Consider the following 115,343-nt stretch of genomic DNA (forward strand, 5'->3'; position numbering starts at 1 on the left):
GCCGCTCTGGCCGGTCAGGGTGCCGACCACCGTGCCGCTGCCGCCGGTGAAGACCAGGGCGTTGGCGCTGGTGTTCACGATGCTGCCGGCGATGACACCGCTGTTGGCGATGGTGCCGATGCTGCCCTGGTTGTACAGGGCGGTGACGCCGGTGATGGTGCCGCTGTTGCTGATCGCCCCGATGGTACCGCTGTTGAACAAGCCATAGGCCGCACCGCTGATGGTGCCGCTGTTGGCCACCGAGCCGATGCTGCCGGCGTTGTTCAGGCCGGCGGCGGCCGGCGCCGGGGCGTCCAGCAGGGCGCCGGTGTTGACGACCGTGCCGATGGTCCCCTGGTTGTACAGGCCGATGAGGCCGGTGGCGGTGCCGCTGTTGCTGACCAGGCCGATCGTGCCCAGGTTCTGGATGCCGTAGAGCGTGCCGCTCAGCAGGCCGTTGTTGACCAGGGTGCCCAGGCTGCCCGTGTCGGCGACGTAGGCCGCCGTCGCCACGCCGGCGATGGTGCCCGCGTTGTTAAGCGTGCCCAGGGTGCCGCCGATGTAATCGTTGGCGACCCCCAACAGCAGGTCGACGGTGGACCCGATGGTGGCCGTGCTGCTGGTGAGCGCCAGCCCGCTGATAGCGGCCACGACGCTGACCCCGTCATAGCCGGAGCCGGCGCCACCCTGCACCAGCGTCGCGCTGTCGGTGACCAGGTGGTTCGCCTGGCTGGACAGCATCTGCGTCGTGGAAACGGTACCGCCGGTGAGGCTGGCGACGCCGCTGACCACCAGCGTGTCGAGCCCCAGGGCCAGTGTGCCGCCTGTCTGGCTATAGTTGCCGGTGACGCTGACGATGCTGGTCAGCAGCACGTTGGCGCCGCTGTTGACCAGGGTGCCGGCGCCGACGGTCACCGCATCGTTCAGGACCAGGTTGCCGCTGGCCAGCACGACGTTGGCGCCGGTGCTGGTGATGGTGCCCTGCGCCCCGGCCAAGCCGGTCAGGGTGCCGATGGTGGCGCCCGTACCGCCGGCGATGCTCAGCACCTGGGACGACAGGTTGACGACGGCGCCCTCGATGAGGCCGCTGTTCACAAGGGTACCCAGGCTGCCGCTGGCGGCGATGTGGACCGCCGTGGCCGCCGACACAGTGCCGCTGTTGGTCAGGCTGGCCAAGCTGCCGCCGACATAGTCGTTGACCGCCGTCAGCACCAGGTTGTCGCCGCTGGCCCCCGCCGTGGCGATCAGGCCCGTGACCCCGCTGCTGACGGTGGCGCCGGTGTAGGTGGAGCCCGCCCCGGCGGCAACCAGGGTGGTCACCCCGCCCGCCACATAGTTGCCCTCGTTCGACAGGCCGGCCAGCACGCCGCCGCCGGTGATGCTGGCCGCACCATGGACCGTCAGCGCCTGCCCGCCCAGGGACAGGCTGCCGGTCGCCTGGCTGTAGGTGCCCGTGACCTGGATGGCCCCCGCCAGCGTCACCGACGCGCCACTGTTGACCAGGCTGCCGGTGCCCACATTCACCGCGTCCCCCAGCAACAGGGTGCCGGATGCCAGGGTCACCCCCGCCAGCGTGCTGGTGATGGTGCCGCCGGTGAAGCTGCCCACCGTGCCGTTGCCGCCGCCCACGATGATCAGGGCGTTGGCGCTGGTGTTCACCACGTTGCCCGCGATGGTGCCGCTGTTGGCCACCGTGCCCAGGCTACCGCTGTTGTACAGCGCGGTGATGCCGGCGATGCCGCCGCTGTTGGCGATGCCGCCCACCGCGCCGGCGTTGTTCACGCCATAGGTTCCGCCGCTGATCGTGCCCTGGTTGACCAGGGTGCCCACGGTGCCCTGGTTGAGCAGCGCGGTGTGGTTGCTGGCGATGACCGCCCCGTTCGTCACCGTGACGATACTGCCGGTGTTCCATAGGGCCATGGAGAAGCCGGCGATGGTGCCGCTGTTGGTCAGGGTGCCAAGGACACCGTCATTTTCCACGCCGGTGTTGACACCGGCGATGGTTCCGGCCCCGGCATTGGCCCAGACCGCGATGGTGCCCTCATTGATCAAGCCGATACGGCCGGCGATGGTGCCGCTATTGCTGACCGTGCCCAGGGTCCCCAGGTTGTACAGGCCGTAAGACTCGCCGGTGATGGTGCCCCGGTTGTCCAGACCGCCGACCAGGCCCCAATTGACCAGGCCCGCCGCCCTGGGGGCGAAATCGTCCACCAGGCTGCCGGCGTTCAGCACCGTGCCGATGGTGCCGACATTGTACAGGCCTACCGTGCCGCTGATCGTGCCGGCGTTGCTGACGGTGTCGATGCCGCCATTGTTGTATAGGCCGTAGCGGGTGCCGTGCAGCACGCCGCTGTTGCTGAGGGTGCCGATGGCGCCGCCGTCCGCGACGTAGGCCGCCGTCCGCACGCCGGTGATGGTGCCGGTGTTCTCCAGGTTGGTCAGCGTGCCGCCGACATAGTCGCTGGCCGCGGTCAGCAGCAGGTCGACCGTGCCGCCGATGGTGGCGGTGTTCGCGGCCAGGGTCAGGCCGGTGATGCCGGAAAGGATGCTGACCCCGGTGTAGCTGGACCCGATGGCGCCCTGGACCAGGGTGCCGTGGCTGTCGCCCACCAGGTAATTCCCGCTGGCGTCCAACTGGGTGGTGGTCACCGTGCCGCCGCTGATGTTGGCCACGCCGCTGACCACCAGGGTGTAGGTGCCCAGCGCCAGCGTGCCGCCGCTTTGGCTGTAGCCGCCGGTGATGCTGACGGTTCGCAGCAGCGACAGGGCAGCCCCGCTATTCACCACCGTATGGGTGTCGACAGTGATGTCGTCGTTCAGCGCCAGGCTGCCGCCCGCGAACACGACGTCGGCCTGCTGGCTGCTCAGCGTGCCGATGCCGCCGTTGAAGCCGGTCAGTGTGCCGATCTGCCCGTCGGCGCCACCGATGATGGTAAGGCTGGCCGGGCCGTCGTTACGGACATCGCCGGCGATGGTGCCGCTGTTGACCAGCGTGCCCAGGCTGCCGCCCTGGCTGATCCAGATCGCGTAGGTCTTGCCGCTGATGACGCCGCTGTTCGACAGCGTGCCGATGGCGCCCGTGGAATAGACGCCGACGGCGGCGGCGCTGGTGCTGCCCCGGGCCAGGATGACGCCGCTGTTGCGGATTTCGCCAATGGTGCCCTTGTTCCCGATGGCGGAGGACGTCGATGTTATGGTGCCGCGGTTGACCAGCAGGCCGATGCTGTTGCTGGACGTCACGCCGCTATAGCCGTTGATGCTGCCGCCATTGTCCAGGGTACCGATGGCGCCATCATTGCTGAGGCCGACGAACCGGCCCGACAGCAGCCCACTGTTGCTCAGGCTGCCCAGCACGCCAGAGGCGGCCACGTACACCGCGGAGTTGACGCCCCGGATCGTGCCGGTATTGGCGATGGCTTCCAGCGCGCCGCCGACGTAATCGTTGCGCGCCAGGGCCAGGAGGTTGCGTCCGTCGCCACTGACGGTCCCGCCGAGCGCCAATGGGCTCAAGCCGCTGGCCACGGTGGCACCCGAGTAATCAGAGACGGCACCCGCCGTGACCAGCGTGCCGGCGATGGCCCCGGCCAGATAGTTGCCGCTGCTGGACAGCGTGGCCACCACCGTGCCGCCGGTGATGGTGGCGGCACCGCTGACCGCCAGTTGCGCGCCCACGCCCAGTGCCACCGTGCCAGCGGATTGGCTGTAGTTGCCGGTCACGCTGACGGTGTCGGGCAGTGACAGCGAGGCGCCGGCGTTGAACACCGTGTGGTCGCCCATGTCGATGACATCGTTCAGCAGCAGCTTGCCGCCCGCGAATACCAGGTCGCTGGACCCGCTTGTGAGGGTGCCCTGATTGCCCAGGGTGTAGCCCGTCAGCGTGCCCACCGACAAATCGGTGCCGCCGGTGATGGTGAGGGGGGTGGCCCCGTCATTCCGGATATCGCCGGCGATGGTGCCGCTGTTGGCAACGAGGCCGATGGTGCCTCTGTTTTCCAGGGCGACGGGCCCGCTGATCAGCCCGCTGTTGGACAGCACGCCGACGGTGCCCTGGTTCAGCACGGCCGCCGCCGTGCCGGACCCGGCGTTGATCTGCGTGTTGATCAGGCGGCCACTGTTGGCCAGGGTGCCGATGCGGCCGATGTTGACGATGCCGTTGGTGCCATCGGCCAGAAGCGTGCCGCTGTTGGATAGCAGGCCGATGGTGCCGCCGTTGATGACGCCAGTGCCGGCCACGCTGATCAACATATTGTTGAGCAGCGTACCCACGCCGCCCTGGTTGTTGACGCCCCAGGTGCCGTTAAGCGTGCCGTCGTTGGACAGGGTTCCGACGCTGCCCGTGCCGGCCACAAAGATGCCGGTGGCGGCGCTGATCGTGCCGCTGTTGCTGAGGCTGGCCAGCGCGCCGCCGACATAGTCGTTGGCGATGGTCATCAGCAGGTTCTGGCCGTCGGAGGTGCTGCCGGTGGCCAGGCCGGCCAGGCCGCTGGTGACGGTCGCACCAGCATAGTTGGACCCGGCGCCGCCCTGCGCCAGGGTGTAGGGGGTGGCCCCCACCGTGTAATTGCCGCCGGCGTCCAGGCTGCCCACGACGGTGCCGCCGGTGATGGTGGCCGCTCCGCTGATGAGCAGCGCATTGGCGCCGGCGTTCAGCGCCAGGGTGCCGTCCGTCTGGCGATAGCTGCCGGTGATGGTCACGGTGCTGGGCAGCGTCAGGCTGGCGCCGGCGTTCAGCACCGTGTTGGATCCGGCGTTGATGCTGTCGTTCAGCAGCAGGTTGCCGGACGCGAACACCAGGTCGGCATCGGTGCTGCGGATGGTGCCCTGGCTGACCAGGTTGGCGCCGGTCAACGTGCCGGTGGTGTTCGTCCCGCCCGCGATGGTCAGGGCGGCGCCGCTGCCGTTGCGGATATCGCCCGCGATCACGCCGCTGTTGGACAACAGGCCGATGCTGCCCGATCCACCGAGGCGCACGGCGGTGGTCACGCCCCGGATCGTGCCGCTGTTCGCCAGCGTGCCGATGGTGCCGGAGGAGTAGACGCCGATGCCGCCGTTCGCGCCGGTGCCGGCGATGAGGCCGCTGTTGTCCACCGTCCCGATGGTCCCGGTGTTGTTCAGGCCGTATACGGCACCCGTCATGGTCCCGTGGGTATCGACCAGGCCGATCAAGCCGGTATTCGCCAGGCCCGCCGCCACGGGGGCGGCGGCATCGATCAGGCTGCCATAGTTGAGGACGGTGCCGATGGTGCCCCGGTTGTACAGCGCCACCGTGCCGGAGATGGTTCCCTGGTTGATGACAGTGTCGATGCGGCGCTGGTTGAGCAGACCGTAAAGGTCCCCGCTCAGCGTGCCGGTATTGGACAGCGTCGAAATGCTGCCAACGTTGCTGACGCCGATGTTGCCGCCGCTGATGGTGCCGCCGTTGGACAGCGTGCCGATGACACCGTCATTGAGGATGCCTTGCGCGCCACCCTCGATGATGGCGTTGTTGGCCAGCGTACCGATGGTGCCGAAGAGGTTGAGGACGCCGTTGATGCTGCCGTTCAGGGTGCCGCCATTGACCAGCGTGCCCAGCCAGCCGGTACCGGCGATGTAGACGGCGGAATCCACGCCACTGATGGTCGTATCGTTCCCCAGGGTGTCGAGGGTGCCGCCGACATAGTCGTTGGCCGCCATCGCCACCAGGTCGACCTGGTCACCCATGGCGACCGATCCGGCGGTTGCGGTCAGGCCGGTGACGCCTGCGGCGATGCTGACCCCATTGTAGCTGGACCCCAGGCCGCCCTGGACCAGGGTGCCGGCGCTGGCGCCGGCCAGATAGTTCCCCGTGCTGGACAGCGTGGTCTGAACGGTGCCGCCGGTGATGCTGGCCGCCCCACTGACCACCAGTCGCCCATCCGTGCCCACGTCAAGGACGCCGGCGGACTGGCTGTAGTTGCCGGTCACGCTGACGATGCTGGACAGCGTCAGTGTGGCGCCGGTGTTGAACACGGTCTGGCCATCGGCGGCGATGCTGTCGTTCAGCAGCAGGCTGCCGCCCGCGAACACCACATTGGCGCCGGGGCTGGTGATCGTGCCCTGGCTGATGAGGTCATAGCCCGTCAGGGTGCCAACCGTTCCGTTCGCGCCACCGACGATGGTCAGGGGGCTGCTGCTGAAATTGGCGATGACGCCGGCAATGACGCCGCTGTTGACCAGCGTGCCGAGGGTGCCGCCGTTGTGAACGCCGGTGGACGAACTGGAAAGGCCGCCGCCGTTCATGATGGCGGCGTTCGAGCCACTGATGGTGCCGCTGTTGATCAGCGTCGCGATGGTGCCGTAGTTGTTGATGCCGGTGGAACCACCTGAAATCCGGCCGCTGTTGGTCAGCGTGCCGATGGTGCCCTGGTTGCCGATGCCGACATACACGCCAGTGGCGGAGCCGCTGTTGGTCAGCGTGCCGATGGCGCCATTGTTGTCGATGGCCCCAAAGCCGAACAATTGGCCGGTATTGACTAGGCTGCCCAGAACCCCGGAGGCGGCGACAAAGACGGGCGAGGTGACGTCCGTGATCGCCGCGGCGTTGGTGATGCCGGCCAGCGTGCCGCCCACGTAGTAGTTTTGCGCCACGGCGATCAGGTCGCGGCCGTCATTGCCGGCGGTCCCGCCGACCGCCAGCCCGGTCAGGTCGGCTGACACGACGGCGCCGGAATAATCGGAGGGTGCGCCCGCCGTGATCAGCGTGCCGACGATGCTGCCGGGAAGGTAGTTGCCGGCCGGTGAGAACCCGCCCGTCACACCGCCGCCGGTGATTGTGACCGGTCCGCTGACCACCAGCTGGGCACCCGCCTCCAGGTATAGGCTACCGCCAGACTGGCTGTAGGTGCCGGTGATGCTGACGGTATTGGGCAGATCGAGATTGGCGCCGGTGTTCAGCACCGTGTTGGCGCCGGCATTGATGCTGTCGTTCAGCCACAGATTGCCGCCGGCGAACACCACGTTGGAATCAGTACTGAGGATGGTGCCCTGGCTGTCGAGGCCATAACCTGTGAGCGTGCCGAAGGGCCACCCATTCGCCCCGGAAATCGTCAGTGCCCCAGCGCCATCATTACGGATATTGCCGGCGATGGTTCCTTGGTTGTCCAGCAAGCTGAGGGTGCCCGCGTCGCGCAGCCTGATGGCCGTCGCTGAACCGCTGATGATACCGCTGTTGCTCAGCGTGCCGATGCCGCCGTCGACAAGGATCGCGGCGCCCCTATCGCTTACGGCGCTGATGACTCCATAGTTGCTGAGGCTTCCGAGGGTGCCGCCAACGACGATGGCCCGCGACACCTGGCCGGTAACCGTCGAACCCAAGGTGCCATGGTTTTCCAGAAGGTCCAGGCTGCCCGTGCTGGCGACGTACACCGCGTAATTCGTGGCCAGTGTCAGCGTATTGTCGAGATACGCCAGGGCACCGCCGATGTAATTGTTGTCGAAAGTGAGCAGCAGGGCGGCGGTGCTGTCGGTGGCGGCGGTCGAGCTGTGGGCGCTGACGCCAGCGACGTCGCCGACGACGGTGGTGGTGGCGCCGGCGTAGCTGGAACCGGTGGTGCCCTGCACCAGGGTGTAGTCCCCGGCAAGGTAATTGCCGGTGCTGGACAGGCTGGAAAGGACCGTGCCACCACTGATATTGGCCACGCCGCTGACGATCAGCAGGCCGCCGACATCGGGGTTGACCACCAGCGTGCCCGCCGACTGGCTATAGGCGCCGGTGACGCTGATGGCGTTGGTCAGGGTCAGGCTGGCGCCGGTGTTGGTGACCGTGTTGGCGCTGACATCGAAGCTGTCCCCGATGGCCAGCGCGCCCGAGGTGAACACCACACCGTTCTGGGAGCTGCGGATTTGACCGCTGGTGAACGTGCCTACGACCCCACCGGTGCCCCCGCCGATGGTCAGATCGCCGGCACCTTCGTTGATCACATTGCCGGATATGGTGCCGCTGTTGACCAGCGTGCCGATGGTGCCGCCGTCGTGCTGGTAGAGGCCATTATAGCCGCCAATGCTGCCGCTGTTGATCAGGGCGCCGATGGTGCCGCTGTTTTCCAGGGCGCTGGCACCGGTGATGGTGCCGTCAGTGTTGAGCACCAGGATGGTGCCCCGGTTATCCACGCCGGTGCTGACGCCGAGGACAATGCCGGTGTTCCTAAGGCTGCCGATCAAGCCCAAGTTGCCGACGGCGGCACCGCTCTGAAGCGCGACGATGGTGCCGCCGTTGTTGATCAGCGTGTCGATGGTGCCTCTGTTCAAAATGCCGAGGCTGAAATGGTTGGTGCCATCGGCCAGCATGACACCACTATTGGACAGCGTCGCGACGCTACCGATGTTGTACACGGCGGCGGCCGTGCCGCCCCCGCTGCTGGCACCGACGCCGATCAGGGTGCCGCTGTTGTCCAGCGTGCCGATGGTGCCGGTGGAAAGCACCCCATGAAGGCCACCGCCGATGGTGCCGCTGTTGATCAGCGTGCCGATGGTGCCATAGCTGTTATAGACGCCGGAGGCGGCACCCCCTATTGATCCGCTGTTGATCAGCGCGCCGATGGTGCTGCCGCTGTTATAGATGCCGGTGGTGCCCCCCCCTATCGATCCGCTGTTGATCAGCGTGGCGATCGTGCCACCGTTCAGAATACCCCATGCCGCACCCTTGATGGTGCCGCTATTGCTCAGCGTGCCGATGGTGCCATCGCGGTTATGGACGCCGTAGGTGGCTCCCACTATCGATCCACTGTTACTCAGCGTGGCGATGGTGCCATCGTTCAGAATACCCCGTGCCGTACCCTTGATGGTGCCGCTATTGCTCAGCGTGCCGATAGTGCCGGCGTTGAAGGCGCCCGTATATCCGCTGATGGTGCCGGTATTGACCAGCGTGCCGATGGAAAGGCTGCTGTAAAGGCCGAATCCTTCGCTGACACCGATGGTTCCGTTGTTGATGAACGTGCCGATGATGGCTGAGATCGAGGCCCCATAAATGCCCGTGGCGAGCACGCCGCTTTGTATGCTGACCATACCCTGGTCGGTGGTTATCCCAAGGTCATGCTGGTTGCTGCTGATAACGATATCGGCCGCCGCCGGTCGGGACGCGCCCGCCACGGCAGCCAAAATGACCAGCGAAGACCCCGTCAGCAGCGCCTGGCGCAACCCACCGTTCAGCCCCATCACATCCCCCAACAATGCCTGACGTTTAACCGCCGCCCCTTGCTTCGGAGCGTTTTGCCGCCGCCCACCTACGGCGCCAACGAGGGCGTCGTATTCGGGATTAATCCTACAGAGGTAGAGCTACTTGGGTATGCGGTCGCGCGGGGGAAGTACAATGATCAATTCTGTTTAATTCTATGCCTTCTGGCGGAATGTGTGAAAATCTATCAAATATGGTTGCCGCTCTATCACAATTCTGGCCAGTTCACCGGCTAATGGCGGCTGAGAACCAATAAAATTTGAAATCACCAGCGACATCCGCATAAATATTACCTGCTGGATAGACGGATGGACTTGGAACAGCGCCTGCGGATTTTTCGGATGATGGGGCATAGACCCAAACCGACAGATGCCGTCCGCTGGCGGGTGTAGATGGACGGCGGGGGGCGAGAGGGGCTGCATGCTGGACGTGCTGGTTGTCGAAGACGCGGATGGCCCACGCACCGACCTGGTCGATTACCTGATCCTGAAAGGGTTCCAGGCCGCTGGCGCCGGCACGGGGGCGGAGGCGCTGCGGATCGCGGAGAGCCGTCAGCCCACGGTCTTCATCCTGGACGTTGGTCTACCCGATTGCCTCGGCTTTGATCTGGCCCGCGAGTTCCGCCGGCGCCATGGCCTGGTTTGCGGCATCATCATGCTCACCGGGCACAGCAGCATCGATGACAAGGTCGAGGGCCTCGCCAGCGGCGCCGACATCTATCTGGTCAAACATACCAGCATGCGGGAAGTCGAAGCCAATCTGCGCGGCTTGATCCGCCGCCTGGGCGGGCTGCGCGGCCGCGCGGCGGAGCCTAAGGTTCCCGTGCCAGCAGCGGGCGACTGGTGGCTTGAGGCGGCGGACTGGCGACTGGTCGCGCCGACGGGGGACAGGACCATGCTGACCGCCACCGAATTCGCCTTCCTGGCGCGGCTAATGCAGACCCGGGGGGCGATCGTGTCCCGGGCCGAGCTTATCGCCTCGCTGGAGCGGCCGTCCATGGTTCATAACGACCGCAATCTTGACGCGGTCATCAGCCGCTTGCGCCGCAAGGTGCTGGACGCCAGTGGCGTTGAGCTGCCGGTGGCCATGGTGTACGGCCAGGGTTACGTATTCCGCGCGCCGTCGCCAGCGGAATAGCCCGAGGGCGCCCCAATCACCCCGGCCGCCGCCAGCGCCGCCAGACGTGTCTGGTCCAGGCCCAGGACGTCGCGCAATACCGTAGCCGTATCGGCGCCCAGGGCGGGCGGCGCCTGTCCATCCGTGATCGGCGTCCCCGACAGCTTCACCGGGCAGGCGACGCCGGGCACCGGGCCCAGTACGGGGTGGGGCAGGGTGAGGGCCAGCCCGCGGTGCTTGACCTGTGGGTCGGCGAAGACCTGGCCCAGGGTATTGATGGGCCCGGCTGGAACCGCCGCCGCCTCCAGCAGCGCCAGCCAGTGGGCTGACGGGGCGGTCGTCAACCGTTCCGTCAGCAGTTCGGTCAGGGCGGCCCGGTTGGTGACGCGCTGGCTGTTGGTGGCGAAGCGGGGATCGGCGCTCAGCTCCGGCACCGCCAGCACGGCGCACAGTCGCGTGAACTGCCCGTCATTGCCCACCGCCAGGTTGATGTGGCCATCGCCGGTGGGGAAGGTGTCGTAGGGGACGATGCTGGGATGGCCATTGCCCAGGGGCTGCGGGTCACGGCCGCTGGCCAGGTGGTTCAGCGCCTGGTTGGCCATGGCCGCCACCATGCAGTCCAGCAGCGCCACGTCGATGTGCTGGCCCTCCCCGGTCTTCTCCCGGTGGTGCAGGGCCGCCAGGATGGCGTTGCCGGCGTAGAGCCCGGTGATGATGTCGGCCAGGGCCACGCCCGCCTTCTGTGGCCCCCCCTCCGCCGTGCCGGTAACGCTCATCAGCCCGGACATGCCCTGGACCAGGAAGTCATAGCCAAGGCGATGGGCGTAGGGCCCGTCCTGGCCGAACCCCGAGATGGAGCAGTAGATCAGGCGCGGGTTGACGGCCCGCAGGCTGGGATAGTCCAGGCCGTACTTGGCCAGTCCGCCGACCTTGTAGTTTTCCACCACCACGTCCGAGCGTGCGGCCAGGTCGATCAGCAGCGCCTGGCCCTCCGCAGTGGTGAAGTCCACGGCGATGGAGCGCTTGTTGCGGTTGGCCGCCAGGAAATAGGCGGCGGTTCCATCCTCCGCCGCGTCCGCCCCGCCAACGAAGGGGGGCCCCCAACGCCGGGTATCGTCGCCTTCCCCCGGCTTTTCCACCTTGATGATGGTGGCCCCGAAATCGCCCAGCAGCTGGGTCGCCCAGGGGCCGGCCAGGATGCGGCTCAGGTCCAGGACCTGGATGCCCGTCAGCGCGCCCGTCATGATGCGTTCAAGACCGCCGATCAGAACGCGGCGATGCCGGTGATGGCGCGGCCCAGGATCAGGGCGTGGACATCGTGGGTACCCTCGTACGTGTTCACGGTTTCCAGGTTGATCATGTGGCGCATCACCGGGAACTCGCCGGAGATGCCGTTGCCGCCGTGCATGTCGCGGGCGGCGCGGGCGATGTCCAGCGCCTTGCCGCAGTTGTTGCGCTTGATCAGGCTGATCATCTCCGGCGTCGCGGTGCCCTCGTCGAACAGGCGGCCGACGCGCAACGCCGCCTGCAGGCCCAGCGTGATCTCCGTCTGCATGTCCGCCAGCTTCTTCTGCACCAGCTGGTTGGCGGCCAGGGGCCGGCCGAATTGCTGGCGGTCCAGGGTGTAGGTCCGGGCAGCGTGGAAGCAGGTTTCCGCCGCCCCCATGGCGCCCCAGGCGATGCCGTAGCGCGCCCGGTTCAGGCAGCCGAAGGGACCCTTCAAGCCCGAGACGCCGGGCAGCAGGTGCTCCTCCCCCACCACCACGCCATCCATCACGATCTCACCGGTGATGGAGGCGCGCAGGCTCAGCTTGTTGGCGATCTTGGGTGCGGACAGGCCGGCCATGCCCTTTTCCAGCACGAAGCCGCGGATGGCCCCGTCGTGCGCGTCGGATTTGGCCCAGACGACGAAGACATCGGCCAGGGGCGCGTTGGTGATCCACATCTTGCTGCCGGTGAGGCGATAGCCGTCGGCCACCTTTTCCGCCCGGGTCCGCATGGAGGCGGGGTCGGAGCCGGAGTCCGGTTCCGTCAGGCCGAAGCAGCCCACCCATTCCCCCGACGCCAGGCGGGGCAGGTAGCGGCGGCGCTGTTCCTCGCTGCCATAGGCGTATAGGGGATGCATGACCAGCGAGGACTGCACGCTCATCATCGAGCGATAGCCGCTGTCCACCCCCTCCACCTCCCGGGCCACCAGCCCGTAGGAGACATAGCTGGCGTTGGCGCCGCCGTATTCCTCCGGCAGGGTGAGGCCCAGCAGGCCCAGCGCCCCCATCTCCTGGAAGATGGCCCTGTCGGTATGCTCCGTGGCGAAGGCCTCCACCACCCGGGGCGCCAGCTTGTCCTGGGAATAGGCGCGGGCGGTGTCGCGGATCAGACGCTCCTCCTCACCCAGTTGCGCGTTCAGCAGGAAGGCGTCGTCCCACTGGAACGAGTTGGCGTCACCTTTGGCCATCTTGTGCGATCCCTCTCGACGGCGCCGGTTCGACGGGGGCGCCCACCCCCGGATTTAAGCGCCTTGGCCGGTGCGGGGGCAAGCCATGTCCGGTCATAAGATGATGCAATTTTCTCATGATCTATGGACATCAAAACCTTATTTCCGTTCCATTGCCGTATTGAACATCATGAGGATGTGGCCCCATGCTTTCCCGTCGCCTTATTCCCAGCACGGCGGCCTTGGTCGCGTTCGAGGCAGCGGCCCGCCACTCCAGCTTCACCCTGGCGGCGGATGAACTGAACCTGACGCAAGGGGCGGTCAGCCGGCAGGTGGCCCAGCTGGAGGCGCAGTTGGGCGTGCCGCTGTTCCAGCGGGTGCGCCAGCGGGTGGTGCCGACGCTGGCCGGCCAGTTCTATGCGGAGCAGGTGCGGGACATCCTGGCCCGGCTGGGTCAGGCCGGCGCCCAGGCCATCGCCTTTGAAAGCGGCAGCGGCAGCCTGGGCCTGGCCATCCTGCCGTCCTTCGGCGCCCGTTGGCTGATTCCGCGCATGCCGGATTTCTTCGCCCGTCACCGCGACATCAGCATCAATTTCTCCACTCGCGTGCGGCCCATCGACCCGCGCGCCGAAGGGCTGGACGCCGCCATCATGAGCGCCCTGCCGCCGGTGCCGGACCTCATCCGCCAGCGTTTCATGGGGGAGGAGCTGGTGCCGGTCGCTGCCCCGGCCCTGATCGGCCCGAACGGTCCGCCGTGCCCCGCCGACCTGGCGCGGTTGCCCCTATTGTTGCAGGAAACCCGCCTCGACAGCTGGACGCTGTGGTTCGAGGCCCAGGGCCTGAAACGCCCGCCGGGACAGCCGGCCCTGGTGTTCGAGCAATTCCTTCTGGTCATCCGGGCCGCCGTCGCCGGGCTGGGTTGCGCGCTGGTGCCCCGTTTCCTGGTGCGGGAGGAACTTGCGTCCGGCGAGTTGGTCATCCTGCCGGGACGGGCGTCACCGGCCGAGACGAGCTATTACCTGGTCTATCCCGCCAACCGCAAAACCTACCGCCCCCTCATGGTCTTCCGCGACTGGCTGATGGAGCAGGGGCGGGAGCCGGGCAGCCTATCGCCAAAGACGGTGTAGGGAACCGCAGCCGTATTCAAATAACGGTTTTATCGTCAATCGCTTGGGCCCGGCCGCTGCCATCCTGGCCCGGTGGTGCGGCGCGTCCGCCCCCATCAACGTCAACGCGCGACCCTCGAACCGGAGACGTAAATGATCCGCTGTATCCGACTATGGACCGGCCCGGACGGTAACTCCCTCTTTGAAGAAGGGGAGCTGGAAATCGGCGCGGGGCTGCATGGCCGGGCCTCCGGCCTGCCCATCGCCGTGCATGAGCTGTCTTTCCAGGAGACCGCCACCGGCGGCTCGTTCGAATGGCACCAGGACCCTCAGCCGCAGTTTGTCATCACCCTGTCGGGCACCATCGAGTTCGAGGTGAAGTCCGGCGCCACCTTCACCATCCGCCCCGGCGACGTGCTGATCGCCCAGGATGACAGCGGCAGCGGCCATCGCTGGCGCCTGATCGGCACGGAGCCTTGGCGGCGTGCCTACGTCGTCTATGACCCGGGGGCCGGCCTGCACTTCAAACCCACGGGGGACCAGGTATGACAGCCTCCGACACCCCGCATGTCGACGCGCTGCTGATCGGCGCCGGCATCATGAGCGCTACCGTGGGAACGCTGCTGCGTGCGCTGGACCCGTCGCTGCGCATCGCCGTGGTCGAGCGGCTGGGCGATTGCGGCCAGGAAAGCTCCATGGCGTGGAACAACGCCGGCACCGGCCATGCGGCCAATTGCGAACTCAACTACACGCCGCAGCGCCCCGATGGCGGCATCGACATTTCCAAGGCGCTGAAGGTGAATACCGAGTTCGACGTGTCGCGGGAGTTCTGGGCCCATCTGGTGTCGTCCGGCGCCATCCCCGACCCGCGCGCCTTCCTGCATCCCTGCCCGCACATGAGCTTCGTCTGGGGGGAGGAGAACGTCACCTTCCTCAAGGCCCGCCACGCCGCCATGAGCGCGCATCATTGCTATCGCGGCATGGAGTACAGCGAGGATCCCGCGCAAATCGCGGAATGGGCGCCCCTGGTCATGGAGGGGCGCGATCCGGCGCAGAAGGTCGCCGCCACCCGCATCATCACCGGCACCGACGTCGACTATGGCGCGCTGACCCATCTGCTGGTGCGTCATCTGGGCGATGAGGGCGTGGACCTGCGCTATCACCGCGAGGTTGTCGCCCTGGACCGGGCGGCGGACGGCCGCTGGATGGTGACGACCGAGGACATGACCGACGGCACCCGCCAAACCCTGTCCGCCGGTTTCGTCTTCATCGGCGCGGGCGGGGCGGCGATCGACCTGCTGCAGAAGTCGGGGATCCCGGAAGCCAAGGGCTATGGCGGCTTCCCGGTCAGCGGCATTTGGCTGCGCTGCGACGTGGACGCGGTGACGGCACGCCACCACGCCAAGATCTATGGCAAGGCCGCCACGGGGTCACCGCCCATGTCCGTGCCGCACCTGGACACGCGGGTGATCGATGGCAAGACCTCGCTGCTGTTCGGGCCCTATGCCGGCTTCTCGACCAAATTCCTGAAGCACGGCTCGGTCGCGGACCTGTTCGGGTCGATCACCGCCAGCAACATCCTGCCCTTGTTGGATGTCGCCAAGGACAACGCGGCGCTAGAGGAATATCTGATCGGCCAGGTGTTCCAAAGCCGGCATCATCAATTCGAGATGCTGCGCCAGTTCTTCCCCACCGCCCAGCGCGGTCAGTGGCGGGAGGCGGTGGCCGGACAGCGCGTCCAAATCATCAAGCCGGTTGCCGAGGGGCACGGCGGCGTTCTGGAGTTCGGAACGGAACTGGTCGCCGCCGCCGACAAGTCGCTGGTCGCCTTGCTGGGCGCGTCACCCGGCGCGTCGACCGCCGCCGCCATCGCGGTGGAGGTCCTGCAAACCTGCTTCGTGGATCGCCTGACCGAGTCCGGTTGGCTGCCGGCGCTGAAGGCGATCTTCCCCAGCTATGGCATCGACCTGGCCAGGGACGCGGCGGCCTGCCGCGCCACGCGGGCGGCGACGGCCGCGGTGCTGAAGATCGAGGACATCGGCGGCTGAAGGCCTGCCCGGATGGCCCTCCGGGGTGAAACCGGGGGCCATCCGGATCGGGTTCAGGGGACCGTCACCGCCGCCGTGGCCGGCTGGGTGTTCCAGCCGCGCAAGGCCACCTTGGGCTGGCCCTGCGCCAGGGCGGCGGGGTAGGCGATGGTCACCTCGCGCCGGTCACCCGGCAGGAGGGAGACGTAGTTGTCGCTGGCGTAGGCCGGCAGCAGGCGGCTGCCGTCGGCGTTCTGCAGGGTCAGCTTGTTCATCAGCGACGCGGCGCCGCCGGTGTTGGTCAGGGTCACATGCACCTTGACCTCATCGCCTGCCCGTTCCGTGCGGGTGGACAGGGCGACGGGCTGTGGCGCCAGGTCGTTCAGGTGGCGGGTGGCGGCCTCGTCGGCGACGCGCCAATAGACGTTCTGCGACAGCGTGCCGGCGGCGTCCGACAGATCCAACGCCACCAGCACCAGGCCATTGGCCTTGATGGCGGCCGCCAGGTCCAGCTTCCGCGCGTGGGCGACGGCATCGGCCGGGGCATCGACCTTCTGTGTCAGGTCGCTGATCACCTGGCCGGCCACGGTCAGGACGCGGGCGCGGATGGTCAGACCCTTCCTGGCCTCACGGGTGTTGTTGACCACGGTGATCCCGTCGTCCGGTGCGTCCAGCTGCACGTGCAGGGGCTCCGCCGCCTTCTGCACGCCGTAGAAGGCGCCGTGGGTGTCGTAGTCATGGCTCATGATCTGCCAGTTGGTGCTGGGCCAGGCCGGCTGGGTCATCCACAGCAGGCGGCCGCTGTTCACCGTCCACAGGCCGGCGTTCATGCCCTCGAAGATGGCCCGGTGGGTTTCATAGTTCATCAGCTGGGCCTTGCGCTCGAAGTCGGCCAGGCTGGTGGCCGCCCCCAGCTTGCGGTCCATGGCCGCCATGAAGCCGTGGGTGTCGCCGTTCCCGGACTGATGCCAGTCGTGATAGGCCCAAGTGTCGCTGACCGGCCAGCGGTCGGCCTGCGGCACCGCGGCCTCGAACGCCTCCAGCGTGGGGAAGCTGGGCGTGCCCACCTCCACCGCGAAGCCGCGGGACAGCTTGGTGAAGTACTGCGACGGGTCGCGGTAGTCGTAAGGTCCGCTGTCCTGCAGGTTCACGCGGTTGGAGCTGCCGCTGTAATAGCGGGTGCCGTCCAGGCTGGTGACCAGTTTTTCCAGTCCCTCGTTCAGCACCGGCTGCGGCACGCCCTCGTTGCGGCCGAACCACAGCACGATGGAGGGGTGGTTGCGATAGCGGCGGATGACATCGGCGGCGTTGTCCAGGAACAGCGGCACGTCCTGGGCCTCGATGTTGTAGTCCTGCGTGCTTTCCCAGAAGTCGTTCAGCACCATCAGGCCATATTCATCGGCCAGGTCGAAGAACACATCCTCAGTGTTCTGACCCACCCAGTTGCGGATGATGTTGACGTGGGCCTCGCGGTGCAGGCGGAAGAACGGCTCCAGCCGGTCGCGCGACACGCGCTTGCGCCAGTCGTCGGTGCCCCAGCTGCCGCCGCGCGCCGGCACGCGCACGCCGTTGACCTTCAGGATCAGATAAGGGGCCAGGCTGGAGTCCTGCAACGGCTTCACCGCTGGCGATTTTTCGGCCCCCGGCGTCAGGGACGACACCCAGCCGCCGGCGATCTTGTGGATGCCGGTGTGGCTGCCGTCCACCACCTGCTGGCCCTGCGCCAGCGTGGGGTCGACCTCCACCCGCCGGACATGCCCCGTGGCATCCATCAGCGACAGCTCATAGCTGACCTCGCGGATGCCGAAGCGGGTGTGCTTCTCATCCGATTGCGTGCCGCCGGCGGCAGCCGTCAAGGTCAGGGCGTGCAGGGCGGGATCGCCCAGGCCGTTGGGCCACCACAGCGCCGGGTTTTTCACGTTTAGCTGCGGGAACTCGGCGGGGGACAGGATGACGCTGCCCGCACCTGGCGCCAGGGTCACGGTCTTGACGACCGTCACGTCGTCGAAGTCGGCGCGGATCTCGGCCTGCACCGGCTGGCCGGTCAGGTTTTCCACCGGCACGGTGATGGTGATGTCGGCCTTGGACGTGTCGGGCAGGGGCAGCTTGGTCACCACCTGGCTGTCGCCGATGCGCACCGGGCCGGTGGCGGTCAGGGTCACGTCCTGCCACAGGCCGGTGTTGCGGTCACGGACGGCGGGGATCCAGTCCCAGCCTTCGCTGGCGATGAAGGTGGGGCCGTCCAGGGCCTGCATGCCGCCGTTCTCGCCCACGCCGGCGGCGATCGACTGCTCATGCGGCAGGCCGGGGTGGGGCGGCGGGCTGATCTTGACCGCCAGCACGTTCTTCTGCCCGGGGCGCAGATGGCCGGTGACGTCGAACTGCCCCCGGATGAAGGCGCCGCGCACGCCGCCCAGCCGCTCGCCATTCAGCCACACCTCGGCGGCGTAGTTGATCCCCTTGAAGGTCAGCAGCGGGTGGCGGTCCCGCAGGTCGGCCGGGGCGTCGAATTCCGTGCGGTACCAGTAATCCTGCTTGTTCAGGCTTTCCGGGATGGCCAGGTTGTCCAGGCCGTAATCCGGATCAGGATAGACGCCGCGGTCGACCAGGGTGGTCAGCACGGTGCCGGGCACCGTCGCCACGTACCAGGCCGCGGTATCGAAGCCGGGCTGGGAGATGCGCGCGCCATCGCCACGCACCTTGGGTGCCTCCGCCAGGCGCCAGCCGCCGACGGTCCAATTGCCGGCGCCGTCGGCCTTCAGCGCCGGGCCGTTGGGCGGCGGCTTGGCCACGGGTTGGGAGAACGGGGCGGCGCTCTTGGGCAGGGTCCAGGCATCCTGCGGCGTCACCTGGCCCATCATCTGCTTGACCTGCACCGGCCAGGTCGGGCTGGCGGCCTCGAAATTGATCAGGTCGGCGGTGGGCGTCCGCTGGGCCGCGGCCTTGGCCTCCGCCGCGCTCAGCGCTTGGGCGCTGACGGTGAAGCCGGCGATGCGGCCGGCGAAGGCGCCCCCCAGGCGCGGGGCCAGCCCAACCACCGGTGTGACGGCATTCCGCGCCGCCGCGCCTTGCGCCACCTCGGCGCCATCCAGGTAGAGGTGGACGGTCTTGCCGTCGGAACTGGCCAGGGCGTGGTGCCAGGTGCCGGCCTTCACGGCCGCCCCGCCGCTGATGCCCTCGCCGGTGCCGGTGCGCAGGGCCAGCCGGCCGTCCTTCAGCCCCAAATAGCGGCCCTGGGCCGGGTCGCCCACGCCGGCCAGCAGCGCGGTGCCGACCTCATCGGCTTGGAACCAGGTGGAGAGTGTCCAGGGGCCATCGGCGGGTAGCGTGATGCCGCCCAGGGACTTGGTCAGCCCATCGCCGCCCGCCAGGAAGGCGGCATTGTACGGGCCAGCGCTGACAGCGTTGTCAGACGCAAAGGCGTTCAATGGCGCGGCCCAGGCGGTGGACACCATCAGCGAGGCCCACAGTAGGCGCCGGACGGCATTCGGCTTATCGATCCCGTGCATCAAGGATACCCTCCCTCGTTGGCCCGGTGGGCCACCCATTATTCTTCAGGCCGGACATGGGTGCTGAAGGGCGCCCTTTCCCGACCAGGCTGGGCTGCCGATCCTAGTACAGGCTATCGACAAAGCAGCATTGGCAATTTAATAAAACAACTTAGTTAAATAAAAAAGGGGGAGGGGCCTGCCTATGGCATTTTTGTTCCTCAGCATCGCGACCGCCGCGTTGGCCGGCCTGCTGTTCGGTTTCGACACGGCGGTGATCGCCGGCGTGACCGGCGACCTGCGGACGGTCATGAACCTGTCGCCCGGGGCGGTGGGTGTCACCGTGTCCAGCGCCCTGGTCGGCACCTGCGTCGGCGCCCTGGGTGCCGGAGGGCCGGGCGACCGGTATGGCAGCCGTGACTGCCTGCGCGTCATGGCGCTGCTCTACCTCATCTCCGGGGTGGGGGCCGCCCTGGCGTGGGATTGGCCCTCCCTCGTTTTTTTCCGCTTCATCGGTGGCCTGGGCATCGGCGGGTCATCCGTGCTGGCCCCGGTCTATATCGCGGAGATCGCGCCGCCGCAGCGGCGCGGCGCCCTGGTGGGCCTGTTCCAGATGAACATCGTCCTGGGCATCCTGGTGGCCTACCTCAGCAACTACCTGGTCGGTGGCCTGGACCTGGGCGACGCCGAATGGCGGTGGAAGCTGGCGGTCACCGCCGTGCCGTCCGCCGTGTTCCTCATCCTGCTGGCCTTCATCCCCAACAGCCCGCGCTGGCTGGCGGTGAAGGGCAGGGTGGAGGAGGCCGCGACGGTGCTGCGCCGCATGGGGGCGCCCGCGGGCGACACCGCCGTCCGCGCGCTGGCAGCTGGTGCGGGGGCAGCGGGTGCGGGGCAGGAGGCGGGACGCCTGTCCTGGCGCCACCATCGCCGGCCCATCCTGCTGGCCGTGGGCCTGGCGCTGTTCAACCAGTTCAGCGGCATCAACGCCATCCTCTATTACCTGAACGACATTTTCGCCGCCGCCGGCTTCGCCAAGGTCTCGGCCGACCTGCAATCCGTGGCGGTGGGGGCGACCAACCTGGCGTTCACCGGCATCGCCATGACGGTCATCGACCGGGCGGGGCGCCGGACGCTGTTGCTGACGGGCGCCGTGGGGATGACCCTCAGCTTGGCGGCGGCCGCCCTCATCCTGTCGGGCATGGGCAGCGCCGCCTATCTCATCTGGGCGCTGTTGGGCTTCATCGCCTCCTTCGCGTTCAGCCAGGGGGCGGTCATCTGGGTTTATATCGCGGAGATTTTTCCCACGGCGGTGCGGGCGCGGGGGCAAAGCCTGGGCAGCGCCACCCACTGGCTGGCCAATGCCTTCCTGTCCGGCGTCTTCCCCCTGGTGGCCACATACTCCAAGGGCGCGCCCTTCTACCTGTTCGCCGCCATGATGGCCCTGCAGTTCGTGGTGGTGCTGCTGTTCTTCCCCGAAACCAAGCGCGTGTCGCTGGAGGAAATGGCCGGCCAGCTGGAAAGCTGAGGTGGAAGGGCTGGGGATGACTGGGAGTATGCCCCAGCCATCCCCAGCCCAAGTTCAGCCAACGGGCTGTACCGCTTGCAACTGCAGAGCGCCGTTGTTGTTGACGACGATGGTGTTGGCCGGGTTGGCTGTGCTCAGCCCCAGGGATGAATTTTGATAGCCCCCGGCTATCGTACGGCATTGGGCTGACAGGGTGACGCTGACATTCCGCGCCGACGACCAGTAGTCACCGACCGGGACGAAGGCGCCCAGGCCCTGGGCCGTCATCTTTTGCTGGATGGACTGGTATTGGCTCTGTTCCAGCATGGTTGCCTGCTGGACGAATGTACCATCACTGTTGGTGATGTTGGCATTTGACAAGGCCAGGATATCCAGGGTTGCGCTGACCCATGTGCCTTGCTTGGTCTTCAATTCAGCGCTCAAGGTCATCTGGATATCCTTGCTGCTTAGGTAAAAGGAGCCAGCTGGATAGAACAGGCCGGCGATGGCCTGCTGATTGACGGTAAAAGTCTCGCCCCAGGCTTGCACAACGGCCTGCTGGAACATGTGATCGCCCGCGCTGGGATAAGGATACTTGTATTGGCTTGGGTCGGTCGCAGTGCCGGTGAATTCCTCGATGTCCTGTGAGAATGAATAGATCATCACGCCCAGGTAGTTTTTATTCTTGGCCCAGGTTGCGACACTAGTGGTGTCTGCCAGCGATGTCATCCAATGGCCATTGCTGGGCCCAGCCTGAACTCCCGCGCAGAGCTGTGACGCGGCCAGGGGATAGGTCAGGCTGCTAGTGCTAGTATATGCCTTCGTGGCGGATTCTATGCCCGCCGCGCCCGTGCCGTAGGACATGGTGGAACCGAAGTTCAGCAATTGCGGCATCGTGGCGCCGGAGTAGGGGGTGGATGCGCTCGCAGTCAACCCGAACACATCTGTGTCCCGCCACAGGGCCTTGGTGATGAGCTTGCCCGGGATCTGCGCACGAAGATTGGCCACGGCGTCGATTAGATTCTGTGGGGTGCCGGGGGCGCTGGAGAATTCGTCATCAATATCCACACCATCCAGGCCATAGGCGTTGATGACGTTGCTAGCCAGCCACTGGGCGAATGCTGCGCTCTGGGTATCGCTCATGGTTGACCAACCCATGGTGTTGCCACCGGAATTGGAACCCTGGATGGTTAGCAATACCTTGACGCCGGCCTTCTGTAGCAGGGCGACATCCCCGTTTTGCAGGGTGTTCAGCAGCGATGGCTCCAACTGAACGTAGGGCGCGGCGAAGCTTTCGGGGGAACCGAGGAAACTCGCGCCCATCAGATAGACCACCCCAGTCTGGGGTGGGCCGTTGACACCGTTGGTATAGGCCAGGACGTCCCTGAGTGCGGGGGCTGGATAGGTATTCGTAAGTTCCGAATTCAGCCAGTAGACGGACAGAAGCGGAGCGGCGGGGTTGGCGGGCTTGGGCGGTGGGTTCGACATAAGGGCGGCCTACTATAATATTTTATCCCGCATTACGAGTATAACTTCATATCGATACGCCAAAAACTATTCAATTATGAGATTCCCTTTGCGCCCGGGAGAGGAAAGGTCAGATTGCCTCACCGCCATGCTGGCATGAGGTTATATAGGGGCGTGTCAGGCTGCTGGCCGCCGCAGTCCACACAAGGGGCCGCGCAGTCCGGTCTTCGCATCCGGCCCCGCGTCGGTGAAGGCCAGGTAGCCCCCGTCCTGCGCGGTGTAGGCGGGCCATCGGGCTTGGCCCTGGCCGTTCGGGTCGCCGTTGCGGGCGAAGTTGACCCAATAGCGTTGCAGGGTGGGGGCGTCGTCGCCTGGCGCCCCTGCGGGCAGTCCGCTGAACAGGAACGGCAGGTCGCTGCCGTGGGTGACTGGCCCTTGCGCCGGGCTGCGGTCGAAGTGATAGACCCAGGTGGGATGGCCCGCGACCGCATGTGCCGCCGCGACGTGCAAGGTGGGGCAACGGAAGGTCAAATCGTCGGCCAACTGTGTCGCCACGTCACCCAGGCGCGGATCGGGCGCGGGCAGGATGCCGTCCTTGATGCCGTAGAAGGCCAGCGCCGCCGCCGCATGTGCACCGAAGGCCTGATGGATTGTCGGGACCACGGCATCCGGCCCGCCATACAGGGTCAGCTCACGGGCGTTGCTGCCGATCATCAGGGGGACGGGGGCAGCGTCCGCCAGCAGCGCTTCCGGCGCTTTGGGCAGGACCCAGCCGTCAATGACCGCCTGCAGCCAGATGAAGCTGTCATCGGCGATGGTGGCTGGCTTCAGCGCATCGGTGGCCGCCAGAATGGCGGATCCGGACAGGGCGCGCAATTTCCCCAAGTCCTTCACTCCCGCCTTGTCCAGCAACTGCCGGCCCAGCGCCTCATTCTCCGCCAGGGTGCGGGGCGGGAGGCCGAAGCCGGCGGTGCCGCTTTGCTCGATGGCCTTGGCGAAAAGGCCGCGCGCTTGGGGCGCCAGCATCAGTTGCCCCACATCCTGGCCGCCGGCGGACTCGCCGAAAATGGTGATGTTGTTGGGATCGCCGCCGAACAGGCCGATGTTGGCCCGTATCCAGGACAGGGCGGCCATCTGGTCCATGAGCCCGTAATTGCCCGAGGCGTGGTGCGGGGATTCCGCCGTCAGCTCCGGCAACGAGAGGAAGCCGAAAGTGCCCAGCCGGTACTGGATGGCCACCAGCACCACGCCCCCATTTGGGCCGACAGGATCGGCGAGGCTGGACAGAACCGTGCCGTCCGCCCCGCCGGCCCGGTTGGCGCCGCCATGGATCCAGACCATGACGGGCAGGGCGGCGCGCGGCGACAGGGCCGGGGTGCGGATGTCCAGGTACAGGCAGTCCTCTCGGCTGCGGGCCGCCAGGGCGTCATTCCAGCCATAGCCGCGCTGCAGGCAGGGCGGCGAGGGCCGCGTGGCGTCGCGCGTTTGCTGCGCCCAACCGACCGGCTGCGGCGGTCGCCAGCGCAGCGGGCCAACCGGCGGCTGCGCGAAAGGGATGCCCTGGAACAGGGCGCCGCCTTTGCCATCGTCCGTGCCGCGCAGGGCGCCGATGCTGGTGACGACGTCCACCGTGGCGGCGTACGCCGGCGTCGCGCCGATGAGCAATAGGCCCAGCGCCAGAAGTGCAAGGATTTTCCGCTGGATCACCGGGGCCGCCCTCCCTGGCGCCGTTGTTAAGATCCAACTAAAGGAAATTGTTTTAATTGATCAAGCGCGTTTTTCTGTCCGGCAGGACAGAAGCCGGCTTCAGTTTTCCGCCGTCTTCATCAGGGCGGCCCGGCTGGGCAGTAGGCGGTCGGTGAAGGGCAGCATGCCGGCGCCCACGGCCGGCGCGTCGGCGGCCATGGCGGCCCGCAGCACGGGCGCCACCTGCGGGATGTGATGGTCACTCAGGCGGTGGTTCAGGGCGGCGGCCAGCCTGTCCACCAGCGGGGCCGGCAGGCGGCCGCCCAGGAAAATGGCCTCGGGGTTGACCAGGCAGTTGGTGGCCACCAGCGGGTCGGTCATCAGGTCGGCCGCCAGTTCGATCCACTCATCCATCACCGCTTCCCCGGGGGTGCCGGCCAGGTGGCACAGCTGCTCCGGCTGATCGATGGGGCGGCCGGCGGCTGCCAAGCGGTCATAGAGGGCGGACAGGGACACGGCCTCCTGCAGGGTGCGGGCGTGGGTGCGGTCGGACCGGACGGGCAGGAAGCCGATCTCACCGCTGCGTCCCCGGGCGCCACGGAACTGGATGCCGTCCACGACGATGCCGCCCCCCAGGCCGCCGCTGATCAGGATGTAGAAGAAACTGCGGTGGCGCAGCCCGTGGCCGAATTGCAGTTCCCCTAGGGCCGCGGCCGTGGCGTCGTTCTCCACGAACACGGGCAGCGGCAAGATATCGGCGAACAGGCCCGCCACATCCACGTCATGCCAGGCGGCGTAGACGTCTGGGCAGCGTGGCAGCGGGACGCGGCCGATGTCGTCCGGCATGGCGACACCGATGCCGATGAAGCGGGACAGCGGCAGGCCCGTGCGTTGGAGGATGGCGGTTATTTCCGTCCGGAAGAAGTGGGCCACCACTTCCGGCGGCGCGAAGTCGATCTCCCGCGAGGCGCGGGCGCGCACCTTGCCCAACAGGTCCAGCACCACCACGGTGATGTGGTCGCGGTCGATGTTGACGCCGATGGAAAAGCAGCCGTCCGGGTTCATCTGCAACAGGATGGCCGGCTGGCCCCGGCCGCCGTGTTGGCGCCCCGCCTCCATGATCAGTCCTTCGTTCAACAGGCGCTTGGTGATGTTGGCGATGGCCGGCAAGGTCAGGCCGGTCAGTTCCACCAGCTCCGCGCGGGTGATCTGGCCACCCACGCGGATGGCCTGCAGGGTCACGCGCTGGTTATGGTCGCCGGCCCGCTCCAGGTTGGTGCCGGACAAGCTGGCCGCCAGCGAGTGGAGGGGCGCAACATGGCTGTGGCCGTCGAGCATGGGCGTGCCCTTGTCCTGCTGATGACATCGTTATCCTGTTACGCTCCAGTCTGGCCCGATATGACCTATAAGTCACAGAAAAAGTTTTTCCTGTCCTGTCAGGACAGAGACGGCGTCTACGCGGCGGTTTTCGCCCTTCGGTCGGCGATGATCAGGCTGTGGATGAAACCCAGCTTGGCGATGACGGCCGGCGTCAGGATGAAGGGATAGAAATCCGCCTGACCCATGCTGCGGTTGATGCTGTTGACGGCGAACGCGATGGGCAGCCAGGCGTCCACCATGTCCGCGATGGTGCCGCGCCGATAGGGGTTGAAGTCCACCCGGGCGGACAGGTCGCCGGTGTGATCGACCATGGGGCGCACCCTCACGCCAAAGGCATGGGCCGTTTCCAGCGTGTCGACGATGTGCAGATAGTGCGCCCAGGTTTCGGCGAAATCCTCCCACGGGTGGCTGGTGGCATAGGCGCTGATGAAGCCCTGCTGCCAGTCGGCCGGCGCGCCTTGGTCATAGTGGCGCTGAAGGGCGGCGGCATAGTCCTGGCGCTCATCACCGAACAGGGCGCGGCAGGCCTCCAGCCGGTCTTCGTCGCGCACCAGCCGGTCCCAGTAATAATGGCCGACCTCATGCCGGAAATGGCCCAGCAGGGTACGGTAGGGTTCGTGCAGCTGGGTGCGGCGCGTCTCCCGTTCCGCATCGTCGGCTTCCTTCAAGGCCAATGTTATCAAGCCGTTGTCATGTCCTGTCATGACAGCGCCTTCCGGCGGGTCATCCAGGAAGTCGAAGGCCAGGCCGCCGTCGGGATCGTCTGCCCGGTTGGCCAGGGGCAGGCCCAGCTTGATCAGGGTGTAGAACAGGCGGTGCTTGGCCAGCTCGATCTTGCGCCATTGCGCCAGCGCGGTCGGGTGGGACACGTCGGGGATGGTGCGGTTGTGGCGGCAGGCGGCGCACAGGGGCTCCGCCGCGTCGGCGGCTATCAGCCAGTTGCAGGCGTCCTGCCCGGCATTGGCGCAGAACTTGTACAGGGCGTCGGGCGCCCCCAACGCACGCCAGGCGTCCCCCTCCGCCTCCAACGCGTGCATCCGGTCGTCGTCGGGCAGGTAGCCCAGGCGGTGGGAACAGCGTTCGCACAGCCTGTTCTCGAAGTACAGCATCTGGCCGCAGGCCTGGCAGTTGAACAGATTCACGCGGGCTCTCCCTCAAGCGGTCCCCCGGGCGCTCCCCGGGGCGGTGACGCGCGTCCGCTAAACGATGCAGGACATAACCAGTTCCCGGAACCCCCGTGCCGCTGCCGGCGTTTATATCCTGTTTCTCCCCATGAAGGCGGCTGCCATGGCACCCAGGGCGAATTGGAAGGGCTTCCTGAAGATCGGGGAGGTCAGCTGCCCGGTGGCGCTTTACACCGCCGCTTCCGCGTCCGAGCGCATCGCCTTTCATACCGTGAACCGCGTCACCGGTCACCGGGTACACCGCCAGTTCGTGGACAGCGAAACGGGTAAGCCGGTGGAGCGGGAAGACCAGGTGAAAGGTTATGAGGTCGCGCGGGGCGACTACGTCATCCTGGAACCGGAGGAGGCGGCGGCGGCGGTACCGGAAAGCGACAAGACCCTGTCCGTCCTGGCCTTCATCCCCTGTGGCGAGATCGACGACGTCTATTTCGACAAGCCCTATTACCTGGCCCCCAGCGACCGTCATGCGGATGAGGCTTATGCCCTCATCCGGGAAGGGTTGCGCGCCAAGAAGGTGGCGGCACTGGCCCAAACGGTGTTGTTCCGCCGTGCCCGCACCGTCCTGGTCCGCGCCCACGGCGCCGGCCTGATCGCCACCACGCTCAATTTCGATTACGAGGTCCGCCCCGCCGCCCAGGCATTCGATGAGATCGCGGACATCAAGATCGAGGGGGAGATGCTGGACCTCGCCAAGCACATCATCGAGACCAAGACCGGGACCTTCAAGCCGGAGGATTTCAATGACCGCTACGAAGCGGCACTGGCCGACCTGGTGAAGGCTAAGCTGGAGGGCAAGGCCCTGCCGGCGGCCAAACGCGCCCCGCCGAGGAAGACCACCGACCTGATGGCGGCGCTGAGGGAAAGCGCCGGACTGGGCGCCAAGCCGCGTGCCACCGCCAAGGCCGCCGCTCCCGCCCGGCGCCCCACCCAGCGCAAGGCGAGCTGAACCATGGCCCTGGAAACCTATCACAAGAAGCGCGACTTCACCGCCACGCCGGAACCGCGGGGGCGCAAGGGCCGGACGGAAGGTCATCGCTTCGTCATCCAGAAGCATGACGCCACCCGCCTGCACTATGATTTTCGGCTGGAGATGGATGGTGTGCTGAAAAGCTGGGCCGTCACCCGCGGGCCCAGCCTTGTCCCCGGGGAAAAGCGCCTGGCGGTGCATGTCGAGGACCACCCGCTGGACTATGGCGACTTCGAGGGCACCATCCCCCAGGGTGAATATGGCGGCGGCACGGTCATCGTCTGGGACCGGGGTGAATGGACGCCCGTGGGTGACGCGCACAAAGGCTATGCCAAGGGGCACCTGGATTTCGAGCTGCATGGGGAAAAGCTGGGGGGCCACTGGCATCTGGTGCGCATGCGGGGCCGGCCGGGCGAGAAGCGCGAGAACTGGCTGCTGATCAAGGGCGAGGATGAGGCCGCGCGCGGCGAGGGCGATCCCGACATCCTGGAGGAGCGGCCGGAGTCGGTGAAGACGGGCCGGGTCATCGACGATGTGGCGGGGGAGGAGCCCGGCTGGTCGTCCAAGACGGGCAAGATCGAGAAAAGCAAGGTCGAGAAGAAGGCGCGCCCCCCCGCCGGTGCCGCCAGTCCCAAGGCGGCCGGAACAGCTGGGCTGAAAGGTGCCAAGACCGCGCCGCTGCCGGACTTCGTGGAGCCCGCCCTGGCCACCTTGCAGGCCAAGCCGCCAGTGGGGCAGCGGTGGATTCATGAGATCAAGTTCGATGGCTATCGCCTGCAGGCGCGCATCGAGGCGGGGCGGGTGAAACTCTTGACCCGGAGCGGCCTGGATTGGACCAAGCGGTTCGGCAAGGCGGTACCGGAGGCCCTGGCCGATCTGCCCATCGGCAAGGCCTTGATCGACGGTGAACTGGTGGTCGAGAACGCCGCCGGCGCCTCCGACTTTTCCGCCTTGCAGGCCGATCTCAGCGAAGGGCGCAGCGACCGCTTCGTCTTCTACGCCTTCGATCTGCTGCACCTGGAGGACCAGGATTTGCGCGGCGCGGGGTTGGAGCAGCGCAAGGCAGCGCTCAAGGATCTGCTGGCGGGGGCCGCTGGCCCGCTGCGCTACAGCGAGCATTTCGATGAGTCCGGGGGCCTGGTGCTGAACCATGCCTGCCGCCTGAGCCTGGAGGGCATCGTCTCCAAGGTGCGCGATGCCCCCTACAAGCCGGGCCGGGGCAAGGGCTGGATCAAGTCCAAATGCGGCAACCGACAGGAATTCGTGGTGGCGGGCTATGTGCCCTCCACCACCGCGCGCCGCGCCATCGGCTCCCTGGTCCTGGGCGTCTACGACCAGGGCGAGCTGCGCCATGTGGGCCGCGTCGGCACCGGCTATACCGTTTCGGTAGCGGAAGAATTGTTCCGCCGCCTGGAACGCATGCGGGTTGAGAACAGTCCTTTCGACGACACCCTGACTGCCGAGGAGCGGCGCCAGGTTCGCTATGTTCGGCCGGAGCTGGTGGCGGAGGTGGACTTCCGCACCTGGACGGGCGATGGCAACATCCGCCATGCCGCCTTCCGGGGCCTGCGGGAGGACAAGGACCCCAAGGACGTTGTGCGCGAACCGGCCGCCAAGGCGCCGGCGGGAGCGGTGCGCGATGCGGGCGCCACCCTGTCAAAGCCCTTGGTGAAGCTGAGCCACCCCGACCGCGTCTATTGGCCGGACGCGGGGGTGACCAAGGCCGGTCTGGCCGATTACTACACGGAAGTCTGGCGCTCCATCGCTCCCTTCATCGTCGAACGGCCGCTGGCCCTGCTGCGCTGCCCCAACGGCATCACGGGTGAGTCATTTTTCCAGAAGCATGCCTGGAAGGGGTTGAGCAAGGCCATCATCCAGGTGCCCGACCCGACGGAACCAGCGGAAGGGCCGCTGATCGCGGTGAATGACCTGGACGGGCTGTTGGGGCTGGTGCAGGCGGCGGTGTTGGAAATCCATCCCTGGGGGGCCACCCTTAAGAACTGGGAACGGCCGGACACCCTCACCCTGGACCTGGACCCGGGGGAGGGCGTGCCATGGCAGTCTGTCATTGACGCCGCCTGGGAGGTGAAGGACAGGCTGGAACAGGCCGGCCTGGCCGCTTTCGTCAAGACCACGGGTGGCAAGGGCCTGCACGTGGTGGCGCCGGTGACGCCCAAGGCCGATTGGACGGCCGTGAAGGCCTTCACCAAGGGCATCGCCGACGCCATGGCCGCCGACAGCCCGGCGCGCTTCGTGGCCACCATCACCAAGGCCAAGCGGGGCGGCAAGATCCTGGTAGACTACCTGCGCAACCAGCGGGGGGCCACGGCGGTCGCGGCCTATTCCACACGGGCACGTCCCGGGGCGGCCGTCTCCATGCCTCTGGCCTGGGAAGAACTGAGCCCCGCCATCGGCCCCGCCTATTTCACCGTCATGACGGCGCCCACGCGGCTGGCCGCCCTTTCCGCCGACCCATGGGCGGATTTCCGGACGGCGGCCCGGCCTTTGGAGGAGGCGAAAAGGCCGGTGCGCCAGCGGGCCGGTTAGGGAGGGCGGGTCAAAGGGCTGGCGCCGCGCCCGGTTTCAGGCAGAATGCGCCTCCCAACAGCTCAGGAGGTCCCGTCATGCGTCTGATCGGAATGCCGGATTCACCCTATGTCCGCCGCGTCGGGATCTCGCTGGTGGCCATGGGCCTGCCCTTCGAGCATGAGCGCGTATCCGTCTTCCGCCACTATGACACCTTCGCCGCCATCAATCCCGTGGTGAAGGCGCCGACCCTGGTGCTGGACGACGGCACGGTGCTCATGGACAGCACCTTGATCCTGGACGCGCTGGAACGCTTGGTTCCAGCGGACAGGCACCTCATGCCCGCCGACGCTGCCGCTTTCATCCAGGCCCAGCGCCTTATCGGCTTGGCATTGGTGGCGTGCGAGAAGACCGTGCAGGTGGTCTATGAGCTGGAGCTGCGCCCCGAGGACAAGCAGCACCAACCCTGGCTGGAGCGGGTGCGCGCCCAGGCCATCACCGCCTTCGACCTGCTGGAGCGCGAGGTGGGGGACGGCGGCGCCTGGATGGGCGGCGACCGTCCCAACCAGGCCGATATCACCACCGCCGTCGCCTGGTACTTCGCCCAGAACATGGCCCCGGGTCTGATCGACCCGGCCAAGCATCCCGGCCTGGTCCGCCTGTCGGCTCGTGCGGAGGCGCTGCCGGAATTCCAGGCCGTGCCGTACGCCTGAGCGGGCGGGCCTACCGCCGCTTGCTCCCGCCCTTGCCCTCGGCTGCCAGGCTTTTCTTCAGCGCGTCCATGATGTTGATGACGTTGCTGGGCGTATCGGCCTCAGGAGTCCTGGCCTTGGCCGGACGCTTGCGGCCCTTCTTCTTGGCGGCGATCAGGTCCAGCAGGCGGTCCTGCACCGGGTCGTCCACCAGGGAGGGGGCCCAGGGACGCGTGCGCTCCTCAATCAGCGTCTTCACCAGGGACAGGAGCTTGGGCTCGGGCTTTTCCTCGTGGATGTCGCCGAAGTAGGCGTCAGCATCCCGCACCTCATCGCCGTAGCGCAGGGTCCAGACGATGATGCCCTTGCCCTGCGGCTCCAGCATCACCGCCCGCTCCCGCCGGTACATCACCAGGCGGGCGATGCCGACCTTGCCGGTGGCGGCCATGGCCTCGCGGATGACGGAGAACGCCTCCTCTCCCACGGGGTCGCTGGGCGTCAGGTAATGGGGGGTATCGTACCAGATCCACTCGATGCTATCGCGGGGCACGAACATCTCGATGTCGATGGTGCGGGTGCTTTCCAGCGCCACCGCGTCCAGCTCGTCATCCTCCAGGATCAGGTAATCGTCCTCGCCCCTGGGATAGGCCTTGGCCTCATCCTCCTCATCCACCGGATCGCCGCTGACGGCGTCGACATAATGGCTGACCACGCGGTTGCCCGTCGCGCGGTTCAGGGTGTGGAAGCGGACCTTCTCATTCTCCGACGTGGCGGGCGTCATGGCTACCTGGCAGGTGACCAGGGATAGCTTGAGATAGCCTTTCCAGAACGAACGCGCGGCCATTCCGGCGATCTCCCCAGGGGTGGTGCCCCGGGGAAACCGCCGAAACGGAGGACCGGTTCCGCGCTATTCGGCCAGTGAGGGTACCGCCGCCCCCGCCCGCGCCGTCCCCGGCGCCGCGAAGCGGCGGTACAGGGCCGGCAGGACCACCAGGGTCAGCGCCGTGGCGCTGATCAGGCCGCCGATGACCACGGTGGCCAGCGGCCGCTGCACCTCCGCCCCCGGGCCGGTGGCCAGCGCCATGGGCACGAAGCCCAGCGAGGCCACCAGCGCCGTCATCAACACCGGCCGCAGGCGGGTGAGTGCCCCGTCGCGGATGGCGGCCAGGGGATCGCCGCCGTCGGCGATGGCCTGGCGGATGAAGGACACCATGACCAGGCCGTTCAGCACGGCGATGCCGGACAGGGCGATGAACCCCACGGCGGCGGAGATGGAGAAGGGCATGCCGCGCAGCCATAGGGCGGCGATGCCTCCGGTCAGGGCCAAGGGCACCCCGCTGAACACCAGTGCCGCGTCGCGGAGGGAGCCCAAGGCGCCGTAGAGCAGCAGGAAGATGGCGATGAAGCAGGCCGGCACCACCACCGCCAGCCGCGCCCGCGCCGCCGCCAGGTTCTCGAACTGCCCGCCCCATGTCACCCAATAGCCGGAGGGCAGAGGGACGGCGGCCAGCCGCGCCTGCGCCTCCGCCACGAAGGAGCCGATGTCCCGGCCGCGCACGTTGGCCTGGATGACGATGCGCCGCTTGCCATTCTCCCGCCCGATCTGGTTGGGCCCCTCCGCCAGGGTGAAGCTGGCGACCGTGCCCAGTGGCACGAAGCGCGCGGCGTCCGCGCCGCCGCCGGTTTGGCCGCCGCCGGTCTGGTTGCCGGTGGGCAGGGGAACCGGCAGGGCGCGCAAGATGTCCAGGTCGTTGCGCAGGGGATCCGCCAGCCGCACGGTGATGTCGAAGCGGCGGTCGCCCTCGAACACCTGGCCGGCGGCACGGCCCCCTACGGCCATGGCCACGACGTCCTGCACGTCTTGCGCGCTGAGGCCGAAGCGGGCGGCGGTCTGGCGATCCACGCGGATGTCCAGGGTGGGCAGGCCGGCCGCCTGGTCCACCCGCACGTCCGCCGCGCCGGCGGTGCCCTGCAGCACGCCGGCGATGCGGGCGGCCGAAGCCTGCAGGGTGTCGAAGTCGTCACCGTACAGCTTCACCGCCACGTCGCTGCGCACACCGGAAATCAGTTCGTTGAAGCGCATCTGGATGGGTTGGGTGAATTCATAGGCGTTGCCGGGCAACTGACCCAGCGCCGTCTCGACCCTCGCCACCAGGTCGGCCTTGGGCAAGGCCGGGTCCGGCCATTGCGACCGCGGCTTCAGGATGATGAAGGTGTCGGACGCGTTGGGGGGCATGGGGTCGGCCGCCATCTCCGCCGTTCCGGTCTTGGAGAAGACGAAGGCCACCTCCGGCAGGCCGCTGACCATCCGCTCCACCTCCTTCTGCATGGTGGTGGATTGGGTCAGCGAGGTGCTGGGGATGCGGACCGCCTGAACGGCGATGTCCTGTTCGTCCAGCGTGGGGATGAACTCCTGCCCCATGCGGGTGAGCAGGCCCAGGCTGGCCAGGAACAGGCAGGCCGCCCCAAAGATCCAGGGTGCCGGTGTGGCCAGGGCCCGGTCCAGAAGGGGGGCGTACCACCCCTTGGCCAGCACCACCACGCGGTTCTCCCTTTCATTCACCGGCCCCGTGATGACCAGGGCGATCAGCGCCGGCACCAGGGTCAGCGACAGGGCGAAGGCGGCCACCAGGGCGGTGATGACGGTCAGGGCCATGGGCCGAAACATCTTGCCCTCCACCCCGGTGAAGGTCAGCAGCGGCACATAGACCAGGATGATGATGGCCTGGCCGTAGACGGAGGGGCGGATCATTTCCTTGGTCGCGGCCACCACCTCCGCCATCCGTTCGGATGTTGTCAATGGCCGGCCCGCCATCTGCTGCCGGTGGCCCAGCCGGCGCAGGCAGTTCTCGGCGATGATGACGGCGCCGTCGACAATCAGGCCGAAGTCCAGGGCGCCCAGGCTCATCAGGTTGGCGCTGACGCCGGCCTCCACCATGCCCATGGCCGTCAGCAGCATGGTCACGGGGATGACGGCGGCGGTGATCAGCGCGGCGCGGATGTTGCCCAACAGGGCGAACAGCACCGCCACCACCAGCAGCGCGCCCTCCGCCAGGTTTTTGCCCACCGTGTGGATGGTGGCGTCCACCAGCTTGGTGCGGTCCAGCACCACCTGGGCCACCACGTCGGGCGGCAGGGTGCGGGCCACCTCGGCCAGCTTGGCGGTCACGGCGGCGGCGGCCGTGCGGCTGTTGCCGCCCACCAGCATCAGGGCGGTGCCCACCACCACCTCCCGGCCATTCTCGCTGGCGCTGCCGGTGCGCAGCTCATGGCCCAGGGTCACGGTGGCCACGTCGCGCAGGAAGACGGGGGTGCCGTCCCGGCTGGCGATGGGCACGGCGCCGATCTCCCCCATGTCGCGCAGCCGGCCGTCGGCCCGCACGACATAGGCCTCGCCCCGGCGCTCCAGATACCCGGCCCCGGCGCTGGTGTTGTTGCGCTCCAGCGCCTGGATGACATCGGCCAGGGTCAGTCCCCGCGCCGCCAGGCGCAGCGGATCGGGCGCCACCTGGTACTGCTTCACATAGCCGCCGATGGCATCCACACCGGCGATGCCGGGGACGGACTTCAGCTGCGGCCGGATGATCCAATCCTGCACGGTGCGCAGGTATGTCGCCCGCTGCGCCTCCGTCGTCAGCACTTGGCCCTCCGGCGTTCGGTAGCTGCCATCGGCCTGCCAGCCGGCCGCCCCCGGCTTCACGCGGGCCGCGTCGAACGGGGCCAGGGCCACGGTCCACATGGCGACCTCGCCCAGGCCGGTGGACAGGGCGCCCATGTGCGGTTCCGCGCCCTCGGGCAGGGCGGCCTTGGCCTCGTTCAGGCGCTCCGCCACCTGCTGGCGGGCGAAATAGATGTCGACGTTTTCCGCAAACAGCGCCGTGACCTGGGAAAAGCCGTTACGCGACAGCGACCGCGTGCCTTCCAGCCCGGGAATGCCGGCCAAGGCCGTCTCGATGGGGAAGGTCACCTGCTTTTCCACCTCGACCGGCGACAGGGCCGGGGCGGTGGTGTTGATCTGCACCTGTTTGTTGGTGATGTCGGGCACGGCGTCGATGGGCAGGTACCGCGCCGCCCAGCCGCCGGCGGCGGCTGCCAGCACGGCCAGCGCCACCACCATCCAGCGGTGGCGCACGGACAGGGTGAGGATGCGCTCAAGCATGGCTCGTCTCCTCACTCGTCGTGGCCGGCGTCGCCCTTGCCGGCCTCCGCCTTCAGGATGAAGGCATTGCCGGCGGCGACGGTGTCGCCGGGCTTCAGCCCGGCCAGCACCTCGACCTGGGTGCCGTCGCCACGGCCCAGGGTGACCGGCCGGCGGGCATAGCCGCCGGGCACGGGCGCGAAAACCTGGGTTTGGCCGTCCAGGGTCACCACGGCGCTTTCCGGCACCAGCAAGGCGGCCTCCTGCGCGTCCGCCTCCAACGTGCCGGTGGCGAAGTCGCCGGGCCGCCATGACCCGTCCGGGTTTTCCAGCGTCGCCACCACGGGGGCGGAGCCGGTGGCCGGGTCCAGCACGGGGCCGACATGGGTCACGCGGGCCGTGGTCATGCGCCCATCCGCGCCGCTCACCTGCAGCGCCTTGCCCACGGCGACGAACGGCAGGTCTTGGGCATAGACGGGGAAGATCAGCGACAGTAGCGACAGGTCGGCGACGACATAGGCGTCGGCATCGGCGGCCAGCCGGTCGCCCCGCGTGGCGGTGCGGGCGATGACTTGGCCGGCGATGGGGCTGCGCAGTTCCAGCCGTTGCAGGCCGGCGCCCGAGGACTTGGCGCTGGCTTCATCCAATCCCAGCGCCTGCAGGCTGTGGCGCGCGCGGCCGGTGCGGATGGCGGCCTCCGTCGCCGCCGCCTTGGCTTGGAGATAGTCGCGTTCCGGGGAAATGCGCTGGCGCCACAGCGCCTCCTCCCGCTCGGCGGTGGTGCGGGCCAGATGCTCATTTTCCCGCGCCGCCAGATATTCGGCGCGGGCGTCGGCCACCTCGGTGCTGTCGATCAGGGCCAACACCTCGCCAGCGGTCACCGCGTCGCCCAGCCGCTTGCGCGCGTCAGCCACCACGCCGGCGATGCGCGGGGCGATGTGGACGATGTGGTCCTGGTCGGCCGTCACCGTGGCGGTGACGCGCACCCGCCGCACCAGCCGCCCAGGGCCCGCCGTCGCCGTGGTGATGCCGGCGGCCCGCGCCTGTTCCGGCGTCAGGCGTACCAGGCTGTCATCGTGCGCCTCTGTCTTATGCTCGGCCGGTTCCCCCTTGGGCGCCTGGCCGGTGGCGATCCAGGCGGCCAGGGCGCCCAGGGTCAGGGCCCCGGCGCCCAGGCGCAGCAGGGCTTTGGTGCTGATGGTGGTCATGGCTGGGCCTCCCCGGCGCCGGTCAGCCGGTCCAGATCGGCCCGGCTCTGGTGATAGTCTTGATAGGCCGCGACCAAGGTCAGGCGGGCGGCCAGCAGCGTGCGCTGGGCGTCCAGCACGTCGAGGTAGGGGAACTTGCCCTGGCGATAGCCTTCCCGGGTGGCGGCGGCGGCCTGTTCGGCCACGGGCACGACCTGGCGGGCCAAGGTGTCCGCCTCCTGACGTGCCACGGCTACACGGTCGCTGGCGATGGCCAGGGCGGTGTCCTGGTCCCGGGTGGCGCGGTCTAGTTCCATCTCCGCCTCCACGCTTTCCTGATAGGCGCGGTGGATGCCGCCCCGGTTGGTGTCGAAGGCCGGGATGGGAATGGTGACGCCCAGCACCAGGGCGGTATCGCGCCCGTCGTTGAAACGGCGCACCCCGGCGCCGACGGTCACATCGGGCACGGCGCGGGCGCGTTCCACCGCGATCGCCGCCCGGCTGCGGCCCACCTCCGCCCGCCAGCGGGCGACGTCGGGACTGTTCCCGGTGGCCGGGGCGGGCGGGGGCGCCCCCAGATTCCGCAGCGCGGCGGGATCCAGGACAGGAACGGGCCCCCCCACCAGCAGCTCCAGGCTGCGGCGTGCGGCGGCCTCATCCCGTGCCGCACGGGCGGCCTCGATCTCCGCCTGGCGCAGGTTGGTCGCGGCACGGTCCTCTTGAATGGCGCTGTCGTGGCCGGACTGGACACGCGCGGCCACGGCGCGGGCGGTTTCGGCCGCCAACCCGCGCTGTTCCTCGACAATGGCGCGCTGGGCCGTGGCGGCGAGCAGGGCGGCATGCGCGACCCGCACGTCGCGGATCAGGTCCAGGCGCACGATGTCGGCGTCCAGGCGGGCGCGGCTTTCCGCCGCCGTCGCCACGGCTTGCCGGCTGCCGCGCTTGCCGCCCAGTTCGACCAGCTGGTTGAGGCCCACCGTGGTTTCCATGGCCCGGGTGCCGCGATAGGGGCCGGACCCGGCCAGGTTTTCCGTTTGCAGGGACAGTTGCGGGTTGGGCAGGACGCCGGCCTGGGTGATGTCACCCTGGGCGGCCCCGGCGCGGGCTTGGGCCGCCTTCAGGCGGGGGTTGGTGGCCAGCGCCTGGGTGATCAGCGCGGTAAGGGCCGTGTCGGCACTCGGCACGGCGGCCGGCGTGGTGGCCGGCATGGCGGCTGACAGGGGGGCGGACACGGGCGGGGCCGGTGGCGGTTCGGCCACGGCCCAGGCGGGCCAGGCGGCGGTCAAGACCGCGGCCAGCCCGATGATCGGGATGCGCATAAAAGGCTCCGGACAAGCAGGATCGATGACGCCGTGACCCGGGCCCTTCCCGGCGGGACGGGCATCAGGTGCCGCGGCGTGGGATGGAATCGATCAGGCGGCCGGGGGCCGGTCCGGGGGGGCGATGGTGCGGGTGGTGTAGGGCTGGTCCAGCGGGGGTAGGGCCGCCGGCCGGATGCGGACGCCCGGGCCCGGCACGAAGGCGGGGCCGACGGCGTCCGCCACATGGACATGGCCGCAGGGGCCCTGGCCGGCATGGAAATGGACCGCGCTGTGGCGCAGGCCATCGGTGGGGTCAGGCGCGCCCTCCACCGCCACATGCTCCTGCGTGACGCCGCACGTCGGCGCGCCGCCTGCCATTTCGGTCAGGGACGGGCCGTCGAACACCGCCGTGAACAGCAGCAGAAGGGCGAGCAACCAGCGCATGGCCGCCAATCTGGCGATGACCGCCGCCGGCTTCAAGTCCCAAGATGGGAAAGCGGCTGCCACAGAAAGTTGTAACGCGGGGCGGCGCGCCGCGCTAAAAGGAAAGCAACAGGGAGAGAAACCGCCGGGGAGCCAACGCATGGCCACGTCGCACGCTTCGAATGATACCGCTACCAACGCGCCATTGCGGCGCATCGTCATCGTGGGCGGCGGCACCGCCGGGTGGATGGCGGCGGCCAGCCTGGCCCGTTTCCTGCGCAACCTGAAGTGCGATATCCAACTGGTGGAATCCGAACAGATCGGCACCATCGGCGTGGGGGAGGCGACCATCCCCCCCATCATGAACTTCATCCGCGTGCTGGGGATCGATGAGGACGACCTGATCCGGCAGACCAACGCCACCTTCAAGCTGGGCATCCGTTTCCAGGATTGGACCCGCGTGGGCCATTCCTATTTCCATCCCTTCGGCCGCACCGGCTTCGAGATGGAGGGGATAGGCTTCCCCGCCTATTGGATGCGCCAGCGCCTGGCCGGTGACGCCGCCCCGCTGGAGGAATATTCGCTGCAGGCCATGGCGGCGGCGCACAACCGGTTCATGCGCCCGGTGCAGGCGCCCGGCTCCCCCCTGGAGGGCATCACCTATGCCCTGCATTTCGACGCCGCGCTGTTTGCGCGCTATCTGCGCGGCTATTCCGAGGCGCGCGGCGTCACCCGGGTGGAGGGCCGCGTGGTGCGGGTGGACCTGCGCCCCGAAGACGGCTTCATCGAGGCCTTGCGCCTTGAGGATGGCCGCCGCATCGACGGTGATTTCTTCATCGATTGCAGCGGATTCCGTGGCCTGCTGATCGAGGAGGCCCTGCAGGCCGGCTATGAGAACTGGCAGCGGTTCCTGCCCTGCGACAGTGCCGTCGCCGTCCCCAGCGAACGGGCGGGGCCGCCGCCCTCCTACACCCTGGCGGCGGCGCGGTCGGCCGGCTGGCAATGGCGCATCCCCCTGCAGCACCGCGAGGGCAACGGCGTGGTATACGCCCGCGATTTCCTGAGCGACGAGGCGGCGCGGGAAACGCTGTTGTCCAACCTGGCGGGCAAGCCCCTGGCCGACCCGCGCGTGTTGCGCTTCGTCACCGGCCGTCGGCGGGAAAGCTGGAAGCGCAACTGCCTGTCCCTGGGTCTGGCCAGCGGCTTCCTGGAGCCGCTGGAATCCACCAGCATCCACATGGTCCATCGCGGGCTGGCCCTGTTCATCCAGATGCTGCCGGACCGGCATTGCGAGCCGGCGGATATTGCCCGCTATAACCGCATGCTGGCCTTCGAGTATGAGCGGATCCGGGATTTCCTGGTGCTGCACTACGCCACCGGCCAGCGGCGGGACAGCGATTTCTGGCGCCATTGCGCCGGCATCGAATGGCCCGACAGCCTGCGGGCCAAGATCGAGCTGTTCCAGGGCTACGGCCGTATCCAGCGCGAGGATACCGAGCTGTTCCCGGAGCAAAGCTGGCTCTATGTCTTCACCGGCCAGGATATCCGTCCCCGCCGTCCCGATCCCATGACCGACCTGTTGGATCCCGACAAGATCCGGGGGGGCCTGGCCAATATCCACGACGTCATCGGCCGCGTGGTCCAGACGATGCCCCACCATCAGGCCTTTATCGACCGGCATTGCGCGGCGGCGGGTTAGGTCACCCCCCGCGCAACAGCTGCATCACCCGGGCGCGGAGGCGGCCGTAATTGCCCGCCTTCAGGGGACCCAGCACCCCATGCTGCTCCGCCGGCAGGTGGGCCAGAGGATGGCCCTGGGGGCGGAAGACGTAATGGTCGAAGAAGGCCCGCCAGGCCTGGCGCTCCGCTTCCGGCCGTTCGGCCAGGGTGATCATGGCCAGGAGCAGGCTGGTGAAGGGCGCGTCCGGCCCGGCGGCGAAGGCATCCCACCAATAGTTGACCATGCCGTTGAACGGGGCCGTAGCCTCCACCTGGTGCCACCACAGCTTGGGCAGGAACAGGGCATCGCCCGGATTGAGGTCCGCCACCAGCGCCTGGTCGCGAATGGCCTGGAACCGGGGATAGGCGGGGTTGTCGGGGTCGGACGCCGCCAGGCTGACCGGCTGGCCGGACAGGGTGTTGTCGATGGGCCCGACGTAGAGATCGCCGACCGCCGAGGGCGGGTACAGGGTGAAGCGCCGCGTCCCGGCCACGATGCACGCCAGGTTCTCGAAGGCGTCGTAATGGGTGGCGACGCGGGAGGCATGGCCCAGCCAGATGCGCCCAGCGACGCCGGGTGGCAACAGGGGCATGACGTTTTCCGTCGTGAAGCCCGGCAAATGGTCGTCCAGCGCCAGGGAGCCGGCGTACAGCGTCGGGGCGTTCGGATCGTCCAGCGCCTGCACCATCTGGTCCAGCGCCTCGGCCAGGCGCAGGGTCCGGCGCTCGAAATTGAAGCCCTTGAGGCCATCGGCGTAGAAATACCGGCCCCGGATGTCCGGCGGGCCGACGAAGGTTTCCATCGCGATGCCGGGTCCGAAGCGGGCGAGGTAATCGCGCAAGGCGCCAGGGCCCCCCTGGTCCACCGCCGGCCAGTGGGCCACCAGATCGCGCAGCACCAGGGGCCGGCAGGCGGTCACCACCTCTTCCCGGAACTGATCCGCGGAGATGAGCGTGCGGCCGTCGCGTTCGTCGACAGCCGACGTCATGGCGCCGCCGTCAGCCGCTTGTTCTTGCGCTCCGCCATCAGGGGGATGTGCTTCAGCGACGCGATCATCAGATAGATCAGCTGCATGTAGCCCCGGCGGAACAGGTCCAGCACCGCCGCGTCGGGCAGGGCGCGCAGGGCGTCACGGTCGATGGTGTACAGGCCGTCGAGTTGCAACTGGCTGCCGTCGTCGAAGCTGAGGCTGATGTCGATGGGCTCGATCAGCTTCAGGCCGATCAGCGTGTCGATGAAGCGCTTGGTCCGCTCCAGCCCCGGGCGCAGTTCCTGCATCGCGGCGATGATGCCCTTCAGATAGGGCGTCATCTCGCCATTGGCGCCAAACAGGGGTTCACCCACGTCCCGGCCGACCCGGGCGTCGTCCAGGTCGATGCCCAGGTCGTCGCCCACGGTGTAGAAGGGGCCGCGCTGAAGATTGAGGGGACGATAGCCCTGCCAGCCCTCCTGGGTCAGGAACAGGTTCTCGTTCTGCTGGAAACCCAGCACGGCGCCGCACAGGAAGGCGCCGGTTTCCGCATCCTTGGAAAACAGGATGGGGCACTGGACGGCCAGCAGCGGGAACTCGGCCACGATGACGGCGACGAAATGCTTGGCATCGAAGGCGGGGCTGGCCTTGGCCTTCACATGCAGATCGCGGTGGGTGTGGGCGTTGACGATGGCGATGTTGGTCATGGGTCCCGTCAGGCTCAGATCGATTGCATGCCGTGGTCGCGGATCTTGCGGACCAGGTCGCGGTTCTTGGGCAGGTTGGCGCGCATCTTTTGCGCCATGGCCGCGTTCTCCTCCAAGATACGGCTGGCCAGGGTGGTGTCGGCGCCGTTCTCGGCCGGGTCCACCTCGGTGCGGAACCCCATGCCGTACAGCACATATTGATAGCTGGCGGCGGGGAACACCTCCTCCAGCCGATCGAACTCATCCAGGAACCACGGGGCGCGGTATTTCCACAGCCGCAGCAGGTCCTGCAAGCGCGCAGGGACGGAGGCGGGATCGACATTGTCCCGCCAGAAGGCCGTGTCCGTCCGCTGGGTCAGGACGTAATGCAGCTTCAGGAAGTCAATGATGCGGCCCCAGCGATAGCGCGTCACCTCGTTGAAGCGGCGGGCCACGATGTCCATGACGCTGCGACGCGCGGGCAGCTGTTCGGCGATGATCTTGGCCGACAGTTCGATCAGCATGATGGCGGAGGCCTCCAGCGGTTCCAGGAACCCGGCGGCCAGCCCCACGGCCACGCAATTGTTTTTCCAGAACGTCTCGCGGTGGCCGCCGCGGATGGGGATTTTGCGCGCCTCGGCCTGCGTGCCGGCATAGCGCGCCAGTTCGGCCCGCGCCGCCTCTTCATCAATATGGTCGCTGGAATAGACGTAGCCCAGCCCGCGCCGGGTGGGCAGGGCGATGTCCCAGATCCAGCCGGCCGACTGGGCGGTGGCGATGGTCTGCGACGCCATGGGGGCGTCCGCGGTCTCATAGGGGACCTGCACGGCCAGGGCCGTATCGCAGAACAGCACGTCGCGGCATTCCTTGAATCCCACGCCCAGGGTCTTGCCGATCAGCAGGGCGTGGAAGCCGGTGCAATCCACGAACAGGTCACCGGCGATCTCGCCCGACTGTACGGTCACCAGGCTGGTGATGTCGCCGTTCTCATCCTGCCGGACCTCGGTCACATCGGCCAGGATATGGTGGACCCCCAGCTTCTCCGTGCAATGCCGCTGCATGAAGCTGGCGAACTTGCCGGCGTCCAGGTGATAGGCGTAGTTGGCCAGCCCCCTGTATTCGGGGGTGGCGATGGTCTTGGGCGCCAAGCCTTCCTCGCAGATGCTCTCCTGCGGGCAGACGGCGGCGGAAAAGGTCCGCCCCCGCGCGTCCTGCAGCCAATGGGGTGCCAGGTTCACCTGCGACCAGCCATGGGGCAGCATCAGCGGATGGTAATAGGCGTCGTCCGCGGCGCCGGTGGTCCAGCCCACGAATTTGCCGCCTTGCTTGAAGGCGGTGTCGCAATGGCGGAAGAATTCCGTCTCCGACACGCCCATCTTTTCCAGCGTGGTGCGCATGGTGGGCCACGTGCCCTCGCCCACGCCGATGATGGCGACGTTGGGCGATTCCACCAAGGTCACCTTGAAGCCGGCGGCCATGCGCGCCTTGTGCCGGGCGGCGACGATGCCGGCGGTCAGCCAGCCGGCGGTGCCGCCGCCGACGATGACGATATGCTGGATGGGACGGTCCATGAAGGCATCCTGGGTCTGGGGTGCCGTCCCGCCTCCCTGACGGGGTCCTCGGCAACCGATTTTGCGCCAGTGTAGGGCCTTTCCCCTGTCGCTCCAGAGGGAAAAAAGGGGCCGCCACGTGCCACGGCGGCCCCCGGAGGTCAGGAGGAAGGTACGCTCACAAACAAACTCAGTACTTGAAGTGGGCGCCGATGGTGTACCGCTGCCCATAGGCGACGGCATCCAGCAGCTGTTCCTTGTACCGGCCGTGGGTCGAGTAGGTCTCGTTGCTCAGGTTCAAGGCTTCGAAGTAGACGCTCACATACTGGTTGATGTCGTAGCTGGTGCTGAAATCCACTTCCCAGGCCGGATCGACGAAGGTCGGCTCGGACCCGAAGATGGAGCCGCCCTGCGCCTGGCCGAAGTGGTCCAGGTACTCATCACGCCAGTTGACGGCGATGCGCGCCTGGAAGCCGTACTTGTCGAAGAAGCCGACGAAGTTGGCGGAGTTGGCCAGGCCCGTGACCGCGAAGTTGCTGACCGCCAGGTTCAACGGGTCGTAGGGCTTGTTGGTGCCGACGACGGTGGCGTTGGCCTGGAAGCCGAAGCCGGTGTCATCAAACACATGCTGGACGGACATTTCCAGGCCATAGACCTCGGCGGTTGGTCCATTGACGTAGGTGCTATAGCTGTACTGCACGTCGTGGCCCGTGGTCGGATCGATGACGCCGGCGAAGCTCTTCTGCGACGTGCCGCCGATCACGAAGTTGCTGACGCTCTTCATGAAGCCATCCAAGGCGACGTAGGAGTTACGCTGGTAATAATACTCGGCACCAATATCCAGGTTATCCGACAAGTAGGGCATCAGGTTGGGATTGCCGCCTGAGGCCGATACCGTGCCAACGCGCTGCGTGGAAATACTGTACACCGGAGTCATGTTGTTGAGTGGCGGACGGGTCAGGGTGCGCGACGCGTTGAAGCGCACTTGCAGGTCGTCCGTGACGCCCAAGGTCAGATCCAGGTTAGGCAGCATGTACTGGTAATTGTTGGTGCCCTCGACCGTGCTGACGGGGCCGTAGGCCACCGTGAACGCGGTCTTGTCGCCCGGGGTCACGGTGAAGGCGGTTGGAGTTTGGCCCAGACCGGAAGAAATGACATGGGTGATTTCCTCACGGACGCCGAGATTCACCTTCAACGGCATGTTGGCCACATCGGTCTTGAACGTCGCCGCGACATAGGGGGCGTAGGTTTCTTCTTCGATGTTCCGCTTGGAGCCTGGCGACAGGATCAGGCGATAGGTGCCGTCGAAGGGCGGGGTGCAGCAGCCATAATTGAAGCCCGGGATGTTCTTGGTCTGCGGATTGCCCAGGGATTGCAGGTAGTTCAGGATCTGGCCCGGGTTGGCCATCAGGATCTGCGAGGGCAGGTTGCCGTTGTTGGCGAAGCCGGGGATGAAGTTGGCGGTGCTGAAGGTCTGGGTGAACCAGCTCTGCGGCAGCGCCACGCCGGTGGGCGAACCCGACGCCGGACCATACCCGCTGTACGCCTGCCAATTGCTGTTGGTGAAGGTGTCGTAGCTGGCCAGGTCTTCCTTGTTGTCGATGTACTGCATGCCGAAGCGGATGGTGGTGTCGCCACTTTTCCACTGGCCTTCGACCTTGCCCTGGTCGATGACGTTGTAGTTGCGCGTCGACGTCATTGGGAAGACGTGCGACCCGATGAAGCCGTTGGTGAACTGCGACGTGTTACCACCGGGCCCGTAGACGGTGGGATAGGGCAGGGCGCCGGCCGCGACGCCGGTGATGCCCACGTTGTTGGTGTTGATGCAGGTGCCGCTGGCGCACGAGCCGTAGCCGACATCGGCGTCCAGGCTGGTCAGCTGATCGCCCGGATTTTGCCAGGATTCGGACCGCGCCGCATCGACCGTGACGGTCCAGTTATTGGTCGGCGTCCACTTGACGTTCAGGCCATACAGGTTGTTCTGCAGAACCTGGCTGTTGTACTGCGCCTGGAAATCGGTGGGCGTGTTGGGCTGAACGAAGTCAATCACCGACCCGTTGCTGTTCAGCTTCACGTTCTGCATATTTTTTGAGTTGAACCAGATGCTATAGCCGTACTGGTTCTGGTGCGCGTCCTCGCGCTGGAAGTCATCGTTCAAGGTGACTTCGATTTGGTCGGACGGCTGCCACTGCAAGGCCAGGCGGGCGGATTTGCGGATGGTATCGCTGTGTTCCTGGTAGATGCCATAGTCCTGGATGAACCAAGCGGGGGTGCCCTCTTTGACTCCGGGCGCCAAGCTGGCGAAATGATAATTGACTGGATCTGTAACGGGGGAGGTGGCGGTGGTGCCGATCCAACCCTGGTTGTTCACATGGTTGCCACGGGTCTGGGTTTCGTTGAAACCGCCGGCCAGCAAGATGCCAAAGGTGTTGTGGGCGAAGGTGTCGCTGACCATCAGGGCGCCGTTGGGCGAGGCGCCGTCCGCGTCGGTGGCGTAGGTGCCGGAAACGGAGCCGGCGGCCCGGAAGCCGGGATGATCCAGCGGCTTGGGGAACTTGATGTTCACCGTGGCGCCGATGGCGCCCGCCGACAGGGAGGCGTCCGGTGACTTCAGCACGTCGATCTGGCCGATAAAGTCGGAACTGACGGAGCTGAAGTCGAAACCGCGGCCGGAACTGGCGGCCGAGGCGGAAACGCGGCCGTCGAACAGCGTTTCGTTGAAGCTGGGGCCGAAGCCGCGCACCGTGATGGCGGTGGCGTCACCGGTGGAGGTGGGCACGCCGCCCATGCTGCTGGTGCCGCGGCTGATGGACACGCCGGGAATGCGCTGCATCGAGGCCGCGACGTTGGAATCGGGGAACTTGCCGATATCCTCCGCCGAAATGGCGTCGACGATGCCGTTCGCCTCGCGCTTGATATCGAGGTTACGTTGTAGAGAGCCGATGATGCCGGTGACGACGATGTCTTCCAGCGTGTCGGAATTGCCGCCGCCCTGTGCCGGGCTGGCCTGTGTTGTTTGCGCGAACGCGGGCGCGCTCAGTCCCGCAAGGGCCGCCAGCGAGACGCCGGCAAGAACAGCCTTGCGAACAGTCAGCGCCGTTGACTTGGACGCTCCCATTTTTCTTTGTAGCTTCACCATATTATCCCTCCCTAGTCTTAAAAAGACGGTTTTGTTTGTGATATGCCGAAACGGGGCAGATAAATACGGGCACGCCAACAGTTTCTGTTAGCGCTATCATATTTATATGCAAAATACCGCGTAAGGCTTATGTCATACAGGCAGGCGGCATCATTTGCCGGCCTGCGTTCCTCCTCCCGTTCGCTAGAGTAATTCTAAAGCCACCACTGTCGTGGCAAGCCCCCAACCCTATGCAATGGTAACGCTACCACAGGGTGTGGGTAGGGGCGACAAAAATCTGAACATTGCGAATTTGGGGGCGTAAGTGTGTCATTTGCACCATCATTCCGGGCGCCAATGGGTGGGTGGCGGCGGTTTCACGGGCGCTTTTCTGGCCCCGACGGCAGCATTGGAGCGGGACTCAGGCGTTTTTGACCGGCTCCCGGCAGGGCCCCACGACCGCGCGGCGTCATCCGCCGTTCCGGGCTGGAAGCCGGCCGTCGGTATCGTTACTCTCCGGCGGCTTTGCCTGGTGAGGGCGCCCAAGGAAGGGCGGTTGGGAGGATCAGCGGTGAAATCTCTGTTCGTTTTGACGATGGCGGTCGCCTTGGCGGCGGGGCCGGTCCTGGCTGGTGAAGCCGTTCCGAAGGTCGAGCCGGTCGCCGACCTGCCGTCAGGTGCCGCCCCGCTTGCCAGCCGTATTGGTGGCCGGGTGCTGGCGGACGGTTCCGATGGCGGCTTTCGTCGCCAGTGGCCGGGCACGTATGTGGAAACTCGGTTTCGCGGCGCGTCGGCGCTGTTCCGTATCGGGCCCGGGGATGTCAGCCTGCGTGTCAGCGTCGACGGTGGCGCGCCGGTCGCGCTGGTGAAGCCCGCGCCGGGAGTCTACCGCGTCGCCGGGCTGCGCGCCGGCGCGCACACGCTGCGTGTGGACACGGCCAGCGAAACCCAGGCTGGCCCCAGCACCTTCGGCGGCTTTTACGCCCCGGCGGGTGTCACCGCGCTGCCCCTGCCGGCTCGCACCCGGCAGATCGAGTTCATTGGCGATAGCCACACCGTGGGCTATGGCAACACGGCGGACCAGACCGCCTTCCAGGCGACGTGCACGGTGGCGGAGGTGTGGAACACCACCGACACCTCGCAGGGGATCGCGCCGCGCCTGGCCGGCCGCTACGGCGCCGACTATCAGGTGAACGCCATTTCCGGTCGGGGCATCGTGCGCAATTACAATGGCTTCGCCGCCGATACCCTGCCGGAAGCCTACCCCTACACCCTGTTCGACCATGCCATCCGTTATGAAGATGCGGCCTGGCATCCCCAGGTCATCGTCATCGCCCTGGGCACCAACGACTTCACCACGCCGCTGCATGCGGGGGAGAAGTGGGCGACGCGCGACGCCCTGCACGCGGATTACGAGGCGACGTATGTGCGCTTCGTCCAGGGCCTGCGCGCCCGTAACCCGCAGGCCTATTTCCTGTTGTGGGCGACCGACATGGCCGACGGCGAGATCAGGGACGAGGTGGCGAAGGTGGCGGAGAAACTGCAGGCGGCTGGTGAGCGCCGCGTGGCCTTCCTGCCCATGCATAACATCGCCTTCACCGGCTGCCACGCCCACCCCAGCCTGGCGGACGACGCCAAGATCGCCCAGGCGCTGGGTGATTATATGGATGCCCATCCCGACGTCTGGTCGGGGAAGTGAGGGCCGGCCTCAGCTTGACCGCAGGGCGGAGGAGACGGATGCCGGCATCCGTCCGCCTGGCAGGGGCGGCATGCGGCAGAGCAACCCCAGCGTCAGAAGTGGGGGCATGCTCAAGGCGATGGTCGCCAGCCATTTGATGCGTTCCGCCTGATCGGGGCCGGTGACGCCCGCGGCGCGCGGGTCGAAGCCGGTTCCGGCCAGGGCGTGCAACACGACGAAGGTGGTAAGGGCGGCGGCGACATCGAACAGGAAGTGGAACGAGGCGTAATAGCTGGCCGCGGGAACGTCGGCGTGCCTGGCGGTGTGGTCTTCCAACAGCCCGCCCAGCAGGGTGCGGATCAGGATGAACTCCGTGCCATTGACCATGCCGCGCAGGATCGCGAGTCCCAGGAATGGGGCCAATTGGCCGTGGGGCAGGAAAGCCAACGCCAAGGATGACACCCCCTGCAATGCCGCCACCAGGCGCAGGGTCGGTACGGTGCCCCAGCGGCGGCGGACACCCAGCCAGATGGGAATGGAGGCCAGGCCACAGGTGAACTGCAGCAACAGCAGGCTCATGCCCCAGGCTTCCAGTCCCAGGCCCGCGCGCACCAGGAACAGGTACAGCGCGGATTCGACGGCGGTGTATATGCCCATGGCGGCAAACAGCGCCGCCACGGGCGCGAACGCCGGCTTTCGCAGTGGCAGGACATAGACGCGCCAGACCTGGCGGGCCGCCAGCGGACTGGGCGCCGCCGGCCGTTCCGGCACCAGACGGGCCAGCAAGGCGAGGCTGGCCGGCAGGGACACCAGGATAAGGCCGCCGACCAAGGCCATCTGTCCCGCGACGCCCCTGTCCGGCCACCAGCGTTCCGTTACCGCCGGCCCCAGCAGGAACAGGATCATGGCGCCGTAGCCCACGAACTGCCGCATGCCGAAGATGCGGGCGCGGTCTTCCGTCCGGTTGCTGATTTCCAGGGCCCAGGCGCCGTGGGGCACGTTGATCATGGTCCAACCCGTGCCCAGGGCCAGCAGCGCCGCCGTGAGGACCCCGGCCGGCAAGTCCGGCGGCGCGAAATAGAGGAGGGTGGTGGCTGCCAGGACAATGGGGGCCGCCGCCGCCATCCAGACGATGCGGCGGCCGAAGCGGCTGGCGGTCGCGTCGGACAGGGCGCCGACCAGGGGGGCGATCCCCGTTTCCCACAGGCGGACCGCGGACAACACCGTCGCGGCCGCACCCAGGGAAAAGCCGAAATGCTGGGTGAGATAGGTCGGGAAAACCAGGGTGATCGACCCGTAGAAGGCGACAAACGGAATGCCAGGGCCCGCCAAGATCATGAGCCTCGGCCAATCAAAGACGGAGGATACCCTGGGTGACCGCACGTTTCCGGACCGAGCTGGTGGGGGGCGGGATCATCACCCGGTCGGGGGTGCGCCCAGTGTTAAATTTTTGTGCCCAACCAGCCCTCCAACGCCTGCACGACGGCGGCCGTGGCCGCGGTCTGGTCGGGATGCCGGCCTTCCAGCATGCGCTGTCCCAGCCGTGTGACCGCCAGGGCTTGGGTCGTCAGCGGATCGTGATGATGCGGCGTGCCGGACCGGACGGTCAAATAGCGGTTGATGTTTTCACCCCGCCGGCGCCGCATCGCGGCGGCGCAGGCGACCAGTTCCGGCCGCCGCGCCGCTGCCAGCGCGATGGCGTAGGTGCCACGGGCGATGGGCGCGTTGCCGCCCTCCGGGGCGCCGGCCGGCGGTGTCTCCACCTCCTGCCACATCTGCCGGATGATGCCCTCCAGGCCGGCTTTCAGCAGGTCCTCCTGACGCCGGAAGCGATAGGCCAGCGTGGATGCCGGCACGTTGGCCGCCTTGGCCACGGCGCGATGGGTCACCGCCTCCGCCCCCTCGCGCACGATCAGGGCGGCGGCGTGCGCCATGGCTTGGGTTTCCAAGGGTGTGCGCACGACATCACCCCGGTCCACCGCGACGGTGTCGGGCACCGTGGCGGATTCATTGTAAAACACCTGGAACAGCCGCTCATCCGCCGCCCTGTTTTCCGCCGGGGCCTGGGGGGTGCAGAGGCGCCGCAAGCCCAGCTTGCGCAGCCAGGCATAGGGGGCGTGCCCCCTCAGGCTCAGGCTGAAGGCTGTTTCGTCAATGCTGTAGGCGTGCAGCAAGAGGGCTAGGTCGACCTGTGGACCGGCGACGTTCGCTGCCCGGGCGCACAGCCGCCGCCAGAACGCCAGCCGGGTCGCCAGCCAGGGCGCCAGCGCCGCCCGCACCGTCTCATCCCAAGCGCTGGCCTGGACCAGTTCGCAGAAAAACAGGCTGCGCGCCGGATGCCGGACCGTCAACGCCTCCAGCACCGCCTCGGCGATATCCGCCAGGGCAAGGCCGGACAAGCCCGACATGGCGTCCACCCGATGGTCCCACTCACGCCAGAAGTCCCGGTCCTGGTCATGGGCGGCGGCGATCACTTGCGCGATCAGATGCTCCTTCTTTCCGAAGCGATAGGACAGGGCCGACAGGCTGGTGTCCGCCGCGGCCGCCAGGCGCCGCAGGCTAAACGCCCCCAAGCCCTCCTGGGCCACCAGCCTGAGGCTGGCGGGCAGGAGGTCCGTACAGATGTTCTGTTGATTATCGATCATGGGGTGGGGTGGCGAGCGGCGGGCGGGGCTTCGGTTGGACGTATGGTGCCATCGGATGGCGCAGATTTCCAAGCGCATATTGAAAATAATAGCACTATTGCCCCTCATCGCGGGGTGGTGGATGTCCTGCGTCGATGCCACTCTCTCGTGTCGGCTGGCTCGCACAGCCGCCATAAATCCGTACAAGCGTCATAATCTCTTCATTCGGCGTCCGTCTGGTCCTGGGTTAAAAGCCCCGGGACTTCGGACGGCCGTCCCGCTGGTGACCGCATGTCCACCCCCTTCTGCCAATCCCCCTTTGCCAATCCAGGGAAGACATCGATGTGGAAAAATCGGATCACCGTGCTCATGGGCGCGACCATGCTGGCCACGGGCGGTGCCAGCGCCGCTGCACTTGAGTCCGACGCCCCGCAGTCCCTGGAGGAGGTGGTGGTGACAGCGCAACGCCGGGCTGAGAGCGTGCAGGACGTTCCCATTTCCATCACCTCCCTCAGCGGCAAGGCGATCGAGGAGTCGGGCTACCAGTCGGTGACCGACCTGCAATACATGGTGCCCGGTCTGCAATACGACCCCACCCAGGGCGCGGCCTTCCAGATCCGCGGCGTGGGCAGCGAATCCTTCGACTTTTCCAATGAGAAGTCGGTCAGCATCGTGGTTGACGACGTGGTCATGGACGGCCAGCGGGACAATGGCCTTACCGGCCTGGATGACATCAAGCGCGTGGACGTGCTGATGGGGCCCCAGGGCACCCTGTTTGGCAAGAACGCCACCTCCGGCGTCATCGCCATCACCACCAACGATCCCGAATTGGGCCGCTTCTCGGGCAAGGTGGCCGCCAGCTACGGCGAAAACAACGACAAGATCGACAGCGCCCGGGTCAACGTGCCGTTGGGCGATCAGGCGGCCTTGCGCATGTCGGCCTTTTACCAGGGCCAGGACGGGCACGGCGAGTACACGGTGCTGCACAAGACGCTGGGGTCCTTCGAGGATTACGGCACCCGCGTCAAGCTGCTGATCCAGCCGACGGACACCATCGAGATTCTGGCCGCCGGCGACTACGCCCACCACTGGGACACCACGGTACGGACGGCGGTGTCTGGCGCGCCGGCCAAGGTCACGGCGGCGGAAATCGCCCTGGGCGTTACCCCGGGCACGGAAAATGTGGACAGCGCCGACGGGTCCGAGGGCGGCATCCGCACCGATGAATACGGCGGATCCCTGCGGGTCAAGGCCGACATCGGCAGCGACACCCTGACGGCCATCACCGCCCTGCGCTACACCACATACGACAACGACACGCCGGCCGACCTCGTGCCGGGGAATATCTACGCCTACATCCCCTACAACCAGGGCCGCCTGGACACGACCAAGTTCAGCCAGGAAGTGCGCTGGGCCTCCCCCACCGGCCAGTTCCTGGAATACCTGGGGGGCGCCTACTTCAACGTCCTGACCGCCGACCAGACGCAGTTGCAGCTCTATACCGCCGGCCAGCCGCTGGTGAGCGCCAGCGGGCAGCCCCTCACCACCTTCTACAGCACCACCTCGCCCTACGGCAGTGGCAATGAGGCCCGCTTCAAGGCCCGCAACCGCACCGCCGCCGCCTTCGGCCAGATCAAGCTGAACCTGACCGACAAGGCCAGCATCGCCTTCGGCGGTCGCTTCAGCGATGACCACAACGGCCAGGGTCTGACCTTCCCCACCGCCGATGTCGCCGCCATCGTCGGGTACAAGGCCACGGTCATCGGCACCAGCAAGGTGCCCTATCAGACCTATGGGTCGGTTTCCGGGCAGAATTTCTCCTACCGCATTTCCCCGCAGTACAAGATCACCGACGACGTCATGGTCTATGGCACGTATTCCACCGGCTACAAGCCGGGCGGCGTCGCCTTCGTCGGCAGTCTTTACGACCCCTACAAGGCGGAGACGGTGGAGAGCTATGAGGTCGGCGTGAAGTCGGAGCTGCTGGACCGTCGCGTCCGCGTCAACTTCGACCTGTTCGAGGAGAAGTTCACCGACTTCCAGGCGTCCATTCTGACCACCGTGCCCGGCGCCGTCGTCTCGCAGGTGGTGATCGGCAACGCCGGCGGCCTGACCAGCAAGGGTGCGGAACTGAACCTGGCCTGGCGCGCCACCGATGCCCTGACGCTGAGCGGCTCAGTAACGTACACGGACGCGGCGTTCACCGACTATGTCTACAACGTCACCACCGACTACACGGGCACCAAGCTGACGAACTCCCCGCGCTGGATGACCACGCTCAGCGCCGCCTATGACCAGCCCATCGCCAATGACGTGACCTTCCACGGAACGGTCAGCTACAGCTACCGCTCCACCATGTTCACCGTGGTGGGTGAGCCGGAATACTCCCGCACCCCGGGGTATGGCCTGGTCAACCTGCGGGCCGGGATCAGTACGGACGGTGACGCCCTGCAACTGGGTGTCTATGCCAAGAACCTGTTCAACACCTACTTCTCCACCGGCTGGCAGCAATACGGCGCCCTGGGTCTGCTGCACTACACCTCGCTGGATGCCTACCGCACGGTCGGCGTTTACGCCCAATACTCCTTCTGATCCGCCGCCCGGAGCTGTGATGATGAAGCACACCGTGATGGCGGCCGCCCTGGCCGGCCTGGCGATGATGGCGTTTGCCCCTGATACCCGTGCGGCATCCGCCGCTGAGGAGGTCGCAGGCGCCCCCGAGACCCTGAAGATCAACCAGCTTCAAGTTCTGGGCACCCACAACAGCTATGCCATGCCGGTCGATCCCCGGGTCCTGGCGCTCGCCGCGCCCGGCTTCGAGCGGATGATGAGCCGTCTCCAGCAAATGCCGCCGGCCCGCCGCGCGCTGTTCGAGGAGGAGCATCCCAACGGCGTCAATATCCAGGAGGCGCTGAACTACGACCACCCCGACCTCAAGACGCAGCTCGACAGCGGGGTGCGCAGCCTGGAAATCGATGTCAACCCGGATCCCAAGGGCGGCACGTTCAGCGACCCGGTTGCCTATCGTATGCTGCGGGCCCAGGGGGTGAAGGACCTGCTGCCCTTCGACAGCACGGACCTGGACAAGCCCGGCTACAAGGTGCTGCACATCCCTGATGTCGACTTCCGCAGCCATTGCCCAACGCTGGCGCTGTGCCTGCGGCAAATCCGCGACTGGTCCGACGCCCATCCCCGGCATGTGCCGCTGTTCATCATGCTGGAGGCCAAGGTCGATGACGCCTCCCCCCTGCCGAACCCGACGCGGACCGTGCCCTTCGACGCCAAGCTGTTCGATGATCTGGACGCGGAGATCCTGTCCGCCCTGGGGCGGGAGCGGCTGATCACGCCGGATGACGTGCGCGGTGCTTATCCCACCCTGAACCAGGCGGTGAGGGCGGGCAACTGGCCCACCTTGGCGGCGGCGCGCGGCAAGATCCTGTTCTTCATGATCACGGCCTCCGGGCCGGATGGCACGCTGGCCTATCTTGATGGCCACCCTTCGCTGAAAGGCCGCGTCGCGTTCCTGCGGGCGCAGCCGGGGGAGGACCATGCCGCGGTGCTGCTGATGGACAACGCCCTGGTGCGCGCGGATGACATCCGCCGCTATGTCCGGCAGGGGTACATCATCCGCACCCGGTCCGACATCGAGACCTATGAGGCCAAGGTGAACGACAGGGGGCGGGCCCAGGCGGCCTTCGCCGGCGGCGCCCAGATCGTGTCCACCGACTTCGAACATCCCGGCAACGCCTATGGCACCGACTATATGGTGCGCCTGCCCGGCGGCGGCCCGGCGCGTTGCAACCCCCTGTTGGCCCCCGGCTGCCGACCGTCTGGGAACTGAGCGTCGCTTCAGTCCCGTCTCATTCCGATAATCGTCTGCTCCCCCGCCGTTGGATCGACGCCCAGGGGGTCTATGCCCAGTGGCGGGGGTGCCATGAAGGTGACGGGGCTTTTCGGGCGCGCGTCCACCGTGAGGCTGAAGACGTCGGGGCGGGCGTAGTGGCCGGCCACGTCCAGGTCGTACTTACCACGGGCGATCAGGCGGCGATCCAGGTCCGCCAGGTGGGTCATTTCGCCATCGAAACAGGGTGGGACCAGCACGTTGCCCAGCGGGTCGATGATGCAGGATCCGCCGCGGATCAGCACGGTGGACGGGTCGTCGCCCTGCACGGCGGCATAGTCGGCGGGGCAATCGGCGCGGGTCAGGTACTGGCAGGATGACAGCACGAAGCAGCGCCCCTCCAGCGCGATGGTGCGCATGGTGGGCAGCCAGGTCTCGCGGTCATCGACGGTGGGCGCGCAATAAAATTCGATGCCCTTGGCGTACATGGCCATGCGCAACAGGGGCATGTAGTTTTCCCAGCAGATGACGCTGCCGAAGCGGCCGATGGCGCTGTCCACCACGGTGATGGTGGATCCGTCGCCAAATCCCCACACCAGGCGTTCCAGCGCCGTGGGCATCAGCTTGCGGTGCTTGCCCAGCAGGCGGCCGTCGGGGCCGACCATCAGGGCGGTGCAATAGAGGGTGCCGCCCTCGCGCTCGATGACGCCCACCACCAGGTGCAGGCGGTCGCGGCGCGCCACCTCGCTGATTTCCTGGAACTCCGGTCCCGGGATGGTGATGGCGGATTCGTAATAGCGGCGGAAATCCTCCCGCCCCTCGGGGCTGCGCATGCCCAGATGGGCGCCGAAGTTCAGGCCCTTGGGATAGCCGCCGACAAAGGCCTCGGGAAAGACCACGATTTCCGCCCCCTGGACCGCGGCGTGTTCCGCCAGCTCCACCAGCTTGGCGATGGTGGCGGGCGTGTCGAACATCACGGGGGCGGCCTGCACCACGGCGGCGCGCACGATGGGATTGACCATGGGACGGGGGCCTTTCCGGTGGGGCGGGGGGGAGGGGAGCGTAACAGAGGTTGGGGCGGCCGCGAACGGCCGCCCCGTCAGCGGTCAGTCCTGGGAGCCATCAGTCTTTGGACAGGGCCCGTTCCACGGACATCTGGGTCGGCATCATGTTCACGTTGGCGTTGTGCATCACCCACAGCGATCCGATGACGATGGTGGCGATCAGCAGCACGGTCAACGCACCGATGACGGTGTAGTTGCGCTGCTCCGGCGCCAGGCCCAGATGCAGGAAGACGATCAGCTGCACCAGTAACTGCACCACCGCCAGGCCGCTGATGGCGCCCAGGATCTTCTCCGGCGGCAGCACGCCGCCCATGACGGCGCCGAAGGACAGGCCCGTCAGGATGAGGCAGAGGATGAAGCCGGTGATATAGGAGGTCAGCGTGCCGTGGGCCGCGCTGGCGGTTTTGGTATGCGTGGTCGCGGACATCAGAGGGCCCCCCGCAGATAGACGAAGGTGAAGACGCAGATCCAGATCAGGTCCAGGAAATGCCAGAACAGGCTGAGGCAGGACAGGCGGCGGCGCACGATGCCGTCCAGCCCGAACTTGGCCGTCTGGTGCATCATGACCGCCAGCCAGAGCAGGCCGGCGGTGACATGCAGGCCGTGCGTGCCGACCAGGGTGAAGTAGGCGGACAGGAAGGCGCTGCGCCCCGGGCCGGCGCCCTCGCCAATCAAGTTGGCGAACTCATGCACCTCCATGCCGATGAAGCCGGCGCCCACCAGGAAGGTCACGCCCAGCCAGGCGATGACCTGGGCCTGGCGGCCCGCGTGCATGTTCAGCATGGCGAGGCCGAAGGTGAAGCTGCTGACCAGCAGCAGCACCGTTTCACCCGCCACATAGGGCAGGTCGAACAGCTGCTTGCCCGTGGGCGCGTCGGCCACGTTGCCGGCCAGCACGGCGAAGGTGGCGAACAGGCAGGAGAAGATGAGGCAATCGCTCATCAGGTACAGCCAGAAGCCCAGGACGGTCCTGCTGCCGTCGTCATGCCCATGGTCATGGGCGTGATGGGCGCCGCCGTGGGCGCCAGCGTGGGCGGAAGTGTTGGTTGCCAAGGCGGTGCTCATGATCAAGCCACCTTTTCCGATTGCTTCAGCAGCGCGTAGCGCGCGCTCTCGATGCGGGCGACCTCGGATGCCGGGACGTAATAGTCGACGTCGCGGTCGTAGCTGCGCTGGATGAAGGTCGCCACCATGGCGGCCAGGCCGAAGAGCGCGATGCCCCACATGTGCCAGATGAGCGCGAAGGACATCACCAGGCCGAAGGCGGCGATGACGGCGCCGGCGGCGGTGTTGCGCGGCATGTGGATGTCCTCATACCCCATGACCTGCACGCCGGCCCGGCCTGTCTCCTTGTCCGTCCAATGCTGTTCCAGCGAGGTGATGGTGGGCACATGGGCGAAGTTGTAGAATGGCGCGGGGGAGGCGGTGGACCATTCCAGGCTGCGGGCGTTCCACGGGTCGCCCGTCAGGTCACGGTTCTTCTCCCGGTCGCGGATGCTGACCACCAGTTGGATGAGCAGGGCCAGGATGCCGGCGCCGATGATGCACGCCCCCACCAGGGCCACCACCAGATAGGGGTGCCAGCCGGGCACGTCATAGTGGTTCATGCGCCGGGTCATGCCCTTGAAGCCCAGGATGTACAGGGGCGTGAAGGCCAGCCAGTAGCCGATGAGCCAGCACCAGAACGCGACCTTTCCCCAGAACTCATCCAGGGTGAAGCCGAAGACCTTGGGGAACCAGAAGGTCATGCCGGCCAGGCAGCCGAAGACCACGCCGCCGATGATGACGTTGTGGAAGTGGGCGACCAGGAACAGGCTGTTGTGCAGCACGAAGTCGGCGCCGGGCACGGCCAGCAGCACGCCGGTCATGCCGCCCACGGCGAAGGTGACCATGAAGCCGATGGTCCACAACGTGGCGGAATGAAAGCGCACCCGCCCCCGGTACATGGTGAACAGCCAGTTGAACAGCTTCACGCCTGTGGGGATGGAGATGATGGAGGTCATGATGCCGAAGAAGGCATTCACGTTGGCGCCCGACCCCATGGTGAAGAAGTGGTGCAGCCAGACGAAGAAGGACAGGATGCCGATGGACGAGGTGGCGTAGACCATCGAGGTGTAGCCGAACAGCGGCTTGCGCGAGAATGTGGCGATGATTTCGGAAAAGGCGCCGAAGGCCGGCAGGATCAGGATGTACACCTCCGGGTGGCCCCACACCCAGATGAGGTTGATGTACATCATCGCGTTGCCGCCCAGCTCATTGGTGAAGAAGTGCATGCCGAGGTAGCGGTCGGCCGTCAGCATGGCCAGCGTGGCGGTCAGCACGGGGAAGACGGCGACGATCAGGATGTTGGTGATCAACGAGGTCCAGACGAAGACGGGCATCTTCATCAGGTTCATGCCGGGTGCGCGCATGCGCAGGATGGTGACGATGAAGTTCACCCCCGCCAGCGTCGTGCCCAACCCTGAGATCTGCAGCGACCAGATGTAATAGTCGACACCGACCGAGGGGCTGTAGCCCAGTTCCGACAAGGGTGGATAGGCCACCCAGCCGGTGGCGGCGAAATCGCCGACGAACATGGACAGCATGACCAGCACCGCGCCGGCCACCGACAGCCAGAAGCCCAATGAATTGACGAAGGGGAAGGCGACGTCGCGGGCCCCCAGCTGCAGCGGCACCACCACGTTCATCAGTCCCAGGATGAAGGGTGTCGCCACGAAGAAGATCATGATCACGCCATGGGCGGTGAAGATCTGGTCGTAATGGTGCGGCGGCAGGTAGCCCGCCGCGTCGTTGTTGGCGATGGCCTGCTGCGCCCGCATCATGATGGCGTCGGCGAAGCCGCGCAGTAGCATGACCAGGCCCAAGATGAAGTACATGGCGCCGATCTTCTTGTGATCGACGCTGGTGATCCACTCATCCCACAAATAGCGCCACTTGCCGAAATAGGTGATCAGGCCCAGCAGGGCCAGGCCGCCCAGGGCGACGACGGCGCCCGTTCCCATAATGATGGGCTCATCCCAGGGGATGGCCGCCAGGGTCAGTTTTCCGAACATCGCGGCGTTACTCCGTGACGGATGAAGGTTTGGGCGTGGACTGGGCCTGGGCTGGTGAGGGGGCCCGGGGGGCGGTGCACAGCGCCAGCTTGTCGTTGAAGGCCATGGCCGGCATGAACTGGTCGACGATTTGGTCGAACAGGCCGGATTCGACGGTGCCGTACAGGGTCACCGGATGCTTTACGCTGGGGGCCGACAGCGCCTTGTAGACGTCGGCGTCCAGGGTGGCCGGGGCCGCCTTGGCCTCCGCGACCCAGGCGTCGAAGCCGGCGCGGTCCACGGCCACGGCATCGAAATGCATGTCGGAGAAACCCTCGCCACTGAAGGCGGAGGACAGGCCGGCATAGGTGCCCGGCTGGTTGGCCATCAGGTGCAGCTGGGTGCGCATCCCGGCCATGGCGTAGATCTGGCTGCCCAACTGCGGGATGAAGAAGGAGTTCATCATCGACTGCGCCGTCAGCGTGAAGTTGACGGGCGTGTCCACCGGCAGTTCCAGCCGGTTGACCGAGGCGATGCCGTAGTCGGGATAGATGAACAGCCACTTCCAGTTCAGGGCGACCACCTCCACCCGCACGGGTTCGGCTTTGGCCACCAGCGGGCGGTAGGGATCCAGCTCGTGCGTCGTGCGCCAGATCAGCAGCGCCAGGAAGATGATGATGCAGCAGGGAATGGACCACACCACAACCTCGATCCGGTTGGAATGGGACCATTTCGGCGCGTAGGTGGCCTTGGTGTTCGTCTCGCGATACCGCCAGGCGAACACCACGGTCAGCACCATCACCGGGATGACCACCAGGAGCATCAGCCCAAGGGCCAGCAGGATCAGGGTTTTTTCCTGTTCACCGATGGTGCCCTTGGGGTTCAGCAGCTCGATATCGCCACAGCCCGACAGCATTAGCAGGGCCAGGGGGGCGAGTGTCTGGGCCGGCCGGCGCCAAGCCCGTGACGCGATGCCGCCGGCATGGCGCACGGCGGTCTTGATCTGGTTCGTTAACACACCGCAATCCTCTCCATACAATTTCCGGCCTGCGCAACCTACAGAAGTGCCGGGAAGGCGGTATTTGTATGTATGCTTTGTATGGTTCCTGGGGCGAGCTTGGCAAGCCGCGAAAACAGTTGGCTGTGTTGACGGAAAACACGCCCGACCCATCATCGCCCGGATTTCCGTTCCTGTTCCAGGCTGGGGGCGTCGTTCCGGGCACAAACGGCCGCGACCTCGGCCCCGTCAAGGATGGCCAATTCCATACAATTTCGTATAGAGCGTCCTATCTTTTCCGGCAGAATCAGGCCGCGCGTTGCTCGACCCAGCCCAGTTGGCGGCCGACTGTCCTCAGCGCGTAGACCAGCGCCCGCATGTGCTCCTGCGTGTGGAAGGGGGTGGTGGTGATGCGCAATCGTTCCGTTCCCCGGGGGACGGTGGGATAGTTGACGGGCTGGACATAGATGTCGTGCTCCTGCAACAGCAGGTCGCTGGTGCGCTTGCACAGATGCGCGTCCCCCACCAGCACCGGCAGGATGTGGCTGGCGCTGTCCATCACCGGGATGCCGGCCGCGAGCAGCATGCCGCGCAGCGTCTCCACATTGCGGGCCAGGGCCGCGCGCTCCTCCGGGTGGGTGGCGACATGGTTCACCGCGGCCAGCGCGCCGGCGGCGAGGTGGGGGCAGAGCGAGGTGGTGAAGATGAAGCTGTCGGCCATGCTGCGGATGACGTCCATCATCAGCGCCGGGCCGGCGACATAGCCGCCCATGACGCCGAAGGCCTTGGCCAGCGTGCCTTCGATCAAGGTCACGCGATGGGCTACGCCGTCGCGCTCCGCGACCCCGCCCCCCCGGGCGCCGTAAAGCCCCACGGCGTGCACCTCGTCCAGGTAGGTGATGGCACCATGCTTTTCCGCGACGTCGCAGATGGCGGCGATGGGGGCGACGTCGCCGTCCATGCTGTAGACGCTTTCAAAGGCCACGATCTTGGGCCGGTCCGGCGCCACTTGGCCCATTAATTCATCCAGGTGCGCCACGTCGTTGTGACGGAAGATGAAGCGCTCCGCGCCGGAGCGGCGGATGCCCTCGATCATGGAGTTGTGGTTGAGCGCGTCGGAAAAGATGGCGCAGCCGGGCAGGGCGCGACCCAGCGTGCCCAGCGCCGCCAGGTTGGATATCCAGCCCGAGGTGAAGATCAGCGCCGATTCCTTGTCATGCAGGTCGGCCAGCGCCGCCTCCAGCGCCACATGTTGGCGGTTGGTGCCGGAAATGTTGCGCGTTCCGCCGGTGCCGGCGCCGGAGAAGTCCAGGCTCTGGTGCATCGCCGCCAGGACGTCGGGGTTCTGGCCCATGCCCAGGTAATCGTTGCTGCACCACACGGTGACATGGCGCCGCAGGCCATCCTGCGCCCGCCAAAGGGCGGCGGGGAAGGCGCCGGCGAGACGCTCCAGCTCGATGAAGGTGCGATAGCGGCCCTCCAGCTTCATGTCGGCAAGCAACGCCTGGAATCTCGCGTTCAGATTCATTTTTCCATCCATCTCTGGGCGGGCATACCTATAAACTTATGCTGTGGGCGCCTGCCCCGTTGGCAGCAACATACAATATCCATATATATGGATCACAAGATGCCTGCAAGGGATGGAGACATGACGAGCGCTCAGTGGAGGCCTGTTGTCAGCAAGGTGGCCGGACCCGTTTATCTGGCGATTGCCGACGCCATCGCAGCCGACATCGCGTCGGGCCGGCTGTCCGAAGGCACGCGCCTCCCCCCCCAACGCGCTTTGGCGGACCAGCTGGGCATAGACTTCACCACCGTCAGCCGCGCGTATACCGAGGCGCGGCGCCGGGGGCTGGTGGAGGGCCGGGTGGGCCAGGGCACTTATGTCCGATCCCGCGCGCCTCAGCCGGCGCCCGTTTCCCGAGGAGGGGGGCTCGCCGCCACCGGAGGCATGGTGGACATGAGCATGAACCTGCCACCGCGTTTCGACGATGCGGCCCTGTCGGCCGACATGTGGGCTGCGATGGCGGAGCTGGAGGCGTCGGGGGGCCTGGATTTGCTGATGCGCTATCAGGAACCGGGGGGCAGCGTGCGCGACCGTGCCGCCGGTATGGCCTGGCTGGCAACCCGGCTGCCAGACTTGGCGGTGGAACGCACCCTGGTTTGCCCGGGGGCTCAGGGTGCCCTGTTGACCACCCTGAGCGGCGTCGCGGCGTCTGGCGACGTCGTGCTGGCGGAAGGCTTGAGCTATCCCGGTTTCCTCTCGCTCGCCGCCCACTTGCGCCTGCAGCCGATGGCCGTGCTCGGGGACGCGCAAGGCCCGCTGCCTGACTCGTTCGAGGCCCTGTGCGCCGCTCACCGGCCGCGGGCTTTCTACACTTGCCCCACCATCCAAAACCCGACGACCCTGACCATTCCCCAGGGGCGGCGCACGGTCCTGGCCGCCATCGCCCGAACTTACGGCGTCGCCATTATCGAGGACGACGCCTACGGCGCCCTGCCGCGGACACCGGTGCCGCCCTTCGCAGCCCTGGCGCCCGACATCACCTATCATATCGCGGGATTGGCCAAGTGCCTGGCCCCGGCCCTGCGTATTGCCTATCTGGTGACGCCGGATACGCGGGCGGCGGCACGGCTGGCCGGGGCCCTGCGGGCCACGGCCGCCATGGCGTCCCCCCTTACGGCGGCCCTGGCCACGCGTTGGATCATGGGCGGCACGGCGGCCCGCGTGCTTGAAGCGATCCGGGGAGAGACGGCGGCCCGCCAGGCCCTGGCCGCCGAGATCCTGCCGGCCGACGCCATCAGCGCCGACCCGGAAGGATTTCACATTTGGTTGCGTCTCTCGCCGCCCTGGACCCGGGGTGAGTTCGCCGCCCGCCTGCGCACCGTGGGCATCGGCGTCGTGCCGAGCGACGCCTTCGCGCTGGGCACGCCGCCTGAGGCGGTGCGCCTGGGCCTGGGTGCCGCCGCCAGCCGTGACGACCTGGCGCAAAGCCTGCGCATCGTGGCCGACCTGCTAAGCCAGCCCCCGGCCCTATCCTCGCTGGTGGTGTGACGCTCAGACGGCCGCTTCGCCGATATGGATGGCCAGCCAGACGGTGGGCGGGTCCAAGTCGGTGAAGGTCACCCGGTGGCGGGCGTTGGCCGGGATGAACAGGTGGTCGCCGGGCGCCAGGGCCGTTTCCGTGCCGTTCATCTCCACCCGCGCGGCGCCGGCCAGGACCAGCACCCATTCGTCGTGCGCCTGGACGTAAGGCCGGTCGACCGGCGTCACCTGCCCTTGGGACACGATGCGCTCTATGCGACAGCCGGGTCGGCGCAGGATGTCGGTGAAGCATTCCGCGTCCAGGGCCGGGGGCAGGGCGGTCAACAGGTTGCCGGGCATGTCCATCAGGCTTGTTCCCTTTGCGGTGTCGGGCGCCAGGGCAGTCTGGACATCCCGTGCCCGGGAGGCAACCAGTGGGTGCGTCAAGCGCCGCGCCGCCGAGATCCATCACGGCCACCACGCCGGCTGCATTGATCTCGGCGGCTGCCAGACGCTATGCCAGCGACAGCAACCAGCAGACCCAAATCGCGAAGGCCAGACAGGGACCGAAGGGCATGGGGGCAGCCGGATCCAACGGCTTGCCGAGGGCCCTGCTGAAGGCAAACGCCAACAGCCCGCAGGTGGCGCTGAGCAGCAGCACATGGGGCAGGGCCGCCAGCCCTAGCCAGGCGCCGCCGGCGGCCAGCAGCTTGGCATCCCCCCGGCCCATTCCATCGCGCCCGCGCACGGCGCGATAAACCAGATTGAGCGCGACTAAACCACCATACCCGGCCGCAGCCGCCACCGCATGATCGACGGGCATCGTGCCGGCCTGCACCCACGCCAGCGCCAAGCCAGCCGCAACCAGCGGCAAGGTCAAGGCGTCGGGCAGGATCATATGACGCATGTCGATCAGCGCCAGGGCCAGCAGCGTCCACCCCAGGCCCGCGCCCGCCCATAGGGTCAACGGGTCTTCGATCCCCAGCGTCCCCGCGACGCCCACCATGATGGCGGCCGGAAGCAGGGCCGCCAGCTCGATATGCAGATGAAAAGGGGGGATGGGGGCGGCGCAGTGCCGACAGCGGCCCCGGGCCATCAGGAAAGAAACGATGGGGATCAGATCCAACGTTCCCAGGATATGGCCACAGGCATCGCAGCAGGAGCGCGCCCACGCCACGGGCCGGCCGGCCGGTAACCGTTCCACCAGCACGCCAAGAAAGCTGCCGATAATGGGCGCGATAAGGATCAAGGGAAGAAATGTCAGCAAGATCAATGCCTAAGGCCTGGGCTTTGGGTGCCGGACCTCAGGTGGGGGCTGAGGCTGGCAAGCCATCAGCTACCCGGAATCAGCTGCCATGACCATGCCTTAATCATGGTGGCCTGTTTACCCGATGCCGATTCGGGTGGGGCGGGCAAGCCAGCTTTCGCAGGCCGCTGATATTTTTGTACCAATTCGCCGAATTTTTGTTCTTTGCCCGCGAAGAAATAGGCCGCCAGAAACTGTGCTGAAGAGGTATTTGTGGGCAGAGGCTCGGCCATCGCCCCCCTTTCTGGCGGAGTGCTGGAGCGGGAATATTGCTTTTTTCAGTATATTTCTTTTTGCCACTTAACAAAAATTAGTTTTCGCTAACCCCTTATGGGCAGTGTCACCCATACCTAATCGCGCTTCCATCTAAAATGGCCATGCCTTTCGTACTATATTGGTGGCCATTTTAAGAAACATTTCAGCAATTACAAAAAATTGCATGACGCCTGGGTGGATGTAATAGGCCACCGGAAGGCGCGTCTGTGAAATGGCGCCTCTACAAGAGAAGACCGGCGGCTCTCCAGGCGAATGGAGCATAAAAATGGTAATGCGTGCGTTGGGGGCGTTTCTATTCCTGGCCAAGACGCTCATTCTGGCGTCTGTTATTGGCGGCATTCTAGGAATGTCCGTGGCATTCGCGGACAGCGGGGTTCTGCCGCCGTCCAACCGGGTGACCATCAATCTGGGTGAAACGCCCTGGCGCTATCTGAAGGATGGCGATCCCGCCAATGCCATGAGCCCGGCCTATGACGACAGCCCGGCCAACACCAAGGAGGTGTGGTCGTCGGTCGGCGTTCCACAAAGCCCCAGCGACAACGACACCTTCCTGAACATGGAATCCGGTGGTGGCCAGGGACAGCTGACCGGCAACATCACCTGGTATCGAAAGCACTTCTCACTGGACGCGTCATACGCGACACGGAAGCTTTTCGTGGAGTTCGAGGGCGCCCACATGGGCGCCCAGGTTTACATCAACGGCCATTTCATCCAGGGCAACAGCCTGGTGAACCCGAACGCCACCCATGTCGTGGGTTTCGTCCCCTTCATCGTCGACATCACCGACTATGTGAAGTTCGACGGCACGGACAACGTGCTGGCGGTGAAGGTCGCGCGCGGTGACGCCTTTTTCACCAACCCTAACTTCGCGGGCGCGTTCCGCTTCGGTCAGGCGGACAGCGGGCTGTTCCGCCCGGTGTGGATGTACATCACCGACCGCGTGCACATTCCCCGCAACACCTATTCCGTCCTGAACACCTGGGGCACCTATGTCTCCACGGTGGCGGCCAGCGACGCCTCCGCCACCATTCGCGTGCAGACCAACGTCGCCAATGAATACGGCACCGACCAGACGGTGACCTTGAACACCCAGATCGTGGACGCCAGCGGCAATGTCGTCGCCACGGCCCAGGACACCAAGACGGTGGCCGCCAGTCCGCTGCCAGCCACGCCCGCGCGCAACGCGCCGGATGCCGCCCCGCCGCCGGCGATCTTCGACCAGACGCTGACGGTGGAAAACCCCACGCTCTGGTATCCGAACAACAGCCAGTGGGGTAAGCCCTACCTGTACACGGTGGTCCACACCGTCAGCGTCAACGGCGTGGTGGTCGATGCCACGACCACGCCGCTGGGCATCCGCACCATCAGCTGGGACCAGAACTTTCCCATCATCAACGGCCACGCCCATTACCTCTGGGGTGCGTCCGGTCGCTATGACTATCCCGCCCTGGGCTCCGCTGTGCCGGAAGAACAGCAATGGCGCGATGTTGCCCTGCTGGCCAATGCCGGCGGCAGCCTGTACAGGCCCGGCCATTCCGCGCAGGGGCCCGAGTTCCTGGCGGCGGCGGACGCGTATGGCGTGATGATGATCCAGCCCAGCGGCGACGGCGAGAACGGCTTCGCCACGCTTTGCCCTGGCACCACCTACGTCAACGGCTGCACCGCCAACACCCAGGACGTGGAACTGAAGAAGGAAGTGCACCGTGACATGATCGTGCACGACCGCAACAACCCGTCGGTCCTGGCGTGGGAGGCGAACAACGGCGTCACCGACACCACCTTGGCGCAAAGCCTGAAAGCGTTGTCGGAGGTGTGGGACCCCGTTCTGACCCGTGCCCAGTCCGATCGCACGCCCAACCCGGCGAATGGTGACATCCTCGGCTGCTCGGGCGATGGCTGCGATATCGGCGTCAAGACCGCCAACCCCAACGTGCCGGCCTGGGGCTCGGAATACTGGGACAACGGCGTTGGTCGCGACCTTTATGACTACGAACTGCCGTTCGCCGCGCTGTACATGAAGCAGTGGGTGAAGAGCGTGGCGATCAAGTCCTTCGGCATGGCCCATTGGTACCTGGCGGACACCCCGGGTGAGATCGTGACCCAGGTGGACGGCCCCGGTTCGCCCACCGGCGTCGCCAGCGGCCACACCCCGGAATCCATCCGCGGGAATGGCGCGTCCATGATGGATGCCAACCGTCTGCCCCGGCTGCTGTACTACATCTACCAGGCCGCCTGGACGTCCTTCGACACCAAGCCGGTGGTGAAGCTGGCCTATCACTGGAATCGCACGGGCCAGGTGCGGGTGAACGCCTTTTCCAACTGTCCGTCGGTTCGCCTGCTGCTGAATGGCCTGCGGCAGGGCGGCGACATGACCCCGAACCCCGTCACCACCGACGTCAGCGGTGACATGACCCGGAACACCACGCTGCTGCCAACCCAGGCCCATTGGGACGTGATGTGGGCCGCCGGCACGCTCACCGCCCAATGCCTGGACAGCAATGCCCGCGTGGTGACCGATGCCGCCGGCAACCCGGTGCAGGATACCCAGGTGACGGCCGGCGCCCCCGACCACATCCGCCTGACCGTGACCCCGGAACTGGTGCGTCCCAACAACGTCGCCTTCACCGTGCAGGCGAATGGCACCGACGCCGCCTTCATCACCGCCGAGGTGGTCGACGCCAATGGCGTGCGCGTGCCGGACGTGTCGCCGACCTTGACCTTCGCGGTCAGCGGTCCCGGCACCTATCGCGGCGGCGCCGACCACTATGTGACGGCGGGCCAGGGGCAGAGCTATCACGCCCCGGGCGACCCCAACCTGACGGCGGAGGGTGGCATCACCCGCATTGCCGTGCGCGCGCAGTTCACCCCCGGCACGGTGAAGGTCACCGCCACGGCGCCGGGTTTGGGGGCGGGCACCGCCAGCTTCCAGATCATGCCGATCACCGGGCCCACGCTGGGCAGCAACGGCAGCCTGTCCGTGCCTGCGGCCCCCTCCAGCGCGCTGGCCATCGTCACCCAGCCGCAGGATCAGACCGTCACCGTCAGCCAGTCGGCCACCTTCACGGTGCTGACCGCCGGGTCGACGCCCCTGACTTACCAGTGGCAGCGGGGCGGCGTGGCCATTCCCGGCGCGACCGGCTACAGCTACACCACCCCCGTCACCGCGTTGACCGATAACGGCGCCCTCTACAGCGTCGTCGTCAGCAATGCCTCGGGCACCAGCGTGACCTCCAAATCGGCCCTGCTGAGCGTGGTGCCGCCGACGGTGCCCGCCATCGTCGCCCAGCCGCAGCCCCAGACGGTGATCGCCGGCCAGAACGCCGCCTTCAGCGTGACGGCCACCGGCTCGCCCGTGCTGCGCTATCAGTGGTATCGGAACGGGACCGCCATTTCCGGCGCGACCGCGTCCGTTTACAACACGCCCGTCCTGACGTTGGCGGACAACGGCGCCAGCTTCACCGTGGTGGTCACCAACACGGCGGGCACCGTCACCTCGGCCGCCGCCGTCCTCACGGTGGGTGCTGCCAACCCGCCCTCCATCGTCACCGCCCCGGCCAGCCAGGCGGTGTCGGTCAACCAGACGGTGGTGCTGTCGGTTTTGGCCTCCGGCACGGCGCCACTCCACTATCAGTGGATGCATGACGCCGTGGCCGTCGGATCCGATGCCGCCAACTACGTCATCCCGTCGGCGCAGACCGCCGACGCGGGCAGCTATACCGTCACGGTCACCAACGTGGCCGGCAGCGTCACCAGCAACCCCGCCATCCTGTCGGTCAGCGGCAGCAACGGCACCAACCTGGCGGCGGGCAAGGCCTCTTTTGAGAGCAGTGAGCAGAACGCCGGCCTGACGTCGAAGTACGCCTTCGACGGCGACATCACCACGCGGTGGTCGTCGGCGCCGCAGATCGACCCGTCCTGGGTCGGCGTCGATCTGGGAAGCATCCGGACCTTCGACGAGGTCGTGCTGAACTGGGAAAACGCCCACGCCGCTGCCTACCAGATTCAGGTTTCCAACGACGAGGGTGATACCAAGAACTGGACGACGGTGTATCCGACGGACGGCGTCAGCATGGCGGTGGGCAAGGGGGGTACGGAAACCCTGCAATTCCCCAGCACGTCCGCCCGCTATGTGCGGATGTTCGGAACCAAGCGGGCCACCGACTATGGCTACTCCCTGTTTGAGTTCCAGGTGTACGACGTGCCCCAGTGCGGCGCGGCGGCGGAGCGCTACACCCCGCAGCCGGCCAAGTCGGGCACCTACATCTCCCCCATCCCCGGTATCCCCAACGGCCCCTTCGTGCCCACGGTGGTGGACAACGCCAGCGGCCTGACCTGGCAGCAGTACGTCACGACCTATTCCCAGCAGGGGGCGCAGTTCACCCGGCCCGTGGCCGAGCAGTATTGCGCGTCCGTCGGCATGCGCTTGCCCACCCAGGATGAGGTGCTGACCATCGCCGGCAGCAACTATGCGGCCTGCGCCTTCCCCAACCCGTGGAGCACCTGGACCGAGACCAACGTCCCCGGTGAAGCCGACCGCGCCTACTTCGTCTCTTCGGCCGGTCAGTCCTCCTCCCAGATCATTGATAACTCCCCCGGCTGGGCGCTGTGCGTCGCCGGGGCGCCGTTGGCGGCGCCGGTGATCACCGCATCGCCGTCGAACCAGACCGCGCCGCTGGGCGGCACGGCGACCTTCACGGTCACCGTCACGGGGGCCGGCCCCTTCAGCTACCAGTGGCTGGAGAATGGCGTGGGGGTGGGCATCACCACCGTGCCCAGCTTCACCACCGCCCCGCTCAAGGCGAGCGACGACGGCGCATCCTTCAGCGTCATCGTCACCAATGGCGGCGGCAGCGCCACCAGCACCGCGGCCGTCCTGACGCTGGGCCCGGCCACGGGGGGCGGCGCCGGCACGGGCGGGGATGGCAACACCGGCGGCAACACCGGTGGCGGAAACGGGGGTGACGGCAATGGGGGTGGCGGCGCGCCCACCAACCCCCTGACCCCACCCACCAAGTCGCCCGCGTCGGATTTGGCCGCCGGCAAGACCGCGGTCGCCACCAGCGACCAGGGTGATGGCTACCCCGCCTCGTCCGCGGTGGACGGCGACTTGAATTCCCGCTGGTCGTCCGGCCCCACCGACGCGGAATCCATCACCGTCAACCTGGGCTCCGTCATGACTGTCGACCGCGTGGTCCTGCGGTGGGAGGCGGCTTACGGCAGCGCCTACCTGATCCAGACGTCGACCGACAACCAGAACTGGAAGACCGTCTATACCCAGAACAATGGCAAGGGCGGGAACGAGGATCTGCGCTTCACCGCCACCCAGGCCCAGTATGTCCGCATGCAGGGTGTGAAGCGGGCCAGCGGCTTCGGTTACTCGCTGTTTGAGGTCGAGGTCTACAACACCGCCAACACCCCGCAATACACCATCACCGCGACGGCCGGTGCCAATGGCGCCGTCGTCCCCGGCGGATCGGTGCCGGTCTATGCCGGCGCCAACCAGACGTTCGCCTTCCAGCCCGCCGCCGGCTACGCGGCGACCGGGATCGTGGCGGATGGACAAAGCATTGGCCAGGTGGGCAGCTACACCTTCATCAACGTGCAGGCCCCCCACACCGTGGCGGCCACGTTCAGCGTCGCCTCGGCGGGGGTGGACCTGGCCCTGCACCAGAACGCCACGTCGAGCGAGATCGAGGGGGATGGCTATCCCGCCAGCAACGCGGTGGACGGCGACCCGGGCACCCGCTGGTCGTCCAAAGCCGGCCCCACGGCCTGGTTGCAGGTGGATTTGGGCGCCGCCAAGGCATTCAACCGCATCGTCCTGACGTGGGAGAACGCCTACGCGGTCGGCTATCAACTCCAGGTGTCCACAGATAACAAGAACTGGACCACGGTCTACACCCAGGCCGCCGGCCAGGGTGCGATCGAGGACATCTCCTTCCCCGAGGTGACGGCCCAATATGTCCGCCTCAACGCGACGCAGCGGTCCGGCCCCTACGGCTACTCCCTGTGGTCCTTCCAGGTGTTCGATATGCCGACCCCGCCGACGCTGACGGCTCAGCCCGCCAGCGTGACGGCGACGGCCGGGCAGACGGCCCAGTTCACCGTGGCGGCCACCGGCACCGCCCCCTTCACCTACCAGTGGTATGAGAACGGGAAGCTGCTGGCGGTCACCGATACCCCCGCCTTCACCACGGCGGCGTTGGCTATGGCCGACAACGCGGCCGCCATCACCGTGGTCGTCACCAACGTGGCCGGCAGCGTCACCAGCGACGCCGCCACCCTGACGGTGACGCCGCCGCCCGTTACCACCACGCCCGGCGCGGGCTCGGGCGCGGGCACCTTGCCGGCGTCTGGCAACGCCAACCTGGCGCTGGGCATGCCCATGATCGCCAGCGGCGCGGAAAACGACGGCTATTCCGCCGCTAACGCCGGCGACGGCAACCTGGGGTCGCGCTTCTCCTCCAACTTTGACGACCAGGCCTGGATCGCGGTCGATCTGGGCTCGGTCCAGGCGGTGAACCGCGTGGTCCTGCGGTGGGAGAACGCCTACGGCGGCGCCTATCAGATCCAGGCGTCGGCCGATGGCGGCACCTGGAACACGGTTTACAACCAAGCCGACGGCAAGGGTGGGGATGAGGACATCAGCTTCCCCACCGTCCAGGCCCGGTATGTCCGCATGCAGGGTGTGCGGCGCGCCAGCCCGTACGGCTACTCGTTGTGGGAGTTCGAGGTCTACAACACCGCCACCACGCCCAAATTCACCGTGACCGCCACGGCGGGGGCCAATGGCGCGATCAACCCCGGCGGTACCGCCCAGGTGCTGCAGGGGGCCGACCCCACCTTCACCTTCGCGCCGGCTGACGGCTACGCCGTGACGGGTGTCACGGTGGACGGCCAGGACGTTGGACCCAAGACCGTCTATACCTTCACCAACGTGCTGGCCAACCACACCCTGGCTGTGACCTTCGGGCCGCGCTCGGCGGCGGTGGACCTGGCGGCGGGCAAGCTGGCGACCTCCAGCAAGCTGGAAAGCCCGGCCTATCCTGCCGCCAACGCGGTGGATGGCGATCCGGCCACGCGCTGGTCGTCGGATTTCGTCGATCCGTCCTGGATCATGGTCGACCTGGGCAGCGCCCAGACCTTCAACCGCGTGATCCTGACCTGGGAAAACGCCCACGGCGTGGCCTATCAAATCCAGGCGTCCAATGACGGCCAGACCTGGACCACCGCCTACAGCCAGACGGACGGCAAGGGCGGTGTCGAAGACTTGAGCTTCGCCCCCGTCACGGCCCGCTATGTCCGCCTTTACGGAACGCAGCGGTCATCGGCCTACGGCTATTCCCTGTTCAGCTTCCAGGTCTATAACAACCAAGTGGCCCAGCCGCCGGCCATCACCGGCCAGCCGCAGAACCAGACCGTGGCTGCGGGGGGCAGCGCCGCCTTCACCGTGACCGTCAGCGGCACCGGTCCCTTCACCTACCAATGGACCAAGAACGGCGTCGCCATCGCCGGCGCGACCAGCGCCAGCTACAGCACCCCGGCCACGGTGGCCGGTGACGATGGGGCGCGGTTCGCGGTGGTGGTGACTGATGCCCAGGGGGCGACCGTGACCTCGGCCGCCGCCATCCTGACGGTCACCACCGGCGGCTTGCCCTACACCGTTTATCCCGGCTTCGTTGGTGTCGATTTGCAAAACAACACCAACGGCGCCTTCACCGACGACCAGGTCTATGTCGCGGTGATCGGACGCAATCCGGCAACGGGCCAATTCGCTTGGCTGAAGCCGGACGGCACCCTGATGCCGGCCAGCATCACCGACAACGACGCGGCGGGACACCTGACCGCCGGGGGGCAGAACTACAGCAACTACTTCTTCACCCTGGCGCAGGCCAAGACGCTGAAGCTGCCCAAGATGGACTCCGGCCGCGTGTTCGTGGCCTTGGGCGGGCCGCTGTACATCAAGATCCTGGCGGACGCGAACAACCAGGTGGGGTATGCGGGCCCCAATCCGCTCAACGCCACCGACCCGAACATCAACGTCTATTACGATTGGTATGAGTTCACGTACAATGACGCCGGGTTGTGGATCAACACGACCCAGGTGGACCAGTTCGGCCTGCCGCTGCTGCTGGACGTGTACGGTGCCCACAACACCTTCCACAAGCAAACCGGCCTGAACCAGAGCCGCGCCTCGCTCTACAACGCCTACCTGGCGGAAACGCCGGCGGAGTTCCACACGGCCCCGCTGTCGCCCTACCGCATCATGGCGCCCTACAACAGCACCTTCGACACCGGCCAGGCCAACGCCGCCTATTTCGACAGCTACATCACCCAAATCTGGACCTATTACACCACCAACACCCTGACCATAGATCTGTGGGGCGGCAGCCGCCGCTTCGTGGGTCAAGTCCAGGGGGGCCAGATGGTCTTCACCGAGGCCAACCTGGGTAACGGCGCCTATGTCGGCGGCACCTTCGTCATCAACAAGCCGACGACGCAGGATGTGCTGCGGGGGGCCGGGGCCCTGGCCACGGGCAACGCCACCGAACTGGCGCTGGAAGCCCAGCTGTGCGCCGCCTTCAACCGCCACATCATGGACAGCGCGGGGGATTGGGCCACACCGGCGACCTGGTATCAGGCCAGCCCGGCCAACTGGTACGCCAAGTTCTGGCATGACCACAGCGTCGGCGGCCTGGCCTACGGCTTCGCCTACGACGACGTGTCGGACCAAAGCTCCACCATCCAGACCGGCACGCCGGAACATGCGGTGTTCGGCATCGGCTGGTAAGGGGCGGCCCTTAATAAAAGCAGTGAAACGGTGATATCCGGGGGATGGCGGCGCCATCCCCCAAAGCCTTTGCAAGTGGGGAAAGCGAAATGACCGGGATGATGGGACGGATGGCGCGGCGATACCGGGCCGATACCGCGCGGTCGCGGGGGTTCACCCTGCTGGAATTGTTGGTCGTGGTGCTGATCATCGGCCTGCTGGCCTCTTATGTGGGGCCCAAGTATTTCGCGCAGGTCGCCAAGTCGGAGGTGACGACGGCCAAGGCCCAGATCGAGGCCTACGCCAAGGCCGTCGATAATTTCCGCCTGGACATGGGCCGTTTCCCCACGACGGAGGAAGGCCTGGCCGTGCTGATGACCCGGCCTGCCGCCGATGGCGACAAGTGGAACGGGCCTTACCTGCGCAAGGCCATCATCCCCGATCCCTGGGGGCACGCCTACCTGTATCGCGCGCCGGGCGACAAGGGGGAGTTCGCCATCCAGTCATACGGCCGCGACGGCCAGCCGGGCGGCACCGGCCCCGACGCCGACCTCAGCAACGAGTGACGGAAGGGGGAGGCGGTATAGATGCGCTATGAGGTACGGGCGCTGTCGCCCGACCATCTCGTGTCCCAAGTCACCCTGGATGCCCAGGATGAGGCGGACGCGCGCCGCCAGGTGGCGCTGCGCGGGCTGTTCCCGGCGGAGGTGAGGCCGGCCGCCAGCCTGCGCGGGCGGGGCGCCACGTCCCGGCATTGGTCGCTGGTGCTGTTCAGCCAGGAACTTCTGGCCCTGCTGACCGCCGGCCTGTCCATCGTGGAGGGGCTGGAGGCGCTGCTGGAGAAGGAGGCCAACGAGGGCGTGCGCGGCATTCTGCAGCGCCTGCTGGCCGGCCTGCGCGATGGCAAGCGCTTTTCCGCGGCGCTGGCGGAGCAGCCCTATCACTTCCCACCGCTGTACATCGGCATCGTCAAGGCGGCGGAGGGAACCAGCGACCTGCCGCGGTCGCTGGGGCGCTATCTGGACTATCGCCTACGGGTGGACGGGGTGCGCGGCAAGGTGGTCAGCGCCGCGATCTATCCCTGCATCCTGGCCCTGGTGGGCGGGGCCGTCTCCTTCTTCCTGGTGGGGTACGTCGTCCCCAGCTTCGCCCAGATTTACCAGGGCACGGGCCGTTCCCTGCCGTTCATGTCGCGGGTGCTGATGGACTGGGGGCGCTTCGCCCACGGCCACGCGCTGCCCTTGGCGGTGGGCGCGGTCGCCATCCTGGCGGCATTGGTGGCCGCCGTGCGGGGAACGGTGCGGCGGGGCGGGGTGGGCCGGCTTCTGTCGTTAATTCCGGGCATGCGCGGCCGGGTGCACATCTATGAGCTGTCACGTCTGTACCTGACCTTGGGGATGCTGCTGGAGGGGGGCATCACCGTCGTGGCCGCGATGGATGCCATCCTGGGCATGATGTCGCCGGAAATGGCGGCCCGTCTGCGCCGGGCCAGCGAGGCTGTGCAGGCGGGCACCCCCCTGTCCGATGCCTTCGACGGCAATGGCCTCACCACCCCCATCTCGCTGCGCATGCTGCGCGTCGGCGAACGGTCGGGCGAGCTGGGGGCCATGCTGACCCGGTCGGCGGAATTCTACGATGGCGAAATCGGGCGCTGGATCGACCGCTTCACCCGAGTTTTCGAACCGCTGCTGATGGCCGGCATCGGCATCATCGTCGGCGCCATCGTCGTCCTGCTCTACATGCCCATCTTCGATCTGGCGGACAGTCTGCAATGATCCATCCCGAGGCCATTTCCGATACCCTGACGGAGGACGCGGCGTTGCTGCGCCGGGCGCGTGCCGCCGCCCGTGGCGGCCGGGGCATCCTGGGCGAGTTCGACGCCCTGGCGGGTGGCGACCCGCGCCAGCGCCTGGCCCGGCTGGGCCGCCTGTTGTCCTTGCCCGTGCTGGGGACCGCGGACATGCTGGCCATGGGCGACGCCCTGGACCTGCTGCCGTTGTCGCGCGCCATGCAGCGGCACACAGCCCTCTTGCGGCCCCCAGCGGAGGCGGGCGGCCCACCGTTGCTGGGGGTGGTTTCCGACCCCTTCGATGCCGATCTGCTGACCTGGCTGGAAACCTTGACGGCCGGGCAGGGCGGCCTGGGCGTGGCCCTGGCGTTACGGTCCGATGTCCAGGCCTACCTGTCCAAATTGGAGGAAACCGCCCGGGCCATGGACAACGTGGTCCAGGCGGACGACACGAACCGGCGCGACGGGCGCACCGCCGCCACCCTGTCCTTCGCGTCCGTCAGCGAGGCCGCCAGCCCGGCGGTGAAACTGGTCAATTCCACCCTTTACGACGCGTTGAAGGCTGGTGCCTCTGACATCCACCTGGAAAGCACGGCGGGCGGCCTGGCCATCAAGTACCGCATCGACGGCGTGCTGGACCGTGGCACCTCGGTCAGCGGCACGGAAACGGCGGAGCAGGTGATCAGCCGCCTGAAGGTGCTGGCGGAACTGGACATCGCCGAACGGCGCATACCGCAGGACGGCAGTTTCCGGGTGGAGGCGGCGGGGCGCGAGATCGACCTGCGCGTTTCCATCATGCCCAGCATCCATGGCGAGGACGCCGTCATCCGCATCCTGGACAAGCGCGCCATGATGGCGGCCTACGGCGCGCTCAGCCTGGAAACCCTGGGCTTCGACGCCGCGTCGCTGGCGACCCTGCGCGGCCTGGCGGAAGAGCCCCACGGCATGCTGCTGGTCACCGGGCCCACCGGTTCGGGCAAGACCACCACGCTGTACGCGGCCCTGACCGAGATCCACAACGGCCGGGACAAGATCATCACCATCGAGGACCCGGTTGAATATCAACTGCCCGGGATCCTTCAGATTCCGGTGAACGAGCGCAAGGGACTGACCTTCGCCAAAGGGCTGCGCAGCATCCTGCGGCATGACCCGGACAAGATCATGGTGGGCGAGATCCGCGACCGTGAAACGGCGGAAATCGCTGTGCAGTCGGCCCTGACCGGCCATCTGGTGCTGACCACGGTGCACGCCAACAACGTCTTCGACGTGTTCGGGCGTTTCACCCACATGGGCATCGACCCCTATGCCTTCGTTTCGGCCCTGAACGGCATCTGGGCCCAGCGTCTGATCCGGGTGAACTGCCCGCATTGCGCCACGGATTACCTGGCGGATGAGGCGGAGTTGCTGCGCCTGGGCCTGCCGCTTGAGGGGATCGCCGGCCACACTTTCCGCCGGGGCGCCGGTTGCGGCGATTGCCGGGGGACCGGATACAAGGGCCGCCGTGCCATCGCCGAAATCCTGACCCTGACGGATGAGTTGCGCGAGATGGTGGTCGAGAAAAGTCCCATCCGTCAGATCAAGGAGGCGGCGCACCGCAACGGCACGCGCAGCCTGCGCGAGGCGGCGCTGGTCCTGGCGCGCGCGGGTGAGACCACCCTGGCGGAGGTCAAACGGGTGACCCAGCATGCCTAGTTCCATCCGCCGGCCTTCCCATCGGCTGTACGGCCCCGTGTCCACCCTGCTGGGCGGGCGGCTGCATCTACACCTGTCGCGCGAGGGTGTGCGGTTGGACCACCGGCCCGGTGCCTGGGCGGCGGATCGGTGCCTGGCGGATCTGCCGCTGGTAGCCACTGCCCCAGAGGCTGATTGGACCGCCGCACTGGGGTCCGCCGCGCTGGGGGCCGCCCTGGCGGGTAAGCGTCATTCCGGCCTGCCCCTGCTGGTCACCCTGGGCGACGACCAGGTACGTCTGTTCATGGTGCCGCCGCCCCGCAACGCCCAGGGCATGCGCGATATCCGCGCCGCCGCCGCCATGCGCTTTCAAATGCTTTACGGTGACGATCCTGGCGCCTGGCGCCTGGCCTGCGGCGGCGCGGTGGACCGCCCCTTCCTGGCGTGCGCCATGCCGGCGGCGTTGTATGACACGCTGGAGGTCTTCGCCGGCAGCCACGGCTTGCGCCTGGCCAGTGTGGCGCCGCGTTTCGCATTGGCCTGGAACGCGGTGCGCCGCCGGCTGGACGGTGCCTGGCTGGGCGTGGTCCAGGGGCGGGGAGCCCATAACGGCGGGATCATCACCCTGGGCTGTGTCGATGGCCATCCCCCCGACCTCGCGGCCGTGCATCGCCTGGCCCTGCCGGCCGGCCCGGTCGATGCCGCATGGCTGCGCGGCCAAGTGCTGACGGTGGCGTTGCGCCATGGCTTGGCCGACCCCGGCGCCGTGGCGCTGTACGATGACGGTGCCCGGCGGGGACCTTCGTTGTCCGCCGTGATCGCCGCCGACGGGCCCGGCCCTGGGAATGGCGGTCCCCTGATCCGCTGGATTGAGCCGGGGGGATGGCCAGCCGCCGGGCGCGTCCTGTCCCATCTGTTCGGGACGGGGGCCCTGGCGGGATGAGACGGCAGACCCTTGATTTCACCCCGCCGTCCTATGCCCGGCTGATGGCGCTGACCCCGTTGGCCTACAAGGCGCTGGCCATGGCGGGCCTGGTCCTGGGCCTGGTGGCGGCCGTCGTCGCGCGGGGGCGGCTGGAACGCCTGGCCGATCTGGATGAGGCCGTGGCGGGGGCGGAGCACGCGCTGGCGGCGCGTCGTGCGCCGCGCGCGCCGGTGGAGGAGATGCCGGTACCCGAGGCGCAGGCCGCCGCCGTCAACGCCGCCATCCGTCAATTGAACCTGCCCTGGCGGGATCTGCTGGACGCGGTGGAGGCGGGGACGCCCCCATCCTTGTCCCTGCTGGCGCTGGAGCCGGATGCCAAGCGCGGCACCCTGCGCATCGAAGGGGCGGGGGCGGATGACGCGGCCATGCTGGCCTACGTCACCCAATTGAAGAAACAGCCTTTCCTGGCCGGCGCCTATCTCGTGAAGCACAGCACCGACCAGACGGCCGAGAGCCGGCAACCCCTGCATTTCCAGATCGAGGCCGGCTGGCCGCAGGCGGAGATGCCGAAAGGGGGCACGCCATGAGGGCGCCAATCCTGTCGCCGGCCACCCTGCTGCTGCACGGACGTTTAGCGCTGGGCCGTGCCGGCTGGTCCACGATCATCGCCTGGGCGCTGTTACTGGGCGGGACCTGCGCGTGTGTGGGCGGCCTGCCGTATCTGCGGGTCATGGTGGCGCAGCGCCAGGCCGACCTGGACCTGGCGGCGACGCGGGTCGCCCGGGCCGCGCATGCCCCGGCACCGCCCGCTCCACCGCCGCCCCTGGCGCAGCGCAATCTTCAGGCGTTCTATGACGCGCTGGGCGATGTGCGCTATGCGGAGCAGGACCTCGCAGTCCTGTTCGATGAGGCCGCGCGCCAGGGCCTGACCCTCGTGCAGGGCGACTACAAGCTGGCCTATGACAAGGCCGGGCTGTTCTACACCTATGTCCTGCAGCTGCCCGTCACCGGCCGCTATGCCGCCATTCGTGATTTCAGCCGCCAGATGCTGGTGTCCGTGCCCTACCTGGCGCTGGATGAAATCAGCATCAAGCGTCAGGCGGTGGGCGATGCGTCGGTGGAGGCGCGGTTGCGCCTCACCCTCTACCTGGATGGGCCGGCGGATTACCTGGCCGCCCCATCGGGGGTGGCCTCCCCGGACAAGGGGCACGCGCCATGAAGGCCCGGCACGTCCTTATGATCGGGGGCCTCGCGGTATCCGCCGGCTTGGCGGTTTTCGGCGACCGCACGCCCAGCGGCGCCGGCGGCGCGGTGGTGGAGGCGGTGACACGGCCGGCGACCACGGGCCCAACGGTCGCCACCCCCGCCGCCAAGCGCAAGCGCACACCCGCCATCCTGGCGCTGATACCGCGAGAGGCGCTGATCGGCCATGACGGTGAGGCGGCGGTGTCGCATCTGTTCGAGGAGCCCACCGCCGGCCGGCCGGCGGCCACGGTGGCGGAAGGGGCAGGGGCGTCGGCAGGCCCGCCCCCCCTGCCGTTCACCTATCTGGGGCGGAAATTCGAGAACGCGGCGTGGGAGGTCTACCTGGCCATCGGCGACCAGACCTACTTCGTGCGCGAGGGCAGCGTCATTGAGCAGAAGTACGTGGTGAACGCCATCAAGCCGCCTGTCCTCACCTTCACTTACTTACCCTTGAAGCAAATGCAGACCATGACGATCGGTGGGGAAAATTGATGGGCGCCGGGAAGAGGGCGGGCATGGAAAAGCGGGCGCGGGGCGGCCTGCGGACGGCGGCGGCCTGGCTGATGCTACCCGTCATGGCGCTGACAGGCTGCGCTGGCCAGGATGCCTACAAGGATGGCGTGGCCCTGGTGCAGGAAGGCAAGGTTGAGGAGGGCATGGCCAAATTCCAGGAGGCCGCCCGGCAGGACCCCCGCGACGTCCTGTACCGGTCGGCCTATCTGCAGACGCGTGAACGGGCGCTGACCACCACGGTGGAGCGGGCGGACAGGCTGGTGGCCCAGGGCTCTTTCGACGATGCGCGCGCCCTGTACCGCCACGCCCTGGCGCTGAACCCGACCTCGGAGCGGGCGCAGGATGGTCTGTCGGCGCTGGAGGCGCGGGTGCGGCAATCCACCTGGCTGAACGAGGCCGAAAGCCTGCTGGCCCGTGGGCAGGTGGACGCGGCCAACCACACCCTTGCGCGCGTGTTGACGGAGGCGCCGGCCGATCCGCGCGCCCAGGCGCTGAAGCGCACCATTGACGCGAAGCTGAGCGCGTCGGCGCCCGAGGCGCGGCTGGCCCAGGTCTATCGCAAGCCGATCACCATCGAATTCAAGGACGTGACCCTGAAGCAGGTCTTCGAGGTGATATCCCACACCTCGGGGCTCAATTTCCTGTTCGACAAGGACGTCAAGGTGGACCAGCGCACGTCCATCTTCCTGAAGAACAGCACCATCGAGGGCGCGGTGCGGATGGTGCTGATGACCAATCAGCTGGAACAGCAGGTGATGGACGGCAACACCGTGCTGATCTACCCGAACACGCCGGCCAAGCAGAAGGATTACCAGGAACTCAGCGTCCGCACCTTCTACCTGGCCAACGCCGAGGCGAAGACCATCGCCAACACGCTGAAGACCATCATCAAGGTCCGTGACATCGCGGTGGACGAGAAGCTGAACCTGGTCATCGTCCGCGACACGCCGGACGCCATCCGCATGGCGGAAAAGCTGGTGGCGGTGGAGGACGTGGCCGATCCCGAAGTCATGCTGGACGTGGAGGTGCTGGAGATCCAGCGCAGCAAGCTGCAGGACCTGGGCATCCAGTGGCCGGCCAGCGCGTCATTCCAGCCGTCGCCCTTGGGCGCCACGGTCGCAACCGGCGGCGGGTCCACGTCCACCTCCTCCACCTCGTCCACCAGCACGGCGGGGTCTGCGGTTTCTCTCTACGACCTGTCGCACCAGACCACCCGCAACATCGGCGTCACTGTCGGCAGCGCCACGGCCAACGCCAACCTTCAGGACTCCAATACCAAGCTGCTGACCAATCCCCGCATCCGCGTCCGCAACCATGAGAAGGCGAAAATCCTGATCGGACAGCGGCTGCCCAATATCACCTCCACCGCGACATCGACGGGCTTCCTGTCACAATCGGTGAACTATATCGACGTCGGCCTGACCTTGAACGTGGAGCCGACGATCTATCTGGACGACAACGTCGGCATCAAGCTGACGCTGGAGGTCAGCAGCATCATCAGCCAGGTGACGACCCAGACCGGCACCAGCGCCTATGAGATCGGCACCCGCACGGCCAGCACGTCCCTGCGCCTGAAGAACGGGGAAACCGATGTGCTGGCGGGCCTGATCGACAGCCAGGAACGTACCTCGGGCAACAAGGTGCCCGGCCTAGGCGACATGCCGGTGTTGGGCCGGCTGTTCGGCGCCACCACCGACGACGATCAGAAGACAGAGATCGTGCTGTCGATCACGCCCCACCTGGTGCGCAACATCCAACGGCCCGACGCTAGTGAGGCCTTGTTCAATTCCGGCACAGAAACCAGCATGCACGCGGGCGGCGGGGCCAGCGGTGGGGCCGTGTCAGCGGGCACGGCCTCGGCCGTCGTGCCGGCACCGGCCGCCGCCAGCTCCGCCAAGGCGGCGACGCCCCAGGGGACGCAATCGGGGGCGCAATCGGGGGCACCGGCCGGCCTGGGCTTGCCCGGAAGCATGCCGTCCACCGACACCGGCGTCTCCTCGGGCACGTCCTCCGCCGGCGCGCTGCCGGTGGAGGAGGGGGCGGTGGGCGCCGTCTCGGGAAGCGGCACGGTGCAACTGCAATGGCAGGGCAACAGCCCGGTGGCCGTGGGCGGTACCGTCACCCTGAGCCTGCTGGCGCAGGCGACCCAGCCGGTGACCGGCCTGCCGGTGACCTTGGGGTATGACGCCACCAAGCTGCAGGTCACCAATATCACCGAGGGCGCGTTCCTGAAGCAGGGCGGTGCCACCACCAGCTTTTCCACCCGGCTGCCCGGCAACGGGCAGCTGACCATCGCCGACAGCGTCACATCCGGCGCCGGCGCCACGGCCCAGGGCGTGCTGGCGACGGTCACGTTCAAGGCCCTGGCCGCCACCCCCTCCACCGCTGTTGAGCTGGTGTCCTCCACGCCGGCGGGGGTGGATGGGGTGCCCCTCACCCTGTTGCCGCCCAACCCATTCACCCTGCGGATCACCGGCCCATGACCGGGCGCCAGGCGGGGTTCACGTTGATCGAACTGCTGGTGACGCTGGCCATCGTCGGCCTGCTGGCCACCATAGTCCTGCCCGTGGCGCAGGTGGCCAGCCAGCGGGAACGGGAGGCGGAGCTGCGCCGGGCTCTGCACGACATCCGCCAGGCCATCGACGCCTATCACCAGGCCAGTGACGACGGCCGCATCCCGAAAGAGGCCGGCACCACCGGATACCCCGCCGATCTGGATATCCTGGTGGAGGGGGTTCCGGATCAGCGGGATCCCGACCACCACAAGATCTTTTTCCTGCGGCGCCTGCCGCGCAATCCCCTGGCGGCCGATCCGGACCTGGCGGACGCCGCCACCTGGGCCAAGCGCAGCTATGCCAGCGAGGCCGACGCCCCCCAGGAAGGCGATGACGTCTACGACGTCTATGCCCCCCAGGCGCGGCTGGGCCTAAACGGCATTCCCTATAATAGATGGTGATGGCCATGGTCCCGACGATGACGAGGCCGCCCGCCGGGCGGCGCGCGGGTTTCACGCTGGTGGAGCTGTTGGTGGTCCTGGCCATCGTCGGGCTGCTGCTAAGCCTGGCGCTGCCCCGCTATTACCAGTCCATCGACACGGCGAAGGAAAAGGTTCTGGCCGAGAACCTGCGGGTGACGCGCGACGCCATCGACAAGTTCTACGGCGACCTGGGCCGCTATCCCGACACCCTTGAGGAACTGGTGGACAAGCGTTACCTGCGCGCCTTGCCGTTCGACCCGGTGGCGGGAAGCGACCGCGCATGGGTGATCATTCCGCCGGAGGAGCAATACGGCGGAAACGTCTACGATCTGAAAAGCGGCGCGCCCGGCACCGGTCATGACGGCCGGGCGTTCGGGGATATGTGAGCCGTGCGCGCTTTCCCCAACGGCGCCGGTGCGCGGCCGAACGCCCAAGCCGGCTTCACCTATCTGGCCCTGCTCATTCTCCTCGCCCTGGTCGGCCTGGTGGCGTCGGCCAGCCTGCAGGCGGGGTCGCTGATGCGGCGGCGCCAGGCGGAGGAGGCTCTGCTGGACGTCGGCACCGAATTCCGCCTGGCCTTGCGCAGTTACGCCGACGCCACGCCGGCCGGGTTGTCCCGGGCGCCCCATACCCTGGAAGAGCTGCTGCGCGACCCCCGTTATCCCGGTGTCCGGCGCCACCTGCGCCGTCTTGAGGCCGATCCGCTGACCGGGCAGGCGACCTGGGGTTTGGTCAGGACGCCCGATGGCGCGGGCATTCTTGGCATTTACAGCCTGGCGCCGGGGCACCCCATCAAGCGGGCCGATTTCCCCGCGGCGTATCAGGACTTCAACGATAAGGACCGTTATGCCGACTGGGTCTTCGTCCAGGCGCCCCCCGCCACGGCGTTGACCCGCGCCGGCGCGCGGATACCTGCCGGTCCCAAATGATCCCTTCCGTTCCGCTTTTTCATGAGGATGACGTCATGCTTCGCCGTTTCGTGAGTGCGGCATTCGATCTTGCGCGATCAACCCCCGTTTCCGCCGTCATCGCCGCGGGGATGGGGTTGTTGCTGGCCGGATGTGGCGCGACGCCTTCCACCTGCGCCGGCGGCTTCTGCCCCTTGCCCGCCGCCGCCGATTCCGCAGAGGCCGTGCGCCAGGGTGATCTGGGCCGGGGGATACGGGATTACCTGTTGGCCCATCCCGAGGTGCTTCTGGAAGCGCAGCAGGCCCTGGCCGCCAAGCAGGCCGCCGACCGCCAGGCGCAAGCCAGGGCGCTGGTCGCGCGGAACCATGATGCCCTGGTGGCCGATCCGGAGGATCCGGAGATGGGCAATCCCCGCGGCGACGTCACCATCGTGGAGTTCTTCGATGACGAATGTCCCTACTGCAAGATGATGGCCCCCACGCTGGAGGCGCTGATCCGAACGGATCCCGGCGTTCGCGTGGTGCTGAAGGACATCGCCATCCTGGGGCCGGGGTCGGAGGTCGCAGCCCGTTACGCCTTGGCCGCCAAGCGCCAGGGCAAATACGCGGCCTTTCACGCGGCGCTCATGGCGGACAAGACGCCGGAGCACCAGTTGACGGAGGCGCATCTGCTGGAAATCGCCGCGCGGCTGAATCTGGACACGGCCCGCCTGGCGCGGGATATCCAGGCACCGGAGATCATGGGGCGGGCCGGCCGCAACCGTGCCTTGGCCCAGGCGATAGGGGTGACCGCCACGCCCGGCCTGGTGATCGGAGACAGCGTCCAGACCGGTGCCCTGACGCCGGACGCCCTGGCCAAGGCGGTCGCCGCCGCCCGCGCCCGCAAGGCGCAAGCCCCCTGAGGGGACTTGCAGCCGCCCTTACAGGCGGGCGCTCAGCTGCAATCCAAAGGTCCGGGGCGGGGCGAGATTGCTCAGCGCGCGGGAACCGTCCAGGTTGCCGGTGATGGAAATGTTGGTGAAGACCTGCCGGTTCGTGATGTTGTCGATGAAGGCCGCGACCTGGAAGGGACTATCGTCCGGCACGAAGGTCACCCGCGCCTTCAGCCACCAGAAGGCTGATTGCAGGGCGCGCGGGGTCCTTGAAGGCGGAGAAATAGGATATATAGTTTATACAAATATGACGTGCGGGATCATATTCATATATCAATAGGGCATCCATTAGAAAGACATCGGCGCGCTTTCCCGAGAGACGCGTGCCACCTGACCGGCTCAGGCGCTTCAGGCTGGTTCCGCTGCCGCTTCAACGTCGGCGATGGGCAGGGTAAACTCGAAGATGGCACCTCCTTGCGGCGCGTTGCGCGCGGTGAGCGCGCCACCCAAGGCTTCAATGGCCGACTGGCAGATCTGTAGCCCCATGCCCATGCCCCCGACTTTGGTGGTGAAGAAGGGCTTGAATATTTTCGACAGCGCTTCAGCGGTGATGCCGGGGCCCGTATCGGCCACCGATACCCGGACGAATCCCATATCCATGGCTTGAGCCGTCACCGTGACGCTTCGTGCCCGCGGCGGGGTGTCGGCCATGGCATCCAGGCTGTTCATGATTAGGTTCACCAGCACCTGCTGCAGTTCAACGCGATCGGCGACCACCGGCGGCAGGTCGGGCGGGCAGGTGATGACCATCAGCGTTTCATGAACGATCAGGTCACGTTCCAGCAGGCTGCGGGTTTCAGATAAGAGTTTGGCCAAATTCAGCGGCGCGATCTCCCGCGTGCCTTTGACCAGTTGGTCCCGCGTCCGCCGCACGATGTCGGCCAGACGCTGACCATTGATTTGCATCCGCTGCAGGACCCGCAGCGCCGCGTCGGTATCGGGCGGCGTGGCTTGCAGCCGGCGCACACCCGTTCCGGCATCGGTCAGGATGGCGGCGATCGGCTGGTTCAGTTCATGCGCCAGCGAGGTGGACAGGGCATCCACCGTGGCGATGCGGTTGGATCTGGCGAGTTCCGCTTGGGCCGCCAGACGCATGGCCTCGATCCGTTCCCGTTCCGTCAAGTCGACATGACTGGACATCTGCACGGTTTCGCTCACCAGTCGCACGCGGTACAGCACCGGGATGCGCCGGTCGTCCTTGCCGATCAGCACCGTGCTGCCCGCGATGTTCCTCCAGCCATTGAACGCGGCTTCCAACTGGTGGGTCAGCACCTGCAGCGCGTTTTCGGCATTCTGTCGCGGCGGCTTAGCGGCCAGTTCCGCCCTGTCCTCATATCCCAGCAACTGTGCCAGGGCGTCGTTCACCTCGACCGTCCTGATGGCATTGACGCAGCGCTCCAGGAATTCCGGGTGCGCGGCGACATAGGCGCGGAAATCGGTGATGCCCTGGGCCTTCAGTCCGTCCAGCAAGGTCTTGGCTTCGCCGATGTCCTGTTCGCAGAAGCTGATGGTGCTGACCTCGAACAGGCGACGGTATCGGGCATCGCTGAGCGCCAAGTCGCGGGCGTGGGTGTCCAGCCGTTGTTCCAGCGTGGTATTGCACCGGCGGAGATTGTCCAACTCCCGGCCGCTTTCCGTCAGCGCCGCGCGGGTGACGTTCAGTTTCCGCCGGCTGACCAACAGTGCGGCGCCGACGGTGGCCAGCAGGATCAACATTGAGAGGACAGTCAACTCCCCGGTCAGATCGCTCATTTGGGTGTGCCGACTATCCCGTTTCTCAAAGCAAAACCGCCGTTGACCTTGATCAGCGCGCCTCGGATGAAGCCCTGGGACCGGACGTTTGGCAAGCGCATCCCGCCCGCGCGGGCGATATGTGTACCGTTTCGTGCAAATCCTGCCAGCCAGGACAAGCCCCCGGACCTGACCGGGCGGAAAGTGCGGCCGGCCCACGAGGCCACCTCCTACCGATCCGGAGCCAACGACATGTCCGACGCCACCAGCCGCAAGCCGAACCCGCTGTATGCCGACCCGGAAAACCCGGTGCTTCCCGCCACCCCGGTGGCCCTGGACCTGCGCCGGGCGGCCCTCGTCGTCACCGATCCGCAAATCGACTTCCTGAGCCCGCACGGTGCCGCCTGGGGCGCCTTTGGCGAGAATATCACCGAGATCGGCACCGTGCCCAACCTGGGCCGGCTGATGGCCGCCGCCAAGGCGGTGGACCTGCCCGTCGTGATTTCCCCCCATTATTATTACCCGCATGATCACCAGTGGGACTTCGCGGCACCGGGCGAAGCGCTGATGCACAAGATGCGCATGTTCGATCGGCGCGACCCCCTGTCATTGGAGGGCTTCGCCGGGTCCGGTGCCGACTGGATGCCGGAATACAAATCCCTGATCGAGGATGGGCGGACCATCGTCTGTTCCCCGCACAAGATCGCGGGGCCGCAGACCAACGACGTGTTGTTCCAGTTGCGCAAGCATCGGGTGGACCAGGTCATCCTGGCCGGCATGGCCGCGAACTTCTGCGTGGAATCCCATTTGCGGGACTTCGTGGAGCATGGCTTCGAGGTCGTGGTGGTGCGGGACGCGACGGCCGCCAGCAAGATACCGGAAGGCGATGGCTATCTGGCGGCCTTGACCAACTTCCGGTGGTTGGCCAGCGGCTTGTGGACCACGGAAGAGACCATCGCCCGCCTGAACGCGGCCCAAGCGGCGGTGTGACCCGGCGTGCGGATGTCCGCCGATTTCTCATGTCGGCGGACATCCGTAGCCAATACCGGGAGTGATGGGGCCGGCTTCGGATGCGGCCGCCTTATTCGGGTCCCTTACGGCCCAACACGAGCCCCGGCGCCAGAAAGCCGAAGCTCCCGAAGCGCCAGATTTGATCCCCGATGCTGCGCGAGACCACGGTTGCGACACCGGCTTCGCGCGCCCACCGCGCGTAATCGGACAAATGGCGGATATCGCTGATCACCAGACGGCCGTCGGGCGCGAGAACGCGGGCGATTTCGCGGATCGCGCGGGCGCGGTCGGCAGCCTCATAGAGGTTGTGGATGGCCGCTGATGAGAGCGCGACATCGAAGCTGTTGTCCGGGAAGGGGATCTCCCGCATGTCGGCGCTGCGGCACTCGACGCGGCCGGAAACGCCTTCGCGCGCGGCATTCGCGATGACCGCGCCGGGGCCATTGCCGGAAAGATCCTCCACCTGCCAGATATCGATACCGACCACATGGCCCCGCGGCACGCGGCGGGCCGCCGCGACGGTGAACAAGCCGCGCCCGCAGCCGATATCGATCACCCGCTCGTCACCGCGCCAGTCGATGCGGTCGAGGATGATCTCACGTTCCCGAATCTTGCCGCGGGCGCTCGACCAGATCATGGCGATCGCGCCGGCGCCCATCGACAAGGTGGGCCAGATGAGGCCATTGACGTGGATCGGCAGAATCCCGACGAGGTCCAGCATGAAAAGCGCCCCGCAGAAAAACGAGCCTAGCAATAAATTGCGGACCACAGGCGGCGCGTCGAGACCATAGGGAAAGAGTCGATCCATGCCTTCCTCTGCCGTTGTCTGCGACTAACTCGAATTGGCAATTCCTCCACACCATAGCGCAATCGCCGCGATTTCTGACTTGAGTTGTCGCAGATTTATCAACGTTGGCCATGCTAGAAGTGCATGATGTCGAATAGTCAAACAACTATTTCCATAATTAAGGTTATCGGTTTTCGTATGTAGGCGCAAAGTAGAACTGTCAGTCTCCCGCATTGTCGTGGGCGGTACCGCTATGTGGCGGTGCCAATGCGGGTGGAGGGAGAGTGCCCTTGGTTCGTCGACAGTCTGATCCTCTCGTCCCCGCCAGCGCCCATCGCGGGTCCATGGTGATCGCGGCGCTTTCCACGGTGGTGGAATGGTATGACTTCACCCTGTATCTCTACTTCGCGCCGGTCCTGGCCCGCCTTTTTTTCGGCGACCGGCCGGCATCGCTGATCACCGCCCTGGCAGGGTTCGCCATCGCTTACCTGCTGCGCCCGCTGGGCGCGGTGGTTTTTGGACACGTCGGGGACCGCATCGGGCGCCGCCCCATGATGCTGCTGTCCATGGCGCTGATGAGCGTCGCCATGTTGGCCACCGCCTTGTTGCCGACCTTTGACAGCATCGGCATCGCGGCGGGAGGGCTGCTGTTGCTGCTGCGCTGCGTCATGAGTTTCTCTGTCGGCGGGGAATATACTGGTGTGGTGGCCTATTTGATGGAGGGGGCCGATCCACGGCGGCGGGGGTTGGTCACATCCTGCGCGTCGGCGGCCAGCGAGGTCGGCGGGCTGTTGGCTGTGGGTGTTTCCGCCTTGACCGTCCACGCGCTGTCCTCAGCGGCATTGACGTCCTGGGGCTGGCGCATCCCTTTCCTCATCGGCGCGGCCTTGGCCGGATTTGTTTGGGTCGCCCGGTCCACCATGCGGGAATCCCCGGACTTCGAGCGCCAACAGGCGTCGGGTGCCGTGCCGGCCCGGCCGTTGCGCCATGCCCTGGCGCATCACCGGGCGGGGATTTTCCGCTCTTTCGCGATTTCGGCGCTGGGCTCCATCACTTATTATGTCGGCATCACCTATGTGCCCGCCTTCCTGACCTCAGCGGGATCGTTGAGTGAAGGCGCGGCGCTCTGGCTGTCCACTGTCGCGGCCGGGGTGGTGATCGCGGTCACGCCTCTGGTCGGGACCTTGTCGGACCGTGTGGGCCGCAAGCCCGTCCTGATCGGCCTGGCCCTCGCCAGCGCCCTGTTGCCCCTACCCCTGTTCTGGCTGATGTCGGGCAACTCCACCGCCCAGGCCTTATGCGGGGCGGTGTTGCTGGCGGCGGTCGCGGGGGGTGTCAGCGCGGTCGGCGCGGTGGCGACGGCGGAGCAGTTTCCGGGCGAAGGTCGGCTGACGGGCCTGGCGCTGGGGGCCACCGGGGCCACCGCCCTTTTTGGCGGACTGACCCCGTTCCTGGCCCAGGCCCTGCTGACCGCCACCGGGTGGGCGCTGGTGCCCGGCACCATGATCGCCCTGGTGGCACTCCTGGTGCTGCCGGTCATCGTACGCGCGCCCGAGACGAGGCCCCGCTGATCCTGAGCAGCAAGAGCTTAGGGCTCAAAAGGGGCACATACCTTTGAGCCTTAAGCCGCAGGGGGCCGCCTCAGCGACGTCAGGCGTCGGCCAGATCCTCGATGACTTGGCCGGAGCCCAGTTCCGCACCCGTGATGGGGTCGCTCTCCGGATTGGACATGGTGCGCGCCATCAGGGCCTCGGCGGCCTGCTGCTGCGCTTCGGTCAAGGTGACTGAGGGCAATCCGGCGCCGCCGTCCAAGGGAAGGCTGCCCGCCACGTCGTCCAGCCGTTGCCACCTGCCGCCCGCGTTCCACGGACCCTCGGCGTCCCCCTCGCCTTGCGAGGTGTTGACGTAAAGGTCGGCGAATTCCGGCTTGCCGGGCAGCTTGCCGGGCGGGAAGTTCGGTTCGATGGCGTACAGCGCCTTCTCGAATGATTTCTGGTGCGCGATCTCGCGGGTCATCAGGAAGGTCAGGGCGTCCTTGATGCCGGGGTCGTCGGTGATGTTGATCAGTCGCTCATAGACGATCTTGGCCCGGCTCTCCGCCGCGATGTTGGAGCGCAGGTCACAGGTGGGGTCGCCGATGCTGTCGATGTAAGCCGCCGTCCAGGGAACGCCGGAGGAGTTGGTCAACGACGGGCCGCCGCCATACAACAGCGATTGCGTATGGCTGTCACCGCCTTGGTTCAGGGCGGAATAGAGATCCGCCTCCGCCAAGTTGGCCTCGGCCAGGTCGCCCTTGATGCCTTTGTTGAGCATGGCGACGATGCTGCCGATGATTTCCAGGTGGCTCAGTTCCTCGGTCGCGATATCGAACAGCATGTCCTTGCGGCCCGGGTCGGTTTCGCCCAGCGCCTGGGTGAAATAGCGCATGGCCGCGGCCAGTTCGCCCTGCGGCCCGCCGAACTGTTCCAGCATGAAGCTGGCCAGGACGGGGTTGGGCTCCGACACGCGGACCGTGTATTGCAGGCGCTTGTTATGCATGAACATCGTTGTCCTCCTGATAGTGCCGCCAAATGAACGTCCTGTCGCTCTCGCAGATCTAAAGGCCGTGTGTCTGGATTTGTTCCGGTTATTTAAGTCGTTGTGGAGCTGAAGCTTCGCTTGATTTGCCTCCTGGCGCTCTAGTTTCAGATGAAATTTAACAATTCACGCTCATGATTGGCTTTTAGGGAACCGTGGTCGGCGCGGCGGCTTGTTTGCGCGCGGCCCCCGACACGGTTTTCATCGGTGGCGGGCGCTACCCCACAAGCAAGGAGCACTGGCCATGGCCACGAACGAGGAACATCTGGTTGATTGGCTGCGCGATGCCCACGCCATGGAGCAGCAGGCGGAAACGATGATGACCGCCCTGTGTGAGCGCATTGAGAACTACCCGCCCGTGCGGGGCAGGTTGCAGCAGCACATCGCCGAAACCCACACCCAGGCCCAGCGCCTGGAACGGTGCCTTGAGCGCATCGGGGGCGACACTTCGGCCATCAAGGACCTCGCCGGCCGGGCCACCGCCTTTGGCCAGGGGCTGAGCGGCATGTTCGTGGATGACGAGATCGTCAAGGGCGCCTTGGCCAGCTACGCCTTCGAGAATATGGAGATCGCCTCCTACACCATCCTCATCGCCGCCGCCGAGGCGGTGGGCGATGCCGAAACCCGCGATTTGTGTGAACAGAGCCTTCAGGAGGAAATGGCCATGGCGGCCTGGCTGGTGGAGCACCTGCCTGCCCTGACCAAGAAGTTCCTGGCGCGCGACGAGGTGCTGGAGGAAGGCGGGAAGCGGTAACGCTGCGGCATGACCGACCCCAGGGCGGCGGCCACGCGGTGACGAAGGCACCGATCGTGACATGGCCGCCGCCAGCCGGCATTGGCCCTTTTGGAATAGGCATGCAGGGATAAAGCAAATTGCCGGCTTTTATTTTATATGCGGTATACTAGATACATCTTTATGGACCGAACAGTTAAATCAAAGCCTCTTTTTAATCAAAGGCTATGGGCCATCCCGCGCCCGCAAATGGGTGCCACGAAACCCCTGCCCTTCGCCCGAACCATGACGGGCTATGAGGATGAGCAGGATGGGGCATATGTTTTCGCACTGTGAGGACGTCGGTGAGTACTCAAGATCCGGTTCACGGAGACCTGGTTGGCGCTGAACAGCGCTTCCAGCTTCTCGTGGATGGCATTAGCGACTATGCCATCTACATGCTGGACCCGAATGGCTTCGTGAGCAGTTGGAACGCCCGCGCGGGGCGGTTCAAAGGCTATGAAACGAACGAGATCCTGGGCCAGCACGTCTCCCTCTTCTACACCGAGGACGACCGCAAGGCCGGCGTTCCCGAGCGGGCATTGGCCATCGCCGGGGCTGACGGCCGGTTCGAGGCGGAGGGATGGCGTGTCCGCAAGGACGGCACCCGCTTCTGGGCCAGCGTGGTGATTGAAGCGGTCCGGGACGCCGCCGGGGTTCTGGTGGGGTTCGCCAAGATCACGCGGGACATCTCGGAACGGCGCCTGGCGCAGCAGGCGCTGCATGACAGTGAGCAGCGGTTCCGCCTGCTGGTCCAAGGGGTCACCGACTATGCCATCTACATGCTGGATCCCACCGGGCATGTGACCAATTGGAACACCGGCGCGCAACGCATCAAGGGCTACAGCCGCGAGGAAATCATCGGCGAACACTTTTCGCGCTTTTATACCGAGGAGGATCGCGCCGACAACCTGCCGGGCCGCGCGCTGGCCATCGCCGAGGCGGAGGGCCGCTTTGAGCGTGAGGGGTGGCGCGTGCGCAAGGACGGGTCCCGCTTCTGGGCCCATGTCATCATCGACCCCATTCGCGACCCGGCGGGCAAGCTGATCGGGTTCGCCAAGATCACCCGCGACATCACGGAGCGCCGGGAATGGGAGGAACGCCTGCGCCATTCCCAGAAAATGGAGGCCATCGGCCAACTGACCGGCGGCTTGGCCCATGACTTCAACAACCTGCTTCAGGCCATATCCGGCTGCCTGGAAATGCTGGCCCGCAACCCGGTGGACCCGGCACGCCGGCATCGTCTGCTGGAAGGGGGACTGCAGGCGGTGGATCGCGGCCGGACCCTGATCCATCAGCTCATGACCTTTTCCCGCCAGCGACCCATGGACCTGGAGGCGGTCGATCTGCGCGACGTCCTGCCTGGCTGCCTTGGCCTGATCCGGCAGGTGGTGCGTGGCGATATCGAGGTGAAGGCGACGCTGCCCGCCGATCTGTGGCCGGTGGAGACAGACCCGGTGCAGTTGGAGGTCGCGCTGCTGAACCTGGCAGCCAACGCCAGGGACGCCATGCCGAACGGCGGCACCTTGACCTTGGGTGCCCGCAATGTTCCGGATGCGGGTCGTCGGGGGGATATGGTGGAAATAGAGGTGGGCGATACGGGCATGGGCATGGCGCCCGATGTGGCCAGCCGCGCCTTCGATCCCTTTTTCACGACGAAGCCCTTGGGCAAGGGCACGGGCCTGGGCCTCTCTCAGGTCTACGGTTTTGCCCGCCAGTCCGGGGGAGAGGCCCGGCTGAGCAGCCGTCCAGGCAGGGGCACCACGGTATCGTTGTCGCTGCCCCGCACCGCCCGGGTGCCACAGCGGCTTTTTGGGGCCGCGCGAACCGAACCGCAAGGCGGCAGCGCGCGCATCCTGATGGCGGAGGACGATGCCGTCCTAGGGCCGGTCATCACCACCGCGCTGGAGGAACTGGGCTATTGCGTGACCCATGTCGGCAGCGGTCAGGAGGCACTGGACCTGATGGACCGCGGTGGCGCCTACGACCTGGTGTTCAGCGACATCGTGATGCCGGGTGCGGTGAATGGCTTGAACCTGGCCCGTGAAATCCGTCGGCGGCATCCAGACATGCCGGTTATCCTGTCCACCGGCTACAGCGAGGAACCCGCGGTGCAGCAGGGCTTTCCCGTACTCGCCAAGCCCTACCGCATCGAAGATCTTACCCGCGCCATCAAGGAGGCGCTGGGGCACCCCGCCCAGCCCTGATCGTCGTCGCCTGATCGTCGTCGGTGGCTTACTCGGCCGCTGACAGTCCTTCCGCCTGCAAGCGCCACATGCGGGCGAACAGGCCGCCCCGGCGGCGCAAGTCCGGCGCGATTCCGTCCTCCACGATGCGGCCGTCCTGCATGACCAGGATGCGGTCGAAGGCGGCGACGGTGGACAACCGATGCGCCACGGCGATGACCGTGCGGTTGGCCATGCGCTGCACCAGGGAACGTTGGATTTTCAATTCTGACTCCGTGTCCAGGGCCGATGTCGCCTCGTCCGGGATCAGGATGGGGGAATCTTTCAGGAAGGCGCGGGCGATGCCGATACGCTGCCGCTGTCCGCCCGACAGCTTGGTGCCGCGTTCGCCCACCAGCGTCCCGTAGCCGTCCGGCAGGGACAGGATGAAGTCGTGGCAGTTGGCGGCACGGGCGGCGGCGTGGATCTCCTCCTCCGTCGCATCGGGGCGACCGAAGCGGATGTTCTCCAGTATCGTCCGGTGGAACAGCGTGATCTCCTGCGGCACCACGGCCAGCGCCGCGCGCAGATCGTCCTGGCGGATGGCGGCCACGGCGTGGTTGCTGATCAGCAGTTCGCCGTCCTGGACGTCATAGAGGCGCTGCAACAGGGCGACCAGCGTCGACTTGCCGGCGCCGGACGGGCCCACCACCGCGACCTTTTGCCCGGCCGGAATGCGCACCGTTAGATCCCGCAATGTCTCCGCCCGGAACGGGGGGCGCGGCGCGGCGTCCCCATCGCTTTCCGACGGTGTCCGCGAGATGCCGTAGGTGAAGGCGACGCGCCGCAGTTCCACCGAACTGGGATCGCCCCAGGGGTCGAAGGCCACACTGGCCGGGTCGTCCGCGATGGTGGGCCGCAGCCCGATGACCCGGAGGGTATCCTCGATGTGGCCGACATGCTGGACCACGTCGACCAAGGCCAGGGCCAGATCGCGCGCGCCATGCAGGATGCGGAAGGTCAGCGCGCTGACGATCACCACGTCGCCGGTGGTCACGCCCTTTTGGCCCCAGCGGAACTATCGGTCGCTGCGGTTCGACCATGTGACCGTGGGCCAGCCCTGGCACCAGCCGGTGGCGGTGGTGAACCATCCCCAGGACCAGGCCTATACCCGGGTGACGGAATACAAGCACCTGACCGGTCAGGATCATCCCAAGACGGCCCTGACCTACGAGTATCCCAGCGATGTGGGCGACCCCTACTATCCCGTCCCAAGACCGGAGAACCAGGCGCTGTACAAGCGTTACGAGGCCATGGCCGACGCGACGCCCGATACCTGGTTCGTCGGCCGGCTGACGACATACCGATATTACAACATGGACCAGGTGGTGGCCCAGGCCCTGGCCACGTTCCGGCGGATCGAGGAGCGGCTGCCACGCGGGCCGGGGGCATCGGCCGCTGTGCTGGAATTGGCGGGTGGTGGTTAAAGTGGCGCGCGGGCTTGACAATCATCCCCATCGCGCATTGGCTGCGGCCATACCGACCCCGCCCGATGATTGGCCGCCTTGCCCGACCCGACGCCCCTCCCGCCCCTGCTCACCTCCCTGCTGCAGGGACTGAACGACGCCGTTGTCCTGTACGATGAGGCGGGGCGGCTGCTGACCCTGAACCCGGCGGCGGAACGGCTTTACGGCATCGTGGCGGACGCGGCCCAAGGGCGCATGGCAACGGATGTGCTGGGGCCGCACGATGAGGCGGCGCGTAAGGAAATCGACGGCGCCCTGGCCGCCGGCGGCATGTGGCGGGGGGAAGTGCACCGGCGCGGGGCTGAAGGGACCACGCTGACCCTTGAGGTCAGCATCAGTCGCCCGGACGGCGGTTTTTTAATGGATGCGGCTCGCGATGTCACGGCGGCGCGGGCGACGCAGACGACCTTGGAAGATCTGACCGTCCGCAACACCAACCTGTTTCATGCCCTGGCCGTTTCCTTCTGGGATATGGACTTCCGCGCGGCGGCGATGGCCGTGCGCCAGAAGATGGCCGAGGGCGTGACCGACATGGCCGCCTACTTCGCGGCGAACCCCGATTACGTCCGTTGGCTGCAACGGCAGGTCAGGGTGATTGCCGTCAACCAGCGAACGATGGAACTGTTCGGCGGGCGGGAGCAGAGCGACTTCGCCGACATTCGGCCCTACTGGCCGGACGAGAGCCTGGTCCATTTCACCACCGGCCTGCTCAGAGGGATGCGGCGCGACCCCAGCTACGTCGCCGAGGTCAGGCTGGCCCGTGTCGACGGCACGACGTTCGAATGCCTGTTCACCACCGCCTTCCCGTCCGAAACGGTTCCTTCGGGGCGAGTCATCATTGGCGTGATCGACATCGATGACCAGAAAAAGGCATTAGCCGAGTTGGCGCGCAGCGAGAACCGGTTGCGGACGCTGTTCGAAGCGAGCGGTGTCGCCTTCTTCCGCTTCGACACCACCGCCATAAACCGCACCTACGCGGCCTTGCGTGAGCAAGGCGTCGTCGATCTTGGCGCTTATATTGACCAGAATCCCGACTTCCTGGAACAAGCCAAGGCGGCAATCCTCTGCGTCGACGCGAACGCCAGCGCGCTGACCCTGATGCGCGCCACGTCCAAGGACGCGTTGCTGGGCCCCATCCGCTGGGTCACCACGCCGCATCATATGCGCGGCCTGCGTGAGTCCATGACCGCCAGCTTTGGCGGCCACAGTACCTATCAGGGAGAACACCTGATCGGCCGTCTGGACGGCAGCCTGGTGCCCTGCCTTTGGTTCAACGTCGTGCCGCCGGAATTGCGCAGCCAGAACATCGCCTATGTCGGCTTGATCGACATTTCCCGGCAGGAGGCGGCGCGTAGCGCGATGCAGGCCATGCAGGCGGAGTTGGCCCACGCGGCGCGGGTGGCCATCCTGGGTGAGCTGACGGCGTCGCTGGCCCATGAGGTGGCGCAGCCCCTGAGCGCCATCTCCTCCCGGGGGGAGGCGGTGAAGCGGTGGCTGTCGCGCGATGTCGTGGATGTGCCGGTGGTACGGGACCTGGTCGGCAAGATCATGGACAGCGTGGACCGGGCCACAGCCATCGTCAGCCGCATCCGCGACATGGCCGTGAGGGCCCCCTTCCAGACCGAGCCGGTCGATATCGCCAAGCTGGCGCGTGATACCGTGGCCTTCCTGTCCCATGAGCTGGAGCATGCCCGTGTGGCCGTCTGCATCGACGCCGGTAAGGCCCCGTGCGTGGTGGAAGGGGACAGGGTCCAGCTGCAGCAGGTGGTGTTCAACATCCTGCTGAACGCGCATCAGGCGCTGGTCCAGAGTGATACCGCGGACCGCGCCATCACCGTTACCCTGCGGGCCGATGGCGACTGGGTCACCGCCACGATCGACGACAACGGACCCGGCATACCATCGGGCGATTTGGAGCGTGTGTTCGAAAGTTTCCACTCCACCAAGAGCCACGGCATGGGGATCGGCCTGTCGGTCTGCCGATCCATCGTCCAGCGGCATGGCGGTCAGTTGTCGGCCAGCAGTCTCCCGGCGGGTGGGGCGCGTTTCCAGATCCGCCTGCCCGTGGCGGCGGACTGATACCGGCGGCTTCCCCCGCATCCGCCGCCTTTTGCGCAACGACATCGCACCCCCGGCGGCACCCATACCACGGTATGAATGCCCAAGTTTAAACCCTTGGGTAACAGTTGAGCCTGCGAAGCGATGCGTGCTTTCAGGGCACGCAGCGGCATCGGCTGCCGCCAGAACGGGGAATTCCATGATCAAGATTTCCATCAACGGCACCGTCCACGATGTGGAGGTGGAGCAGGACACACCGCTGCTGTGGGTATTGCGGGATGTCTTGGGCATGACGGGCACCAAATTCGGCTGTGGCGTCGCCCAGTGCGGCGCCTGCACCGTGCATGTGGACGGCACGCCCGTGCGTTCCTGCCAGTTGGCCGTGGGTGATGTGGGCGACATGCCCGTCGTCACCATTGAAGGCATCGGCGCCACCCCCGCCGGCGCCAAGGTGCAGAAGGCGTGGATGGATCTTCAGGTGGCGCAGTGCGGCTACTGCCAGTCGGGCCAGATCATGGCCGCCGCGGCGCTGCTGACGCAGACGCCGGCGCCCACGGACGCCGACATCGACGCCGCCATGGCGGGAAACATCTGCCGCTGCGGCACCTATGTCCGCATCCGCGACGGCGTGAAGCGCGCCGCCTCTCAAGCCTGAGGTGAGTTGATGGACATGCAACCCTCCCCCTCTCCCTCTGGCGCCTCGCGCCGTGACCTGCTGCGCGGCCTGGCCTATGGCGGCCTGCTGCTGGCCGTGGGTCTGCCCCTGGGCCGTTTGGCCGTGGCGCGCGAGGACGCGCCCACCGTTTTCGCGCCCGACGCCTTCATCCGCATTGCCAGCGATGGCGCCGCGACCCTGATCATGCCCCAGGTGGAAATGGGCCAGGGCATCTATACCGCCATGACCATGCTCATCGCGGAGGAGCTGGATTTGCCGTTGGCCGCCGTCCGGCTGGAGGCGGCGCCGCCCAGCGACGCGCTTTACGGCAATCCGATCTTCAAGGTGCAGGCCACCGGTGGCTCCACCTCCGTCCGCGCCTATTGGACGCCCATGCGCAAGGCCGGCGCGGCGGCGCGGGCGATGTTGGTGCAGGCGGCGGCCAAGCGCTGGCAGGTGGATCCGGCGGCGTGCGAAACCCAGGACGGCATCGTCCGGCATGCCGCCAGCGGCCGGTCCCTGCCTTACGGCGAGCTGGCCGCGGCGGCGTCCCACATGACCCCGCCATCAGATCCGCCGCTGAAAGATCCAAAGACCTTCCGCCTGTTGGGCAAGACGCAGACCCGCCTGGATATCGAGGCCAAGGGCAACGGCACGGCCAAGTATGGCATCGACGCCCTGCCGCCGGGCGTGAAGGTCGCCACCCTATCCAGCTGCCCCGTGCCCGGCGGCAAGATCCGCCGCGTTGACGACACCCAGGCGCGGGCCGTGGCCGGCGTTCGTCAGGTGGTGGTTCTGGAGGATTTGGTGGCCGTGGTCGGGGACCACATGTGGGCCGCCAAGAAGGGCCTGGACAAGCTGGTCATCGAGTGGGACGAGGGGCCGAACGCCACGCTCTCGACGGAAAGCCTGCGTGCGGCGATGCACGAGGCGGCGAAGCGGCCGGGCGTGCCGGTCAAAAGCGAAGGCGCGGACGTCCGCCCGGGCGACGCCGGGGTGATCAGCGCCAGCTATGAGCTGCCCTTCCTGGCGCACGCCCCCATGGAGCCGATGAATTGCACCGTGCACCTGCGGCCGGGCGCCTGTGAGATCTGGATCGGCACCCAGGTGATGACCATGGTCCAGGCCAAGGCGGCCCAGGCCGCCGGCCTCAAACCCGACCAGATCACCATCCACAACCACCTGTTGGGCGGCGGCTTTGGCCGGCGGCTGGAGGTGGACATGGTGGACAAGGCGGTGCGCATCGCCGCCCACGTGGATGGCCCGGTCAAGGTGGTGTGGACGCGGGAGGAGGACATCCAGAAGGCGATGTACCGCTCCACCTACGGCAGTTGGCTGTCCGCCCGACTGGAAAACGGCAAGCCGGTGGCCTGGCGTCACACGGTCGTGGGACCCTCCGTCATCGCCCGCTGGCTGCCCCCGGCGTTCAGCGGCGGCGTCGACATCGACGCCATCGACGGCGCCGCCGACCAGCCCTACGCCGTCGGCGGCTTCCATGTCGACTATGTGCGCCATGAGCCGCAAGGCGTGCCCACCTGCTTCTGGCGCGGCGTGGGCCCCAATAACAACATCTTCAGCGTGGAAAGCTTCATCGACCGGCTGGCGCGCGAAGCCAAGAACGACCCGCTGGACTTCCGCCGCGCCTTGTTGACCGCCAACCCGCGGGCCTTGCAGGTGCTGAACACGGCGGCGGCGCATGCCGGCTGGGGTACCCCCCTGGCCGCCAAGGCGGGCGAGCGGGTGGGCCGGGGCATTTGCCTGCAAACGGTCTTCGGCAGCTTCCTCTCGACCATCGCCGAGGTGGCGGTGGGCGACGACGGCACGGTACGGGTGCGCCGCCTGGTCACCGCCGTCGATTGCGGCATGGTGGTGAACCCGGACGGCGTGATCTCCCAAATCCAGGGTGGCTTGGTCTTCGGCCTGTCGGCGGCGCTGCACGGCCGCATCACGTTCGAGAAGGGCCGGGTGCAGCAGAGCAATTTCCACGATTACCGCGTCGTCCGCATCGATGAGATGCCGGCGGTCGAGGTGCATCTGGTCCCCTCCACCGAGGCCCCCGGCGGCATCGGCGAGCCTGGAACCACCACCGTGCAGCCCGCCGTGGCCAATGCCATCTACGCCGCCACCGGGGTGCAGCTGACGCGCATGCCCATCGACCAGACATTGCTTGCCAAGGGGGGGCGGACCTGATGCGTGGAACCACGAAAAGAAGGGCGCTGATCGCCGCCGGGGTCGTCGTTGCCGCTGGCGCCGCGGTTCTCGCCCATGCGGTCTTCCTACCCGGCCCCCTGGATTTCGCCAAGGGGACGCGGGTCTCGCTGGCGGACTACAAGGGGCCCTCGCCCACCGGCGTTCCCAAGGAACTGGCCAACGCCGCCGTGCTGGAGCGGGGCGCCTATCTGACGGCGGCCGCCGACTGCCAGGCCTGTCATACGGCGGAGGGGGGAACACCCTATGCCGGTGGCCGGCCGTTCAAGCTACCCTTTGGCACGCTCTACACCCCCAACATCACGCCGGACGCCGAAACCGGCATCGGCCGCTGGACGGACGCGGACTTCCTGAAGGCGGTGCATAAGGGGGTGGCGCCGGGTGGGCGGCATCTTTACCCGGCCTTCCCCTACGCCTCATACACCCTGATGACGGATGAGGACGTGCTGGCCATCAAGGCCTATCTGTTCTCCCTGGCGCCGGTGCGGCGGGCGAACCTGCCCGACACTTTCTCCTTCCCCTTCAACCAGCGTTGGCTCATGGCGGTCTGGGGGGCGTTCTTCAATCCCGGCCATCGGTTCGAGCCCGTCGCCGACCGGGGGCCCGAGTGGAACCGCGGCGCCTATCTGGTCGAAGGCGCCGCCCACTGCGGTGAATGCCATACCCCCCGCACCCTGTTCCAGGCGATGGATACCCGGCACAAGTTCGCCGGCGGCCAAGCGGAGGGCTGGAACGCCTATAACATCACCCCGGACCAGACCAGCGGCATCGGCACGTGGTCGGCGCCGGAGATCGAGGCCTATCTGGCGCAGGGGCATGCCAAGGGCCGCAGCGTCGCCTCCGGCCCCATGCGCGAGGCGGTCGAGCTGAGCTTCTCCAAGCTGGTCCCATCCGACATCGTGGCCATCCGAACCTATCTGCAAAGCGTGCCGGCGGTGCACACCGACCTGCCGGCCCCCGCCGGCCCCGCGCCGCGCGACCATGGCACCGCCGTGGCGGGCGCCATCGACGGCAAGCGCATGTTCGAAGGGGCCTGCGCCAGTTGCCATGCCTGGAGCGGTGCCGGGGTCAATTCGGCCGACGCGCAGTTGACGGCCAAGCGGGCGGTGAACGACCCCAGCGCCGCCAACGTCGCCCTGATGATCCTGAAAGGCTCCGGCCCGCAGGTGGCGGGACGCCCCTACATGCCCGGCTTCGCCGGCGCCTACTCGGATGAGGAAATCGCCGCCGTGGCCAATTACGTCACCGCCCGGTTCGGTGCCGTCGCGTCGACGATCACCGCCCAGGACGTCGCCCGCCTGAGGGCCGACTGACGCAGCGACACAAGGCCGGCTGGCCCCCCAGCCGGTCCCCCGCTTATGATGCGCGCCTGGGGATGACTTATACCAAGTAGCGATGATCCTGACCTATGGCCAGGCCCATCGCCCTCAATCGCCGGCGCCGCCATCCGGCGGCTTGGCTTCCGCGCCTTATGGCGCGCGGCGGCAGTCGCCGCCGATACCAGAGAGATGAATGGAAATCATCGCTCCTTGGTATTACTTCAAAGCCAAGCGCCGTACCTTTTGGATCATGTCGGCGACGCTGCGGGCCTTCAGTTTGCGGAAGGCGCTGCTGCGGTGCATTTTCACGGTGATTTCGGCGATGCCCATCTCAAACGCGATCTGCTTGTTCAGCAGGCCCCGGTCCACCGCCTTCAGCACCTCCACCTCGCGGGGGGTGAGTTGGGCGGCCAGTTGGCGCAGCTCGTCCAGGTCCCGTTCCTCCCGCCGCCGCTGGGCGTCCACGCGCAAGGCGCCGGACACGGCGTCCAGCAGCTCCTGCTCCCGGAACGGTTTGGGCAGGAAGTCCACGGCGCCTGACTTCATGGCCTGCACCGACATGGGAACGTCGGCATGGCCGGAGATGAAGATGATGGGCAGCCGGGTTCCGGTCGCGTTCAGGCGGCTCTGAAATTCCAGTCCGCTTTCCCCCGGCAAGCGCACGTCCAGCACCAGGCAACTGGGGCGGTCCGGCAAGCTGTCGGCGAGAAAGTCCCGGGTCGAGGGATAGTTCTTCACATTGAGGCCGACGGACCGGAAAAGATCGGTCACGCCGCCGCGCACATCCTCATCATCATCGACGACGTAAACGAAAGGCGCGTCCTGAACGAGCTCGGTCTTGGTCATGGGGGTGGTGCGTCGCGTCGAGGGCGGAAAGGGGGAAATGATACGGGCGTGTGGAACCCGTAGCCATGACCATTCCTTAACAATCGACTGACACTATAACACAAGGCGTCCGTAATCGCAAAAATCCCAGATCATATCCTGAGGCGGGGCAATGCTCATGCCGGCCGGCTAGGTAACGAAGTGTGATCCACCCATTCGGTATAGTGAAAGAAGGCGATATCTTATTTCAGGAAGCGGTCTTCCAGGTGGCGCGGGGGCCGCTTTGTTTATTTTGGTTGTGGCATGAGGCAATCACGGCCTGTGTCCTCGCGGTCAGGCCGAAGGCGCCAGTGCCCGTTCGACGCTGGCGATCAGCGCCTCGGGATTGCAGGGCTTTTCAAAGAAATCGTGGACGTTCAGCTTGCGCGCGCGGGTGCGGACCTGTTCGCTGGGGAACGCCGTCAGGAGAATGACGGCGCACGTCACGTCCCGCTTGCGCAACAGCGGCTGGATTTCCAGGCCGGACATGCCAGGCATCTGGATGTCGGATATGACGCAGTCGACCAGCCCCAGGTCCGATGCCAGGAACTCCTCCGCCGACGCGAACGCCATCGTGGCGTAGCCGAAGGACTGCAACAGGTCCTCCAGACTTGTCCGGACGGACGCGTCGTCGTCAATCACAGCAACAGCCTTCTCAGCGGTCATCCCGGTCGCTTTCACTCATCCTGGTTCCGGTCCCGCCCCCGCCGACCACACGTCGCCCTGGCCGCGTCCGATCGCAAGCCCCGGCCCCTAAAGACAACCAAGACATTTAAACTATTATGAATCGCTGGAGGTATTTACCACCGGGCCCGGGCCCTGGCGAGCCCGGGTGCCATCGGAAACAGAAACGACGCGGCCCCGCCCCCCAAGCCATCATTGCGCCAGTCGAGCGGCGACGGTGTCCTGCGGCCCCGGGTGCCAATTCCGTTTCCAGGTCCGGCGCCAGCGCAGCGGCGTTTCGCCCACTAGGCGGCGAAAGATGCGGGAGAAATGGGCCTGATCGCAGAAGCCGCAGGCGCAGGCGACCTCGCTCAAGGTGTCGTTGGTCGACAGCATCAGCATCTGCGCCCGGCGTATGCGCTTCTTGGCGACGAAATCGCGGGGCGTCTCCCCCACCGTCACCTTGAAGGCGCGCGCGAAATAGGAATAGCTGAGACGGCTGACCTCCGCGAGTTCCTTCAGAAGGATGGGCAGCGCCAGCCCCTTCTCGATATGGTCCATAACCTGCTTGAGCTGCCATGGTGTCAGACCTCCCTTGCCCGGACATCCCCGGGCGACAGGCGTCACGGAAACCAACTCCACCCCCTCGCGTCCGGGGTCCATGATTCCAAGAACGCTGGTTATTTCTTCAAGGTACTCCCGAACGGCCGACAGATCGAAATCCAGCGCGTCCCTGGCGTTGATCGCCAGGGACATCAGCCGTTCCGCCTGGCCGCCGTCGGCCCCGCCATGCTTCGCACCGATCTGTTCCGCCGCGTACGCGTCGGCCCCTTGCGCATACTGATCCATGGTCCACTCCCCATCAAACAAGGCGGGAGCATCGTGATTTGGTGGGTGAAGTTATGGAATCGTACGCATGCTGGTGCCAACCCCTACCGGGTAGGTGATACCCTATACCGTGGTCTGGGGTGGGGGCGCGGACGACCCTCCCCCGGTTTAAGGTCCAAGATCATCCGAAACCGATAAATTGCGTCTTGAGGCGCCGGCGACAGCCCACGGGGGCCGCCGGAATGGAGCGATCGCGCTTCCACCCCTATCGGCCCACCCCTCAGACGCGACGACAATGACCCAGGATTTGCCGACCCTTATCCTCGCAGCGGGGGTGTCGCTCTGCGTGTTCGCCGGGCTGCTGGTCAGCTGCTTCCAGCGCTACCGGGCCTTCAGGCGCGCCTATTTCGATGACGCGCCCATCCCCATGCTGATCGAGGACTGGTCCGGCGTCCGTTCCTTCCTGGCGGCCCTGAGGGCGAAGGGGGTCACCGATGTGGTTGCCCACCTGCAGGCCCACCCAGACCTGGTGCGGGACCACCGCAGGTACCATCGGTTCGTGGATGCCAACGATGCCGTGCTGCGTTTGCTGGGCGCGCGCGACAAGGTCCATTTCCAGGAGATCGCGCCACAATTGCTGCCCGCCAACCGGGAGATCATTACCCGCGTCTATCAGGCCCTGCTGGACGGCAAGGTGTCGGCCCAGGGTGAACGGCTGCTGCATACCATCGATGGCCGCGTGGTGCCGGTCATTTGGCGCGCCACCTTGCCATCCTCCGGCGACGCGCGCCGCATCCTGTTTTACGCCTTCGATGTCAGCGACCAGAAGCGCGCGCAGGAGATGGTCTTGAACGCGCGGGGCGATTTGGCGCATGCCGCCCGGGTTTCCACGGTTGGAGAGTTGAGCGCATCCATCGCCCATGACGTGGCGCAGCCCATCGCGGCCATCGCGGCCTCCGCCGTCGCGGCGGAACAGTGGCTGTTGCGGGCGGAACCCTCGACCGACAGGGCGCTGAACGCCTTGTACCAGATCCGCCGCAACGCCCAGCGGGCCAGCGATGTCGTGGGCCGCATCAAGACCTTCCTGCGCAAGGCACCCAAACGCACCACCACCAGCGCCGATGCCTTGGTCAAGGACGCGCTGGCGCTGATCGATAGTGAAGCGCACCTCTACGACGTGACCATCCGGACGCTGATCGAAGCGGACCTTCCCGCCGTGCGGGTGGACGAGGTGGAGATAAAGCAGGTGATCCTCAATCTGGCCCTCAACGCCATGCAGGCCATGGCGCAGGCACAGATGTCAGAGCGCGTGGTCACGGTGGCTGTTTGCGACAAGGAGCGGGACGGCGGGGTGGAGGTTCAAATCCGCGACAACGGCCCGGGAATGAGCGAAGAAACCTTAAGCCGGATTTTCGAACCCTTCTTCTCCACCAAGGAGGATGGCATGGGGCTGGGCCTGGTCATCTGCAAATCCATCATCAATAGCCACGGTGGCGACCTGTCCGTGGTGAGCGTGGAGAAGCTGGGAACCATCTTCCGCTTCATTCTGCCGTATGACCGGCAGATGTTCCGCTGATGCCCCCCGGTCCGGCGCGTCAGCCCAGTTCCAGCATGCTCACCTTCTGGATGAAGTCCGATGACGTCGACGCGCCCAATTTGCGGAAGGCGCTGCTGCGATGCATCTTCACCGTGATCTCCGCGATACCCAGCTCATGGGCGATCTGCTTGTTCAAAAGGCCCCGGCCCATGGCTTTCAGCACCTCCACCTCGCGGGGGGTGAGATCCTGGGCCAGACGCCGCAAGTCCGCCAAATGCCGCCGCTGTATCCACCGTTCCCGGTCGTAACGGATCGCCTCCCATACCGCGTCCAGCAGGTCCTGTTCGCGGAACGGCTTGGGCAGGAAATTGACCGCCCCCTGTTTCATCGCGCGGACGGACATGCGCACGTCGGCGTGGGCGGTGATGAAGACGATGGGCGGTTGCCTGTCTTCCGCCTTCAGCCGCGCCTGAAGCTCCAGTCCGCTTTGCTCCGGCATGCGGACATCCAGCACCAGGCAGCAAGGACGGTCGTGAATGCCATCGTTGAGAAAGGCGGCGGCGGAATCATAGCTGGCCACATCGGTGCCGACCGACAGGAACAGGTCGACGAGGGCTTCGCGCAAAAGCGCGTCATCGTCGATCACGACGACCAGGGACTTTGAATGGCTGGGATCTTCCGGGTCGGGATCATGAGGCATGTGACGATACTCCCCGTCTCGACCGGAGTACGGCGCGTTAACCAATTGGCTGGCGACCCAAGATGCTCCAACTGGGGCGGCACGTGACCTCATACCTCGGTATGGGGCCGCCAAGATGGCGGTAGGATTTAAAACGCGATGGTCGGCGATCACCCTGGTTCCATGCTGCGGAAGACACCGCGGCGGCACATGGAACGGGATGGACGCCTGATGCACACGGTGGGCTTAATTCTGGCACCCGGCTTCCAGGTCATGAACCTGGCGGTCGCTGCCGCTTTCGAACAGGCCAACACGGCGTTGCCGAGGCCGGCCTACAGCGTCTCTTTCCTGTCGGAGGCGGGGGGAGAGATCCCCAGTTCCGTGGGCTTGGCCGTGCGCACGGCCGCCATCGGCGACCAATCCTTCGACACCACCTTTTCCATCGGGGCGTTCGCGTATCCGGCGGCATCGCCCACGCCGTCGCGGGGCATGCGATCGTTCCTGCGTCGGGCCGCCGCGGGCGCCCGGCGGCTGGCGGCACCCTGCACCGGCGCCTTTCTGCTGGCGGAGGCCGGGGTGCTGGACGGTCGGCGCGCCACCACCCATTGGGCCCATGCCGCCGATCTGCAGAACCGCTATCCCAAGGTCCGGGTGCAGGCCGATCGCATCTTCGTCACCGATGACAATATCTGGACCTCGGCGGGCATGAGCGCCACCGTGGACCTTGCCCTGGCGCTGATCGAACAGGATCTGGGGCCCGAGATCTGCCAGGCGGTGGCGCGGCACCTGGTCCTGTATCACCGTCGGCCGGGCGGGCAGCCGCAATTGTCCGCCCTGTTGAACCTACCGGCGACCACCGACCGGATCCAGCGCGTGCTGGCCTACGCCCGGGGCAATCTGGGACGGGATCTGTCCGTGGAGGAGCTGGCGGATATCGCCCGGCTGAGCCCCCGGCAGTTCAGTCGGCTGTTCCGCCAGGAAACCGGCCTATCCCCCGGCAAGGCGGTGGAGGGCCTGCGGCTGGATGCCGCCCGCGCCCTGCTGGCCGACGGCCGGCGCACCCTGGACGACGTGGCTCAGCAGACCGGCTTCACCGACCGCGAACGCATGCGGCGCGCCTTCCTGCGCCGCTTCGGGCATGGCCCCCAGGCGGTGCGGCACGTCATCCAGCAGATGGGGGCCTGACGGGAGCGCGCCCGCCGGAGGGGATGCGCGCCCGTCAGGACCGGATCAGACCGGGATGGGATTGGCGATCAGCGCGGCGTTGAAATCGGTCACCAGCTGATGCTCACCGGAGCCCGGGTTGTTGCGGAAGCCGCGGGCCGCCTCGACCACCACCTCTTCCGCATCGGTCGCCAGGCCGGCCATGGTCTGGTCGATGAAGGCGTCCAGCGGCATGGCGCGCGGATCGTCGCTCTTCTTGATCAGGTCGGTGTTGACCCAGGGCGGCGCGATTTCCTGCACCCGTACCGACGTCTCCCGCAGCATGAAGCGCTGCGACAGGGTGTAGGAATGCAGGGCCGCCTTGCTGGCCGAATAGACGGCGGTCACGGCCAGCGGCACATAGGCCAGGACCGACGTGTTGTTGATGATGGTGGCCTGCGGCTGGCGCTTCAGATGCTCGATGAGGGCCGAGGTCATGCGGATCGGGCCCAGCAGGTTGGTGGTCAGGATGGCCTGGCTGACGGTGTCGTCCACCACCCCGCTGGCATCGTCGAAGGGCATGATGCCGGCGTTGTTCACCAGGACGTTCAGCGTGGGGTAATCGCGGATCAGGGTTTCGGCGGTCTGGGCGATGCTGGCCGGGTCGGTGATGTCCATCTGGACCGCCTCCATGCCGGGGTTGGCCGCCACGACCTCATCCAGCAGGGCCTGCCGGCGCCCGGCGATGATCACCTTGTTGCCCAGGGCGTGGAAGCGTTCGGCCAAGCCGCGGCCGATGCCGGAGGTGGCGCCGGTGATGAAGATGGTGTTGCCGGTCATCTGCATGATGGAAAACTCCGAGGGGTAGTGACGGGGCCCTGCCCCGTCCCGCGCCGGTTGGCGTGACAGGTCCCTTTTTACCCCTCGGCCCTCATGGCCTGAATGTCATATATGCCACGAAAACGGACATTCAGTTCGGCGTCCCCAATGGCACCGTCAGATTTCGGCATCCTCCCCCGTCGTCTGGTCGCCCAGGCTGAAAATCTTCTCCGCCGGCACCCACTTCTCCCCGTCCCGCGCCCAGGGCAAGGGGCGCTGGAAGGTGTTCATCAGGGTTTCCCAGGCCTGCACGTCTGGATCGGCGGCGTCCGCCGCGGCCTTGGCCTCGGGATCATAGTCGTCCGATACCTCAACGATCATGGCCAGCCGATCACCGCAGAGATGGATTTCCATGTCCAGGATGCCGGCCTGGCGTATGGACCGCACCACCGCCGGCGGCACCTTGCCCGGTGCGTGCCATTGGCGGTAACGCTCGATCAGGGCTGGGTCGGACTTCAGGTCCAGCATCAGGACATGGCGGGGCATCGCGGTCTTCCCTGCAGGAGATCACATCTTCACGGGCGTGAAGGACGGCGGCCGGTCGGCGGGGTCGGCGCCGAACCGGGGGTTGGGCTTGGCCCCCATCTGGAAGGTCAGGCGCCCGCCGGCGGCCAGGCTGGCATGGCTGATCCAGCTCTTGGTGTAGGCGGCGCCGTTCCAGGAAACCGACTGGATGTAGGGGCTGTCCGCGCCGTTGCCGGGCGCCTCCACCACCAGCCGGCGGCCCGGTCCCACCACCACCTCCGCCCGCCGGAACAGGGGGGAACCGAAAACATAGATGGGGGTGACCGGGTCGACGGCGTACAGGCCCAGGGCGCTCATGAGGTACCAGGCGCTCATCTGGCCGCAATCCTCATTGCCGGCCAGACCGTCCGGCTTGTCCTGGTGCATGGTGCGCAACAGTATGCGGACGCGCGCCTGGGTCTTATGATGCGCGCCGGCATAGGCGTAGAGATAGGCCACGTGGTGGCTGGGCTCATTGCCATGGGCATACTGGCCCACCAGGCCGGCGATATCGGGCGGCGCGTCCGCCGGCATTTCGGAACTGGTGGTGAACAGCTCATCCAGCTTGCGCTCGAACGCCTCCGGCCCGCCGAACAGGCCCATGTAGCCGTAAAGGTCGTGCTGGTTCAGGAAGGTCGCCTGCCAGGCGTTGCTTTCCGTGAAATCCCGCCACTTCTTCATATGGCCCATGGCGCGCGGGTCGAAGGGTTCGATCCACTTGCCGGCGCTGTCGCGGGCGCGAACGAAGGTCAGCGCCGGATCGAAGACATGGCGGTAATTGCGGGAGCGGTCGACCAGCGCGCGGGCGTCGTCGCGGGCGCCGGCACCCGCCGCCAGATGGGCCATGGCCCAGTCGTCATAGGCGTATTCCAGCGTGCGGCTGACCGCCTCGTCCACCGTGTCGCTGGGGATGTAGCCCAGGCGCCGGTATTCGCCCATGCCAAGGGTGGTGTCCTCGAAGGCGCGCTTGCGGAACACCGGCCAGGCGGCCTTGTAGTCGATGCCCTTGAAGCCCTTGGCCTGCGCTTCCGCCAGCACGACGGCGGAATGCCAGCCGATCATGCAGCCCGTCTCCCGGCCCTGCAGCGGCCAGACGGGCGGGCCGGCCGGGCTTTCCACCGCCATGCGCACCAGCCCGTCCACCAGGTCGGGCACGCGCTCCGGCTGCACCAGGGTGAAAAGGGGATGCAGGGCTCGGTAGGTGTCCCACAGCGAATAGGTGGAATAGGTGTGGCGCCCCGCCGGCATCTGATGCACGGCGTCGTCCATGCCGCGATAGCGCCCGTCCACGTCGCTGAACAGGGTGGGCGCCAGCAGGGCGTGATACAGGGCGGAATAGAAGATGCGGCGGTCGACATCGCTGTCGGCGTCGATGCGGATGCGGGACAGTTCCGCTTGCCAGGCGTCGCGGGCGGCACCGCGCACGCGGTCGAAATCCCAACCGGGGAGATCTGCCTGCAGGTTGCGCAGCGCGCCGTCCACATCCACCGCCGACAGGCCGACCTTGACCAGCAGAGGGCCCTTGGCGGCGTCGGCGATGTGCAGCGCGCACTTAAGGTTGGTGCCGGCGGCCTGGTCGCCCGCCACCGGCTGGTCGTCGGAATAGAGCTGCGCCGTGGTGAAGGGGCGCGACAGCTTCAGGGCGAAGTAAATGTGGCGCCCGTCCGCCCACTGGTGCACCCGCCGGCCGCCGACCAGGGTGTCGTTGCCCACCAGCTTCAGGCTGGCGTCGGTCACCCGGGTGGGCACACCGTGCTTGTCCTGCATGCCGTGGTGGAAGTCGATCAGCAGGTGCGCGCCGTCGCCGGTGGCCCCCGCCGGGAAGGTGTAGCGGTGCAGGCCGGCGCGGGCCGTAGCCGTCAGTTCGGCCGCGATACCGCTGTCCTTCAGCCGCACGCGGTAATAGCCCGGGGTGGCCTGTTCGTCGGCATGGTCGAAGCGGGCGCGATAGCCGCCCTCGGGGGCTTCAAGGCTGCCTGGCTGCAGCACCACGGGGCCAACCCGGGGCACCACCAGCACGTCCAGCATGTCGCCCACGCCGGTGCCGCTGAGATGGGTGTGGGAGAAGCCCATCAGGGTGCGGTCGTCCTGGTGATAGCCGGAGCATGAATCCCAGCGGCCATTGTCCGTGTCTGGGCTCAACTGCACCATGCCGAAGGGCACGGTGGCGCCGGGGTAGGTGTGGCCATGCCCGCCCGTCCCGATGAAGGGATCGACCCAGCGGGTGAGGTCTTCCCTCTCCCCCGCCCCTTCCCTGGCCCAGGCCGCCGCCACCGGCAGCCCACTTCCGCCCAGCAAGGCCAGGCCGGCGGTGCCCCCCAGCAACGTCCGACGTGTCAGCATGTTCTTCTCCTTCCCCATCGCGTCCCCGCCTGCTGGCGGGGCGCCCACGATGCCGCCGTCCCTTGTGGAAACCGGCGGGTTCATACCTACGGCATTTGATCGTGACCGCTCAAATGCCCCTCAATTGCCGGGCGGCCACATCCGTGGCCTTGGCTTCCTCGCTGCGCGCCCTTTACACTAACTGGGCGGTGCTCGCTCCGGCGCCCGCAGCCGCGGGCTACAGCGGCACGAGTCGTAATCTCGCGCCGCTGATGTCAGTGTGCGGACATCTATTCCTTGACCTGTCCGGGCAGGTCCCAAATCTGCGCCCGGCCGCCGGCCAGGCTGGTGTCCAGGACCGGATGCAGGTCGAAAACGATGACCTCGTTCACCCCGACCTTTAGAAAGCTTTCCGGCACGAACAGGGTGCGCTGCGGCCCGACCGACCAATGGCGGCCGAGATTGTGGCCGTTCACCCAGGCGTAGCCTTTGCCCCAGCCGCGCATGTCCAGAAAGGTGTAGCCGGCCTCCTTGAGCTCGAACGTGCCGCGGTGAAAGGCGGGGCCATCGGCCATGCCGGCCTGGAACGTCAGGCCGGCCAAGTCGTCCAGCGGCAGGCCCTCATGGGTCCAGCCCTGCAAGGGCTGGCCGTCCAGTGTCACCCCGCCGATGAGGCCTTTCTGGTCCCGCCCAATGCGCTCGCCGTAATTGACGTGGCCCATGGTGTCGACCAGGATCTCCAGGCTGTCCCCGGCCTGGGCGGACAGGACGATTTCCCGTTCGTTCAGGCGCCGGTCCAGCACGCTGACGCGGCGCCCGTTGACCGACACCACAGCGTAATCGCGGACCTCGCCGATGCGCAGCGTGCCTTTGGCGGCCTTGGTGAAGCGATGGCGATAGCGCATGAGGCCATGGCTTTGGCCCAGCGATTCCAGTGTCCGGGGGGCCGGCGCCGCCACCGGCTTGCCGAACAGGGGCGTGAGCGCCGCCGTCTCGGTCAACCGGAAGCGGGGAATTTCCAGGGCCTTTTGTGGCGTTGGCAGGGGGGCGAACCGCTCCGCCGGCAGGTAGCGCTTCATCACCTCCAGCACCGCGCTGAACTTCGGCGTGGGGCGCCCCGCCTCATCGAACAGGGCGTCATAGTCGTAGCTGGAGATGTCGGGCTGATAGGTTTCGGTCTTGCGATCGAAGTTGGCGCCGGCATCGAACCCGAACGACGTTCCGCCATGCGCCATGTAGAAGCTGACCGAGATCTGGCGGTCCAGCATCCATTTCAGGCTGTCGAGCAAGGGCGGCGCCGGCATCGCGGAATGCACCTCGCCGAAATGATCGAACCATCCACCCCACAGTTCGGTGCAGATGCGGGGCCCGGACGGCTTGAACGCGGCGTAGCGCTTGAACTCCTCCTCCGCCTTGTCCGTGGTGCCGAAATTGATGCCGTTGATCAGTGACGGCAGGGCGCCCTTCTCGATGACCGACGCGCCGTCCACGGTGTACAGCGCGCCGTCGAAGCCCGCCGCCCGGATCTGATCGCGCACGGCTTCCATATAGCTGTGGTCCTGCCCGAAGGAGCCGTACTCATTCTCCACCTGGGTCATCAGGACCGGTCCGCCCTTGTCGATCTCCAGATGGGCGACCTCCTGCCCCAGCCGCTTCAGCCAGCGGCCGGACAAGTTCATATAGGTGGGATCCAGCGACCGCGCCTTGACGCTTTCGTCCGCGAAAACCCAGGCCGGCAGCGCGCCGCCGTCCCATTCCGCGCAGGCGTAGGGCCCGACGCGCAGCAGGACGTGCAGGCCCTCTTCCTGCGCCAGGGCCAGCCAGGCGGACAGATCCAGGTTGCCGGTGAAGTCATACTGGCCCGGCACCTTTTCATGGGCGTTCCAGAAGACATAGGCGCTGAGCGTGTTCAGCCCCAGGCTCTTCAGCTTGCGCAGGCGGTCGCGCCAATCCGCACGGGCGATGCGGGGGTAGTGCAACTCCCCGGCCAGGATTTGCAGGGGCTGGCCGTCCAGCAGGAAGTGGTCGCCGTTGGTGGTGAACCGGCTGGTGCCAGCCCGCGCGGCGGTGAAGGGTGCCATGGCGCCGGCGGTGAGGCCGGCGGCGCCGGCCAGGAAGGTTCTGCGGGGGATCATGGCTGTCCGGTTCGTGAGGTCCTGGGGCGGGGCCGTGTCAGGCGTTGGCATGCGTGTCCTACCGGCTCAGCGCAGGGGGGCGCGGAGCAGCGCCGGCTTGCGGGCCAGCAGGTCGATCATCAGTTCGCCGAACAGCGTGTTGGCCCAGGCGAACCAGGACCGCGTGAAATGGGTGGGGTCGTCCTGGTCGAAGGCCTCATGCATGAAGCCGGTACCGGCGTGCGTCGTCTTCAGCCAGCCCAGGCACTGCCGGATCTCGCCATCGTCATCGCTGGTCAGGGCGCGGACGATGATGGCCATGGGCCAGATCATGCGCAGGCCCTCGTGCGGGCCGCCGACGCCTTCCCCGGCGGCGCCCTGGAAGAAATAGGGGTTGTCGCCGCTCCACACCCGCGCCCGGGTGCGGCGGTACAGGGGATCGTCGGCAGCGCAGCAGCCCAGGTAGGGCAGGCCCAGCAGGCTGGGCACGTTGGCATCGTCCATGAAGAGGCGGTTGCCGAAGCCGTCGACCTCATAGGCCCAGATTTCCTGGCCGGCCGCGTCGGTCATGCGGCCATGGGCCCGCACCGCCGTCTCCACCTCCGCCGCCAGGGCCAGCGCGTCCTGGGCCAGGGTATCCTCCCCGCCCACGGCACGCCACAGGGGCGCCAGAAGCCGCAGGGCCGTGACAGCGAACAGGTTGCCGGGGATGTTGAAGGCGTAGAGGCAGGCGTCGTCCGAGGGGCGGAACATGGCGTGGATCATGCCCACCTTGCGCGTGGGGAAGCCATAGCCGTCGAGCGCCAAGGTTTCGGTCGGCGTCTCCGCCTTGCGCTGGAAGCGATAGGGGCCGGGGCCGTCCTTGCGCTGCTGCTGGCGGAAGGTGGCCACCACCAGGCGCATCGCCGCCCGCCATTCCTCATCGAACGGCGTCACATCCCCGGTGGCCCGCCAATAGCCGTGGGCCAGCCGGATGGGATAGCACAGGCTGTCGATCTCCCACTTCCGCTCCGCCACGCCGGGCTTCATCTCCGTCATGTCGTCCACCGCCCACTTGTTGGGGGTGGTGCCCTTGGGATCCGGCAGGAAGGCGTTGGCGTAGGGGTCGATCAGGATGCAGCGCGCCTGGCGATGGATCAGGCCCTGGAACACCTGGCGCAACACGGCGTCGTTCTTGGCCAGCGGCAGGTAGGGCCAGACCTGGGCGGAGCTGTCGCGCAGCCACAGGCATTCGATGTCGCCGGTGATGACGAAGCTGTCGGCCTTGCCGTCCAGCCGCCCCAGTTCCACCGTCGTGTCCAGGGTGTTGGGGAAGCAGTTCTCGAACAGCCAGGCCAGTTCCGGGTCGCCGATGGCCGCCTTCACCCGCGCCAGCTCCCGCTCCACCGCGGGGCTGGACACCTTGCGCTGGGCGGGCGGCGGGCGGCGGCTGGGCCGGTTTTCCGCCCGTGCCGGCTTGGCCGGCAGGGCGCCGGCCAGCACCCCGCCGGCCAAGCCCAACATCGTGTCACGACGGCTGATCATCGCGCTTCCCTCATTTCGGCCCCGTTTATTTTGGCAGGACTTGGCGGCCCTGGATGTCGACCGACTTCTCCAGTCCGGTGGTGAAATCAGGCTGGCCGCCGCCGACGAAGACCTGATAGCGCCCCGCCTCCACCGCGCGGTTGCCGGCGGCGTCCACGCCGCTCAGGTCACGCGGCTGCACCGCGAACGTCACCCGCTTGCTTTCCCCCGGTTCCAGATGGACGCGCTGGAAGCCGGCCAGCATGCGGCGCGGGGCCAGGGCACCGGCCGGCGGGGTGATGTAGAGCTGCACCACCTCATCGCCCGGATGGTCGCCCACGTTCCTGACCGTCGCGCTGGCCGCCAGGGGCTGCCCGGCGGTCAACTCGGCCGTGGACAGGGCCAGATCATCATAGGCGAAGCGGGTGTAGCTGAGGCCGAAGCCGAAGGGATACAGCGGCGTCCCCTCGAAATAGCGATAGGTGCGGCCGGTCATGGCGTAATCCACGAACGCCGGCAGGTCGCGGACGGAGCGGTAGAAGGTCACCGGCAGGCGACCGGAGGGGTTGTTGCTGCCCGTCAGCGTCTCGGCGATGGCGCGGCCGCCCCGCTCACCCGGATACCAGGCGGCCAGGATGGCGTCGGCGTGGTCCTGCGCCCAGGTCAGCGCCACGGCGCTACCCGACATCAGCACCACGACCAGGGGCTTGCCCGTCGCGGCCAGGGCCTCCAGCAACTGACGCTGCGGCAGGGGCAGGCCGATATCGGTGCGGTCGCCGCCATCGAAGCCCGGCACGGCGATGCCCAGTTCCTCGCCCTCCACGTCCGGCGACAGGCCGACGAAAGCGATGATGGCGCCGGCGCCCTTGGTCGCGGCCACGGCTTCCGCCCGCTGCACCTCCGCCGGGGCCAACCACATCAGGCGCACGCCCTGGTCCTGGCCGCTGTGCACCAGTTCCAGGCGCAGGCGATGGGGGCTGGTGCCCTCGACATGCAGGGGCACCATCAGATCGCTGTCCTTGCCGGTGCCGGGGTCGTCCAGCACCAGCCGGCCGTCCAGGTACAGGCGGATGGGGTCATGCCCCCGGCAATCGAAGCAGCGGTCGACGCGCACGGCCAGGGTGTAGTCGCCGGGGCCCGGCGGCACCAGCAGGCCGGTCCAGCGCACGGCGTAGCGGCGGGCGTCCATCCCTGGCACCGGCGGCACCTTGTCCCAATCGAAATCGATGGTGCGGTCGGTGCGGGTCACCTGCGGTTCGCCGCTGAAGTCCAGGCTGTCGAAGTAGTCGCCGGTCAGGCCGGCCTCCGCCCCGCTGCCCGCCCCCGTGCGCAGCGCCGTTTCCGGCACCAGCACGGGCACGCCTTCGGCCAGGGCGGAGCCCTGGGCATAGCGGATGGTGCCGAGGCCGGGCGCCATCCGCAGCGCCGCCAAGGGGGTGTAGGCCTGAACCGCGGTGCCGTGGTAGTTGGCCTCCAGCACGCCCAGGGCATCGGCGTTGGGGCCCACCACGGCGAGATTGGTTCCGGGGGCCAGCGGCAGCGCGTTGTTGCGGTTCTTCAACAGCACGATGGATTTGCGCGCCGCCTCCAGCGCCAGGGCGCGGGCGTTCACGTCGTCGATACGCTCCGCACCGATGTCGGCATAGGGATCGGTGGCGGCGAAGGCCCCCAGCCGGGCGCGGGCGGCCATGACGCGGCGGGCCGCCTGGTCCACCGCCCCTTCCGTCACCAGGCCCTGGCTGACGGCGGCGCCCAGGTCGGCATAGGCGTAGCGCCCGCCGCCGCCACAGTTGAGATCGGTGCCCGCCAACACGGCGGCAGCGGCCGAGGCGGCGTTGTCGGCGCGGTAATGGTGGAAGCGCGTCATGTCGTCCACGGCGTCGCAGTCCGACACGACATAGCCCTTGAAGCCCCAATCCCGGCGCAGCCGGCCGTTCAGCAATTCCGGATCCGCGCAGACGGGGGTGCCGTGCAGTGCGTTGTAGGCGCACATGATGGAGCCCACCTGCCCTTCCGTCACGGCGGCGCGGAAAGCCGGCAGGTAGGTCGCCTCCAGGTCATGGGGCGCCACGTCGATGTCGAAGGA

80 protein-coding genes (1 of these 80 running past the window's edge) are annotated in these 115,343 nt (G+C 67.0%); 37 read left to right on the top strand and 43 right to left on the bottom strand.

What is annotated here, in order from left to right; translation table 11 throughout:
• A partial coding sequence (locus tag FBZ90_RS14540; protein ID WP_145733257.1) for a beta strand repeat-containing protein occupies window positions 1–9,150 on the bottom strand: 9,150 nt, incomplete at its 3' end.
• A gap of 439 nt (window positions 9,151–9,589) precedes the next feature.
• Between FBZ90_RS14540 and FBZ90_RS14545 the strand changes: the two genes are divergently transcribed.
• Window positions 9,590–10,306, top strand: coding sequence for a response regulator transcription factor (locus FBZ90_RS14545; protein WP_145733259.1), 717 nt, complete (start codon window positions 9,590–9,592; stop codon window positions 10,304–10,306).
• Here FBZ90_RS14545 and FBZ90_RS14550 read toward each other — a convergent pair.
• Together FBZ90_RS14550 and FBZ90_RS14555 are read right to left on the bottom strand one after the other, a co-directional pair.
• On the bottom strand, window positions 10,273–11,529 hold the full coding sequence (locus FBZ90_RS14550) for a CaiB/BaiF CoA transferase family protein (RefSeq protein WP_145733261.1): 1,257 nt from the start codon (window positions 11,527–11,529) through the stop codon (window positions 10,273–10,275). The two genes, FBZ90_RS14545 and FBZ90_RS14550, sit on opposite strands and share 34 nt — an antisense overlap.
• A gap of 20 nt (window positions 11,530–11,549) precedes the next feature.
• Window positions 11,550–12,740 carry an acyl-CoA dehydrogenase gene (locus tag FBZ90_RS14555; RefSeq protein WP_145733263.1) on the bottom strand — a complete coding sequence of 397 codons (1,191 nt, stop codon included), beginning with the start codon at window positions 12,738–12,740 and terminating at the stop codon, window positions 11,550–11,552.
• 185 nt (window positions 12,741–12,925) lie between these two features.
• Here FBZ90_RS14555 and FBZ90_RS14560 point away from each other — a divergent pair, with 185 nt between their 5' ends.
• The 3 genes from FBZ90_RS14560 (at window position 12,926) to mqo (ending at window position 15,873) form a co-directional block, all read left to right on the top strand.
• The gene (locus tag FBZ90_RS14560) at window positions 12,926–13,846 is read left to right on the top strand and encodes a LysR family transcriptional regulator (RefSeq protein WP_145733265.1); all 921 of its coding nucleotides are present in this window, start codon (window positions 12,926–12,928) and stop codon (window positions 13,844–13,846) included.
• A 132-nt stretch (window positions 13,847–13,978) separates the two neighbouring features.
• Complete coding sequence (locus tag FBZ90_RS14565) at window positions 13,979–14,374, top strand: cupin domain-containing protein (RefSeq protein WP_145733267.1); 396 nt, start codon at window positions 13,979–13,981, stop codon at window positions 14,372–14,374.
• Window positions 14,371–15,873, top strand: a complete 1,503-nt coding sequence (gene mqo, locus FBZ90_RS14570) for a malate dehydrogenase (quinone) (RefSeq protein WP_145733269.1) — start codon at window positions 14,371–14,373, stop codon at window positions 15,871–15,873. Before FBZ90_RS14565 ends, mqo begins: the two co-directional genes overlap by 4 nt.
• Window positions 15,874–15,926: 53 nt before the next feature.
• Here mqo and FBZ90_RS14575 read toward each other — a convergent pair whose 3' ends face one another.
• A complete protein-coding gene (locus tag FBZ90_RS14575) occupies window positions 15,927–19,361 on the bottom strand; it encodes a glycosyl hydrolase 2 galactose-binding domain-containing protein (RefSeq protein ID WP_211102039.1) in 3,435 nt (1,144 codons plus the stop codon).
• Window positions 19,362–19,545: 184 nt separating this feature from the next.
• Between FBZ90_RS14575 and FBZ90_RS14580 the strand changes: the two genes are divergently transcribed.
• Entirely contained in the window at window positions 19,546–20,865 is a 1,320-nt protein-coding gene (locus tag FBZ90_RS14580) for a sugar porter family MFS transporter (protein ID WP_145733271.1), read from the top strand.
• 54 nt (window positions 20,866–20,919) lie between these two features.
• Here FBZ90_RS14580 and FBZ90_RS14585 read toward each other — a convergent pair whose 3' ends face one another.
• From FBZ90_RS14585 to FBZ90_RS14600, 4 genes are all read right to left on the bottom strand, one after another.
• Window positions 20,920–22,332, bottom strand: a complete 1,413-nt coding sequence (locus tag FBZ90_RS14585) for an EndoS/ChiA family endoglycosidase (protein WP_145733273.1) — start codon at window positions 22,330–22,332, stop codon at window positions 20,920–20,922.
• Between the two features lie 156 nt (window positions 22,333–22,488).
• Window positions 22,489–24,018, bottom strand: coding sequence for a carboxylesterase/lipase family protein (locus FBZ90_RS14590; RefSeq protein ID WP_145733275.1), 1,530 nt, complete (start codon window positions 24,016–24,018; stop codon window positions 22,489–22,491).
• A 99-nt stretch (window positions 24,019–24,117) separates the two neighbouring features.
• Complete coding sequence (locus tag FBZ90_RS14595) at window positions 24,118–25,335, bottom strand: ROK family transcriptional regulator (RefSeq protein ID WP_145733276.1); 1,218 nt, start codon at window positions 25,333–25,335, stop codon at window positions 24,118–24,120.
• A gap of 116 nt (window positions 25,336–25,451) precedes the next feature.
• Entirely contained in the window at window positions 25,452–26,519 is a 1,068-nt protein-coding gene (locus tag FBZ90_RS14600; protein ID WP_145733278.1) for a zinc-binding metallopeptidase family protein, read from the bottom strand.
• A 145-nt stretch (window positions 26,520–26,664) separates the two neighbouring features.
• Between FBZ90_RS14600 and ku (FBZ90_RS14605) the strand changes: the two genes are divergently transcribed.
• The 3 genes from ku (FBZ90_RS14605) (at window position 26,665) to FBZ90_RS14615 (ending at window position 30,767) form a co-directional block, all read left to right on the top strand.
• Entirely contained in the window at window positions 26,665–27,507 is an 843-nt protein-coding gene (gene ku, locus FBZ90_RS14605) for a non-homologous end joining protein Ku (protein ID WP_145733280.1), read from the top strand.
• Between the two features lie 3 nt (window positions 27,508–27,510).
• Window positions 27,511–30,075, top strand: coding sequence for a DNA ligase D (gene ligD / locus FBZ90_RS14610; RefSeq protein WP_145733282.1), 2,565 nt, complete (start codon window positions 27,511–27,513; stop codon window positions 30,073–30,075).
• Window positions 30,076–30,152: 77 nt separating this feature from the next.
• A complete protein-coding gene (locus FBZ90_RS14615) occupies window positions 30,153–30,767 on the top strand; it encodes a glutathione S-transferase family protein (RefSeq protein ID WP_145733284.1) in 615 nt (204 codons plus the stop codon).
• A gap of 10 nt (window positions 30,768–30,777) precedes the next feature.
• Here FBZ90_RS14615 and ku (FBZ90_RS14620) read toward each other — a convergent pair whose 3' ends face one another.
• The 5 genes from ku (FBZ90_RS14620) to FBZ90_RS14640 form a co-directional block, all read right to left on the bottom strand.
• The gene (gene ku, locus FBZ90_RS14620; protein WP_145733286.1) at window positions 30,778–31,590 is read right to left on the bottom strand and encodes a non-homologous end joining protein Ku; all 813 of its coding nucleotides are present in this window, start codon (window positions 31,588–31,590) and stop codon (window positions 30,778–30,780) included.
• A gap of 63 nt (window positions 31,591–31,653) precedes the next feature.
• The gene (locus tag FBZ90_RS14625) at window positions 31,654–34,905 is read right to left on the bottom strand and encodes an efflux RND transporter permease subunit (protein ID WP_145733288.1); all 3,252 of its coding nucleotides are present in this window, start codon (window positions 34,903–34,905) and stop codon (window positions 31,654–31,656) included.
• An 11-nt stretch (window positions 34,906–34,916) separates the two neighbouring features.
• Window positions 34,917–36,092: an efflux RND transporter periplasmic adaptor subunit gene (locus FBZ90_RS14630; protein WP_145733290.1), complete on the bottom strand. Its 1,176-nt coding sequence runs from the start codon at window positions 36,090–36,092 to the stop codon at window positions 34,917–34,919.
• Window positions 36,089–37,390, bottom strand: a complete 1,302-nt coding sequence (locus FBZ90_RS14635) for a TolC family protein (protein ID WP_145733292.1) — start codon at window positions 37,388–37,390, stop codon at window positions 36,089–36,091. Before FBZ90_RS14635 ends, FBZ90_RS14630 begins: the two co-directional genes overlap by 4 nt.
• Before the next feature lie 93 nt (window positions 37,391–37,483).
• Window positions 37,484–37,816, bottom strand: coding sequence for a hypothetical protein (locus FBZ90_RS14640; protein ID WP_145733295.1), 333 nt, complete (start codon window positions 37,814–37,816; stop codon window positions 37,484–37,486).
• 139 nt (window positions 37,817–37,955) lie between these two features.
• On the opposite strand from FBZ90_RS14640, the gene FBZ90_RS14645 reads away from it, so the two are divergent.
• Complete coding sequence (locus FBZ90_RS14645; protein WP_246130418.1) at window positions 37,956–39,494, top strand: tryptophan halogenase family protein; 1,539 nt, start codon at window positions 37,956–37,958, stop codon at window positions 39,492–39,494.
• Between the two features lies 1 nt (window position 39,495).
• Here the strand turns inward: FBZ90_RS14645 and FBZ90_RS14650 are convergent, their stop codons facing one another.
• The 4 genes from FBZ90_RS14650 to FBZ90_RS14665 form a co-directional block, all read right to left on the bottom strand.
• Window positions 39,496–40,503 (bottom strand): cupin-like domain-containing protein, encoded by a 1,008-nt coding sequence (locus FBZ90_RS14650; protein WP_145733297.1) that lies wholly within the window; start codon window positions 40,501–40,503, stop codon window positions 39,496–39,498.
• Window positions 40,500–41,192 carry a SapC family protein gene (locus tag FBZ90_RS14655; protein WP_145733299.1) on the bottom strand — a complete coding sequence of 231 codons (693 nt, stop codon included), beginning with the start codon at window positions 41,190–41,192 and terminating at the stop codon, window positions 40,500–40,502. Before FBZ90_RS14655 ends, FBZ90_RS14650 begins: the two co-directional genes overlap by 4 nt.
• A 14-nt stretch (window positions 41,193–41,206) precedes the next feature.
• Window positions 41,207–42,742 carry a tryptophan halogenase family protein gene (locus tag FBZ90_RS14660; RefSeq protein WP_145733301.1) on the bottom strand — a complete coding sequence of 512 codons (1,536 nt, stop codon included), beginning with the start codon at window positions 42,740–42,742 and terminating at the stop codon, window positions 41,207–41,209.
• 169 nt (window positions 42,743–42,911) lie between these two features.
• On the bottom strand, window positions 42,912–45,839 hold the full coding sequence (locus FBZ90_RS14665) for a TonB-dependent receptor (RefSeq protein ID WP_211102043.1): 2,928 nt from the start codon (window positions 45,837–45,839) through the stop codon (window positions 42,912–42,914).
• Window positions 45,840–46,410: 571 nt separating this feature from the next.
• Between FBZ90_RS14665 and FBZ90_RS14670 the strand changes: the two genes are divergently transcribed.
• Window positions 46,411–47,538 (top strand): SGNH/GDSL hydrolase family protein, encoded by a 1,128-nt coding sequence (locus FBZ90_RS14670; protein ID WP_211102045.1) that lies wholly within the window; start codon window positions 46,411–46,413, stop codon window positions 47,536–47,538.
• Window positions 47,539–47,547: 9 nt separating this feature from the next.
• Here FBZ90_RS14670 and FBZ90_RS14675 read toward each other — a convergent pair whose 3' ends face one another.
• Together FBZ90_RS14675 and FBZ90_RS14680 are read right to left on the bottom strand one after the other, a co-directional pair.
• Window positions 47,548–48,855 (bottom strand): MFS transporter, encoded by a 1,308-nt coding sequence (locus FBZ90_RS14675; protein WP_145733305.1) that lies wholly within the window; start codon window positions 48,853–48,855, stop codon window positions 47,548–47,550.
• Between the two features lie 104 nt (window positions 48,856–48,959).
• A complete protein-coding gene (locus FBZ90_RS14680) occupies window positions 48,960–50,162 on the bottom strand; it encodes a TetR family transcriptional regulator (protein WP_186455813.1) in 1,203 nt (400 codons plus the stop codon).
• 321 nt (window positions 50,163–50,483) lie between these two features.
• Here FBZ90_RS14680 and FBZ90_RS14685 point away from each other — a divergent pair, with 321 nt between their 5' ends.
• Both FBZ90_RS14685 and FBZ90_RS14690 read left to right on the top strand, forming a co-directional pair.
• Entirely contained in the window at window positions 50,484–52,733 is a 2,250-nt protein-coding gene (locus FBZ90_RS14685) for a TonB-dependent receptor (RefSeq protein ID WP_246130419.1), read from the top strand.
• Window positions 52,734–52,752: 19 nt separating this feature from the next.
• A complete protein-coding gene (locus tag FBZ90_RS14690) occupies window positions 52,753–53,982 on the top strand; it encodes a Ca2+-dependent phosphoinositide-specific phospholipase C (RefSeq protein ID WP_145733309.1) in 1,230 nt (409 codons plus the stop codon).
• Between the two features lie 8 nt (window positions 53,983–53,990).
• Here FBZ90_RS14690 and FBZ90_RS14695 read toward each other — a convergent pair whose 3' ends face one another.
• The 6 genes from FBZ90_RS14695 to hemA form a co-directional block, all read right to left on the bottom strand.
• On the bottom strand, window positions 53,991–55,004 hold the full coding sequence (locus tag FBZ90_RS14695) for a carbon-nitrogen hydrolase family protein (RefSeq protein WP_145733311.1): 1,014 nt from the start codon (window positions 55,002–55,004) through the stop codon (window positions 53,991–53,993).
• A 100-nt stretch (window positions 55,005–55,104) separates the two neighbouring features.
• On the bottom strand, window positions 55,105–55,473 hold the full coding sequence (gene cyoD / locus FBZ90_RS14700) for a cytochrome o ubiquinol oxidase subunit IV (protein WP_145733313.1): 369 nt from the start codon (window positions 55,471–55,473) through the stop codon (window positions 55,105–55,107).
• On the bottom strand, window positions 55,473–56,111 hold the full coding sequence (gene cyoC, locus FBZ90_RS14705) for a cytochrome o ubiquinol oxidase subunit III (RefSeq protein ID WP_145733315.1): 639 nt from the start codon (window positions 56,109–56,111) through the stop codon (window positions 55,473–55,475). Before cyoC ends, cyoD begins: the two co-directional genes overlap by 1 nt.
• 2 nt (window positions 56,112–56,113) lie before the next feature.
• Window positions 56,114–58,099, bottom strand: a complete 1,986-nt coding sequence (cyoB, locus tag FBZ90_RS14710; protein WP_145733317.1) for a cytochrome o ubiquinol oxidase subunit I — start codon at window positions 58,097–58,099, stop codon at window positions 56,114–56,116.
• 7 nt (window positions 58,100–58,106) lie between these two features.
• Entirely contained in the window at window positions 58,107–59,096 is a 990-nt protein-coding gene (cyoA, locus tag FBZ90_RS14715; RefSeq protein WP_211102047.1) for a ubiquinol oxidase subunit II, read from the bottom strand.
• A 286-nt stretch (window positions 59,097–59,382) separates the two neighbouring features.
• A complete protein-coding gene (gene hemA, locus FBZ90_RS14720; protein WP_145733319.1) occupies window positions 59,383–60,603 on the bottom strand; it encodes a 5-aminolevulinate synthase in 1,221 nt (406 codons plus the stop codon).
• Between the two features lie 120 nt (window positions 60,604–60,723).
• Between hemA and FBZ90_RS14725 the strand changes: the two genes are divergently transcribed.
• Window positions 60,724–62,130 carry an aminotransferase-like domain-containing protein gene (locus FBZ90_RS14725; protein WP_145733321.1) on the top strand — a complete coding sequence of 469 codons (1,407 nt, stop codon included), beginning with the start codon at window positions 60,724–60,726 and terminating at the stop codon, window positions 62,128–62,130.
• Window positions 62,131–62,133: 3 nt separating this feature from the next.
• On the opposite strand, the gene FBZ90_RS14730 is transcribed toward FBZ90_RS14725, so the two are convergent.
• The 3 genes from FBZ90_RS14730 to FBZ90_RS14740 all read right to left on the bottom strand — a co-directional run bounded on the left by FBZ90_RS14730 (window position 62,134) and on the right by FBZ90_RS14740 (window position 63,639).
• Window positions 62,134–62,466, bottom strand: coding sequence for a cupin domain-containing protein (locus tag FBZ90_RS14730; RefSeq protein ID WP_246130420.1), 333 nt, complete (start codon window positions 62,464–62,466; stop codon window positions 62,134–62,136).
• 148 nt (window positions 62,467–62,614) lie between these two features.
• A complete protein-coding gene (locus FBZ90_RS14735) occupies window positions 62,615–63,367 on the bottom strand; it encodes a prepilin peptidase (protein WP_246130421.1) in 753 nt (250 codons plus the stop codon).
• Between the two features lie 65 nt (window positions 63,368–63,432).
• A complete protein-coding gene (locus tag FBZ90_RS14740; protein WP_145733325.1) occupies window positions 63,433–63,639 on the bottom strand; it encodes a hypothetical protein in 207 nt (68 codons plus the stop codon).
• Window positions 63,640–64,028: 389 nt separating this feature from the next.
• Between FBZ90_RS14740 and FBZ90_RS14745 the strand changes: the two genes are divergently transcribed.
• From FBZ90_RS14745 to FBZ90_RS14815, 13 genes are all read left to right on the top strand, one after another.
• Window positions 64,029–72,473, top strand: coding sequence for a discoidin domain-containing protein (locus FBZ90_RS14745; protein ID WP_211102049.1), 8,445 nt, complete (start codon window positions 64,029–64,031; stop codon window positions 72,471–72,473).
• A gap of 89 nt (window positions 72,474–72,562) precedes the next feature.
• Window positions 72,563–73,018: a type II secretion system major pseudopilin GspG gene (gspG, locus tag FBZ90_RS14760; RefSeq protein WP_246130422.1), complete on the top strand. Its 456-nt coding sequence runs from the start codon at window positions 72,563–72,565 to the stop codon at window positions 73,016–73,018.
• Window positions 73,019–73,039: 21 nt separating this feature from the next.
• Window positions 73,040–74,227, top strand: coding sequence for a type II secretion system F family protein (locus tag FBZ90_RS14765; protein WP_145733327.1), 1,188 nt, complete (start codon window positions 73,040–73,042; stop codon window positions 74,225–74,227).
• Window positions 74,224–75,933: a GspE/PulE family protein gene (locus FBZ90_RS14770; protein WP_145733329.1), complete on the top strand. Its 1,710-nt coding sequence runs from the start codon at window positions 74,224–74,226 to the stop codon at window positions 75,931–75,933. The genes FBZ90_RS14765 and FBZ90_RS14770 overlap by 4 nt, the downstream gene beginning before the upstream one ends.
• On the top strand, window positions 75,926–76,855 hold the full coding sequence (locus FBZ90_RS14775) for a hypothetical protein (protein ID WP_145733331.1): 930 nt from the start codon (window positions 75,926–75,928) through the stop codon (window positions 76,853–76,855). Before FBZ90_RS14770 ends, FBZ90_RS14775 begins: the two co-directional genes overlap by 8 nt.
• Entirely contained in the window at window positions 76,852–77,424 is a 573-nt protein-coding gene (locus tag FBZ90_RS14780) for a PilN domain-containing protein (RefSeq protein WP_145733333.1), read from the top strand. Before FBZ90_RS14775 ends, FBZ90_RS14780 begins: the two co-directional genes overlap by 4 nt.
• On the top strand, window positions 77,421–78,056 hold the full coding sequence (locus FBZ90_RS14785) for a hypothetical protein (RefSeq protein ID WP_145733335.1): 636 nt from the start codon (window positions 77,421–77,423) through the stop codon (window positions 78,054–78,056). The genes FBZ90_RS14780 and FBZ90_RS14785 overlap by 4 nt, the downstream gene beginning before the upstream one ends.
• The gene (locus tag FBZ90_RS14790) at window positions 78,053–78,574 is read left to right on the top strand and encodes a hypothetical protein (RefSeq protein WP_145733336.1); all 522 of its coding nucleotides are present in this window, start codon (window positions 78,053–78,055) and stop codon (window positions 78,572–78,574) included. The genes FBZ90_RS14785 and FBZ90_RS14790 overlap by 4 nt, the downstream gene beginning before the upstream one ends.
• Window positions 78,575–78,597: 23 nt before the next feature.
• Window positions 78,598–81,078 (top strand): cohesin domain-containing protein, encoded by a 2,481-nt coding sequence (locus tag FBZ90_RS14795; RefSeq protein ID WP_211102051.1) that lies wholly within the window; start codon window positions 78,598–78,600, stop codon window positions 81,076–81,078.
• Window positions 81,075–81,551, top strand: a complete 477-nt coding sequence (locus FBZ90_RS14800; protein WP_145733338.1) for a type II secretion system protein — start codon at window positions 81,075–81,077, stop codon at window positions 81,549–81,551. Before FBZ90_RS14795 ends, FBZ90_RS14800 begins: the two co-directional genes overlap by 4 nt.
• Before the next feature lie 17 nt (window positions 81,552–81,568).
• Window positions 81,569–81,958, top strand: coding sequence for a type II secretion system protein (locus FBZ90_RS14805; RefSeq protein ID WP_145733340.1), 390 nt, complete (start codon window positions 81,569–81,571; stop codon window positions 81,956–81,958).
• Between the two features lie 3 nt (window positions 81,959–81,961).
• A complete protein-coding gene (locus FBZ90_RS14810) occupies window positions 81,962–82,501 on the top strand; it encodes a type II secretion system protein (protein WP_186455814.1) in 540 nt (179 codons plus the stop codon).
• A 35-nt stretch (window positions 82,502–82,536) separates the two neighbouring features.
• A complete protein-coding gene (locus tag FBZ90_RS14815) occupies window positions 82,537–83,382 on the top strand; it encodes a DsbA family protein (protein ID WP_186455815.1) in 846 nt (281 codons plus the stop codon).
• Between the two features lie 18 nt (window positions 83,383–83,400).
• Here the strand turns inward: FBZ90_RS14815 and FBZ90_RS27845 are convergent, their stop codons facing one another.
• Together FBZ90_RS27845 and FBZ90_RS14820 are read right to left on the bottom strand one after the other, a co-directional pair.
• Window positions 83,401–83,574: a hypothetical protein gene (locus FBZ90_RS27845; RefSeq protein WP_186455816.1), complete on the bottom strand. Its 174-nt coding sequence runs from the start codon at window positions 83,572–83,574 to the stop codon at window positions 83,401–83,403.
• Between the two features lie 186 nt (window positions 83,575–83,760).
• Window positions 83,761–85,164, bottom strand: a complete 1,404-nt coding sequence (locus FBZ90_RS14820; protein ID WP_145733345.1) for a sensor histidine kinase — start codon at window positions 85,162–85,164, stop codon at window positions 83,761–83,763.
• A gap of 231 nt (window positions 85,165–85,395) precedes the next feature.
• Between FBZ90_RS14820 and FBZ90_RS14825 the strand changes: the two genes are divergently transcribed.
• Window positions 85,396–86,133 (top strand): cysteine hydrolase family protein, encoded by a 738-nt coding sequence (locus FBZ90_RS14825; protein ID WP_145733347.1) that lies wholly within the window; start codon window positions 85,396–85,398, stop codon window positions 86,131–86,133.
• A 91-nt stretch (window positions 86,134–86,224) separates the two neighbouring features.
• On the opposite strand, the gene FBZ90_RS14830 is transcribed toward FBZ90_RS14825, so the two are convergent.
• Window positions 86,225–86,962, bottom strand: coding sequence for a class I SAM-dependent methyltransferase (locus tag FBZ90_RS14830; RefSeq protein ID WP_145733349.1), 738 nt, complete (start codon window positions 86,960–86,962; stop codon window positions 86,225–86,227).
• Between the two features lie 269 nt (window positions 86,963–87,231).
• On the opposite strand from FBZ90_RS14830, the gene FBZ90_RS14835 reads away from it, so the two are divergent.
• On the top strand, window positions 87,232–88,512 hold the full coding sequence (locus FBZ90_RS14835; protein WP_246130423.1) for an MFS transporter: 1,281 nt from the start codon (window positions 87,232–87,234) through the stop codon (window positions 88,510–88,512).
• Window positions 88,513–88,591: 79 nt separating this feature from the next.
• Here FBZ90_RS14835 and FBZ90_RS14840 read toward each other — a convergent pair whose 3' ends face one another.
• A complete protein-coding gene (locus FBZ90_RS14840) occupies window positions 88,592–89,485 on the bottom strand; it encodes a manganese catalase family protein (protein WP_145733351.1) in 894 nt (297 codons plus the stop codon).
• A 277-nt stretch (window positions 89,486–89,762) separates the two neighbouring features.
• Between FBZ90_RS14840 and FBZ90_RS14845 the strand changes: the two genes are divergently transcribed.
• Both FBZ90_RS14845 and FBZ90_RS14850 read left to right on the top strand, forming a co-directional pair.
• Window positions 89,763–90,272: a ferritin-like domain-containing protein gene (locus tag FBZ90_RS14845; protein WP_145733353.1), complete on the top strand. Its 510-nt coding sequence runs from the start codon at window positions 89,763–89,765 to the stop codon at window positions 90,270–90,272.
• Window positions 90,273–90,595: 323 nt separating this feature from the next.
• On the top strand, window positions 90,596–92,497 hold the full coding sequence (locus FBZ90_RS14850) for a hybrid sensor histidine kinase/response regulator (RefSeq protein WP_246130424.1): 1,902 nt from the start codon (window positions 90,596–90,598) through the stop codon (window positions 92,495–92,497).
• A gap of 28 nt (window positions 92,498–92,525) precedes the next feature.
• Here FBZ90_RS14850 and FBZ90_RS14855 read toward each other — a convergent pair whose 3' ends face one another.
• A complete protein-coding gene (locus FBZ90_RS14855; RefSeq protein WP_246130425.1) occupies window positions 92,526–93,512 on the bottom strand; it encodes an ABC transporter ATP-binding protein in 987 nt (328 codons plus the stop codon).
• On the opposite strand from FBZ90_RS14855, the gene FBZ90_RS14860 reads away from it, so the two are divergent.
• The 5 genes from FBZ90_RS14860 (at window position 93,466) to FBZ90_RS14880 (ending at window position 100,215) form a co-directional block, all read left to right on the top strand.
• On the top strand, window positions 93,466–93,942 hold the full coding sequence (locus FBZ90_RS14860; protein WP_246130426.1) for a UDP-galactopyranose mutase: 477 nt from the start codon (window positions 93,466–93,468) through the stop codon (window positions 93,940–93,942). The genes FBZ90_RS14855 and FBZ90_RS14860 overlap by 47 nt on opposite strands.
• Before the next feature lie 78 nt (window positions 93,943–94,020).
• Window positions 94,021–96,060: an ATP-binding protein gene (locus tag FBZ90_RS14865; RefSeq protein WP_186455817.1), complete on the top strand. Its 2,040-nt coding sequence runs from the start codon at window positions 94,021–94,023 to the stop codon at window positions 96,058–96,060.
• A gap of 178 nt (window positions 96,061–96,238) precedes the next feature.
• Window positions 96,239–96,694, top strand: coding sequence for a (2Fe-2S)-binding protein (locus FBZ90_RS14870; protein ID WP_145733357.1), 456 nt, complete (start codon window positions 96,239–96,241; stop codon window positions 96,692–96,694).
• Between the two features lie 9 nt (window positions 96,695–96,703).
• Complete coding sequence (locus tag FBZ90_RS14875) at window positions 96,704–98,884, top strand: xanthine dehydrogenase family protein molybdopterin-binding subunit (protein ID WP_246130427.1); 2,181 nt, start codon at window positions 96,704–96,706, stop codon at window positions 98,882–98,884.
• Complete coding sequence (locus tag FBZ90_RS14880) at window positions 98,884–100,215, top strand: cytochrome c (protein ID WP_145733359.1); 1,332 nt, start codon at window positions 98,884–98,886, stop codon at window positions 100,213–100,215. Before FBZ90_RS14875 ends, FBZ90_RS14880 begins: the two co-directional genes overlap by 1 nt.
• A gap of 222 nt (window positions 100,216–100,437) precedes the next feature.
• Here FBZ90_RS14880 and FBZ90_RS14885 read toward each other — a convergent pair whose 3' ends face one another.
• The 3 genes from FBZ90_RS14885 to FBZ90_RS14895 all read right to left on the bottom strand — a co-directional run bounded on the left by FBZ90_RS14885 (window position 100,438) and on the right by FBZ90_RS14895 (window position 102,597).
• Window positions 100,438–101,067 (bottom strand): response regulator transcription factor, encoded by a 630-nt coding sequence (locus tag FBZ90_RS14885; protein WP_145733362.1) that lies wholly within the window; start codon window positions 101,065–101,067, stop codon window positions 100,438–100,440.
• Between the two features lie 312 nt (window positions 101,068–101,379).
• Entirely contained in the window at window positions 101,380–101,751 is a 372-nt protein-coding gene (locus tag FBZ90_RS14890; protein WP_145733364.1) for a response regulator transcription factor, read from the bottom strand.
• A 210-nt stretch (window positions 101,752–101,961) separates the two neighbouring features.
• Window positions 101,962–102,597 carry a helix-turn-helix domain-containing protein gene (locus FBZ90_RS14895; RefSeq protein WP_145733366.1) on the bottom strand — a complete coding sequence of 212 codons (636 nt, stop codon included), beginning with the start codon at window positions 102,595–102,597 and terminating at the stop codon, window positions 101,962–101,964.
• A gap of 286 nt (window positions 102,598–102,883) precedes the next feature.
• On the opposite strand from FBZ90_RS14895, the gene FBZ90_RS14900 reads away from it, so the two are divergent.
• Window positions 102,884–104,152, top strand: a complete 1,269-nt coding sequence (locus FBZ90_RS14900; RefSeq protein ID WP_186455818.1) for a two-component system sensor histidine kinase NtrB — start codon at window positions 102,884–102,886, stop codon at window positions 104,150–104,152.
• Between the two features lie 19 nt (window positions 104,153–104,171).
• On the opposite strand, the gene FBZ90_RS14905 is transcribed toward FBZ90_RS14900, so the two are convergent.
• Entirely contained in the window at window positions 104,172–104,813 is a 642-nt protein-coding gene (locus FBZ90_RS14905; protein ID WP_145733370.1) for a response regulator transcription factor, read from the bottom strand.
• Window positions 104,814–105,023: 210 nt separating this feature from the next.
• On the opposite strand from FBZ90_RS14905, the gene FBZ90_RS14910 reads away from it, so the two are divergent.
• Window positions 105,024–105,977 (top strand): GlxA family transcriptional regulator, encoded by a 954-nt coding sequence (locus tag FBZ90_RS14910; protein WP_145733372.1) that lies wholly within the window; start codon window positions 105,024–105,026, stop codon window positions 105,975–105,977.
• 45 nt (window positions 105,978–106,022) lie between these two features.
• On the opposite strand, the gene FBZ90_RS14915 is transcribed toward FBZ90_RS14910, so the two are convergent.
• The 6 genes from FBZ90_RS14915 to FBZ90_RS14940 form a co-directional block, all read right to left on the bottom strand.
• A complete protein-coding gene (locus FBZ90_RS14915; protein ID WP_145733374.1) occupies window positions 106,023–106,781 on the bottom strand; it encodes an SDR family oxidoreductase in 759 nt (252 codons plus the stop codon).
• Between the two features lie 150 nt (window positions 106,782–106,931).
• A complete protein-coding gene (locus tag FBZ90_RS14920) occupies window positions 106,932–107,300 on the bottom strand; it encodes an L-rhamnose mutarotase (protein WP_145733376.1) in 369 nt (122 codons plus the stop codon).
• A gap of 21 nt (window positions 107,301–107,321) precedes the next feature.
• The gene (locus FBZ90_RS14925) at window positions 107,322–109,661 is read right to left on the bottom strand and encodes a GH92 family glycosyl hydrolase (RefSeq protein ID WP_145733378.1); all 2,340 of its coding nucleotides are present in this window, start codon (window positions 109,659–109,661) and stop codon (window positions 107,322–107,324) included.
• A 269-nt stretch (window positions 109,662–109,930) separates the two neighbouring features.
• A complete protein-coding gene (locus tag FBZ90_RS14930; RefSeq protein ID WP_186455819.1) occupies window positions 109,931–111,775 on the bottom strand; it encodes a glycoside hydrolase family 35 protein in 1,845 nt (614 codons plus the stop codon).
• A gap of 66 nt (window positions 111,776–111,841) precedes the next feature.
• Complete coding sequence (locus FBZ90_RS14935; RefSeq protein WP_186455820.1) at window positions 111,842–113,278, bottom strand: glycoside hydrolase family 125 protein; 1,437 nt, start codon at window positions 113,276–113,278, stop codon at window positions 111,842–111,844.
• 25 nt (window positions 113,279–113,303) lie between these two features.
• Window positions 113,304–115,343 carry the 3' portion of a glycoside hydrolase family 3 protein gene (locus tag FBZ90_RS14940; protein ID WP_211102053.1) on the bottom strand. 609 nt of this gene lie beyond the right edge of the window, so 2,040 of the gene's 2,649 nt are visible here — the last part of the coding sequence; its start codon lies off the right edge, out of view; the stop codon is at window positions 113,304–113,306.

The sequence above is a fragment of the Nitrospirillum pindoramense genome, assembly GCF_007827955.1.
GTDB classification, from domain to species: Bacteria; Pseudomonadota; Alphaproteobacteria; order Azospirillales; family Azospirillaceae; genus Nitrospirillum; species Nitrospirillum amazonense_B.

Excerpts from the sequence above, each read along its gene's own strand:
- FBZ90_RS14545 (WP_145733259.1), top strand. The coding sequence starts at position 9,590 with ATGCTGGACGTGCTGGTTGTCGAAGACGCGGATGGCCCACGCACCGAC.
- FBZ90_RS14550 (WP_145733261.1), bottom strand. The coding sequence starts at position 11,529 with ATGACGGGCGCGCTGACGGGCATCCAGGTCCTGGACCTGAGCCGCATC.
- FBZ90_RS14555 (WP_145733263.1), bottom strand. The coding sequence starts at position 12,740 with ATGGCCAAAGGTGACGCCAACTCGTTCCAGTGGGACGACGCCTTCCTG.
- FBZ90_RS14560 (WP_145733265.1), top strand. The coding sequence starts at position 12,926 with ATGCTTTCCCGTCGCCTTATTCCCAGCACGGCGGCCTTGGTCGCGTTC.
- FBZ90_RS14565 (WP_145733267.1), top strand. The coding sequence starts at position 13,979 with ATGATCCGCTGTATCCGACTATGGACCGGCCCGGACGGTAACTCCCTC.
- mqo (WP_145733269.1), top strand. The coding sequence starts at position 14,371 with ATGACAGCCTCCGACACCCCGCATGTCGACGCGCTGCTGATCGGCGCC.
- FBZ90_RS14575 (WP_211102039.1), bottom strand. The coding sequence starts at position 19,361 with ATGCACGGGATCGATAAGCCGAATGCCGTCCGGCGCCTACTGTGGGCC.
- FBZ90_RS14580 (WP_145733271.1), top strand. The coding sequence starts at position 19,546 with ATGGCATTTTTGTTCCTCAGCATCGCGACCGCCGCGTTGGCCGGCCTG.
- FBZ90_RS14585 (WP_145733273.1), bottom strand. The coding sequence starts at position 22,332 with ATGTCGAACCCACCGCCCAAGCCCGCCAACCCCGCCGCTCCGCTTCTG.
- FBZ90_RS14595 (WP_145733276.1), bottom strand. The coding sequence starts at position 25,335 with ATGCTCGACGGCCACAGCCATGTTGCGCCCCTCCACTCGCTGGCGGCC.
- ku (WP_145733280.1), top strand. The coding sequence starts at position 26,665 with ATGGCACCCAGGGCGAATTGGAAGGGCTTCCTGAAGATCGGGGAGGTC.
- ligD (WP_145733282.1), top strand. The coding sequence starts at position 27,511 with ATGGCCCTGGAAACCTATCACAAGAAGCGCGACTTCACCGCCACGCCG.
- FBZ90_RS14615 (WP_145733284.1), top strand. The coding sequence starts at position 30,153 with ATGCGTCTGATCGGAATGCCGGATTCACCCTATGTCCGCCGCGTCGGG.
- ku (WP_145733286.1), bottom strand. The coding sequence starts at position 31,590 with ATGGCCGCGCGTTCGTTCTGGAAAGGCTATCTCAAGCTATCCCTGGTC.
- FBZ90_RS14625 (WP_145733288.1), bottom strand. The coding sequence starts at position 34,905 with ATGCTTGAGCGCATCCTCACCCTGTCCGTGCGCCACCGCTGGATGGTG.
- FBZ90_RS14630 (WP_145733290.1), bottom strand. The coding sequence starts at position 36,092 with ATGACCACCATCAGCACCAAAGCCCTGCTGCGCCTGGGCGCCGGGGCC.
- FBZ90_RS14635 (WP_145733292.1), bottom strand. The coding sequence starts at position 37,390 with ATGCGCATCCCGATCATCGGGCTGGCCGCGGTCTTGACCGCCGCCTGG.
- FBZ90_RS14640 (WP_145733295.1), bottom strand. The coding sequence starts at position 37,816 with ATGCGCTGGTTGCTCGCCCTTCTGCTGCTGTTCACGGCGGTGTTCGAC.
- FBZ90_RS14645 (WP_246130418.1), top strand. The coding sequence starts at position 37,956 with ATGGCCACGTCGCACGCTTCGAATGATACCGCTACCAACGCGCCATTG.
- FBZ90_RS14650 (WP_145733297.1), bottom strand. The coding sequence starts at position 40,503 with ATGACGTCGGCTGTCGACGAACGCGACGGCCGCACGCTCATCTCCGCG.
- FBZ90_RS14655 (WP_145733299.1), bottom strand. The coding sequence starts at position 41,192 with ATGACCAACATCGCCATCGTCAACGCCCACACCCACCGCGATCTGCAT.
- FBZ90_RS14660 (WP_145733301.1), bottom strand. The coding sequence starts at position 42,742 with ATGGACCGTCCCATCCAGCATATCGTCATCGTCGGCGGCGGCACCGCC.
- FBZ90_RS14665 (WP_211102043.1), bottom strand. The coding sequence starts at position 45,839 with ATGGGAGCGTCCAAGTCAACGGCGCTGACTGTTCGCAAGGCTGTTCTT.
- FBZ90_RS14675 (WP_145733305.1), bottom strand. The coding sequence starts at position 48,855 with ATGATCTTGGCGGGCCCTGGCATTCCGTTTGTCGCCTTCTACGGGTCG.
- FBZ90_RS14680 (WP_186455813.1), bottom strand. The coding sequence starts at position 50,162 with ATGATCGATAATCAACAGAACATCTGTACGGACCTCCTGCCCGCCAGC.
- FBZ90_RS14685 (WP_246130419.1), top strand. The coding sequence starts at position 50,484 with ATGTGGAAAAATCGGATCACCGTGCTCATGGGCGCGACCATGCTGGCC.
- FBZ90_RS14690 (WP_145733309.1), top strand. The coding sequence starts at position 52,753 with ATGATGAAGCACACCGTGATGGCGGCCGCCCTGGCCGGCCTGGCGATG.
- FBZ90_RS14695 (WP_145733311.1), bottom strand. The coding sequence starts at position 55,004 with ATGGTCAATCCCATCGTGCGCGCCGCCGTGGTGCAGGCCGCCCCCGTG.
- cyoD (WP_145733313.1), bottom strand. The coding sequence starts at position 55,473 with ATGTCCGCGACCACGCATACCAAAACCGCCAGCGCGGCCCACGGCACG.
- cyoC (WP_145733315.1), bottom strand. The coding sequence starts at position 56,111 with ATGAGCACCGCCTTGGCAACCAACACTTCCGCCCACGCTGGCGCCCAC.
- cyoB (WP_145733317.1), bottom strand. The coding sequence starts at position 58,099 with ATGTTCGGAAAACTGACCCTGGCGGCCATCCCCTGGGATGAGCCCATC.
- hemA (WP_145733319.1), bottom strand. The coding sequence starts at position 60,603 with ATGAATCTGAACGCGAGATTCCAGGCGTTGCTTGCCGACATGAAGCTG.
- FBZ90_RS14725 (WP_145733321.1), top strand. The coding sequence starts at position 60,724 with ATGACGAGCGCTCAGTGGAGGCCTGTTGTCAGCAAGGTGGCCGGACCC.
- FBZ90_RS14730 (WP_246130420.1), bottom strand. The coding sequence starts at position 62,466 with ATGGACATGCCCGGCAACCTGTTGACCGCCCTGCCCCCGGCCCTGGAC.
- FBZ90_RS14740 (WP_145733325.1), bottom strand. The coding sequence starts at position 63,639 with ATGGCCGAGCCTCTGCCCACAAATACCTCTTCAGCACAGTTTCTGGCG.
- FBZ90_RS14745 (WP_211102049.1), top strand. The coding sequence starts at position 64,029 with ATGTCCGTGGCATTCGCGGACAGCGGGGTTCTGCCGCCGTCCAACCGG.
- gspG (WP_246130422.1), top strand. The coding sequence starts at position 72,563 with ATGACCGGGATGATGGGACGGATGGCGCGGCGATACCGGGCCGATACC.
- FBZ90_RS14765 (WP_145733327.1), top strand. The coding sequence starts at position 73,040 with ATGCGCTATGAGGTACGGGCGCTGTCGCCCGACCATCTCGTGTCCCAA.
- FBZ90_RS14770 (WP_145733329.1), top strand. The coding sequence starts at position 74,224 with ATGATCCATCCCGAGGCCATTTCCGATACCCTGACGGAGGACGCGGCG.
- FBZ90_RS14775 (WP_145733331.1), top strand. The coding sequence starts at position 75,926 with ATGCCTAGTTCCATCCGCCGGCCTTCCCATCGGCTGTACGGCCCCGTG.
- FBZ90_RS14780 (WP_145733333.1), top strand. The coding sequence starts at position 76,852 with ATGAGACGGCAGACCCTTGATTTCACCCCGCCGTCCTATGCCCGGCTG.
- FBZ90_RS14785 (WP_145733335.1), top strand. The coding sequence starts at position 77,421 with ATGAGGGCGCCAATCCTGTCGCCGGCCACCCTGCTGCTGCACGGACGT.
- FBZ90_RS14790 (WP_145733336.1), top strand. The coding sequence starts at position 78,053 with ATGAAGGCCCGGCACGTCCTTATGATCGGGGGCCTCGCGGTATCCGCC.
- FBZ90_RS14795 (WP_211102051.1), top strand. The coding sequence starts at position 78,598 with ATGGAAAAGCGGGCGCGGGGCGGCCTGCGGACGGCGGCGGCCTGGCTG.
- FBZ90_RS14800 (WP_145733338.1), top strand. The coding sequence starts at position 81,075 with ATGACCGGGCGCCAGGCGGGGTTCACGTTGATCGAACTGCTGGTGACG.
- FBZ90_RS14805 (WP_145733340.1), top strand. The coding sequence starts at position 81,569 with ATGACGAGGCCGCCCGCCGGGCGGCGCGCGGGTTTCACGCTGGTGGAG.
- FBZ90_RS14815 (WP_186455815.1), top strand. The coding sequence starts at position 82,537 with ATGCTTCGCCGTTTCGTGAGTGCGGCATTCGATCTTGCGCGATCAACC.
- FBZ90_RS14820 (WP_145733345.1), bottom strand. The coding sequence starts at position 85,164 with ATGAGCGATCTGACCGGGGAGTTGACTGTCCTCTCAATGTTGATCCTG.
- FBZ90_RS14825 (WP_145733347.1), top strand. The coding sequence starts at position 85,396 with ATGTCCGACGCCACCAGCCGCAAGCCGAACCCGCTGTATGCCGACCCG.
- FBZ90_RS14830 (WP_145733349.1), bottom strand. The coding sequence starts at position 86,962 with ATGGATCGACTCTTTCCCTATGGTCTCGACGCGCCGCCTGTGGTCCGC.
- FBZ90_RS14840 (WP_145733351.1), bottom strand. The coding sequence starts at position 89,485 with ATGTTCATGCATAACAAGCGCCTGCAATACACGGTCCGCGTGTCGGAG.
- FBZ90_RS14845 (WP_145733353.1), top strand. The coding sequence starts at position 89,763 with ATGGCCACGAACGAGGAACATCTGGTTGATTGGCTGCGCGATGCCCAC.
- FBZ90_RS14860 (WP_246130426.1), top strand. The coding sequence starts at position 93,466 with ATGCGGAAGGTCAGCGCGCTGACGATCACCACGTCGCCGGTGGTCACG.
- FBZ90_RS14870 (WP_145733357.1), top strand. The coding sequence starts at position 96,239 with ATGATCAAGATTTCCATCAACGGCACCGTCCACGATGTGGAGGTGGAG.
- FBZ90_RS14875 (WP_246130427.1), top strand. The coding sequence starts at position 96,704 with ATGGACATGCAACCCTCCCCCTCTCCCTCTGGCGCCTCGCGCCGTGAC.
- FBZ90_RS14880 (WP_145733359.1), top strand. The coding sequence starts at position 98,884 with ATGCGTGGAACCACGAAAAGAAGGGCGCTGATCGCCGCCGGGGTCGTC.
- FBZ90_RS14885 (WP_145733362.1), bottom strand. The coding sequence starts at position 101,067 with ATGACCAAGACCGAGCTCGTTCAGGACGCGCCTTTCGTTTACGTCGTC.
- FBZ90_RS14890 (WP_145733364.1), bottom strand. The coding sequence starts at position 101,751 with ATGACCGCTGAGAAGGCTGTTGCTGTGATTGACGACGACGCGTCCGTC.
- FBZ90_RS14895 (WP_145733366.1), bottom strand. The coding sequence starts at position 102,597 with ATGGATCAGTATGCGCAAGGGGCCGACGCGTACGCGGCGGAACAGATC.
- FBZ90_RS14905 (WP_145733370.1), bottom strand. The coding sequence starts at position 104,813 with ATGCCTCATGATCCCGACCCGGAAGATCCCAGCCATTCAAAGTCCCTG.
- FBZ90_RS14910 (WP_145733372.1), top strand. The coding sequence starts at position 105,024 with ATGCACACGGTGGGCTTAATTCTGGCACCCGGCTTCCAGGTCATGAAC.
- FBZ90_RS14915 (WP_145733374.1), bottom strand. The coding sequence starts at position 106,781 with ATGCAGATGACCGGCAACACCATCTTCATCACCGGCGCCACCTCCGGC.
- FBZ90_RS14920 (WP_145733376.1), bottom strand. The coding sequence starts at position 107,300 with ATGCCCCGCCATGTCCTGATGCTGGACCTGAAGTCCGACCCAGCCCTG.
- FBZ90_RS14925 (WP_145733378.1), bottom strand. The coding sequence starts at position 109,661 with ATGCTGACACGTCGGACGTTGCTGGGGGGCACCGCCGGCCTGGCCTTG.
- FBZ90_RS14930 (WP_186455819.1), bottom strand. The coding sequence starts at position 111,775 with ATGATCCCCCGCAGAACCTTCCTGGCCGGCGCCGCCGGCCTCACCGCC.
- FBZ90_RS14935 (WP_186455820.1), bottom strand. The coding sequence starts at position 113,278 with ATGATCAGCCGTCGTGACACGATGTTGGGCTTGGCCGGCGGGGTGCTG.